The organism is Streptomyces sp. NPDC057287, assembly GCF_042667905.1.
In the GTDB taxonomy this organism is placed as follows: domain Bacteria; phylum Actinomycetota; class Actinomycetes; order Streptomycetales; family Streptomycetaceae; genus Streptomyces.
Genome location: NZ_JBHUYV010000021.1, coordinates 1 through 112,156, shown reverse-complemented (window position 1 = coordinate 112,156; position 112,156 = coordinate 1). Strand labels below are relative to the sequence as shown.

103 protein-coding genes and 8 pseudogenes (1 of these 111 cut by a window edge) are annotated in these 112,156 nt (G+C 68.5%); 57 read left to right on the top strand and 54 right to left on the bottom strand.

The features are described 5' to 3' along the window. Nucleotides 1-365: the 5' portion of an anthrone oxygenase family protein gene (locus tag ACFUNE_RS31850; RefSeq protein WP_383575187.1), read on the bottom strand. It extends 82 nt beyond the left edge of the window; only the first 365 of its 447 coding nucleotides appear in the window; the start codon lies at nt 363-365; its stop codon lies off the left edge, out of view. 88 nt (nt 366-453) lie between these two features. Here ACFUNE_RS31850 and ACFUNE_RS31845 point away from each other — a divergent pair, with 88 nt between their 5' ends. After that, nucleotides 454-1,044, top strand: coding sequence for a TetR/AcrR family transcriptional regulator (locus tag ACFUNE_RS31845; protein WP_383575185.1), 591 nt, complete (start codon nt 454-456; stop codon nt 1,042-1,044). A 439-nt stretch (nt 1,045-1,483) separates the two neighbouring features. Here the strand turns inward: ACFUNE_RS31845 and ACFUNE_RS31840 are convergent, their stop codons facing one another. After that, a complete protein-coding gene (locus ACFUNE_RS31840; protein ID WP_383575183.1) occupies nt 1,484-2,470 on the bottom strand; it encodes a GNAT family N-acetyltransferase in 987 nt (328 codons plus the stop codon). 273 nt (nt 2,471-2,743) lie between these two features. Beyond that, the gene (locus ACFUNE_RS31835) at nt 2,744-3,724 is read right to left on the bottom strand and encodes a helix-turn-helix domain-containing protein (RefSeq protein ID WP_383575181.1); all 981 of its coding nucleotides are present in this window, start codon (nt 3,722-3,724) and stop codon (nt 2,744-2,746) included. A 124-nt stretch (nt 3,725-3,848) separates the two neighbouring features. Between ACFUNE_RS31835 and ACFUNE_RS31830 the strand changes: the two genes are divergently transcribed. The 3 genes from ACFUNE_RS31830 (at nt 3,849) to ACFUNE_RS31820 (ending at nt 8,607) form a co-directional block, all read left to right on the top strand. Next, nucleotides 3,849-4,865 (top strand): saccharopine dehydrogenase family protein, encoded by a 1,017-nt coding sequence (locus ACFUNE_RS31830; protein WP_383575258.1) that lies wholly within the window; start codon nt 3,849-3,851, stop codon nt 4,863-4,865. 311 nt (nt 4,866-5,176) lie between these two features. After that, on the top strand, nt 5,177-7,402 hold the full coding sequence (locus tag ACFUNE_RS31825) for an AAA family ATPase (protein ID WP_383575179.1): 2,226 nt from the start codon (nt 5,177-5,179) through the stop codon (nt 7,400-7,402). After that, nucleotides 7,399-8,607 (top strand): McrC family protein, encoded by a 1,209-nt coding sequence (locus ACFUNE_RS31820; protein WP_383575178.1) that lies wholly within the window; start codon nt 7,399-7,401, stop codon nt 8,605-8,607. Before ACFUNE_RS31825 ends, ACFUNE_RS31820 begins: the two co-directional genes overlap by 4 nt. Before the next feature lie 76 nt (nt 8,608-8,683). Here the strand turns inward: ACFUNE_RS31820 and ACFUNE_RS31815 are convergent, their stop codons facing one another. The 3 genes from ACFUNE_RS31815 to ACFUNE_RS31805 form a co-directional block, all read right to left on the bottom strand. Next, entirely contained in the window at nt 8,684-9,253 is a 570-nt protein-coding gene (locus ACFUNE_RS31815) for a hypothetical protein (RefSeq protein ID WP_383575176.1), read from the bottom strand. A 183-nt stretch (nt 9,254-9,436) separates the two neighbouring features. Further along, complete coding sequence (locus ACFUNE_RS31810; RefSeq protein WP_383575174.1) at nt 9,437-10,141, bottom strand: GPR1/FUN34/YaaH family transporter; 705 nt, start codon at nt 10,139-10,141, stop codon at nt 9,437-9,439. An 841-nt stretch (nt 10,142-10,982) separates the two neighbouring features. Then, nucleotides 10,983-11,624, bottom strand: a complete 642-nt coding sequence (locus ACFUNE_RS31805; protein WP_383575172.1) for a TetR/AcrR family transcriptional regulator — start codon at nt 11,622-11,624, stop codon at nt 10,983-10,985. A gap of 84 nt (nt 11,625-11,708) precedes the next feature. Between ACFUNE_RS31805 and ACFUNE_RS31800 the strand changes: the two genes are divergently transcribed. Further along, the gene (locus tag ACFUNE_RS31800) at nt 11,709-12,446 is read left to right on the top strand and encodes an SDR family NAD(P)-dependent oxidoreductase (protein WP_383575170.1); all 738 of its coding nucleotides are present in this window, start codon (nt 11,709-11,711) and stop codon (nt 12,444-12,446) included. A 539-nt stretch (nt 12,447-12,985) separates the two neighbouring features. Here the strand turns inward: ACFUNE_RS31800 and ACFUNE_RS31795 are convergent. Then, nucleotides 12,986-13,453 (bottom strand): SRPBCC family protein, encoded by a 468-nt coding sequence (locus ACFUNE_RS31795; RefSeq protein WP_383575169.1) that lies wholly within the window; start codon nt 13,451-13,453, stop codon nt 12,986-12,988. Nucleotides 13,454-13,671: 218 nt separating this feature from the next. Here ACFUNE_RS31795 and ACFUNE_RS31790 point away from each other — a divergent pair, with 218 nt between their 5' ends. The 5 genes from ACFUNE_RS31790 (at nt 13,672) to ACFUNE_RS31770 (ending at nt 16,321) form a co-directional block, all read left to right on the top strand. Further along, nucleotides 13,672-14,550: an oxygenase MpaB family protein gene (locus ACFUNE_RS31790; RefSeq protein WP_383575167.1), complete on the top strand. Its 879-nt coding sequence runs from the start codon at nt 13,672-13,674 to the stop codon at nt 14,548-14,550. Nucleotides 14,551-14,650: 100 nt separating this feature from the next. Then, the gene (locus tag ACFUNE_RS31785) at nt 14,651-15,115 is read left to right on the top strand and encodes a hypothetical protein (protein ID WP_383575165.1); all 465 of its coding nucleotides are present in this window, start codon (nt 14,651-14,653) and stop codon (nt 15,113-15,115) included. A 41-nt stretch (nt 15,116-15,156) separates the two neighbouring features. Then, complete coding sequence (locus tag ACFUNE_RS31780) at nt 15,157-15,429, top strand: hypothetical protein (protein ID WP_383575163.1); 273 nt, start codon at nt 15,157-15,159, stop codon at nt 15,427-15,429. Nucleotides 15,430-15,533: 104 nt separating this feature from the next. Next, nucleotides 15,534-15,785 (top strand): hypothetical protein, encoded by a 252-nt coding sequence (locus ACFUNE_RS31775; protein ID WP_383575161.1) that lies wholly within the window; start codon nt 15,534-15,536, stop codon nt 15,783-15,785. 86 nt (nt 15,786-15,871) lie between these two features. Continuing rightward, a complete protein-coding gene (locus tag ACFUNE_RS31770; protein WP_383575159.1) occupies nt 15,872-16,321 on the top strand; it encodes a hypothetical protein in 450 nt (149 codons plus the stop codon). Nucleotides 16,322-16,440: 119 nt separating this feature from the next. On the opposite strand, the gene ACFUNE_RS31765 is transcribed toward ACFUNE_RS31770, so the two are convergent. The 3 genes from ACFUNE_RS31765 to ACFUNE_RS31755 form a co-directional block, all read right to left on the bottom strand. After that, entirely contained in the window at nt 16,441-16,626 is a 186-nt protein-coding gene (locus tag ACFUNE_RS31765) for a hypothetical protein (RefSeq protein WP_383575157.1), read from the bottom strand. Between the two features lie 483 nt (nt 16,627-17,109). Beyond that, on the bottom strand, nt 17,110-17,370 hold the full coding sequence (locus ACFUNE_RS31760) for a transposase family protein (protein WP_383575155.1): 261 nt from the start codon (nt 17,368-17,370) through the stop codon (nt 17,110-17,112). Between the two features lie 5 nt (nt 17,371-17,375). Then, nucleotides 17,376-17,540 (bottom strand): hypothetical protein, encoded by a 165-nt coding sequence (locus tag ACFUNE_RS31755; protein ID WP_383575153.1) that lies wholly within the window; start codon nt 17,538-17,540, stop codon nt 17,376-17,378. Nucleotides 17,541-17,782: 242 nt separating this feature from the next. Between ACFUNE_RS31755 and ACFUNE_RS31750 the strand changes: the two genes are divergently transcribed. The 3 genes from ACFUNE_RS31750 to ACFUNE_RS31740 all read left to right on the top strand — a co-directional run bounded on the left by ACFUNE_RS31750 (nt 17,783) and on the right by ACFUNE_RS31740 (nt 21,282). After that, on the top strand, nt 17,783-18,334 hold the full coding sequence (locus tag ACFUNE_RS31750; RefSeq protein ID WP_383575151.1) for an AAA family ATPase: 552 nt from the start codon (nt 17,783-17,785) through the stop codon (nt 18,332-18,334). A 577-nt stretch (nt 18,335-18,911) separates the two neighbouring features. Continuing rightward, nucleotides 18,912-19,712 (top strand): maleylpyruvate isomerase family mycothiol-dependent enzyme, encoded by an 801-nt coding sequence (locus ACFUNE_RS31745; protein ID WP_383575149.1) that lies wholly within the window; start codon nt 18,912-18,914, stop codon nt 19,710-19,712. Between the two features lie 631 nt (nt 19,713-20,343). Beyond that, on the top strand, nt 20,344-21,282 hold the full coding sequence (locus ACFUNE_RS31740) for a MerR family transcriptional regulator (RefSeq protein WP_383575147.1): 939 nt from the start codon (nt 20,344-20,346) through the stop codon (nt 21,280-21,282). Between the two features lie 247 nt (nt 21,283-21,529). Here ACFUNE_RS31740 and ACFUNE_RS31735 read toward each other — a convergent pair whose 3' ends face one another. The 3 genes from ACFUNE_RS31735 to ACFUNE_RS31725 are packed head-to-tail and all read right to left on the bottom strand — an operon-like array spanning nt 21,530 to nt 22,517. Beyond that, nucleotides 21,530-21,787 carry a Tn3 family transposase gene (locus ACFUNE_RS31735; protein WP_383575145.1) on the bottom strand — a complete coding sequence of 86 codons (258 nt, stop codon included), beginning with the start codon at nt 21,785-21,787 and terminating at the stop codon, nt 21,530-21,532. A 58-nt stretch (nt 21,788-21,845) separates the two neighbouring features. Continuing rightward, the gene (locus tag ACFUNE_RS31730) at nt 21,846-22,241 is read right to left on the bottom strand and encodes a hypothetical protein (RefSeq protein ID WP_383575143.1); all 396 of its coding nucleotides are present in this window, start codon (nt 22,239-22,241) and stop codon (nt 21,846-21,848) included. Nucleotides 22,242-22,301: 60 nt separating this feature from the next. Beyond that, complete coding sequence (locus tag ACFUNE_RS31725; protein ID WP_383575141.1) at nt 22,302-22,517, bottom strand: hypothetical protein; 216 nt, start codon at nt 22,515-22,517, stop codon at nt 22,302-22,304. A gap of 737 nt (nt 22,518-23,254) precedes the next feature. On the opposite strand from ACFUNE_RS31725, the gene ACFUNE_RS31720 reads away from it, so the two are divergent. After that, nucleotides 23,255-24,730, top strand: coding sequence for a cytochrome P450 (locus ACFUNE_RS31720; RefSeq protein ID WP_383575256.1), 1,476 nt, complete (start codon nt 23,255-23,257; stop codon nt 24,728-24,730). A gap of 189 nt (nt 24,731-24,919) precedes the next feature. On the opposite strand, the gene ACFUNE_RS31715 is transcribed toward ACFUNE_RS31720, so the two are convergent. The 17 genes from ACFUNE_RS31715 to ACFUNE_RS31635 form a co-directional block, all read right to left on the bottom strand. After that, a complete protein-coding gene (locus ACFUNE_RS31715; RefSeq protein ID WP_383575139.1) occupies nt 24,920-25,279 on the bottom strand; it encodes a gas vesicle protein K in 360 nt (119 codons plus the stop codon). Nucleotides 25,280-25,688: 409 nt separating this feature from the next. Next, nucleotides 25,689-25,976, bottom strand: a complete 288-nt coding sequence (locus ACFUNE_RS31710) for a gas vesicle protein (RefSeq protein ID WP_383575137.1) — start codon at nt 25,974-25,976, stop codon at nt 25,689-25,691. Beyond that, a complete protein-coding gene (locus ACFUNE_RS31705; protein ID WP_383575135.1) occupies nt 25,895-26,860 on the bottom strand; it encodes a GvpL/GvpF family gas vesicle protein in 966 nt (321 codons plus the stop codon). Before ACFUNE_RS31705 ends, ACFUNE_RS31710 begins: the two co-directional genes overlap by 82 nt. Beyond that, nucleotides 26,857-27,681, bottom strand: a complete 825-nt coding sequence (gene gvpJ, locus ACFUNE_RS31700; protein WP_383575134.1) for a gas vesicle protein GvpJ — start codon at nt 27,679-27,681, stop codon at nt 26,857-26,859. The genes ACFUNE_RS31705 and gvpJ overlap by 4 nt, the downstream gene beginning before the upstream one ends. 24 nt (nt 27,682-27,705) lie before the next feature. Further along, entirely contained in the window at nt 27,706-28,869 is a 1,164-nt protein-coding gene (locus ACFUNE_RS31695) for an SRPBCC family protein (protein WP_383575132.1), read from the bottom strand. Then, entirely contained in the window at nt 28,862-29,698 is an 837-nt protein-coding gene (locus tag ACFUNE_RS31690) for a hypothetical protein (protein WP_383575130.1), read from the bottom strand. The genes ACFUNE_RS31695 and ACFUNE_RS31690 overlap by 8 nt, the downstream gene beginning before the upstream one ends. 166 nt (nt 29,699-29,864) lie before the next feature. Beyond that, entirely contained in the window at nt 29,865-30,134 is a 270-nt protein-coding gene (locus ACFUNE_RS31685) for a gas vesicle protein GvpG (protein WP_383575128.1), read from the bottom strand. Nucleotides 30,135-30,154: 20 nt separating this feature from the next. Then, nucleotides 30,155-30,868: a GvpL/GvpF family gas vesicle protein gene (locus ACFUNE_RS31680; protein ID WP_383575126.1), complete on the bottom strand. Its 714-nt coding sequence runs from the start codon at nt 30,866-30,868 to the stop codon at nt 30,155-30,157. 5 nt (nt 30,869-30,873) lie between these two features. Further along, nucleotides 30,874-31,323 carry a gas vesicle structural protein GvpA gene (locus tag ACFUNE_RS31675; RefSeq protein WP_383575124.1) on the bottom strand — a complete coding sequence of 150 codons (450 nt, stop codon included), beginning with the start codon at nt 31,321-31,323 and terminating at the stop codon, nt 30,874-30,876. Nucleotides 31,324-31,497: 174 nt separating this feature from the next. Next, nucleotides 31,498-31,806, bottom strand: coding sequence for a gas vesicle protein (locus ACFUNE_RS31670; protein ID WP_383575122.1), 309 nt, complete (start codon nt 31,804-31,806; stop codon nt 31,498-31,500). A 1,262-nt stretch (nt 31,807-33,068) separates the two neighbouring features. Next, entirely contained in the window at nt 33,069-33,824 is a 756-nt protein-coding gene (locus ACFUNE_RS31665) for an SDR family NAD(P)-dependent oxidoreductase (protein ID WP_383575120.1), read from the bottom strand. Continuing rightward, nucleotides 33,821-34,792, bottom strand: coding sequence for a fumarylacetoacetate hydrolase family protein (locus ACFUNE_RS31660; protein WP_383575118.1), 972 nt, complete (start codon nt 34,790-34,792; stop codon nt 33,821-33,823). Before ACFUNE_RS31660 ends, ACFUNE_RS31665 begins: the two co-directional genes overlap by 4 nt. Before the next feature lie 343 nt (nt 34,793-35,135). Further along, a complete protein-coding gene (locus tag ACFUNE_RS31655; RefSeq protein WP_383575116.1) occupies nt 35,136-36,074 on the bottom strand; it encodes a VOC family protein in 939 nt (312 codons plus the stop codon). 21 nt (nt 36,075-36,095) lie between these two features. Further along, entirely contained in the window at nt 36,096-37,094 is a 999-nt protein-coding gene (locus ACFUNE_RS31650; RefSeq protein ID WP_383575114.1) for an amidohydrolase family protein, read from the bottom strand. Then, the gene (locus ACFUNE_RS31645) at nt 37,091-38,221 is read right to left on the bottom strand and encodes an FAD-dependent oxidoreductase (protein WP_383575112.1); all 1,131 of its coding nucleotides are present in this window, start codon (nt 38,219-38,221) and stop codon (nt 37,091-37,093) included. Before ACFUNE_RS31645 ends, ACFUNE_RS31650 begins: the two co-directional genes overlap by 4 nt. A gap of 22 nt (nt 38,222-38,243) precedes the next feature. Beyond that, nucleotides 38,244-39,206 carry a cyclase family protein gene (locus tag ACFUNE_RS31640; RefSeq protein WP_383575110.1) on the bottom strand — a complete coding sequence of 321 codons (963 nt, stop codon included), beginning with the start codon at nt 39,204-39,206 and terminating at the stop codon, nt 38,244-38,246. Then, complete coding sequence (locus ACFUNE_RS31635) at nt 39,203-40,201, bottom strand: fumarylacetoacetate hydrolase family protein (protein WP_383575108.1); 999 nt, start codon at nt 40,199-40,201, stop codon at nt 39,203-39,205. Before ACFUNE_RS31635 ends, ACFUNE_RS31640 begins: the two co-directional genes overlap by 4 nt. Nucleotides 40,202-40,327: 126 nt before the next feature. Between ACFUNE_RS31635 and ACFUNE_RS31630 the strand changes: the two genes are divergently transcribed. Further along, entirely contained in the window at nt 40,328-41,257 is a 930-nt protein-coding gene (locus ACFUNE_RS31630; protein ID WP_383575106.1) for a LysR family transcriptional regulator, read from the top strand. 339 nt (nt 41,258-41,596) lie between these two features. On the opposite strand, the pseudogene ACFUNE_RS31625 reads toward ACFUNE_RS31630, so the two are convergent. Both ACFUNE_RS31625 and ACFUNE_RS31620 read right to left on the bottom strand, forming a co-directional pair. Beyond that, nucleotides 41,597-41,788, bottom strand: a pseudogene (locus ACFUNE_RS31625) (substrate-binding domain-containing protein); the annotation flags it as partial. A 120-nt stretch (nt 41,789-41,908) separates the two neighbouring features. Further along, the gene (locus ACFUNE_RS31620) at nt 41,909-42,922 is read right to left on the bottom strand and encodes a LacI family DNA-binding transcriptional regulator (RefSeq protein WP_383575104.1); all 1,014 of its coding nucleotides are present in this window, start codon (nt 42,920-42,922) and stop codon (nt 41,909-41,911) included. A gap of 286 nt (nt 42,923-43,208) precedes the next feature. Between ACFUNE_RS31620 and ACFUNE_RS31615 the strand changes: the two genes are divergently transcribed. The 5 genes and pseudogenes from ACFUNE_RS31615 to ACFUNE_RS31595 all read left to right on the top strand — a co-directional run. Continuing rightward, entirely contained in the window at nt 43,209-44,525 is a 1,317-nt protein-coding gene (locus tag ACFUNE_RS31615; RefSeq protein WP_383575102.1) for an ABC transporter substrate-binding protein, read from the top strand. A 111-nt stretch (nt 44,526-44,636) separates the two neighbouring features. Then, the gene (locus ACFUNE_RS31610; protein WP_383575100.1) at nt 44,637-45,521 is read left to right on the top strand and encodes a carbohydrate ABC transporter permease; all 885 of its coding nucleotides are present in this window, start codon (nt 44,637-44,639) and stop codon (nt 45,519-45,521) included. A 5-nt stretch (nt 45,522-45,526) separates the two neighbouring features. Then, nucleotides 45,527-46,435, top strand: coding sequence for a carbohydrate ABC transporter permease (locus tag ACFUNE_RS31605; protein ID WP_383575098.1), 909 nt, complete (start codon nt 45,527-45,529; stop codon nt 46,433-46,435). A 181-nt stretch (nt 46,436-46,616) separates the two neighbouring features. Then, nucleotides 46,617-49,079 carry a family 78 glycoside hydrolase catalytic domain gene (locus ACFUNE_RS31600; RefSeq protein WP_383575096.1) on the top strand — a complete coding sequence of 821 codons (2,463 nt, stop codon included), beginning with the start codon at nt 46,617-46,619 and terminating at the stop codon, nt 49,077-49,079. Nucleotides 49,080-49,215: 136 nt separating this feature from the next. Further along, nucleotides 49,216-49,384, top strand: a pseudogene (locus tag ACFUNE_RS31595) (DAK2 domain-containing protein); the annotation flags it as partial. A gap of 44 nt (nt 49,385-49,428) precedes the next feature. Here the strand turns inward: ACFUNE_RS31595 and ACFUNE_RS31590 are convergent. Further along, nucleotides 49,429-50,109, bottom strand: a complete 681-nt coding sequence (locus ACFUNE_RS31590) for an HAD family hydrolase (RefSeq protein WP_383575094.1) — start codon at nt 50,107-50,109, stop codon at nt 49,429-49,431. A 543-nt stretch (nt 50,110-50,652) separates the two neighbouring features. Here ACFUNE_RS31590 and ACFUNE_RS31585 point away from each other — a divergent pair. After that, nucleotides 50,653-51,312: a ScbR family autoregulator-binding transcription factor gene (locus tag ACFUNE_RS31585; protein ID WP_383575092.1), complete on the top strand. Its 660-nt coding sequence runs from the start codon at nt 50,653-50,655 to the stop codon at nt 51,310-51,312. A gap of 701 nt (nt 51,313-52,013) precedes the next feature. Here the strand turns inward: ACFUNE_RS31585 and mihF are convergent. Beyond that, complete coding sequence (gene mihF, locus ACFUNE_RS31580; RefSeq protein ID WP_383575090.1) at nt 52,014-52,328, bottom strand: integration host factor, actinobacterial type; 315 nt, start codon at nt 52,326-52,328, stop codon at nt 52,014-52,016. A gap of 1,239 nt (nt 52,329-53,567) precedes the next feature. Between mihF and ACFUNE_RS31575 the strand changes: the two genes are divergently transcribed. Further along, entirely contained in the window at nt 53,568-53,960 is a 393-nt protein-coding gene (locus ACFUNE_RS31575; RefSeq protein WP_383575088.1) for a hypothetical protein, read from the top strand. A 623-nt stretch (nt 53,961-54,583) separates the two neighbouring features. Here ACFUNE_RS31575 and ACFUNE_RS31570 read toward each other — a convergent pair. Beyond that, nucleotides 54,584-54,706: pseudogene (locus ACFUNE_RS31570) on the bottom strand (IS5/IS1182 family transposase); the annotation flags it as partial. Nucleotides 54,707-54,724: 18 nt separating this feature from the next. On the opposite strand from ACFUNE_RS31570, the gene ACFUNE_RS31565 reads away from it, so the two are divergent. Further along, on the top strand, nt 54,725-54,892 hold the full coding sequence (locus ACFUNE_RS31565; protein WP_383575086.1) for a helix-turn-helix domain-containing protein: 168 nt from the start codon (nt 54,725-54,727) through the stop codon (nt 54,890-54,892). Nucleotides 54,893-55,195: 303 nt separating this feature from the next. Here the strand turns inward: ACFUNE_RS31565 and ACFUNE_RS31560 are convergent, their stop codons facing one another. Further along, nucleotides 55,196-57,604 (bottom strand): glycoside hydrolase family 9 protein, encoded by a 2,409-nt coding sequence (locus tag ACFUNE_RS31560; RefSeq protein WP_383575084.1) that lies wholly within the window; start codon nt 57,602-57,604, stop codon nt 55,196-55,198. Nucleotides 57,605-58,171: 567 nt separating this feature from the next. On the opposite strand from ACFUNE_RS31560, the gene ACFUNE_RS31555 reads away from it, so the two are divergent. Beyond that, nucleotides 58,172-59,881, top strand: a complete 1,710-nt coding sequence (locus ACFUNE_RS31555) for a RecQ family ATP-dependent DNA helicase (protein ID WP_383575082.1) — start codon at nt 58,172-58,174, stop codon at nt 59,879-59,881. Between the two features lie 197 nt (nt 59,882-60,078). Then, a complete protein-coding gene (locus ACFUNE_RS31550) occupies nt 60,079-62,238 on the top strand; it encodes a cellulose binding domain-containing protein (RefSeq protein WP_383575080.1) in 2,160 nt (719 codons plus the stop codon). 729 nt (nt 62,239-62,967) lie between these two features. Here ACFUNE_RS31550 and ACFUNE_RS31545 read toward each other — a convergent pair. After that, nucleotides 62,968-63,852 carry an NAD(P)-dependent oxidoreductase gene (locus ACFUNE_RS31545; RefSeq protein WP_383575078.1) on the bottom strand — a complete coding sequence of 295 codons (885 nt, stop codon included), beginning with the start codon at nt 63,850-63,852 and terminating at the stop codon, nt 62,968-62,970. A 49-nt stretch (nt 63,853-63,901) separates the two neighbouring features. On the opposite strand from ACFUNE_RS31545, the gene ACFUNE_RS31540 reads away from it, so the two are divergent. Beyond that, nucleotides 63,902-64,309 carry a MerR family transcriptional regulator gene (locus tag ACFUNE_RS31540; RefSeq protein WP_383575076.1) on the top strand — a complete coding sequence of 136 codons (408 nt, stop codon included), beginning with the start codon at nt 63,902-63,904 and terminating at the stop codon, nt 64,307-64,309. 213 nt (nt 64,310-64,522) lie between these two features. On the opposite strand, the pseudogene ACFUNE_RS31535 reads toward ACFUNE_RS31540, so the two are convergent. Then, nucleotides 64,523-64,696 (bottom strand): annotated as a pseudogene (locus ACFUNE_RS31535) (hypothetical protein); the annotation flags it as partial. A gap of 432 nt (nt 64,697-65,128) precedes the next feature. Between ACFUNE_RS31535 and ACFUNE_RS31530 the strand changes: the two are divergent. The 4 genes from ACFUNE_RS31530 to ACFUNE_RS31515 all read left to right on the top strand — a co-directional run bounded on the left by ACFUNE_RS31530 (nt 65,129) and on the right by ACFUNE_RS31515 (nt 72,949). Continuing rightward, nucleotides 65,129-67,099 carry a discoidin domain-containing protein gene (locus tag ACFUNE_RS31530; RefSeq protein ID WP_383575074.1) on the top strand — a complete coding sequence of 657 codons (1,971 nt, stop codon included), beginning with the start codon at nt 65,129-65,131 and terminating at the stop codon, nt 67,097-67,099. A 1,121-nt stretch (nt 67,100-68,220) separates the two neighbouring features. After that, nucleotides 68,221-68,754, top strand: coding sequence for a hypothetical protein (locus tag ACFUNE_RS31525; RefSeq protein WP_383575072.1), 534 nt, complete (start codon nt 68,221-68,223; stop codon nt 68,752-68,754). 295 nt (nt 68,755-69,049) lie between these two features. Continuing rightward, nucleotides 69,050-71,803 (top strand): P-loop NTPase fold protein, encoded by a 2,754-nt coding sequence (locus tag ACFUNE_RS31520; RefSeq protein WP_383575070.1) that lies wholly within the window; start codon nt 69,050-69,052, stop codon nt 71,801-71,803. 876 nt (nt 71,804-72,679) lie between these two features. Then, nucleotides 72,680-72,949, top strand: a complete 270-nt coding sequence (locus ACFUNE_RS31515; RefSeq protein WP_383575068.1) for a barstar family protein — start codon at nt 72,680-72,682, stop codon at nt 72,947-72,949. A gap of 106 nt (nt 72,950-73,055) precedes the next feature. Here the strand turns inward: ACFUNE_RS31515 and ACFUNE_RS31510 are convergent, their stop codons facing one another. The 3 genes from ACFUNE_RS31510 to ACFUNE_RS31500 form a co-directional block, all read right to left on the bottom strand. Then, a complete protein-coding gene (locus tag ACFUNE_RS31510) occupies nt 73,056-73,448 on the bottom strand; it encodes a transposase (protein ID WP_383575066.1) in 393 nt (130 codons plus the stop codon). Continuing rightward, nucleotides 73,445-74,242: an IS701 family transposase gene (locus ACFUNE_RS31505; RefSeq protein WP_383575064.1), complete on the bottom strand. Its 798-nt coding sequence runs from the start codon at nt 74,240-74,242 to the stop codon at nt 73,445-73,447. The genes ACFUNE_RS31510 and ACFUNE_RS31505 overlap by 4 nt, the downstream gene beginning before the upstream one ends. A gap of 635 nt (nt 74,243-74,877) precedes the next feature. After that, nucleotides 74,878-75,291: a hypothetical protein gene (locus tag ACFUNE_RS31500; protein ID WP_383575062.1), complete on the bottom strand. Its 414-nt coding sequence runs from the start codon at nt 75,289-75,291 to the stop codon at nt 74,878-74,880. A 529-nt stretch (nt 75,292-75,820) separates the two neighbouring features. Between ACFUNE_RS31500 and ACFUNE_RS31495 the strand changes: the two genes are divergently transcribed. After that, nucleotides 75,821-76,663, top strand: coding sequence for an IS5 family transposase (locus ACFUNE_RS31495; RefSeq protein WP_383575060.1), 843 nt, complete (start codon nt 75,821-75,823; stop codon nt 76,661-76,663). A 27-nt stretch (nt 76,664-76,690) separates the two neighbouring features. On the opposite strand, the gene ACFUNE_RS31490 is transcribed toward ACFUNE_RS31495, so the two are convergent. Next, nucleotides 76,691-77,071, bottom strand: coding sequence for a hypothetical protein (locus ACFUNE_RS31490; RefSeq protein ID WP_383575058.1), 381 nt, complete (start codon nt 77,069-77,071; stop codon nt 76,691-76,693). Between the two features lie 125 nt (nt 77,072-77,196). On the opposite strand from ACFUNE_RS31490, the pseudogene ACFUNE_RS31485 reads away from it, so the two are divergent. Then, nucleotides 77,197-77,709 (top strand): annotated as a pseudogene (locus ACFUNE_RS31485) (transposase family protein); the annotation flags it as partial. Nucleotides 77,710-78,103: 394 nt separating this feature from the next. Beyond that, nucleotides 78,104-78,739, top strand: coding sequence for a carbonic anhydrase (locus ACFUNE_RS31480; RefSeq protein WP_383575056.1), 636 nt, complete (start codon nt 78,104-78,106; stop codon nt 78,737-78,739). Between the two features lie 14 nt (nt 78,740-78,753). On the opposite strand, the pseudogene ACFUNE_RS31475 reads toward ACFUNE_RS31480, so the two are convergent. Next, nucleotides 78,754-78,888: pseudogene (locus ACFUNE_RS31475) on the bottom strand (Sua5 family C-terminal domain-containing protein); the annotation flags it as partial. Between the two features lie 265 nt (nt 78,889-79,153). Here ACFUNE_RS31475 and ACFUNE_RS31470 point away from each other — a divergent pair. The 3 genes from ACFUNE_RS31470 to ACFUNE_RS31460 all read left to right on the top strand — a co-directional run bounded on the left by ACFUNE_RS31470 (nt 79,154) and on the right by ACFUNE_RS31460 (nt 81,042). Next, nucleotides 79,154-79,396: a hypothetical protein gene (locus ACFUNE_RS31470; RefSeq protein ID WP_383575054.1), complete on the top strand. Its 243-nt coding sequence runs from the start codon at nt 79,154-79,156 to the stop codon at nt 79,394-79,396. Between the two features lie 534 nt (nt 79,397-79,930). Further along, the gene (locus tag ACFUNE_RS31465; RefSeq protein WP_383575052.1) at nt 79,931-80,461 is read left to right on the top strand and encodes an ATP-binding protein; all 531 of its coding nucleotides are present in this window, start codon (nt 79,931-79,933) and stop codon (nt 80,459-80,461) included. 245 nt (nt 80,462-80,706) lie between these two features. Continuing rightward, nucleotides 80,707-81,042, top strand: a complete 336-nt coding sequence (locus ACFUNE_RS31460; RefSeq protein WP_383575050.1) for an STAS domain-containing protein — start codon at nt 80,707-80,709, stop codon at nt 81,040-81,042. 152 nt (nt 81,043-81,194) lie between these two features. Here ACFUNE_RS31460 and ACFUNE_RS31455 read toward each other — a convergent pair whose 3' ends face one another. Next, entirely contained in the window at nt 81,195-82,898 is a 1,704-nt protein-coding gene (locus ACFUNE_RS31455) for a SpoIIE family protein phosphatase (RefSeq protein WP_383575048.1), read from the bottom strand. A 61-nt stretch (nt 82,899-82,959) separates the two neighbouring features. After that, entirely contained in the window at nt 82,960-83,316 is a 357-nt protein-coding gene (locus ACFUNE_RS31450; RefSeq protein WP_383575046.1) for an STAS domain-containing protein, read from the bottom strand. 525 nt (nt 83,317-83,841) lie between these two features. Here ACFUNE_RS31450 and ACFUNE_RS31445 point away from each other — a divergent pair. After that, nucleotides 83,842-84,309 (top strand): tectonin domain-containing protein, encoded by a 468-nt coding sequence (locus ACFUNE_RS31445; protein WP_383575044.1) that lies wholly within the window; start codon nt 83,842-83,844, stop codon nt 84,307-84,309. A gap of 439 nt (nt 84,310-84,748) precedes the next feature. On the opposite strand, the gene ACFUNE_RS31440 is transcribed toward ACFUNE_RS31445, so the two are convergent. Beyond that, on the bottom strand, nt 84,749-84,985 hold the full coding sequence (locus ACFUNE_RS31440) for a hypothetical protein (RefSeq protein WP_383575042.1): 237 nt from the start codon (nt 84,983-84,985) through the stop codon (nt 84,749-84,751). Between the two features lie 26 nt (nt 84,986-85,011). On the opposite strand from ACFUNE_RS31440, the gene ACFUNE_RS31435 reads away from it, so the two are divergent. The 4 genes from ACFUNE_RS31435 (at nt 85,012) to ACFUNE_RS31420 (ending at nt 87,311) form a co-directional block, all read left to right on the top strand. After that, nucleotides 85,012-85,140: a hypothetical protein gene (locus tag ACFUNE_RS31435; protein ID WP_383575040.1), complete on the top strand. Its 129-nt coding sequence runs from the start codon at nt 85,012-85,014 to the stop codon at nt 85,138-85,140. A gap of 647 nt (nt 85,141-85,787) precedes the next feature. Then, entirely contained in the window at nt 85,788-86,141 is a 354-nt protein-coding gene (locus ACFUNE_RS31430; protein WP_383575038.1) for an STAS domain-containing protein, read from the top strand. A gap of 101 nt (nt 86,142-86,242) precedes the next feature. Further along, complete coding sequence (locus ACFUNE_RS31425) at nt 86,243-86,818, top strand: transcriptional regulator (protein ID WP_383575036.1); 576 nt, start codon at nt 86,243-86,245, stop codon at nt 86,816-86,818. Between the two features lie 145 nt (nt 86,819-86,963). Next, nucleotides 86,964-87,311 (top strand): hypothetical protein, encoded by a 348-nt coding sequence (locus ACFUNE_RS31420; RefSeq protein ID WP_383575034.1) that lies wholly within the window; start codon nt 86,964-86,966, stop codon nt 87,309-87,311. Nucleotides 87,312-87,451: 140 nt separating this feature from the next. On the opposite strand, the gene ACFUNE_RS31415 is transcribed toward ACFUNE_RS31420, so the two are convergent. Beyond that, nucleotides 87,452-87,925, bottom strand: coding sequence for an ATP-binding protein (locus ACFUNE_RS31415; RefSeq protein WP_383575254.1), 474 nt, complete (start codon nt 87,923-87,925; stop codon nt 87,452-87,454). 1,271 nt (nt 87,926-89,196) lie between these two features. On the opposite strand from ACFUNE_RS31415, the gene ACFUNE_RS31410 reads away from it, so the two are divergent. The 5 genes from ACFUNE_RS31410 (at nt 89,197) to ACFUNE_RS31390 (ending at nt 93,190) form a co-directional block, all read left to right on the top strand. Beyond that, a complete protein-coding gene (locus tag ACFUNE_RS31410) occupies nt 89,197-89,535 on the top strand; it encodes a MerR family transcriptional regulator (RefSeq protein ID WP_383575032.1) in 339 nt (112 codons plus the stop codon). 785 nt (nt 89,536-90,320) lie between these two features. Continuing rightward, nucleotides 90,321-90,524, top strand: a complete 204-nt coding sequence (locus ACFUNE_RS31405) for a cold-shock protein (protein WP_383575030.1) — start codon at nt 90,321-90,323, stop codon at nt 90,522-90,524. Nucleotides 90,525-90,862: 338 nt separating this feature from the next. Then, nucleotides 90,863-92,371 carry a DEAD/DEAH box helicase gene (locus ACFUNE_RS31400; protein ID WP_383575028.1) on the top strand — a complete coding sequence of 503 codons (1,509 nt, stop codon included), beginning with the start codon at nt 90,863-90,865 and terminating at the stop codon, nt 92,369-92,371. A 47-nt stretch (nt 92,372-92,418) separates the two neighbouring features. Further along, complete coding sequence (locus ACFUNE_RS31395; RefSeq protein ID WP_383575026.1) at nt 92,419-92,823, top strand: CBS domain-containing protein; 405 nt, start codon at nt 92,419-92,421, stop codon at nt 92,821-92,823. Nucleotides 92,824-92,878: 55 nt separating this feature from the next. Next, nucleotides 92,879-93,190: an SCO5918 family protein gene (locus ACFUNE_RS31390; protein ID WP_383575024.1), complete on the top strand. Its 312-nt coding sequence runs from the start codon at nt 92,879-92,881 to the stop codon at nt 93,188-93,190. 764 nt (nt 93,191-93,954) lie between these two features. On the opposite strand, the pseudogene ACFUNE_RS31385 reads toward ACFUNE_RS31390, so the two are convergent. Continuing rightward, a pseudogene (locus tag ACFUNE_RS31385) lies at nt 93,955-94,050 on the bottom strand (DUF6510 family protein); the annotation flags it as partial. Nucleotides 94,051-94,716: 666 nt separating this feature from the next. On the opposite strand from ACFUNE_RS31385, the gene ACFUNE_RS31380 reads away from it, so the two are divergent. Then, on the top strand, nt 94,717-95,097 hold the full coding sequence (locus tag ACFUNE_RS31380; RefSeq protein ID WP_383575022.1) for a 3-oxoacyl-[acyl-carrier-protein] synthase III C-terminal domain-containing protein: 381 nt from the start codon (nt 94,717-94,719) through the stop codon (nt 95,095-95,097). A 72-nt stretch (nt 95,098-95,169) separates the two neighbouring features. Here the strand turns inward: ACFUNE_RS31380 and ACFUNE_RS31375 are convergent, their stop codons facing one another. Beyond that, the gene (locus tag ACFUNE_RS31375) at nt 95,170-95,736 is read right to left on the bottom strand and encodes a ricin-type beta-trefoil lectin domain protein (RefSeq protein ID WP_383575020.1); all 567 of its coding nucleotides are present in this window, start codon (nt 95,734-95,736) and stop codon (nt 95,170-95,172) included. 18 nt (nt 95,737-95,754) lie between these two features. On the opposite strand from ACFUNE_RS31375, the gene ACFUNE_RS31370 reads away from it, so the two are divergent. After that, nucleotides 95,755-95,994 (top strand): transposase, encoded by a 240-nt coding sequence (locus ACFUNE_RS31370; RefSeq protein WP_383575019.1) that lies wholly within the window; start codon nt 95,755-95,757, stop codon nt 95,992-95,994. A 43-nt stretch (nt 95,995-96,037) separates the two neighbouring features. Here the strand turns inward: ACFUNE_RS31370 and ACFUNE_RS31365 are convergent, their stop codons facing one another. After that, nucleotides 96,038-96,829: an inositol monophosphatase family protein gene (locus tag ACFUNE_RS31365; RefSeq protein ID WP_383575018.1), complete on the bottom strand. Its 792-nt coding sequence runs from the start codon at nt 96,827-96,829 to the stop codon at nt 96,038-96,040. Between the two features lie 568 nt (nt 96,830-97,397). Next, complete coding sequence (locus ACFUNE_RS31360; protein WP_383575016.1) at nt 97,398-98,366, bottom strand: alpha/beta hydrolase family protein; 969 nt, start codon at nt 98,364-98,366, stop codon at nt 97,398-97,400. A 232-nt stretch (nt 98,367-98,598) separates the two neighbouring features. On the opposite strand from ACFUNE_RS31360, the gene ACFUNE_RS31355 reads away from it, so the two are divergent. The 5 genes and pseudogenes from ACFUNE_RS31355 (at nt 98,599) to ACFUNE_RS31335 (ending at nt 104,361) form a co-directional block, all read left to right on the top strand. Further along, nucleotides 98,599-99,147, top strand: coding sequence for a TetR/AcrR family transcriptional regulator (locus ACFUNE_RS31355; protein ID WP_383575014.1), 549 nt, complete (start codon nt 98,599-98,601; stop codon nt 99,145-99,147). A 1,359-nt stretch (nt 99,148-100,506) separates the two neighbouring features. Further along, nucleotides 100,507-101,193, top strand: a pseudogene (locus tag ACFUNE_RS31350) (S8 family serine peptidase); the annotation flags it as partial. 80 nt (nt 101,194-101,273) lie between these two features. Next, nucleotides 101,274-102,284, top strand: coding sequence for a hypothetical protein (locus ACFUNE_RS31345; protein ID WP_383575012.1), 1,011 nt, complete (start codon nt 101,274-101,276; stop codon nt 102,282-102,284). A 303-nt stretch (nt 102,285-102,587) separates the two neighbouring features. Beyond that, entirely contained in the window at nt 102,588-104,048 is a 1,461-nt protein-coding gene (locus tag ACFUNE_RS31340) for an FG-GAP repeat domain-containing protein (protein ID WP_383575010.1), read from the top strand. Between the two features lie 166 nt (nt 104,049-104,214). Continuing rightward, nucleotides 104,215-104,361, top strand: coding sequence for a hypothetical protein (locus ACFUNE_RS31335; RefSeq protein ID WP_383575008.1), 147 nt, complete (start codon nt 104,215-104,217; stop codon nt 104,359-104,361). Nucleotides 104,362-104,592: 231 nt separating this feature from the next. On the opposite strand, the gene ACFUNE_RS31330 is transcribed toward ACFUNE_RS31335, so the two are convergent. From ACFUNE_RS31330 to ACFUNE_RS31320, 3 genes are all read right to left on the bottom strand, one after another. Continuing rightward, nucleotides 104,593-105,321, bottom strand: coding sequence for a phytanoyl-CoA dioxygenase family protein (locus ACFUNE_RS31330; protein ID WP_383575005.1), 729 nt, complete (start codon nt 105,319-105,321; stop codon nt 104,593-104,595). Nucleotides 105,322-105,440: 119 nt separating this feature from the next. Beyond that, nucleotides 105,441-106,253: an AraC family transcriptional regulator gene (locus tag ACFUNE_RS31325; RefSeq protein WP_383575003.1), complete on the bottom strand. Its 813-nt coding sequence runs from the start codon at nt 106,251-106,253 to the stop codon at nt 105,441-105,443. 224 nt (nt 106,254-106,477) lie between these two features. Next, a complete protein-coding gene (locus ACFUNE_RS31320) occupies nt 106,478-107,536 on the bottom strand; it encodes a LacI family DNA-binding transcriptional regulator (RefSeq protein WP_383575001.1) in 1,059 nt (352 codons plus the stop codon). A 153-nt stretch (nt 107,537-107,689) separates the two neighbouring features. Here ACFUNE_RS31320 and ACFUNE_RS31315 point away from each other — a divergent pair, with 153 nt between their 5' ends. The 4 genes from ACFUNE_RS31315 (at nt 107,690) to ACFUNE_RS31300 (ending at nt 111,937) form a co-directional block, all read left to right on the top strand. Then, the gene (locus ACFUNE_RS31315; RefSeq protein ID WP_383574999.1) at nt 107,690-108,715 is read left to right on the top strand and encodes a hydroxyacid dehydrogenase; all 1,026 of its coding nucleotides are present in this window, start codon (nt 107,690-107,692) and stop codon (nt 108,713-108,715) included. 81 nt (nt 108,716-108,796) lie between these two features. Next, complete coding sequence (locus tag ACFUNE_RS31310; RefSeq protein ID WP_383574997.1) at nt 108,797-110,080, top strand: extracellular solute-binding protein; 1,284 nt, start codon at nt 108,797-108,799, stop codon at nt 110,078-110,080. Continuing rightward, a complete protein-coding gene (locus ACFUNE_RS31305) occupies nt 110,080-110,997 on the top strand; it encodes a carbohydrate ABC transporter permease (protein ID WP_383574995.1) in 918 nt (305 codons plus the stop codon). The genes ACFUNE_RS31310 and ACFUNE_RS31305 overlap by 1 nt, the downstream gene beginning before the upstream one ends. Continuing rightward, nucleotides 110,987-111,937: a carbohydrate ABC transporter permease gene (locus tag ACFUNE_RS31300; RefSeq protein ID WP_383574993.1), complete on the top strand. Its 951-nt coding sequence runs from the start codon at nt 110,987-110,989 to the stop codon at nt 111,935-111,937. The genes ACFUNE_RS31305 and ACFUNE_RS31300 overlap by 11 nt, the downstream gene beginning before the upstream one ends. Nucleotides 111,938-112,156: the final 219 nt, after the last annotated feature.

The window sequence follows — 112,156 nt, the reverse complement described above, 5'->3', positions numbered from 1 at the left end:
GTCTGCTGTTTCCAGTCGGCGGGCCGGTTGTCAGGGGTCCACGTCTTGCCCCGGTTGTTGATCGGGACGAGCAGCAGGATTGACATGATCACGCTGACCATCAGAAGCGTGCCGGCGGTGACGACGAGGCCGGCACCGTGGTGGTGCCACCCGGCGGCGGCCCAGATGCCGACGAGGGCGAGCGAGCCGATGTACCAGAACGGCATCACGGCGCCGAGCATCCGGCCCCCGTGGGCGCGGCCGAGTTGGCCGCTGTCCTCCGGGAGGGCGTTGAGGATCGGGTTGATGACGAAGGCGACGGAGAACTCCACCCCCACCATCACTCCCACGACCACGGTGGTGACGATCTCAAGTGCGTCGAGCATGGTGCCCCCTGGCATCTAGTGCTGCTAGCTGACGATGCAACGCTAGTACTGTTGCCGCTCTATTGTCTAGCGGTGCTAGGATCGACTCATGTCGGTACAGGAACGCAAGGAACGCGAGCGGGCCGAGCGTGAGCGCCTCATCGTGGCGACAGCCCGCGAACTCGCCGAGCAGCAGGGCTGGGACGCGGTCACCACCCGCCGGCTCGCCGAGCGCATCGAATACAGTCAGCCCGTTCTCTACAGCCACTTCCGCGGCAAACGGGAGATCATCGGCGCCGTCGCCCTCCAGGGCGCCGCGGAGCTGGCCACGGCGGTGCGGGCCACGACTGCCACCGCGGACGGCACGCGTGCCCGGGTGTACGCCCTCGCCCGCGCCTACCTCGACTTCGCCGAACGCAACCCCGCGGTCTACGACGCCATCTTCCAGCTCGACGGGGGCCTCGCCTACGCCCAGGAGGAAACCCCGGAGCCTCTCAAGGACGCCTTCGCCGCGCTGCTGGAGTGCCTCGGCGAGGTCGCCGGAGACGGCGTCGCCCCGGAGCTGTTCACCGAGATGTTCTGGGCCTCCCTGCACGGGATGGCCACCCTGACCCGGTCGGGACGGCTGCTGCCGGAGGACACCGAGCCGCGGGTGGAGCTGCTGGTGGACCGGCTCGCTGTGCTCTCCCCACTCCGCTAGCCAACGCCCGAGATGGAGCGGCCCGACCCGCGTCCTCGCCGTTCGCCCGGTTGGTCGGCCCGAGCGGAGGGTGGGTCGTGCCGGTCGGCTCCGGCGGAGGCGATCGCGGGCGGAACACCGAGGTGCCGGAGGCGACTGTGCGTGCTTCTCACACGGGTGTTGCTCGGCTCAGCACAGTGACACTGCGGGTTCCGCCGCCCGGCCCTGCGGGCCGTTCGGCAATGCAGCCGACGTCGCAGCTGCCCCGGAGGGGCTGGTCGGATGAGGGCTGGCAGCAGTTCCAGCTCGCTACGCGTCGCGGGACATGGGCGAGCACCGGGACGTCACCGGCAGTGGCCTGCTGCCCAGGCGGGACCCCCATCTCGTGTGGGCTTCGGATCCGTTCGCGTCGCCGGCCGGCCAGGACGTCGGGGTGGCGGGCGGTCCGTGTACGACCTCGTCAGTTCACCGGAGCTGAGAAGATGAGGCGGGTGTCCGTGTTCCGGTATCCGGCGCGGGTGAATGCCGCTGCCATCGGGTGGTTGCCGAGGTCGGTCGTTGCTGTGACACGTTCCGCGCCTTCTGTGGCCTGGAAGCGGGTGATGGCGGCGAGGATCTCCGAAACGTAGCCGCGGCCGCGCAGCTCCGGGACGACGCCGAGATAGCCGACGTTGCGGTTGTACGGAGTGGCCGAGGGGATCGCGAGGCCGGCCAAGGCCCCGTCCGGGGTGTGCGCAAGGCGCCACCACTCCCGCTTGCCGGGCCGGTCGAGGTAGAACTGCAGGCTTTCGCGGGCGGCGGCCTCCCGTCCGTTGGCGGTCTCGCTCTCGAGGGTATGGGCGTCGAGAGTGCCCTCGGCGACCCGCAGCATCGCTTCGAAGAAGACCTCGTCGTCCGGTTCCGGAGAGAACACCAGGCGCCTGGGCTCCGACGGCAACGGCTCCTCAGGCGTCCACTCGAACTGCAGTCGCTCCACCTCCACGCTCAGGCCCGCGCGTCGAGCGGCCTCCTGGCGCCAGGCCACGGCCGTGACGTGCTCAGGATCGTCACGCCACGAACCGGGCAGACGCATGAGGTTGTACAACGGCGGGGTCTCGGCGCCCGTTTCGCGGAAGGCCCGGTGCCCCGCGTCGAGGAGCGCGGCGGCCAGTGTGGCGCGCTGGGCGGCAGGCACGTCGTCGGCCATCGCGAGACAGTCGAGCGCGAGCGGATGGGCGCTGTCGCTCTGTCCCCACCACAGGGCACGTGCCAGGACCTGGCCGTCCGAGCTCCAGGCGGCCCAGGTCCATTCCGGGCGGTACTGCCTTTGGGCGGCCTCCTCTTGATACGCGTCGGAAGCGAGGCGCCACACGGGCTCGGTGGAGGTGAGGGCCAGGACTCGGTCGAGTTCTGTGCCGGGGCCCGGCACGGCGGACAGGCGAGGAGCGGCATTGCTCGGGAGGGTCATGAAGGCACCTTTCAGGCGCGAAGCCCATCGGTCGGTGGCGCGTCGGCGGGGCGACCGGTGGAGTGGAGGCGGCGGGCCGGGCCGCCGCTGGCGGACGGGCGCGCGTCACGGCCGACACACGTCGTGCCGACCGTGAGTGATCATGCCGGGGGTCCGTGCGCAGGTCAACGCGATTGACTGCGCGGTCGGGCGGTCCTGCGCAGTGGAACCAACGCCTGACGGCTGCCGGTGCTCGTGGCGGTCCAGCGCGCCGGGTTCCGGACATCCTGCGGGTCACACTGCCGCGATCCGCAGGTAAGCCCCTTCGCCTTGGTGGCTCCGCGTGCGGAAGGTGCGGCGGTAGGTGTCAGGGGGGACGCCCAGGGTGCGGTTGAAGTGTCGGCGCAGAGTGGTGGCTGTGCCCATGCCGGTGGCGGTGGCAATGGCGTCGATGCTGTCGTCGGTCATTTCCAGGAGTTCCTGGGCGTGACGGATGCGTTGGGCGAGCAGCCACTGCAGAGGGGTGGTGCCGGTCGCGGCCCGGAAGTGGCGGCCCAGGTGGCGGGAGCTCATCCGGGCCTGGCGGGCCAGGTCCTCCACGGTCAAGGGCTGGTCGAGCCGTTCGATGATCCAGGGCAGCAGTCCGGTGAGGGGGTGGTCGTCCTGATCGGGCACCGGCGCGGTGACGAACTGGGCCTGGCCGCCGGAGCGGTGCGGTGGGACGACCAGGCGACGGGCAGTGGTGTTGGCGACGGAGGAGCCGTGGTCGAGGCGGACGAGGTGCAGGCACAGGTCGAGTGCTGCGGCTTTGCCGGCGGAGGTGAGTACGCGGCCGTTGTCCACGTAGAGGACGTCAGGGTCGACTTCGACCTCGGGGTAGCGGGCGGCCAGGGCGTCGGTGTGGGCCCAGTGCGTGGTGGCGCGCTTCCCGTCGAGGATGCCCGCAGCGGCCAGGACGAACGCCCCGGTGCACAGCGAGACCAGGCGGGCGCCCGCGTCGTGGGCGGCCCGAACCGCGTCGATCAGGTCTGCGGGCGGCTCCGTGTCGGTGTCGGCCCAGCCGGGGACGATCACCGTGTCGGCGTCGCGAAGATGGTCGAGGCCGACTTCGGGCTCCAGGCGGAAGGGTCCGAAGGGCACGGCCGCGGGCCCGCAGACCTTGAGGTCGTACCAGGGAACGGCCACTGCGGCGGGGGCTGAGCCGAAGACCTCGTAGGCAACGGACAGCTCGAAATGCAGCATTCCGTCGGTGACGGCCAGCGCGACAGATCTCATGTCCGAAAGTGTACGGGCCATGTCGTTTCAGACACTCGCGGTTGACCGTTCAACTAGGAAAGGATCGTTCCAGCCGGGCAGTTGCCCGGGCCGAGCACAGGAGAATGCCTTGAGAGCAAGTCAGATGGTCACGGTGTACGGCGCATACGGACACACCGGCAGATTCGTGGTGGCGCACCTCCAGGAGCGCGGATTCATCCCCGTCCTGTCCGGGCGCGACGCCCGGAAACTCGAAGTACTGGCGGGGGAGTACCCCGACCTCGAGGTCCGTCCGGCATCCGTCGCCGACGAGGCTTCACTCGATGACGCGCTGGCCGGCGCGGCAGCCGTCATCAACTGCGCGGGGCCCTTCGCCACGACAGCCGCACCGGTCATCGAGGCGGCCCTGCGGGCCGGGATCCCGTATGTGGATGTGGCAGCCGAGATCGAGGCCAACGCCGACACGTTCGCACACTTCGCGGACCGGGCCCGCGCCGCCGGCGCGGTCATCGTCCCCGCGATGGCCTTCTACGGTGGTCTCGGCGACCTGCTCGCCACTGCCGCCATGCGCGACTGGACCAGCGCCGACGAGGCGCACATCGCGTATGGGCTCGACAGCTGGGAGCCCACAGAGGGGACGCGTGCCGCGGGCAAGGTCTCCGTGGAGCGGCGCGGCGGCCGACGCGTCCGCTTCTCGAACGGGCGGCTTGAGTACCACACCGACGATCTGCCCACCGTGCAGTGGCCGTTCCCCGACCCGATGGGGTCACGACCCGTCGTCGGCGAGTTCACCATGGCCGACGTCGTCACCATCCCCAGTCATCTCTCCATCCCCGAGGTCCGCACCTACATGACGACAGAGGCGGCCGCCGGCGTCGCGGCACCGGCCCCCTCGCCCCCCACCGCCGTCGACGAGCGCGGGCGCTCCGCACAGACCTTCCTCGTCGACGTCGTCGTACGCTCCGGCGACACCGAACGCCGCGCTGTGGCCCGCGGCCAGGACATCTACGCCGTCACCGCGCCGCTCGCGGTGGAAGCCGTCCACCGCATCCTGACCGGACAGACCCGCACGAGCGGTGTCGCCAGCGCCGGCGAACTCTTCGACGCACGCGACTTCCTCAGCGCACTCTCTCCGCACATCACCCTCGAACTGCACCCATGAGCAGCGGCCACCCACCCCTCCGGTGCTGCCGCGTTGGCAGGCACTCAGTGCTGCCGAAGCCCGTGAACGTCACCCGCCCATGTACCTGAATGCCTATCAATCCCGTGAGCAGCGCCCGCGAAGCCCACATCGGGTGGCAACCGGCCGGACCTGACACCGAGGTCTCAGCGGTTCGAACGCCAGCGGCGGGAGGCGGCCGCTCCACGTCGTTACGCATGCCCGGTTCTCTCACTAGGGTGGGCACGTCGAAACACACGAGGGGTGGGGATCGAACTGTGGCGAGAAGGCCGGACGGCACTGAGGTCGCGGCGGTGGTGCAACGGATCTTCCGCGACGGGTTACTGAGCGGGAAGTCCGCGTTCCAGCCGGAACTGGCGGCGTGGACCGACGGGACCGCCTCCGATCTGCGTGCCCGCTTCGTCGACCGGCCGGACGAATCGTCGGACACCTTTCTCGTCAAGCTGCGCCGGCAACTCGCCGACGCTCCGGACGAGACGATCGTCCTCGCCGCCGAACTGCTGTTCGTGAACATGGCCCCGCTGGTCCCCGAACAGATCGGCCTTCCGAAGAAGCTCCAGATCCTCCGCGAGGTGCTGTCCTGGGCCGACCACCACCTGGACGTGGACCAGGACATGACGCCCGCCCTGAAGGGTTTCCTCCACGGTGGGCAGGGTTTCCTCAACTACCGCTGGGCGCAGTTCCAGATCCTGGTCCTCCTCGTGGAGCGGCTCGCCGGGACGGAGCGCCCGGAGCGGCAGGCCCTGCTCGAAGACCCTTGGCGGTTCCGGGCCCTCTGCTTCGAGATCCAGGACTCCGTCGGCCACAAGAAGGGCCGTGCCCAGATCCACGTACTCCTCTTCACGCTCTTCCCGGGCGACTTCCAGCCCATTGCCAGTGCCCACCACAAGCACGAGATCCTCAAGGCGTTCGCGGACGAGCTTCCCGCCCCGACCGGCAACGACGACAAGGACCTGCTGACTCTCAGCGGAGCGCTCGAGGCACAGACGGGACAGACCGTCGACTTCTACGACGAGCCCTGGGTCGGCCGCTGGCGCAAGGGCGCGGTGCAGCACGAGCAGCGCGGCTGGCTGGTGCGCGGCCACAACGTGGACGGCCACGACTTCATCCCGGCCTGGCTCGGCCAGGGCTACTGCTCGGTCTCCTGGCGGGAGGCTCCGGAGATTCCCGCCGGCGCCACCGAGGACGAGGTCCGGCAGGCGGTCGCCGAGGCCATGCCCGAAGCCACCGCCCCGATGCGTGCCGCAGCCGCCTACCAGCTCCATGTCTTCCTGACCGTCATCCAGCCGGGCGACCTGGTCGTCACCGTCACCGCGGACGAGGTGCACGTCGGCACGGTCCAGGGCCCACCGACGTACGACCCCTCCGAAAGCCTCGACAACGCCCGTCGCCGCCCCGTGCGCTGGGCGACTGCTGAACGCCCTCTTGTCCGGGCCGACCTCCCCGAGAAGGTCCAGGCGCGGCTGCCGTTGCCACCGACGGTGTACGACATCAGCAGCGTGGCCGCCGAACTGGCGGAACGCGCGGGCCTGGAAGCCGTGATCGCCGAGGTACTGGTGGACGTCGATGTCACCAGACCCCTCGAATTCCCGGCGGTCACACAGGAGCTTGCGGACGAGCTGCTCATGCCGCTGGAGTGGCTTCGGGAGACGGCCGAACAGCTCCAGGACCAGCTCCAGCTGGTGCTGCACGGCCCGCCCGGCACCGGGAAGACCCATGTCGCTCGCGCGTTGGCCAGACATCTGGCGGGCCGGGACCGGGTGGAGCTGATCCAGTTCCACCCCTCCTACACCTACGAGGACTTCTTCGAAGGCTTCCGTCCCGTGCGCGGCGACAGCGGCTCGGTCGCGTTCGACGTGCTGCCGGGACCGTTCAGACTGCTGGCCGAGCGAGCGCGGAAGGACCCGGCGAATCCGTACGTCCTGATCATCGACGAGATCAACCGGGCCAACCTGGCGAAGGTCTTCGGCGAGCTGTACTTCCTGCTGGAGTACCGCGAAGAGCCCGTCACCACTCAGTACAGCCCCCACGAGCCGTTCCACCTGCCCGCCAACCTCTTCCTCATCGGCACGATGAACACCGCCGACCGCTCGATCGCGCTCGTCGACGCCGCGATGCGCCGCCGCTTCGCCTTCCGCCGGCTCTCCCCCGAGAAGCCGCCGGTGCGGGGGCTGCTGGCCCGCTGGCTCCACGCCCGCGGCCTCCCGGACACCGCCGCCCTGCTGCTGGACGAGCTCAACTCCCGCCTCGGCGACGCCGACCGCGCCATCGGCCCGTCGTACCTGATGAAGCCCGCCGCCGTCCGCCCCGGGGGCCTGGACCTCATCTGGCGCACCCAGATCCTGCCGCTCCTGGAGGACCAGCTCCACGGCACGGGCGTCGACGTCGAGGCGGAGTACGGCCTGGACTCCCTGCGCGCGGCTGTCGCGCCGCCACACCCGCCGGCCGCCCTCCCGTCCCAGGCCGTCGCCTCGCCGGACAGGCCGCTCGACTCCCCGTCCCCGACCGGCGAATCGTGAGCCCAGACCTCACCCTCACCGTCCAGGAGACCGGTTCCGGCGGCACCCACCAACTGACGGGTGACCAGGTGGCGGCCCTGGTCGCCGTGCCGGACCTGGTACGGCTGACGCCGGCACCGGGCGGGCGCTGGACCGTGCGTGGCAATCAGAAGGTGGGCACGGTGCGCCTGCGCACGCGATCCGGCGGGTCGATCCATCTCAGCCTTCGTCCCAAACTCAGCATCAGGGACCTCCTCTTCCTGCTCTCCTACACCTCCACCGACCCCTGGCGCCCGGAGCCGGTCACCGCGGCCACGGCGGACGACCTCCTCCCCGCTCTCGCCGACCTGCTGGCCCGCGCCGCCCGCCGCACCCTCGAAGCAGGTGTCCTGCACGGCTACCGAGAGGTGGAGGAGGAGCTTCCCCTGATCAGAGGGAGCATCCGCACCACGGCCCAGTTGCGCCGCACCGGGCTGCCCCTGCCGATATCGGTCCGGTACGACGACCACACCCCGGACATCCCCGAGAACCGCATCCTGCTGGCAGGCATGCACCTGGCCGCGTACCTGCCGGGCGTCCCCCGGTCGACGCGCCTGAATCTCCGCCACCTCGCCGAGCGCCTCCACGGCGTCCGCCGTCCCCACCCCGGTGAACCCCTTCCCACCTGGACCCCGACACGCCTGAACGCCCGCTACGTTCAGGCCCTCAGGCTGGCCGAACTCCTCCTGTCCGGCCGCTCGATACGACAGGAAGGAGGCGCACCGGTCCCGGCGGACGGCTTCCTGCTGGACCTGCCGAAGGTCTTCGAACGCTTCGTGACGGTGACACTCGGCGAAGCCCTGGCCCGCCACAGCATCCGCTGCGCTCCCCAGGACGGCCACCGCCTGGACGTGGCCGGCCGGGCATCCCTACGCCCCGACCTCGTTCTCTACCGCGAGGGCCGCCCGATCTCGGTGATGGACGCGAAGTACATGTTCCTCAAGCCCACAGCGCCGCCCGTGGAGCACCTCTACCAGCTTCTCGCCTACTGCACCGCTCTGGGCGTCACTCGCGGCCACCTCGTCTATGCGGCCACGACCGCGGGCACGGCTGCCGTCGAGCACGTGATCCGCCGTTCCCCCGTCACGATCACCGCCCACGCCCTGAACCTCGACGAACCCCCCGCGGGACTCCTGGCCCAGACAGCCGCCCTGGCCGTCAGAGCAGCGTCGGCAGCCTCTGCCTGAAGCGGCCTAGGAGTTGTCCGGCCGGTCATGTGACAGAGCTGGACGGAGACGGTGGTATTTCCTGCTTGCTGAGGGGTCACAGGTATGCCGACTCCACCCAGCCTGTGAATTGGCCGCCTACTTGACCGGCGAGCCAATGGACAGGGGAGATCTGGTCACCGTCCCGGTCCCGGGCGTGCACGTGGATGGTGTGGTCCTGAGACGGATCGTTTTGGTAGAGGTCCCGGGAATTCACCGTCAGCGTGAGGTACGCGTACTTCTGCGAGATCGCCTCCAGCCCCGCCTCGGGAACCGCAGGCCACGCGTCCAGATCCCACCGAACAGCTCCGGCATCCGACCCCAGAGCGGCGATGAAGGGCTCAGCGAGGTCCAGCGGACGACCCCAGTCGAACACTCGGATCGGCAGGCAGTCTGCAGGGTTGTCGCCGGCCTCCGACGAGCCGTACTCCTTGCCGGCTGACGCCCACCATTCGAGGTCGGGCAGTACGTGACGTACTTGCGCCAGGACATCCCGCGACCTGATCACGGCTTCGAAGTCGACCTCTCCCTGACCGACGTCCGCGATGTCCAGCAGGGCGCGCACCGCACGTATCGCTTCAGCCAGCTCGGCGGTTGTGAGGACAGCAGCCGCAGCAGAGTTACTCATCCCGGAAGCTTAGGACGGCACCCACAGGCCGGCCCTCGCAGTTGTCAGGACCGGAGCCATATTGCAGGCGCCGAACGCACGTGGGCGGTAGGAGCAGATGCGGGAACTGGCGAAGAGGGTCATCCAGTGCATTCGTCTGCGCCGCTGCCAGGGCGTGCCTTACGTTCAGCGCCACGGCAGCGGTCAGAGCTGGTGGCGCACCCCGGCCTCCTGCTGGGCCTCGGTGAGCTGCTCGCGCAGGTCGCCCTCGATGGACTGGCGGGCCTTGCCTCGGCGGAAGAGCGGCAGCACAGTGCGCTGCTTGCCGTCCTCGACAAGCAGGGCGAGCCCGCCGTAGAGCGCGAAGACTCCGATGCCGAAACCGGTCCAGCCCGCCGCGACCTGGTACGCGTTCCCGAGGCCCGCCTCGTAGAGTCCCGTGAGGGCGAAGCGCACCGCGGTGAGGGTGAGCAGGACGGCGAACAAGGGCTTGGACTGCGCGGCCGCCCCGGCGAGCGCGAGGACGAACGGGACAAGCGCCAGGAGGAAGACGGCCTGTGCAACCACCGGCTTGCCGGGCGGGGAGTCCAAGGACGTCACGCTCGTTCCCGCCCAGGCGGCGCCGAGCAGGAGCAGCGCCGTGCCGGCGCCGGCGTCGCGGGCCATGAACGCGAAGAGCCCGCCGATGAGCTGGAGCGGGACGACGAAGATGAGGACGAGGAGCAGAAGGATGCTGCTCTGCGCGGCCGGCACCCAGCCGACCTGCAGGGAGGACAGGACCGTACTGCCCATGCCGAGGGCGAAGAAGCCCAGCGGCAGCGGGCTGGCAATCGGGCGCAGCACGATGCGCGTCACTGCGTCGGTCTTCAGCGGTTCTGAGGGGCCGTTCGGGCCGGAATCCTGGGGCACCGCGCAAGCGTACGAGTTCTGACCGGGTTGCGGCCACGCGCAACCGCAGGCAGCGCCGGCGTTCGCGTCTTGGTGGCCGGGGCGGGCATGCCGCCGCGGCTGGTGTGCGGCACCGCACATCGCCGAGCGCCTCGCCGGCGCGGACTCGGCCGGCTCCGGACGCGACGAGCTCCGTTCTGATGCACCGCCCGGTTCGGGCCCCGGTACTCGGCGGCCGTGGGGTCGGCCTTCGGAAGGGCCGAGGCGCCCTTGATGCTGCCGAGGACGATGAGGGGGAGGCGCTCCAGCCGGTAGCGGCGAGTCGGCGCCACCGGACGGCGGTGATGATGTGGAGGCCGAGCACAGTTGCGAGGACAGCGGCGCCAGGCCCGACAATTGGGGGCACGGCCGGTGAGCTGGTGCTGGCCCTGCACGGCCGGATTCCGGTGGACTCCCTGAAGGTCGGCGGCGACCGGCGCCTCTTCGACCAGCTTCCGGCCTGGGATCCGGATGAGCAGGACGTGACGCCACGCCACCTCGCACGCCCCGAGTACGCTGCGGTGCCGGTCACTGGCGACGCCGTTCCTGTGCCGCCCGTGGGCTTGTCAGTTCCGGGCGGCCTCCGACGCGGCTCGAACTGGGCAGCCCTTTCGAACCGGATGAGCGACAAGGGCGGCAGACCGGGCCCATGGACTCAGGACTTGCCGCGCTGCTGGGCGCCGCTGGAACGACCACCCGTGGCCCATCATCTGGACCAGGACCGCCGACGAGATCCTCGACAGGTCGCCGGCCACTGCCGGTGAACCTCTGACCCAGGTCATCAGGCACTGTCCGGCGGATCATGCGACCGGGATGGCACCGATCAGGTCTCGCGAGCCTGACTGCGTCCGGTTGCGAGGCGTTTCTGCCCCTCGGGCACGGGCAGGACCGCCAGTGCGGTATCTGCAACGTTTCGTAGCGTCTCCGGGTTCAGGCCGGCCTTGCCCACCGCTTCGATACCGCGGACCACCGTCAGCAGCAGTGCTGCCAACCGCTCCGGATCCGCAGCGCTATCGATGTCGCCGTGGCGCTGGGCGGCGCTGATCTCCGTCCGCAGCAGGGTCAGCAGAGCCGTCATGGTCTCGGCGGACCGCCCGGCGACCGTCGGATCGTGCTGGGCCAGTTCCGCCACGCCCTTGGCCAACAGGCAGCCGCGGCGCTCGGTGTCGGAGGCGGTGTTCTCCGCCATCAGGTGCACGTATCCCGACAGCCGGGCCAAGGCCTCCGCGTCCGGGGCGCCTGCCAGCCGCCCTTCGGCCACCTCGACGACCGCGGTGCACCAGTCGTCGAACACACGGTGGAACAGCTTGCCCTTGTCGCCGAACGCGCCGTACAGGCTGCCCTTGCCCAGGCCGGTCGCCCGGGCGATGTCGTCCATCCGTGTTCCGGCATAGCCGGTCACCCAGAACTGTTCCCGGGCCAGGCCCAGGACCTGGCGTTCGTCGAATGCGCGTGGTCTCGGCATGGTCTCACCCTAGCCATTCTTGACTCGATCGTCCATTACTGCCTACGTTATGGACGATCCATTCCATAACTCGAGGGGTTCGACATGCCAGGCGCACTGCAGGAGAAGGTGGCCGTGATCACCGGAGGGACCAGCGGGATCGGGCTGGCCATCGCCCACCGTTTCGTCCGGGAGGGCGCTCGGGTCTTCGTGACCGGCCGGGACATCGGCCGCCTCGAAGCGGCAGTCGACGAGATCGGCCCCGCGGCCACCGGCGTACGATCCGACGTCTCGGTCCTGGCCGACCTGGACGCGCTCTACGCGCGAGTCCGCGAGGAGGCCGGACGCATCGACGTGCTGGTGGCCAACGCCGGAGTCGTCGCCGACGCCGCGCTCGGCGCCCACACCGAGGCGAACGTCGACCTGACGCTCGCCGTCAACGTCAAAGGCCCGCTGTTCACCGTTCAGAAGGCCCTTCCGCTGCTGGCGGAGAACGCCTCCGTCCTGGTCATCGGCTCGAGCAACAGCATGCGTCCCAATGAGCAACTCGAGGTCTACAGCGCCTCGAAGGCAGCGGTGACCAACCTCGTGCACAACTGGGCCCGGCAGTCACGGGAGCGCCGATTCCGGGTCAACGTGCTCAGTCCGGGACCGACGCGGACCCCCGGCCTGCTGGGCGCCGCCGGGCCGGACGTCGACCAGTTCGCGGAGGCCGTCGTGCCACTGGGGAGACTGGCCGACGCCGAGGAAATCGCCGAGGCCGCTCTGTTCCTGGCTTCGGACGCCTCGTCATTCGTCACCGGCGCCGAACTCTTCGCGGACGGCGGCTACACCCGGGCCTGAACGACTGGTGCGCATCGCACCTTCACGCCCGACGGGCCGTTCCGGGAATTTCTGCCGTAGGAACAGGTGCGGGGGTACCTCCTGATGGCAGGAGGTACCCCCGCACCACCGCGTCGTCGGGACGCCCCTGTCCGGCTGTTCCCGCCAGGACTGCGACATCACCGGGTCCGCCTTCTTCCGCTCGTCCGGCTGGTGCTCCTCGGGCTCTGCCGCGAGGTCGTCGCCGACACCGTCGACCGGCGCAAGCTGGGGCTGGCCCAAGCCACAGGATCGTCCCTGCCTTCCGTGGTGCTTGCCCCGGTGGGCGTCGCCGGGTCGATCGCGTGGGCCGCTCCACGCGGTGGTTGCCCTCCAGGCCGTCTGCTTCGCCCTCGGCTTCCCGGCCCGCAGCTCGATGATCGCCCGCATGCTCCCTGTCGAACTGCTGTCCGCTGTTCTGGCGGCAAAAGAGGGCGACGGCGAGTCCGGGGAGGCCGGGTGCTTGCGAGGGTCGGCCTTTGCGGCGGTGCCGTTTGCAGGCCCCGCCCCGGTTTGCCGGGTCAGATCTGTTGCGGTCCGGGTGCGGACGGGCCCAGGGCCTGTCGGAGTGCGGCCGGAAGCTGTTCGGACACCTCATCTCCCAGGCGTTCGAACTCCCTCTTCAGCACGGGCGTAGCCAGCCGCGCCACTCCGTGGAACTCGACCTGCGCACGGTAGGTGATCCGGGTGCCCCCTGAATGCGGCTCAAAGTGCAGGTCGTCCGTCGATGTAGCCGTCTTGTTGCGCCCGACGAAGGTGAGCCGGTCGTTGCTCATCTGCGTCAGTTCGTAGCGAAGCTCGGTGCGGCGTCCGCGGAACGAGGAGACGTTCAGCCACTCCGCGCCCACCTCCGGCAGGGCACCGGCGCTGACCGGCCGACAGGTGATGGTGCCGGGGTCCCACTGTTCGGCGTGGGAGAAGTCGGCCATGTAGGCGACGATCTCGTCGCGCGGACGGTCCGAGTGCATGACGCGTTCGACCTTGATCACTACGACTCCTGGAGATCGCATGGTGTTTCGTGCCCGGGCTGGGCACAGCTGTCTCCTTCCCTGTGCGCGATCATCGGACGCAGGTCCTACCGTGCTGACGAGTGGCGGGCGCCTCGCGTCGTGCGGATCATGAGGTTGAGGTTTACGGGTCCGTCTCGGCGCACACGTCCGGGCCGGCCCACCGCGAGACCAGGTCGGCGGAGTGGCGAGGAGCGCTTATGCCCGTTCTCCCGAGTGCGCTCGACGCATTGCGTGAGCGCGCTGGCGAACTCTTGTTCGAGCGTGTAGCCGGTCCGGACGGTCCTCGGAACAGGGATGCGATACACAACACGCCTGGTCCCCGTTGGTTTCCGCTGGACAGCCCGGTGCGCCGCGTTCACGGGGACAGCGCGATGTTCATCGGTGGGCTGTCGGCGCTGCTCCTGCAGTCCCTCCATCCCGTAGCCATGGCTGCGGTGTCCGCTCACTCCGGGTTCAGAGGCGATCCCTGGGGGCGGCTTCAGCGCACCAGCACCTTCCTCGCCACCACGACGTACGGCACGGCTGACAGCGCGCGGTCGGCCTGTGAGCGCGTCAAGGGTGTGCATGCGCGAATCCAAGGCGTAACCGACGAGGGTGTGCCGTACCGTGCCTCCGATCCCCACCTGCTGGAGTGGGTGCATGTAGCCGAGACCGGGAGCTTCCTCTGGGCGCACCAGAGGTTCGGAGTGCGGCCTCTCACGGAGTGTGAATGTTCCCGGTACGTCGCGGAAATGGCGCGCATTGCCGAGGCGTTGGGCGTCGTCTCCCCGCCTCGGTCGGTCCAGGAGCTGGGGGCGCGCCTGGAGGAGTACCGAGCGGAGCTGCGGTGTACGCCACAGGCGCGGGAGACCACACGATATTTGCTACTGCGGCCCCCGGTACCTGTTCTCGCGTTGCCGTTCTATGCAGCCCTGGCGAGTAACGCTGTTGCCCTTCTGCCCCGCTGGGCGACTGCTGAACTGAACCTTCCGCGCTGGGGGGTGGGGGAGCGGTGGGTGTTGGTGCCGAGCGGTCGAGGGGCTACAGGCTTGATCAGATGGGCGATGCGCGGGCCCCGGGAAGGGGTACGGCCCTGAGGGTCGGGGGTGGTGGATGGTCCGGCAGGGGGGGGCTGTCATGTGGCGGTGGCGGGCTCGGTGCGGAGCAGCGCTCGCCCTGCTCGGCGAGCTCCTCGCGATGGTGATCGCGATGGTGCTGAGAGGGGCCGTCCGTGCAGCGTGGTCGCCCAGGATCAGGACACACCGGACACCGCTGTGCGACGCGTTGCCGAGCGCGTCCGGCCTGCTCTCGACGTGGGGCGGTTGTTCCTTCATCATTGCTGTCATGTCCACTACATGGCGAGCGGTCCTCGCCCTGACCACGGCCGCCGCCTCGGCTCTCGTCCCTGTGGGGGTCGCGCACGCCGATCCGACCGTTCCTGAACATGCCGTCATCGTCTGCGACAGCGCCAGCTTCTACGCGAACTATGACAGCTCATCCGGCCCGGCCGGGCTCAAACGGACCCTCTCGCGCGGTGACAAGGTCGGGCACACCAGGGGCGCTCACCCGGTCTACAACGGTTGGGCTGCCACTTTCGATTTCGGACCGAACGACTGGGGCTTCGTGAGGCAGGAATGCCTCGGCGGTTACGGATCCTGGTGAGCCCTCTGAAGCCACGACGGAACGGACGAGTCATGACCCGGATGAGTAAGCTCGCAGCCCTGACTCTGGCCACCGCTGCGGTTCTGATGACGGCAAGCCCTGCGGGCGCGGCCGACGGCACGGTGGGAAAGCGCGAGACCGTCTGCGCCCAGGACCTCTTCGTACGGGTCACCGCTCCCCACGGAGCATGGATGGGCACTCTGTCCCGCGGCCAGACCTTCCTAGTCGAGGAGGGGGGCGGGGACTGGGTCTACGGCTTCGCCTACGGAGACATCAATCGCAGGGGGTGGGTGCAGAACGGCTGGTTCTGCTGAAGCCGCCGTCGCGTCCGTGCGGACGTCGCTGCCGGGCTGTGCAGGGCCGCGACGCACTCGTGTCGCGTGATCCTGTCGAATGCGCCCCTGCTGGACCGCTGCCGGTGCAGCAGGCGCCGCCGCCCAGGTCAGGGAGAACGGCGGCCGGTCCCACCTGCCCGGCGCGCAGGCGTTCCCCGCTGCACGACACCTACGGCTTCCCCATCGACCTCACCCTGGAGATGGCCGCCGAGCCGGGGGGCGACGTCGACGTCGACGTCGAAGGCTTCACCGCGCTCCTGAACGCTGCCCCAGGTGGTGAAGCAGCTCCCAGGGCGGCCGCGGGGGGTGGCTCTGCCCAGGTCGCGGACCCGTAGGAACAGGGAACGGCTGTTGCAGCCGACAGTAGGTGGTCATCGTCTCCGGCTTGTGGCGCACTGTCATTCATTGGGACCATCTCCGCATGTTCGAGTTGCTTCCCGAGAGCGGTCTCCGACTTCCTGGCCGTGCCGGCACCCTGCGCTTGGGCATGGACGAGCGCGCCGCCCAGTGGGCTGTCGCCACCGTCGCGGATGTTCGCGTCGGTTGGGTCTGCGGTGCCCGCTGGGCCTTCACCGCGCAGTACCGGGGTCTGAGGCTCGACGCGTACGGAGACATCACGGACCGCCGGGGCCGGCAGCAGCACACCTCCGGCCTGACCGGCATCGGCCTCACCCGCGATCCCTTCACGGCTACCGGGCCGTCTGCCTGTCCAGTTGTCCTGTGCGGCATCGACCTATTCGGCTACCCGACCGCCGAGGTTTCGGATGCCCTCGGTGACAGCCTGCCCTCGACGCTCCGGCTCAGCGGCGACGGACTGTACTTCACCGCCGTGTCGGTCCACGCGGAAGCCGTACCGGCCGCGATCAGTTAGCAGGAGGTTGCAGACCGGCTGCTCGATGGCACCCGGATGAGCCAGGCGAACGGGCCTGCCGTCGCCCCGCGGGCAGGACGCCGAAGCAGAAGCTGTGTGCCCTGTGACCGGCCGGGCAGTCACCTGACTTTTTTGTTGAACCATCCGAGCGACTGGACGACGGACGCGCCGATGACGAGGATGCCGAGAGGAACGATCGTGAACCAGGTGGCATCGGCTTTCATGGCCGCGAGCAGGGCGATGGCGCCGAGGGCCAGTGCCAGCAGCACAAGCATGCCCAGAAGGACACGAATCTTGGAAACCAACGGAGGACTCTCCAATGTTATGGCGGGCTTTATTGACCGGACAGTGTTCGCTACCCGTTGGACAGCTGGAGACCGTTGCCCAGCAGGGGAGTGAGCAAGCTTCCCGGCGTGACACCACGGCTCCTTCAGGAAGCTCATGGGATGAGTCTCCCGACGCTGCCCTCCCGAGGCGTCAGTAGAACTACGTAATCGAATACGTAGGTGCACCCGTTGGCTGCCCGGGGCGGGGCAGACCGACGGAATGCCCGACACTCGATGGAAGCCGGCTTCTGTCAACGCGGGCTATTTCGCCGATACGGCTGGGCTCAGGGTGATGCGCTTGAGGGCGCGCGAGCGTTCCTTGAGCTCGGCGGCGGTGCGCTCGCCGAGGGCTCGGAGGCCTCTGATCAGGGAGTTCGTGGTGCGGGTGTCGGCATCAAGAGCGCGTTCCGATTTCCCTTTCGGGCGGCGAACCGGAACGTGGATGCCGATGCCAGCATCGAATCAGCCCCTGTCGGCCAGGGTCGGCAGGCCGTCGGCGGCTGCCTTGTACAGCGCGGGCAGGACGTGCTCCCGGGCGGCAGTGATGTCCGGGATGGAGCCCGGCACGACGTCGGAGACCCACAGCGGGGTGGAGTCGGGGGCCGCGAGGAACTGGACGGTGCCGGCGAAGCTCTTGTGATTCTGGCTGCACCACAGATCGTTGCCGTTCTCCCGGGTTCCGGCGAGACGGTCGCTCTCGACGAGCGTGCCGTCCAGGATCACGTGACTCAGTACCGGTTCGCGCAGCTGTCCAACACCTGGTGTAGGTAGGGGGCTTGAGCAGCGAGGACGTCGATGCCCTCGTGGAGGTAGCGGTAACCGGTGGCCTGCGCGACGCCGGCGTCCCTGGCCAGGCAGTGCACGCAGCCATGCTCGCGGAACCAGCGCAGCACCAGGACCGCCTGACGGAATGCGCTCGGCGCCCGTGACCCGCGCGGTGTGCGCAGACGACGCCGGTTTGAGACGAGCAGCCGGGAGAGGTAAACCACTATGCGGCGTGGGACATCAAGCGTGGCAGCATAGGTGACCGACGTGAGCCTCTGGTTGAGCGGACGATCTCGTGGTGAAACTGTCCTACCAGGGACTTCGCGCCCTCTCCTGAAGAGGGATCGCCGTATGTACACGAAGGGTTTCCGTGGGCAGCGAACTGGGTTCCGCAGTAGTCCTGATCACCGGCGTCATGGCGGCAGGGAAGTCCACCGTGGCGGAGTTGCTGGCCGGGCGGCTGCCTCGTGCCGCCCACGTGCGCGGCGACGTCTTCCGGCGGATGGTGGTGTCCGGCCGGGAGGAACTGCTGCCAGAAGAGACCGCCGAGGCCAGAGCCCAACTGGAGCTACGCTACCGGCTGTCCGCGCTGGTGGCTGACGAGTACGCGGACCACGGTTGGACCGCGGTCGTGCAGGACATCGTCCTGGGGGAAGACCTGGACGGGTATGTCGCCAGGGTGCGTACACGACCCCTGTACGTTGTCGTGCTGACACCGTCCACGGCAACCGTGCGGAGTAGAGAAGCCCAGCGGCCGAAGACCGGATACGGCGCCGCTTGGACAGTCGACGCCCTCGACCGGACTCTACGCGAGGAGACGCCGCGTATCGGGCTTTGGCTGGACACGTCGGAGCAAACCCCGGTCCAGACAGTCTCATCTATTCTCGACAACCTCTCCGCCGCCCGAGTACAGGCCGACTGACCGAGGCTGACTGGGTGCTACTTCACCTGAGCGATACGGCTGTTCGGGCTGCCTCGTCATTCTCATAGCTGCGTCTCTGATCGGTGCCGCTGTCACGATCTCGCTCATGGAGAGTTCGTAGAAGGAACCGCTTTGCGCGTGCCCAGATAATCCGTATGCCGGGACTGGGCGCTGCGGCGGAGACGAGATCGAGTGACTTCCCAGGCGTCCGGTTGTCCGTCTCTCTCAGTGGCTGTTGTTGATCTGAACTTGAGGAGTGCTGGTCGGGGCGGGAGTCACCTGAACTCCCGACCCGACCAGCACTCCTCCGCCGTCGTGACCTCCGCGTCCATCACATCGAGCGACAGCATGACCGCGCGCACCGGGTGGACGTCACGTCGCCGAGGTGCCCGGCCGCACGGCGGGGCCAGAGCACCCACAGGCGCGACGCCTGGCATGCCGCCACCACCAGGCGTCCTGGCAGTAGTGCGCAGCTTGTCACCCGAGCGGTGGGAGGCGAGGACGTCCGCAGCGGCCAACCGGCGGCGACTGAAAAAACCGCTGTCCGATCACCGGAGCACGGTGATAGACATCCAGCGTGGAAAAGACTCTTGAGTTCCCTGACCTGTTGCGACTGATCGATGAACGGTCGACCGCTTTCCGCGCCGTGGTCGCGGCCGCGCCCGGTCTCGACGCACAGGTGCCGACCTGCCCCGGGTGGACGCTGTTCGATCTGGTGAAGCACCTGGGTGGGGGAGACCGTTTCTGGGCCGCCATCGTGGGCGCGGGGTCTGCCGACGCTCCCCCGGCCGAGGCCGTCGCTGCGCGCGCCACGCTGGAAGTGCCGCAGGAGCGTGAGGCCCTGCTGGCCTGGCTGGACGCGTCGACGCAACTCTTGCTGGGCGCCCTGCGGGAGGCAGGCCCGGAGAGCGGTTGCTGGACGTGGTGGCCCGCGTCGCAGTCACCGCAGACCGCCGGCGGCACCGCCCGGCACCGGGTCCAGGAGACGGCAGTGCACACCTACGACGCCCAACTCGCCGGGGGCGCCCCGCAGCCGCTGCCGGTCGAGCCGGCACTCGACGGTGTGGAGGAGTTCCTGTTCACCGTCTGCGCAACGCCGAGCGCTTGGCCGCACAAGCCCACGGCCTTCGACTTCCACGCCGCCGAGGGCCGCTCCTGGCGCCTCACCGTCGACGGTGACGGCGCACGTACCACCCGCATCCCCGCGCCCACCGCCGCGACCGGCGAAGACGGGGACGCAGCCGGCGCCTCCGTCCACGGCACAGCCAGCGAGCTGGTCCTCTACCTGTACGACCGGATCCAGGCCGACTCCTTGCACGTTGACGGAGACGCAGGGCTGCTCGACCTGCTCCGCGCCTGGGAGCCGGAGGAGAAGTAGGACGTAGCGGGGGCTGTCGGCCGCGCCTCATGCCGAGGAGACACGACTCCCACCGACAGGTCGGACGCCGAGTGCGGCCCGGGCGGGACTCGGAGCCGGGCGCGGGCGTGATCGACTCGCAGTCGGTCAAAGCGGACGCGGTCGTCGGCCCTGACAGCTGCGGCTTCGATGGGGTGTCGGGGATGACGGGCGTGAGCCCCAGGGTGCCTGGCCGCTTCGGCTGGTAGGGCCGCCGTCGGCGGAGGGCGGGCACGCGCAGGAGTTTCGCGAGCCGGGGCACCTTGGTGAAGCGGCCGGTGTGGTTAGGCGCCGGCGACCGCGCCGGAGCGCGAGTGGCAGGGTGAGCCTGGTGCTGCGTGACAGCGTGAGCAGAGGTTGCGCTCGGCGTCGTCCGTTTCGGACATGCGTTCGGTTTGGGCGCCCGTCAGACCTGCATGCTGTCACGCAAATTTCTCAGAACATGCCTGGTTCCACTGCGAGTGAGAACGAGTTGTGACAGTGAATCCGCGATCCCGACTGCCCCCGCCGATCATTTTCGATCTTGATCCGGGAAAGGATCGTTTGTGAGAATCCGACCGTCGCGAGTTCACGGGCTTGAGTCTCCAGCAGGGGGAGACCGGAGGGTGGGGACGTGAACGGCCACACGCTCTACTCGATCGGCGAACTGGCCCGACGGTCTGGAACCTCGGTCAAGACCATCCGGTTCTACTCCGACTGCGGACTCGTACCGCCCGCTGACCGCAGCCCGGCCGGCTACCGCCTCTACGACGACGACGCCGTCGCACGCCTCGATCTTGTGCGAACCCTGCGCGACCTGGGAGTGGACCTATCGGCCATCCGCAAGGTCATGGACCGGGAACTCACGCTGTCGGAGGTTGCCGCAGCACACGCCGACGCGTTGGACGTGCAGATCCGAATCCTGCGGCTGCGGCGTGCAGTGCTGACCGCCGTGGCGAAGCGCAGGGCTACCCCTGAGGAGACACATCTGATGCACAAACTGGCCAAGCTCTCCGAAGTCGAACGCCGACAGCTGGTCGGCGATTTCCTCGACGCCGTGTTCGGCGGTGCGGGTACCGGCTCCACGTTTACGGGAATCATGCGCTCGATGACTCCGGAACTGCCGGACAACCCCGATACGGAGCAGGTCCAGGCGTGGGTGGAACTGGCCGAGCTGTCCCAGGACCCAGACTTTCGCGCCCTCGTGCGGCAGATGGTCCAGGAGCAGACGGCCGGGTACATCCAGGGCAGTCCACCCACGCTGAACAGCGACTTGGCTGCGATTGTCCGTGATCAGATCTCGCCGGTGGTGGCAGCGGGTGTCGAACCAGCGGCGCTCCGGGCCGATCCGATTGTCGCGGTCCTCATGACCCGCTGCGCACATCTTCTCGACTGCTGTGACGACGCCGAGTCGCGGCGGCAGTTCCTGGCCCGGCTGGAGCGCATGAACGACCCTCGCAGAGAGCGGTACTTCTCGCTGCTTGCGGTGATCAATGGCTGGCCGGCCCCGGAGAGCCTGCGGCCGGTGCTCGACTGGGCCGTCCGTGCTCTGCAGGCTCGGACTCAGGGATGACGGGTCGGCTGCGGAGCGGGATGGACCGGCTGTCGCCGAGGTGAGATCCAGGCCCTGCTGCACATCATCCGGCAGGGCGTGAACCCCTGGGTAGGAGCGGACGCATGGAACCGCGCCTACGCGTCGTCGGTGTCCTCGCGGATGCCCGGGTCCCGGAGGGGTGCCGCCCCCTCCGTGCCCCAAGGGCCGCGAAGTTGCACCGGTAGCGGCACATGGAGTTGATGTGTCAGCGAGGAGAGCCCGGCTGTCACGCCGGGGCTGCGGCAACCCCTCCCTGCTGGGTGCGTGGGCCGGGCACCGTCGCCCGGATGGGCAAGTCCAGGTCGAGGCGGCTGTTCACGTCCAGCTCGAACCGGCCGTACGGGTTCACGTGGGTCCAGAACAGCGGTGACGGCGCCCGGTGGTCCGCGTCGGTGAGCCTGTCCGTCCACTTCGGATCGGCCAGGACTTCCTGCATCAGCAGCGTGGTGACATGAAGGCTGAGGATGCGGAGTTCTTCGCGCATGCTGCGAGTCGCATCCCGAGCTGGTCGTGCTACTCGACGATGAGTCTCGGCTTGGTCATCAGACCACGTGCTCCTCGTCGTCTTCGAGCTCGGGCAGGCCTGTGGTGTCGTACCCCATGGGGGACACGGCGTTGTGCATGCGCTGCACAGCAGCGGTCAGTGCGGCCGCGGCTGCGATGCCTTCCTCGCGGGCGGCCAGCAGCTCGCCGAACTTCGCTTCCGTGTTCCCGTTCCCGTCGATCCGGATCCGGCCCTGCTCGTACGCGTGCCGTACAGGGGCGGTGGACTGCTCGACTGCCTGTCCGAGGATCCCGACCAGGTAGGACAGGGTTCCGAGCGCGGTGTACGAGTCGGTGGGGGCCTCCCAGCCGGGTCCGGTGCTCTGGGAGGCGTGGTTGAAGGCGCGGATGCCGTCAGCAGCGTCGGTCAGGTGCTGGGGAGGGGTGTCGTTCATCGTCTCTCCTTGGGAAGGGGCCGCCAGTGCGGCAGCGGGCACTGACAGGAGCCGGGCGGATCAGGCCGGGGCGGGCTCGGGCGAGCCGAAGCAGGCCCTGACGAGGGCGGCGATCTCCGCCCTGATGGCCTTCGCGTGTTCCCAGGCCACGTTGCCGTCCCGGATCGCCTCCTCCGCCGAAGCTGCCGTCGCTGACGCCTTGCTGAGGAACAGGCGGGAGCGGTACAGCAAGTCGGCACACATCGACCACAGTGAGGGGCGGGGGCCTTGGTCCACAGGCGTCTCCTTGGCGGGTGAAGGGGCAATCCGACAGTCTGGCAGCGCGCACCGGCAGGGTGGGGCGGAACGCGAAGGTGCCCCGGACCGGGAGTCCAGGGGCGCCGACCGTGGGCAGTGCCAGGCCGGCTCGACCACGCTGATCAGAACCACGCTGATCAGATCGGTTCGCCACAGGATGATCTGCTTCGTGCTGTGCCCGTGCCGGCCGGTCTCGCCGTGGGCCGGCGAGCCGCGTGTCCTCCTCCAGCCACCGGGCCGGCTGTTCCCGGTCGCCCGGACCGGTCAAGTACGGGGCGCTGGTGATAGCGGCCGGTCGGCCGCCACACGTCCACATGGTCACATGGCCGAACCAGCCGCAGTCTTGAGGTTCGGCACCGTAGCGGGCGCACGTCGCGCGGCCGCCGCGCCGGGAGTTCCGGTCCTGCTGCAGCCGTACGGGGCAGCACCCGCTGTCGGTCCTCCTCAGCCCGTACATCTGTGCTGAGAAGGAGCCTCAGGATCCCCCTCCTCGCCCGGCCGGCATGACGGCCTGAGACCTGCCGGTCCCGGCCCCGGCCGTGCTGACACCGTGCAGGCCGGCGACGCCGGTGTGGGTGCGGGCGTCGTCGCCGGCGCGAACTCCGCGACGGACGGAGCCGGCCCACCCGTGACCGACCCCCGCAGTTGATCGTTGCCACCCGTACTGGCGGCCGGAGCCGCGGAGGCCGACGAACGTGGACAGGACAGCGAAGCTGATGAGTGTGGACAGGACAGCCTGCCCCGGACAACCGCCCGTGCCGCCCGGCCCGAGAGTGCTCGCCCACTCCCACGCCCTGCGGTTCTGGCTGGACCCGGCCAACCTCGCGGCCCGACTCGACCAGGCGGGCCCGGTCGTCCGAACCAGGACCGGCCCGGCGACCGCCTTCCAGGTCAACGACCCGGCATTGCTGCGCAAGGTCGGCACTGATGAAGACACCTTCGGGTTCTGGGGCCCGGACCCGAGCCTGCGCGACTTCACCGGGAACGGGGTGGTCGGCCTCGAGGGCGCCGCCCACCGGGAGCGGCGCGCCGTGATGAGGCCCGCGTTCACCGCGTCCCGGCTCACCGGTCTCGGGCCCAGCGTCCAGGCCCGTACCCGGCGTCTTCTCGCCGACCTGCCCGCGGACCGGCCGCTCGACATGCGGGTGGAGATGAGCCGACTCGCCTGCGGCCTCCTCGTCAGCTGTGTCCTCAACAGCGAGCTCACTCCCGACACCCTGTCCAAGATCGCGGCCGCCCGCTCCACACTGTCCGGCGGCATCTTCTGGCGCTACGCCCTCGCACCCTGGCCCTGGGTGCCCGTGCCCCGGCGCCGCGCCTGCCGCCGCGCGCTCACCGAACTGGACGAGGCCGTCTGCCAGGTGCGAGCCCGCCACCGGCCCGACCCGGACGGCCAGGACCTGGTGTCCCTGCTCGAATCCGCCGCTCCCGAGAACCCCCACGTGGTGCAGCGCGACATTCGCGCTCTGCTGATCGCCGGCATGGAGACCAGCGCCTCCACTCTCGCCTGGGCCTGCTACGAACTGGGCCGCCACCCGCACTACCAGCAAGCGCTCCGGGACGAAGCCGACGCCGCGCCCGACACGAGCCGCCTCCAAGCACACCAGCTCCCGCTCGCGACCGCCTTCGTTCAAGAAGTCACCCGCCTTCACGGCATCCCGTTCCTGGTCCGCCGCACCCGCCACCAGACCTGCCAGGGCGGTGTACAGATCCCGGCCGGAGCCGTGGTCACCCTGCCCCTGGGGGCCCTCCGCCGCGACAGGGACCGCTACCCCGACCCGGACGTGTTCGACCCGCAGCGCTGGCTCCCTCACAGCGAGCCGTCGCCGGCCCCCGCCGCGCTGCTCGCCTACGGCCTGGGCCCCCGATACTGCCCCGGCGCTGCCGCGGCCGATGCCATGCTGCCCGTCGCTCTGGCGACCCTGGCCGGCTCGCGTACGCTGCGCCCGGCGCGGCCGGGCCGCAAGATCGGCGTGAGCCTGGAACTCACACCGACACCGAAGGGCCTGACCATGTACGCCACACCATGCGAACCCCGACTCGCCGACACCACGCCGGCGCCGCCCAGCACGAACGTCGATTCCCGTTCCGGGGCGGCTTCCACCGAAAGTGGTCACGTGAAGAAGCCCGGGGTGCCAGGACCGTCGGGCTCCGGCACCCCGAACGGGGACAGCTGTGGGACGGGGGTGTAGGAGACGATGCTGTCCTCGCAGGGACCCTCGGCGAACACCCTGAAGCATCGTGGAGGGGCACGAGGAGAAGGCCCATCCGCGGCAATGAGGTGCCTGACTGCGGGGAGGCTGACCCAGCTGCAGGGCCATGAGGTCCGGCCTCCCGTCCGAAGGCCGCCGAGTAGTGAGGGACGTCGGCCTGACGCTGCGTCAGGCCGGGCCGGGCGGCAGCAGCGACCCCAGAGGGCCGAGATCGAGGTTGAGATCGCGCATCGTCAGCCCGTAGCGGTCGCAGAGCTCTGACATCCGGTCTTCGAGGATCATGAGGGTCATGCCGACGCGCTCTTCCTGCGCCTCGGTCAGGTCGCCCTGGTCCACGCGGTGGACCGCAGTGCGTTCCATGAGTTGACGCAGGAGCTCAACGATCGTGAGCACCAGCTTGATCAGGTCTCGTTCCACCGTGTCCGGGTCGGTCTCCAGCCGCCGGGCCGGGGAGGAGGTGGACGCCGACCCGGCGTCGTCCGCGGCGGCGGGCAGCAGACCGAAGGCGTTCGCGGCCGCCTGCGCCACCTCCTCCAATCTCCCTTCCGCCGGGGCCGGTGGGGCACCGGCTCGGCTCTCGGACACGACCTCGGCCCGGGTCTCGACTCCGGCTTCTGCTCGGGTCTCAGCCGAGTCTCCGGCACCGGCTTCAGCTAGGGCCTCCGCCCCAACTCGGCCACCGGCCAGGGCGTGGGGTGCCGATTCGGACTGCATGTACTCGCCTCCTGCGCGGGCCGTAGTGGTCCGTGGTCTTCCGTGGTCTCCGTAGTGCTCTGTGCTCCTTCGCTCTCCCCGCGCACCCTGGCGATCTCGTACGCGCCCGGGAGCTTGCTCCGTGCCTGCCGGGGCACCGGTCGCGAGGACAGTCGCATGCGCGCCCATCCTGTCGGGCCTTCCCCACCGACTGGTCCAGGTGCCGCCTGCCGTCCGGAGTCCATCACCAGGGTGCTGGGCTGTCCGGCGTGATGGAGTGGATGACCGCGCGCAGGTTCACCCTCACCAGATCGACGTCCGCGACGGAGAGGACGAGATCACCGGTGAGGACCGCACCGCCGGTCAGTAGGCGGTCGAGCAGGTCGATGAGGGCTACCTGCCGGCCGGACGGCAACTCGTCGTCGAACCCGGCGGTGTTCAGGCTCTCCGTCACGCGGAGTCCCCCGGCCGCAGCCGCCCGGAGCCTGCCGTCGCCTGGGTCGGCACCGGCTGGGCCTGGGCCTGGGCCCATTCGGTGAAGGAATAGGGCACCCACGGCCCGGTCACCTCGATGGCGACGCCGGGCGTCCCATCGACCAACTCCGTCAGCGCGGCGGCAAATTCATCGACGAACTGCGCCGGTACCAGGTATGCGTCGTTGACCAGGTTCTCGCCGCGGGCTGCGCCCAGCGCGCCCTGTTGGAGGCGGTGCGGGATGTGAGCGGTCGCGTAGCCGGCGGCGGTGTCTACGGCCCGCTGGGCCACGGCGCCGGCCACTCGGTAGGTGTCCGCCTGGCGGGTGCGCTGGGCGCGACGGCGCTTGAGGTAGTCGCGGCCCGGGCTGTTCCCGATCCGGCCGTCGGCCGCCCCGCCGGACGGCGCGTCGGTGCGCTCCCCGCCGGTGGCCGGGGCGGAGGACGCCAGGACGGCCTCCGGGTCGGCGAAGATCTTGACGCCGAGCTCCACCTGGCCTGTCAGCAACTCCAACGCCTGCCGGAAGGCCGGGGCGTTCTCGGACAGCATCGCGGCCACCCGCGCGTCGTCGACGTAGACGGTGGTCAGGCGGAGCGGGAGCAGTGTGGTCAGGGCGGCCGCCGCCTGGATGCACCCGTGGTGGGCGCGAGCCAGAGCCTCGAGGCGCCCGAGATCTTCCAGCTGCTCCTTGAGCGCATCGCTGCTGAAGGTGTCCTGCGGGACGTCCGCAACGATCGCGGCCAAGCCCTCGTGCCGGATCAGACGCGGCGGGTCGCCGAGACCACCCAGGGTGTGGACGTACTGCGACAGGCCGTCACCGTCACCGTCACCGTCGACGGCTACGGCGTAGACGTAGACGAGAGGGGCGGGTGGGGCGGGGGCATCACCACGGGCAGTCGGTGAGAGTTCGTCGGTCGGGACGATCTGGTCGGGGGTGTTCACTGCTCCGGGTCTCCTTCCCGTCGGGGCTGTTTGCGCCGGGCGCCCCCGGCGGGCTCCTCGGCCGACTGGGTGGTGCGCTTCCGCGCAGGCCTACGGTCGGACTCCCGCCGAGTCCTACGGGCGGGCTCGCCCGGCACGTCGTCGCCGGGCTCCTGTGCCTCCGTACCGCCCGATGCCCGCGCCACCGGCTCGCGTGCCGGCCGGCGAGGGGCCGCCGACCGGGCGGCCCGCTCCTCCGGTGCGGCCCGTACCGGCTTGCGCCGCGCGGGCCGTGCCGCCGCCCCCGTCGCACGCACTTCCTCTCCGTGTGCGGCGGCCGGCTCGGGGGGCTCCAGGACCGGCTCGTTCGCGCGGTCCGCGGGCTCGGCATCCGGCAGGGTCTCATGACGAGCCCACCGGTCCACGCGCTCGCGCGCATCCTCGGGCCCGTGCTCCCCGAGGGCCGGCGACTGAGTCTGCGCCGCACGCAACTGCGCTACCTCGGCACGCAGTTGCTCGATCTCCAGGGCCTGCTGACTCTGGTCAGGCACGACCTCCCGCCCCGCGGGCCTGGGCGCGCGGGACGAGAGCGACGGGTCGTTCTCCCACCAGTCGATGCCCATCTCCTTGGCCTTGTCGACCGAGGCGACCAGCAGGCGCAGTTTGATGGTGAGCAGTTCGATGTCGAGCAGGTTGATCTGGATGTCGCCGGCAATGACGATGCCCTTGTCCAGAACGCGTTCGAGGATGTCGGCGAGGTTGGCCGACGATCCCTGCTGCTGGCCGGTCAACGATGCTGCGGCGGGGCCGCCCATGCGAGCGGCGGCGAATGGTTCGGACAAGGGTCACGCCTCCTGCGGTGGGGTTCAGCGACGCGCCGGAGCGGCGCGCCTGCGCGGTGCCGGGGCTACCGCTTCTTCCTGGTCCCCCTCGTGTGCTTCCTGCTCGTCGAACGCGCCGTCCTGCTCGTAGCCGTCGTCGGCGTAGCCGTGCGCCTCGTCCGTGTCCTCGGAGCCGTCGGTGTCCTCGGCGTAGGCCTCGAAGCCGTCGTCCTCCTCCGCGTCCTCGTAGTCGGCGTCATCACCGTCCTCGTACGCGTAGTCGCTGTCGTCGTATCCCTCTTCGGAGTCGCTGTCGGCGTACTCGGCGTCTTCGGACTCGGTGTCGTCGGACTGGTCGGCGTTCTCCTCGTCCTCCATGGCCTGGTCGTGGTCGACCACGACCTCGCCGTCACGGATCTCTCCGCGCCAGCCGTCGGTGGCCTCGCCGCGCATCATGATGAACTTGCGGTAGAGCTTCAGGTCGAGCCGGGCCCGGCGGCCCTGGGCGCGCCAGATGTTGCCGGTCTTCTCGAAGAGTCCCTTCGGGAAGTACTCCAGCACCAGCAGGACGCGGGTCAGGTTGTCGGTCACGCGGTGGAAGGTGACGACACCCTTCACCGTGCCCTTGGCGCCCTCGGTCGTCCAGGAGATCCGCTCGTCGGGGATCTGCTCGGTGACGCTGGACTTCCAGCTCCGGGTGGACTTGGCGACCTTCACCTTCCAGTTGCTGGAGGTGTCGTCGGACTTCTCGACACTGACGACGCCCTTGGCGAAGGTGCTGAACTCCTGGAACTGGGTCCACTGGTCGTACGCCTCGCGCACCGGCACGCCGACGTCGATGTCCTCGCTGATGAGTACCGACTTGGACTTGCCGCCACCGGACTTGCTCCCCTTGCCGAACAGGCCCTTGACCTTGTCCGCGACGACGTCCTTGGCGTGCGAGGCCCCGGCGGAGAGAGCGGCCTTGGCCGGTGACTTGCCCTCGGCCAGCGCCTGCCCGCCCTTGCTGAGGGCCTTCCAGGTGTTCGACCCACCACCCTGGCCGGGCTCGCCGAGCCGGGAGGCCGTCTCGCCGAGCTTGTGGCCCAGCGAGCTGACGGCGTGCTGGGCGCGCGCCTCCAGGTAGCCGGTGAGCTCTTCCTTCAGGCGGCCGGCGGCGGGGTTGTCGGCCACGGACTTCTTGATCTGGGTGAACGGTGATTCAGCCACGGTCGCCCCCATTCTTACGACGGCCGGCGCTTCGCTGGGATCCGGCGGAGGACGAGGCCGCCGTGGAGCCCTTGGCGGTCGTCTTCTTGCGCGCACCCGACGTGGACGCGCCGGCGGAACCGGAGGCCGAGGCCGGCCTGCGGGATGTGGGAGACGCCGAGGCGGACGAGGAGCCGGACGACGGACGGCGGGCCGCCGAGGTCTTCTTGGCGGCGGTCTTCGTCGCCTGCGCGGAGCGCGAGGCGTTACGCGACCTGGCCGCCGGCTCCTCCTGGCCGTCGTCCTCCTCGTACTCCTCCGTACCCTCGTCGTCCAGGTATTCGTCCTCGCCCTCTTCGCTATCCGGGTCCTCGTCGAACTCGAGTTCCGGGTCGTCGTAGCGGTCGCCGTCCGAGTCGCCCGTTGACTCCTCGGCGTCGTCTCCGCCCTTGCGCTTGGCGCCCGTGACGCTCTTTAGGGTCTTCGTGCCCTTCGCCTTCGACGCGCTTGCCGCGCGCTTCCCGGTCTCCGCGACCTCGTCGGCCGTGGCCTCCGGGTCGGTGAGCCCCTGGGCACGCTCGTGGAGTGAGTCGGAGAGGTGGTTGACGCGCTTGGTCAGCGCCGAGTTGGCGGCGGTCTTCGTCGCGCCGACCAGTTCGGTCCGCACCTGGTCGCTGAGCCCGGCCAGCAGCGGGCTGGAGGAGGCCATCTTGAGCAGCTGCTGCGGGTCCAGGCTCAGTTTCTTGCCGGCCAGGAACATTCCGAGCCCGATCGCGACTTTGGCCTTCTTCGTACGGCCCAGGAGATAGCCCCCGACCAGGGCTGTGCCGATTTTTGTGTTGGTCATCATGCGGTGTGCACCTCGTTGATGGAAGTAGGTGGACAGATGGGATGAACGGAAGGGAAGAACAGGGGGGAGGGAAACAGTGCGGAAGCGTGGACGGCGGGTGGAACGACGTGGGGAGGTCGTCAGGGAGCAGCAGCTCGTGCCGCCGGGCCGGACGGAGCGGATCTCCTCAGCCGGGCGGCTGCCCGTTCGCAGCTATACGCTGCTGCTGGGCCTCCAACACCTCTAGTCGGTCGAGGAGTTCGTCCTCCCGTCGGTCGAACTCCTGCTCGTTGATGCGGCCCTCGACCAGCTCCTGTTCGAGAGCGATCAACTCCCTTCGCACCGGTGCCGGATCGTAGAACTGGCGCTCCGCGGTCTCGGTGAGCTGCTGGGTCACCCACAGCGCACCGCGCACCGGTGCCAGCGGCAGCGTGACCAATTGCGAGAACAGACCCATGGCGACGGGGGTGACCTTCCTCAGACGAAGCTGTAGGCGGGCAGCGGGCCGTGCAGGTGGTAGGCGTAGGCGTCGCCGCGGCGCTCGGCGTCCTCGTGGACGGCCTGCGAGAAGTCCGCCGCCTTGTCCCGCTCGACCAGGAACGACACGTTCAGGAAATGGGGTTCTGCCGCCTGGGCCGGTGCGCTGTTCACGGCGGCGGGGCTGAGAGCGCCCACGATCTCCTCGCCGGTACGGCGCTGCCGCTCCTGGACCTCCTGCGAGATGATCTCGCCGAGCCGGACCTTGGTGTCCCGGGCGTCGGGGTTCCGGCGGGTGTCCTCGTTGAGACGCCGGGCCTCGTCGCTTCCGGTCAGGATCTCCCGGAGCAGGTCCGCCTCGTCGCGGGAGACCTTGAGGTTGTATTCCAGGCGACCGTCCAGGTCCTCCAGTCGGCCTCTGTAGACGTCCTGCTGCTCGTCGAGGGCGGTGGCGACAGCCGCGTCGTCGGGCCCCAACAGACCGAACTGCATGGGCAGTACGGCACCGTCGGCCATGAGCTGCTGCAGGACGGCGTCGTGTGCGGCGAGGTCGCGGCGCTTGGCCCGCAGCCCTTCGGGCGCGGTGCTGACCACGGCTGCCAGGCCGGCGCCGTGGACCACGCGCAGCTCGCTGCCGTCGGGGCCGACTCCTTGGAGCCCGTCGAGGGCGAGCGGGTGGTCGCCCGGGGTGATGGCGTAGACGTACGTCGGCATGATGGTCAGTCCTCTCGACGGCGCGGTGCTGAACGGCGGTTGGCGGGGGCCTTGCGGGGGCGCTGCTCGGGCTCTTCGTCGCCGTCACCGTCGTTTCCTTGCGTGAACGAATCGGTGAACGCCTCAACAGCGCCCGTCAGTGCTCCTTTTGACTTGCCCTTCGCCCCTTTCTCCGTCATATCACCGACAAGATCGGTCAGTTGGCTCGGCGCCTTTCGGCCGGATTCCAGGTCGAGCCGATTACAGGCCTCGGCGAAGCGCAAATAGGTGTCGACACTCGCCACGACGATGCGGACATCGATCTTGAGTATCTCGATTCCCACCAGGGACACCCGGACGAAGGCATCGATGACGAGCCCCTTGTCCAGGATGAGTTCGAGAACGTCGTAGAGCGTTCCACCTCCGCCTCCACCACCGGACGCGGCGGGGGCACTGCTCTGCTGCACAACACTCATGGGTGGAGAACTCCTTGGTCGCAGGGGGTCACGGAGCCGCGCCGGACTCGTGGGTACGCGAGGGCCGACGGCGCGGATACCCGTGGGTGCGGGCAGGTCGGCCCCGTGGACGCACGCGGGACAGCTCGGTGAAAGGGCTGGTGAACACGTGTTTCCAGGGGTGCTGCCCAGGTGTCAACGACGGTCGATCTGCCCCTTGGAATAGCGGTGGGTCTGCTCGTAACCCAGCAGTTCGCCCGCCTTGTCGAGGTCGACGCGATAGGTCGCCATGACGCTGGCCGTGTCGGGGATGCGTTCGATCTCCGTGACCTCCACATGGGCCGTCCAGCCGCTGCCCGAGGGTTGGAGGGAGGAGACGGAGTGGGGTTCGCGACCGGTCAGCTCGGTCAGCTGGGTTGCCGCCGCACGCAATGCGGAACGGGCAGTGATCTTCGTGGAGTGCGGACTTCGTTCATCGGAGTCCTCAGCACGTGGTGGTGTCATGATCCAGATCCGTAATTCGTCGTCTTTCGGTCGGCGCATCTCGATGGAAAATGATGCTTTCGGTTGGGTGCCCGTGCTCCGGGACCCTATGCAGACGTGTCGAAGAATTTTATCGAGCCGCCAATTATGGGGGTGAGGACGCGATAACAGACAGTTGCTCAAGCAACGATGAACCCTTGGGAGACCGGGGTCGAGGGCCCTCGACCCCGGAGACGTCGGGGCCCTCGACACGCGGGTGACCTAGGCCACAACCGCGAACAGGCAGCAGTGCGGCAGCCCCTGCTGCCTCCTGGATCGCCGTCGGCGGTGTATCGGAGCAGAGCCGGGTGCTGGGTGAGCATCTGAGCCAGTTCGTGCAGTCGGCCGAAGACCAGGCGTAGCTGCCGGCCGAGCTGGTCCATTGCACGCGTGAGCAGGCGGTTGCCGGCGAGGGTGACGGACTGAAGGCGGTGTTGGCCGGCACCTCGGCGTCGTCGGTGCGAGCCTTCGCCTGAGGGGTTCTGTCATGACTGCTGCCAGCCCGGTTGTCCTCGAGTCTGCGGCACAGGCTGTTGCTCCAGGTCTCCGTCGCGGGCAACACGACCGCGCCCGCACCGATCGAGGGCATCGCCACGGTCCCCGCGGAGAACGGTGTCACGGTCTCCTGGAAGGCGGGCGGCGACCCGTCACTCGACCACTACCGGGTGCTGCGCGGCACGTCCGCCGACGGGAAGTGGAACTGGACCCCGGTGGGCGAGATTCAACATCCGCCGCTGGAACCCGGCGACGCGAACGTTCGACCTCCTCGGCACGGGCGAGATCTCCGATCTCATGTCGTGGCACGACGCCGACCGGCCGAGGGCGACCACGCTCTTCTACCGCCTCACCGTCCCGTACGCGGACGGCACGGAGTCGGGCGCGACCGAGATGGCCGGCGCGATCGCCTGAGCCCGGGAGCCGTACCCGGGCCGGCGGTCAACGCTCCGGGTACGGCTCCCCGCAGGCACGGCAGTACCTGGCGTTCTGGTCTGCCGAGTGCCGCCCGCACGCCAGGCAGACCAGGCCCAGCCACCGGGCCTCGCCGCCCTCGTCCGCCGTCGCTGCCGGGGCCCGGACATCGGGCTTGATCGTCAGCCCCGGACGGCGGCGTGGCCCGGATTCCGTGCGCGGTGCCTGCCGCGGCCGGCCGGCGAGTCAAGGCGATCACCCCACCCTTGGACTCGGCGACCAGGCCTCGTCCCAGGCGCAGCCGGAGATCAGGGATACCTTTCCTGCGAGTCGCTTCACGAGCTGCCGGCCTGCCGAAGTGCGTCGGAGACGGACTTGACGCCGCCGTGCGCCGTCATGCCTCCGTCCACCGGGATTTCGGCGCCGCTGATGAACGACGACTCGTCCGACAGCAGGAAGACGACCAGCGGGGCGACGTCGCCGACGCTGCCGGTGCGGCCGAGCGGAGTCTCGCGGATGTTGGCCTCCCGGAAGGCGGGAGCGGCCGATGCTGTCATCTCGGTCTCGATATAGCCCGGGTGGATGGTGTTGACGCGGATGCCACGTGGGCCGAGCTCCAGAGCCGCCGTCTTCGACAGGCCTCGCAGCGCCCATTTGCTGGTCGTGTAGGCGACCGGGTAGTGGGCGGTCAGAGCAGCCGAGGAGCCGACGTTCACGACGGAGGAGCCGGCAGGCATGAGCGGCGCGAGGTGCTGAATTCCGAGCAGCGGACCGGTGACGTTGACCGCGTGGACGCGCGCCATGTCCTCGGGCCGTACCTCCCCGATCCTGGCGCGCCAGGTGATGCCCGCGTTGTTCACCAGGCCGTGCACCTCGCCGTACGCCTCGCGCAGCTCGGCGGCCAGATCGGCCCAGTCCTTCTCGCTGATGACGTCGAGACGGCGGCAGCCGTCAGTGGATTCGACGTCGGTGGCGATGACGCGGGCGCCCTCGCGGGTGAGGGCCGCGGCCTCGGCGGCGCCCTGGCCGCGTGCTGCGCCCGTGACGACGACGACCTTGCCCAGGAGCTTCCTGCCGTACCCCTCGTTCACGGCCGTTCCCGGTCGCGACGGCGGCCGGCGGGCAGAGGCAGAGGCACCACGCCGGAGACAACCGTGCTGTTCAGGGTGCCCACGCCCTCGACGGTGAGGCTCACCGTGTCACCCGGCTTCAGCGGGGGCGGGGTCTGTTCGCCGCGCAGGCCCCAGAGTTCGGCGAGGCAGCCGCCGTTGCCGCACGTGCCGGAACCCAGGACGTCACCCGGCACGACCCGGGTGCCGCGCGAGGCATAGGCGGCCATCTCCTCGAAGGTCCAACTCATGTTGGAGAGCAGATCCTTGCCGATCACCTCACCGTTCACCTCGGCGGTGAGCGCGAGGCGCAGCAGTCCCTCGGCGTCCCGGTACGGCTCCAGTTCGTCTGCGGTGACGAGGTAGGGGCCGAGGGTGGTGGCGGTGTCCTTGCCCTTGCAGGGGCCGAGGCCGACCTTCATCTCCGCGGACTGGAGGTCGCGGGCGGACCAGTCGTTGAAGACGGTGTAGCCGACGATGTGGTCCCGGGCCCGGTCGGGGGTGAGATCGCGTCCCTCGCGGCCGATCACCGCGCCCACTTCGAGTTCGAAGTCGAGCGCCGACGAGCCCGGGGGCATCGGCACCGTGTCGTGCGGGCCGTACACGGCGTGCGGGTTGGTGAAGTAGAAGGTCGGCGCCGCGTACCACTGCTCGGGGACGCCGGCGACGCCGTCGACGGCGCGGCGGACGCCCTCCACGTGCTCCTCGAAGGTCACGAAGTCCCGTATGGACGAGGGCTGCAGGGGAGGGAGCAGCCGAACCTGGGAGACGTGCGGGCCGGGCGGTACGTCCAAAGCGGTCGCACCGGCGGCGAGGAGGCCCTGGAGCCCGCCGACCTCCCTCAGGAGTTCGGTGAGTGAGGTGACGCCGGGGAGGCGGTACAGAGTGCCGTCCTCCTCCACGACGGCCACACGGGGGCGGTGTCGGTGCTCGAAGCTGGCGAAACGCATGTGCGGCTCCTGAAAGAGGGGGCGGTCGAGGTGGATGCGTATCAGGCTCGCCGATCTCGGTGACGTCGCTGATGTCGGTGTGCATCTGGCGCATGTGCTCGACGACCGGAGCGGGCATGCCCCCTGTCCTCGACCCACGTCGTGACGTCCTCAAGGAAGAGGAGACGGCAGTCGGCCGGACGAGGAGCGCGTGTGGTCATCGAGCCGGTGCCCTTCGGCCGTCGTTGACTCGGAGCCGTGCGGGACAGGGGGCGAGGTTCTGCGGTGGAGGGCCGGGGACGCGGCCGAGTGGGCCAGGGCGTGGACACCGGTGCCGCGTCCCCGGGGCCGAGCGCCCTTCTGGCTAGACGGGCGGGGCGATGAACACGCCGCGGTCGGGGTCGTTGAAGGACTCCCTGGCGACGATCTCGCTCATGGGGTTGGCGGTGCCCCACTGGTCGGTGACCTCGGGCTCGGAGAAGTCGTAGACGTGCGGGTGCCAGGTGTCCTCGTCGAGGTTCTCCAGCTCCGTCGTGTACTCGACGGTGTTGCCGTGAGGGTCGAGGAAGTAGGTGAAGGTGTTGTCGCCCGCCATGTGCCGTCCGGGACCCCAGACCTTGCGGAAGCCGGCCCGCATCACACGACCGGAGCCGCGCATGTACTCGTCGATGCCGCGCATCTCGAAGGATACGTGGTGCAGGGCGGTGTGCGGACCCTGGGCGATGGCCATGGAGTGGTGCTGGTTGCTGATCCGCATGAAGTGCATCACCTCGCCCATGTGCGGGGAGCTGAGTGTGTCCGAGAGGGCGAAGCCGAGGTGGCGCTCGTACCACTCGCGAGTGCGGTTGAGGTCGGGGGAGTTGAGGACGACGTGGGAGAGCTTGACCGGGATGGCCTCCTTCTCCTCGATCTTCCGGTGCTGCCGGACCTGGACGCCGGCCGAGACCTCGATGGTGCGGCCGTCGACGTCGAAGAAGCGGAAGCCGTATCCGCCGCCGGGGGTGTCCACGGCACCGGGCTGCGAGATCAGCTGTACGCCGCCGGTCAGGAGCCGTTCGGCGAGGGTGTCGACGTCGGCCGGGTTCGCGGCGCCGTAGGAGACGAGGTCGAGGCGCTTCTCCTCGGCCTTGCGCAGCCGTACGACGTACTGCTCGGGGGAGCCCTCGGCGGCCAGGAAGGAGATCCCGGAGTCCTCGGAGACCTTGGTGAGGCCCCAGACGCCGGCGTAGAAATCGAGCTGCTTGTCGTAGTCCGGCACCGCCAGGTCGACGTGGCGCAGGTGGGTGAGCAGGCGTGCGCTCATGGTGGTTCCTCCTCGTTGAGGTCAGGCGAGTCGCAGCAGGGCGGCGGCGTTGCCACCGCGTACGGCGTCGAAGTCGGCCACGGCCAGTCGGGCTGCGCGCAGTGCGGCGACCGGGTCCTCGGCGCCCATGTCGAAGGGGAAGTCCGAACCGAGCAGTACCCGGTCCGCTCCCGCGGCCTCGATCAGTGAAGTCAGCACCCGCGTGTCGTGGACGAGGGAGTCGAAGTAGATCCTCTTGAGATAGCTGCTGGGCAGGTGGGCGCATCCGGCACCGGCGTCGGTGCGCGCCGACCAGGCGTGGTCTGCGCGGCCGACGTGGGTGGGCAGGTAGCCGCCGCCGTGCGCGGCGATCAGCTTCAGCCCGGGATGTCTGTCCAGGACCCCGGAGAAGATGAGGTGGGAGAGGGCGACGGCGTTCTCGGTGGGCTGGCCGACCGTGTTGGACAGATACCACCGGTCCAGGCGCTCGTCCAGGGTGCACCCGAAGGGGTGCAGGAAGATGAGCGCGCCTGCTTCCTCGGCCTGCGACCAGAACGGCTCGTACGCAGGGTCGGACAGTTCCCGCCCGGGGGCATGGCTGGAGATCTCCACACCGGCCAGCCCCTGGTCGAGGGCATGGCCGAGGGCGCGTACGACGAGATTCGGGTGCTGGAGGGGTACGAGTCCCAGCCCGCGCAGCCGTTCGGGCGACCGGGCGCAGTGCGCGGCCGTCGCCTCGTTGGCGAGCCGGTACACCTTCTCCGCCGTGTCCTCGTCCGCCCAGTAGTGGTAGTGCGAGGGGGAGGGACTGACCAGCTGGACATCCACGCCCTGAACATCCATCGCCGCGAGTCGTACGGTCACGTCAGTCATCTGCGGGACGCAGTCGCGAACCATGGGACCGCTGACAGCCAGGGCATCGGGGCCGTTGCGCCGGGCGTCCAGTTCCTTGGCCCCGGCCAGTCCCGGGAGGCCGGCCACGAGCGCCTCGATCTCAGGAAGCAGGACATGCGCGTGCACATCCACGGTCGGGATGGTCACGGCGTCTCCCGGAGCATGGTCATGGTGCGGCCCATCAGGCCCGGCACGTCGGCGTCGCGTGCGCCGTCGAGCTGCCACTGCCCGATCTGCACGGAGGCCTCGACGACGGGACGGACGCGAGTGATCCGGCGCTCGTAGTACGCCTGGAGCAGCGAGTCGTCCCAGTTGCCGGAGGCGGTCAGCATCTGCGCGAGAACCCAGGCGTCCTCCAGGGACAGGGCGGCACCCTGGGCGAGGGTGGGCGGACAGCAGTGGGCGGCGTCGCCGATGAGGACGACCCGGCCGCGGTGCCAGGAGCCCTCGACCAGCATGCGGTCGAACCAGGTGTAGTTGACCTGGACGGGGTCGGCGATGTGCGCGGTGATCTCCGGCCAGAAGCCGCCGTAGGCGGAGGCCAGGCCGCGCATCTCGTCGGCGTACGACTCGGGCGGGATGGAGGCGCGGTCGCGGTTGGCCTCGACGACATACGCGTAGAGCGTCGTCTCGCTGGTGGGGCAGTACCCGGCGATGTGGGCCGGGCCGCCGTAGGCGAGGTCGGTGCGGGTGAGGCCGGCCGGACGCGGGGCGGCGATGCGCCAGATGGCCATGCCGGTCGGCTCGGGCTTCGCGGTGATGCCGATGGCGGCGCGGGTGGTGGAGCCGAGGCCGTCGGCGGCGATCACCAGGTCGTAGCGGCCTTCGGTGCCGTCGGTGAAGCGGGCGGTGACGCCGTCACCGTCCTGGTCCAGAGTGGTGGCCTTGACTCCCAGGCGTACGTGGGCTCCGCTCGCACGGACCGCGTCGATGAGGATCTGCTGGAGCCGGGGGCGCTGCATGCCGACCGTGGCGGGGAGGTCGTCGCCTCCGCTGCGGATGTCGTCCTGGGCGTGCAGGACGGTGCCGTCGGGGGCCGTGATGCCGACGGATCCGAAGCCGTACCCGGATGCCTCCACTTGCTCCCACACCCCCAGTTCGCGCAGTACGCGCAGGGCGTTGCCCTGGAGGGTGATGCCGGAACCCGCGGTGGCGTTCCAGTCGTCCTTCGCCTCGATCAGGTCGACGTCGAGGCCGGCCCGGCACAGCAGGACGGTGACGGCGTTACCGGCCGCGCCGCCGCCGATCACCAGGACAGTACGGGCATGACTCATGGGAACTCCTATGCTCCGTGTGCTACTTGACGGCGATCGGGTTGACCGGGCTGCCGACCGCACCGGTGATGGGAAGGGGAGCGGCGGTGAGGGAGAACTCGTACACACCGTCCGCCACGCAGTCCTCGGCCAGTGCGTCGAGGTCCCACATCTCGCCGATCAGCAGGCCCATGCTGGGGATGGCGACCTGGTGCAGCGGCTGGAAGGCGTGATCGAACTCGTTGGGCCGAACCTCGAAGCCCCAGGTGTCGGTCGCGATCGCGGCGATCTCCGTGCCGTGCAGCCAACCCGTCGCGGTGAAAGACAGGCCGGGAGCCGGACCGCCGGCGTACTCGCCCCAGCCGTCGCGGCGCACTCGGGCGAGCTGCCCGGTACGTACGAGGACGATGTCCCCGCGTCCCACGCGCACCCCCTGGGCTTCTGCCGTCGCCGTGAGGTGCTCCCCGGTGATCGCGAACCCGTCGGGCAGCTCTCCGTCCTCGCCGATCACACGGCCGACGTCCAGAAGCACTCCGCGCCCCGCGACGTGCGGCGCCATGTGCTCGATCCCGGTGACCAGGTCACCCTCGGAGGTGACGACCTTCTCCGCCGGACGCCCGTTCCACGCCTTGCCGTGGTCGAAGATGTGCCCGAGCCCGTCCCACTGGGTGGAGCACTGCAGCGGCATCGCGATGACGTCGTCGGCGCCGCCGAGCCCGTGCGGGAAGCCCTGCCCGGTGACGACGGCGTCGGTGCCGGTGTCGAGCATGGTGTGGACGGGGTTGGTGCGCCGGCGCCAGCCTCTCTGCGGGCCGTTCATGTCGAAGCTCTGGGAGAGGGAGAAGCTCACGCCCCGTCGGACGAGCGCGGCGGCTTCGCGGCGCTTGGCCTCGTCGAGGAAGTTGAGAGTGCCGAGAACGTCGTCCTCGCCCCAGCGGCCCCAGTTGGAGTAAGCCTTGGCGGCCTCGGCGATCGAGCCCTCGGGGTCCGTCCGGTCGAGGGTCATGACGCCTCCGCGATACAGCGGGTGCGCTGGATGCCGAGGCCGGTGACCGACCCCTCCATGACGTCCCCGTCGCGCAGCAGCCGTCCCCAGTGCATGCCGTTGCCGGCCGGGCTGCCCGTCAGCACGACGTCGCCCGGCAGCAGGTGCGCGGACTGTGACGCGTAGGAGACCATGCGTGCCACGTTGAAGATCATGTCCTTGGTGGACTCGTCCTGCATGGTGTCGCCGTTGAGTTTCAGCGTGAGCCGCAGGTCACCGGTGTCCGGGACTGATTCGGCCGGCACGATCCAGGGGCCCAGCGGGGTGAAGCCGGGGGCGTTCTTGCTGCGCAGCCAGTCGGTGCCGATCTGCGGCATGTCGCGGCGGAAGACGGTGGCGCGGTCGGTGAGGTCGTTGGCGATCGTGTACCCGGCGACGTGGTCGAGCGCCTCCTCGACCGAGACCTGGTAGGCGGGCAGGCCGATCACGGCAGCCAACTCCAGCTCCCAGTCGGGCTTCTCGGCCCACGCGGGGAGGACGACGTCGTCGTACGGGCCGGTGATCGCGCTCGGCAGGCCGATGAACACGTAGGGCAGGTCTTCCGTGGCCCGCCGATCCATGATCTCCGCGGCCTCCGCGCGCCGCTCCTCCTCGGGACGTTCGTCGCCCGGGGCGCGGTGCGCGACGTGCAGGTCGATGACGTGCTGCCGGTAGTTCGCGCCGGACTGGAACACCTGCCGAGGCTCGACGGGCGCGTGGACCCGGAAGCCGGCCAGGGGCTTCGTCGGGCCTGTGTCCGCTGCGAGTGCCCGCAGCCGGGGGAGGGACTCCTCCCAGACTTCCAGGAGAGCCCGGATGGTCAGCTGGTCGTCGCCGAAAGCGGCTCGCAGGTCGGTCACCTGGGCGTCGGGGGTGACGAGAGCGGGGAACGCTGGCCCGTCCGGGGCCGAGAGCGTGGTGAGGGCGAAGGGGCCCACGAAGAGTGCGGACGCGACGGATGCAGGTTTCACGAACATGTCCTCCTGATTGCGATGTGACTAATCTGGACCTGCCACCGCGATCATGGAAATCGATTGTGTGGATGCGTGTCATCCATGCTGTTTATTCGGCCAGGTCGGCGTCGTATCGCAAGAGGAAAGCCCATGAATCTGTCCCGCTTGGACCTCAATCTCGTCGTTGCGCTGCGTGCTCTCCTGGAGGAGCGCAACGTCACGCGCGCCGGGCAGCGCGTCGGGCTCAGTCAGCCCGCCATGAGCGCCGCGCTGGCTCGGCTGCGCCGCCATTTCGACGACGACCTCCTCGCCCGGGTGGGCGGCCACTACGAACTCACCGCCCTCGGGCAGGTCCTCCTCGATCGCACGTCCACCGCCTACGACGTGCTGGAGCGCCTGTTCGCCAGCCAGGCCGACTTCGACCCGATGGGAGAGAGCCGCGAGTTCAAGCTGATCGCCTCCGACTATGCAGTTGCCGTGTTCGGCAGCAAGCTCGCCCGGGTCGTGCACGAGGAGGCTCCGGGCATCCGCCTGCGCTTCACCCAGCCACCGACCACGGTCGTCGACGACACGGCCACGCTGCTCAGCACCACCGACGGCCTGCTCATGCCGCACGGAGTGGTCAGCGACTTCCCGGCCACCGACCTCTACCAGGACAGCTGGGTCTTCCTCGTCGCGGACGACCACCCCAGTGTGGAGGACCGGCTCACCCGGCAGGACCTGGCCCGGCTGCCGTGGGTCACCTACCAGCGCACCTACGACGCCCCAGCAGTACGCCAACTCGGCATGCTCGGGATCGAACCACGGGTGGAGGTCTCCGTCGACAGCTTCCAGGTGCTGCCGTTGCTGGTAGCAGGGACCCGGCGCATCGCCCTGATCCAGGCCCGCCTCGCCCGCCTGCTGACGCCGCTCGCCGCCGTGCGGGTACTGGAGCCTCCCTACGAGGCGGTGCCGTTGCAGGAGGCGATGTGGTGGCACCCGGTGCACACGCACGATGCCGCTCACATCTGGTTGCGAGAGACGGCTGCCCGGGTCGGCAGGCGCCTGGCCGACGCCGATCAGAAGCCGATGGCCTCCTGAGGGGCCGCGGGGCGCTCGAGCACAATCCACGGGATGGATCCGAGGCATCCGAAAATCGGATCGCAGCGGGACTGGGCAGGTGCTCAAGGGGACCGCATAGTCGTGTCACGTCACTGTCCCCGCGCGCCGAGGTCCTGGCCAACGGACCGGGCGCCCCCGCATCCCCCTCCCGCCTCGCGTTCCGGAGTGCCGCCGTGCCTGCTTCCCGTTGCCCCGCTTTCCCGTGACTGTGGTCTGTCGGGCATTCAGGGCAGGCTTCCTGTCGCTCTGTTCACGGTTGGCAGTGGGGCTGCCCCGCCGCATCATGTTTCCGAGCAGTCCTGATCCCCGCCCGCGAGTTCACAGCGCCGGTGAGGGCAGGGTGGACCGCCGTACGACCAGTTCCGGCTGCAGTACGACGCGCGTGTGCTCGTGACCGGCGTCCTGTGCCGTGTCCTCGACGAGGAGGCGGCCGGCCTGTCGTCCCGTGGCGACAGCCGGCCGCCGCACCGTGGTCAGCGGCACGACGGCGAGCGCGGCGAACTCGAGGTCGACGTTCTTGATGCCTGTCCTGCGGCGCGCGACGCCGTCCCGGACCGTAGCCGAATCCAGTCCGCCTTCCGGTGCCCGGATCACCTTGGGAGCGGCTGCGGGCGCCTGCCGGGCCATGGTTCAACGGCTCCCTGGGGCTGCGGTACTGCCGCGTTGCACGAGTCGAGGGGTCATCGTCGTCTGCATGGCCCTGTCCCGTCTGCCTTCCACCCGCTCGATGAGCATGCGGGCGGCGGTGGAGCCCATGGTGTGTCCGGCCTGGTCGACGCTGGTGAGCTGCACGGGTGCCAGGGCGGCGAGGGCGGTGTTGTTGTAGCCCACGAGCGAGAGGTCCTCGGGGATGCGCAGGCCGAGTTCGTGGGCCGCGCGGTAGATGCCCAGAGCCGCGACGTCGGCGCCGGTCATGACGGCGGAAGGCCGGTGTTCCCCCGTCAGCAGGGTCATTCCCGCCTTGAAACCGCCTTCGTCGGAGTACGCCGCGTGCAGCACCTGCGCGTGCTCGGCGAGGCCGTGCCGTTCCATGGCTTCGAGATAACCGGCGGTCAGGACGATCTCGGGGGTGCGCTTCCAGCGGTTGGCCTTGGTGCCGGGGGCCGAGACCAGCGCGATGTCGCGGTGGCCGAGCGAGACCAGACGGTCGACGACCAGGCCCGCCCCGATGTCGTCGGCGTCGACCACCGAGTCGTGGGTGTCGGAGCCGTCGTGATGGCCGAGCACCACGGTCGGCGTCACCGCGGCCGTGGCGAGGACCTCGTCGCGGGAGGTCCCGGGGGCGATGAGGATCAGTCCGTCCATCTGGCGGTCGACCATGGAGCGGATGGTCTTGGCCTGATCCTCCGCCGAGAATCCTGCTGCGCCGATCAGCACGGTGTACTCGCTGTCGCGGAGCTCATCCTGGATGCCGTCGAGAATATCGGCGAAGAAGGCGTTGCGTACGTTGTCCAGCAGGACGCCGATCGTGTAGGTCCTGCCGCGCATGCCGCGGGCCGCCGCATGCGGCCGGTAGCCGAGCTCTGCGATCGAAGCCTTGACTTTCTCCTGCATGGCAGGGCTCACGCCGTAGGCATTGCGCATCACCTTGGAGACCGCGGCGGTGGACACGCCGGCATGCCGGGCGACGTCTGTGATGGTCACGCGTCTGTTCTGCCTGGGTGTCGCAGCCGGGTCCATCGTCAGTGCTCCGGATCTGTAGTCGTGAGTGTAACGGTCTACACCGAACACTCTATGCGTCGTCAAGTATTACGCCGTAATACGTCAGCGTTACGTCTCCGTGTCTTGACGGGGTGGTGGGGGAGGTGCAGGGTGTTGCCCAATCTTGATGGAGAACGTTTTACACGCTCTCCTCGCGGCAGGCCCGCCCGCTGTCCTTCGTGCCACTCCTTGCCCTCGCCCTCCCCTCCATACTTCCTGGGAGTCTTCCGTGTCCCCTCGTCTGTCCCGTGCCCACCGCGTACGTCTGAGCCTGTTCACCGCCGGTGCAGCCTCCCTGTCGCTCCTGGCCACTGCCTGCGGCGGCAGCGACTCCGGTTCCTCGTCCACGCCGAAGGAATTCAGCTACCTCAGCGTCACGGAGAACACCGCCGTCAGAACGGCACTGACCACCCTGTCCAAGGGCGCGTGCAAGGCGGAAAACAAGGCGCTGCCGCTGAAGACCGAGACGGTCCCTCAGGCGAGTCTCGACCAGAAGCTCCAACTCCTGGCCGGTCAGGACGCATTGCCGGTGCAGTTCGCCGCCGGCAATGCTCCGGCGCTCACGAATCAGCTCGAAGGATCCGGGAAGATCGTCGACCTGGAGAAGGAGCTGAAGGAACTCGGCGTCCTGGACCGGATCGAGCCCGCGGCCGTGTCGACGGTCAAGGCGCTGTACGACGGCAAGCTGGCGGTGCTGCCGTACGAGTACAACATCGAGGGCATCTTCTACAACAAGAAGCTGTTCAGCGAGAACGGCCTCTCCGAGCCTGCCACCTGGGATGCGCTGGTCGACGCCTCCGCGAAGCTCGAGAGCAAGGGCGTGCAGCCGTTCTCCGCTTCCGGACAGCAGGGCTGGCCCCTCACTCGTCTCATCAGCGGGTACCTCTACCGCAGCCTCGGCCCCGACGCGCTCGAGAAGGTCGCCGAGGGCAAGGCCGCGCTGACCGAACCCGAGTACGTCAAGGCCGCCGAGGAAGTCGCCGAGCTCGGCAAGAAGGGCTACTTCGGCAAGGGCCTCGGCTCCATCGACTACGACACGGCGATGAACCAGTTCCTCAGCGGCAAGGCCGCCATGTTCTACATGGGCAGCTGGGCGCTGAGCAACATCTCCGACGCCGAGCAGAACAAGATCGGCGCCGAGAACGTCGGGTTCATGCCCTTCCCCGCAGTGGCCGGAGGGAAGGGTGGGATCGGCCAGTACCCCTCCAACGTGGGTCTGGGCATCACCCTTGCGAGGAAGTCCTTCGACGGCAGGACGGGTGACTGGACCGCCTGCATCGCCAGGAACTACGGCGCGACCGTGCTCGAGGGGCAGGGTGCGATCTCCGGCTTCAAGGTCAACGACGACGTCAGGGACGCCAACGAGGTCACCACGCAGGTCAGGGAGACCATCGGCGCGTCCAAGCAGAACGTGTTGTGGTTCGAGGCCCTCTTCAGCACGAAGGCCACCACGATCAGCCAGACCAACGCCGCATCCCTGGTCAGCGGCAGCATGACCCCGCAGGAGTACATGCAGACCGTGCAGGACGCCCTGACCGCCCATTGACCGACCGGGGGCGGCCCACCTGGCCTCCTCCTCGCACACCCCGCACCCCTGGTGTGCCGCCCCGGTCCCGTACGGCAGGTCTCTTCAACGGAAACGAAGTGGACACCACTCATGCACCGCGTCCTCGGTGACCGCAGGGCCATCCTGATCCTGCTCGGTCCCGCTCTCCTCGTGTATTCCCTGATCATGCTCGTCCCGATGGTGTGGTCGCTCGGCTACTCCTTCACCAAGGGCAACACCATCGACGGCTTCACCGGTAACGGGCTGGACAACTTCCAGCGCCTGTTCTCCGACGATGCCGCACGGGACGCTCTCTGGTTCACTCTCAAGTACGGCGCTGTCGTGACGGTGGGACAGGTCGTCGCCGGCTATCTGCTGGCCCTGCTGTACGTCTTCTTCCTGAAGAAGTCCTCGCCGCTCATCCGCACCCTGGCCTTCTTCCCCGTCGTGCTGCCCACGGTCGCCGTGGGCCTGCTGTTCCAGAAGTTCTTCCAGGTCGCCCCGCAGACCGGCCCGGTCAACTCACTGCTCAACGCGGCCGGCATCGACTCCATCGACTTCTTCGGAAGCGCGGGAAGCGCCTTCTGGGTCCTGATCGTCATGGACATCTGGCGCTCCATGGGCTTCTACGCCGTCCTGCTCTTCGCCGGCCTGGTCGACATCCCCGACGAGGTCCTCGAATCGGCCCGCCTGGACGGAGCCTCGGGGCTCCGGCTGATACGGCACATCGTGCTGCCGCTCTCCCTGCCGGTGCTGATGTCGTCCCTCATCTTCAGCATCAACGGCACCCTGAAGGTCTTCGACTCCGTCGTCGCCCTCACCAACGGCGGCCCCGGCAGTGGCACCACACCTCTGACCCTGTACATGTTCCAGACCTCGTTCACCTACAGCGACTACGGCTACGGCAGCACCATCGCTCTGCTGCTGACCGCGGTCTGCCTGCTGGTGAGCCTGGTCGTCCACCGCGTCTCGCAGCGCGACCTCACGGAGGGCTGAGCGCCATGGCCATCGACACACCTGTGAAGACCTCCGCGGGTCGCCGGCGACGAGGACCCTCCGCAGCTGCCGGGCCGGTCCGTCGGGCCCGAGCACCGCGCCGGCTGTGGGTGAAGATCGTCGTCGCCCTGCTGCTGGTCGTCGAGATCTACCCGCTGCTCTGGATGTTCCTGACGTCCCTGAAATCCAACGACGACTACCTCAACAACTCCACCTGGAGCCTGCCGACGACGTGGCAGTGGGGCAACTACTCCGAGGCCTGGACCACCGGCCACCTGGGACTCTACGTCCAGAACAGCCTGCTGGCCGTCCTGCCGGCCCTGGCGCTCATGCTGCTCCTGGGAACGGCCGCAGGATTCGCCCTGCAGATCATGGTGTGGAAGGGCCGCAGCCTCACCCTGCTGGTCTTCCTCGCCGGCATGATGGTGCCCCCGCAGATGATCCTCCTGCCACTGTTCACCGTGTACTTCCAGACCGGCCTGTCCGGCACCCTGTGGCCGCTGATCCTCACCTACACCGGCACCGGCCTCCCGCTGACCGTCTTCATGATGGCCACGTACTACCGCACCGTGCCCCGCGAACTCTTCGAGGCCGCCACCATCGACGGCGCCGGCATCCTGCGCGCCTTCTGGACCATCAGCGTGCCCCTGGTCCGCAACGCCCTGCTCACGGTCGGTCTGGTCCAGTTCCTCTTCATCTGGAACGACCTGCTCATCGCGTTGACCTTCACCAACGACCAGGACCTGCGCACCATTCAGGTCGGCCTGCTCAACTTCACCGGTGACTTCGGCGCGACCCAGTACGGTCCCCTGTTCGCAGCCATCTGCATCAACGTGTTCGGCACCCTCCTGATCTACCTCTTCCTCAACCAGAAGGTCATGAAGGGCCTCACCTCGGGAGCGGTCAAGGGCTGACCCCCACCCCTTACCGAGCTCACTCCCGCACGTGCGAGAAAGGCCCCCTGTGCTCCCCCCTCAGCCCTCCCCGGTATCCGTCGAGCACCTTCCGGACGGTCTCGGCGTCGGAGTCGCCACACCCCGCCTCACCTGGACACTTCCACCGGATGCCGGCCGGCAATGGGCTTATGAACTGGAAGTGGACCGCTCAGGTACGGTCCGCCGAACAGGACGCGTCGACGACGAAGGCCAGGTGCTGGTTCCCTGGCCCGGTCAGCCCCTCGCCTCCCGGGAAAGCGCGACAGTCCGAGTCCGCATCTGGACCACGAACGCCGACGGCCCGTCGGCGTGGAGCGAACCCCGAGCCATCGAAGCCGGCCTCTTGGACCCCGCCGACTGGCTGGCGGTCCCCGTGGGCGCCGGATGGGACGAGGACCCGGAGGCGGAGCGCCGTCCGGCGCGGGTCATCAAGGATTTCGAGCTCGACCGCCCCCTCGCCCACGCCCGTCTGTACGTCTCGGCGCACGGCCTGTACGAGGCGGAGATCAACGGCCGCCGTGTCGGCGACGAGACCCTGGCCCCTGGCTGGACGGTCTACCCGCACCGGCTGCGCTACCGCACCCACGACGTCACCGGCCACCTCACTGAGGGCGCCAACACCATCGGCGCCTGGCTCGGTGACGGCTGGTACCGCGGCAAGTACGGCTTCGACGGTGGCACCCGCAACATCTACGGCACCGATCAGGCACTCATCGCCCAACTGGAAGTGAGGTACCGCGACGGCACCACACTCGTCGTCGCCACGGACGGCACCTGGAGCGCCGCCCCAGGCCCGATCCTGACCAGTGGTCTCTACGAAGGTGAGACGTTCGACGCACGGCTGCACGACCCGGCCTGGTGCACACCGTCCCGCGCCGCATCCGAAGAGTGGACATCCGCACGAACCGGCCGTCGCGACCCCGCAACCCTCGTCGCACCGACGGGGCCACCGGTGCGCTGCACCGAGGAGATCACTCCGGTTTCCGTCACCCGCACCGAGGACGGCCGGCACCTCCTCGACTTCGGGCAGAACCTCGTCGGACGCCTCCGCGTCACGGCCGAGGGCCCGGCCGGCACCACCATCACTCTCCGCCACGCCGAAGTGCTTCAGGAGGGCGAACTCGCCACCCGCCCCCTGCGCGAGGCGTACGCCACCGACACCCTGGTCCTCTCCGGGAGTGGACCGCTCACCTGGGAACCCCGCTTCACGCTGCACGGTTTCCGCTACGCGGAAGTCACGGGCTGGCACGGCGAACTGACGCCGGACAAGGTGACCGCCCGCGTACACCACACGGACATGCGCCGCACCGGCTGGTTCGAGTGCAGCGACGCACTCGTCAACCGTCTGCACGAGAACGTCGTCTGGAGCATGCGCGGCAACTTCGTGGACATCCCCACCGACTGCCCGCAGCGCGACGAACGCCTCGGCTGGACCGGAGACATCCAGGTCTTCGCCCCGACCGCCGGCTACCTCTACGACTGCTCCGGCATGCTCGACTCCTGGCTCACCGACGTCGCTCTCGAACAACTCCCCGACGGCACCGTCCCCTGGTACGTACCCGTCATCCCGGGCAAGCCGATGTGGACGCCTGTCCAGCCCGGTGCGGCCTGGGGAGACGTCGCCACACTCACGCCCTGGACCCTTTACCAGCGCTTCGGCGACAGCGACCTCCTCCTCCGCCATTACCCCATGGCCAAGAGGTGGGTCGACCTCGTGGAACGCCTTGCGGGACCGAGCCGCGTGTGGGACACCGGCTTCCAGCTGGGTGACTGGCTCGACCCCGCCGCTCCACCCGAGGACCCCGCGGCCGGCCGCACCGACCGATACCTCGTCGCCACCGCGTACTTCGCCCACTCCGCTCGCCACCTCGCGCTCTCCGCAGCCGAGTTGGGAGACGACGCCGAGGCCGCACGGTACTTTGCCCTGGCCGATGAAGTGAGCGACGCCTTCCGCCGTCAGTACGTCATGCCGTCCGGCCGCATGACCAGCGACAGCCCCACCGCCTACGCCCTGGGAATCACCTTCGGCCTGCTCACCCCTCAACAGAAGCACAGCGCGGGGGACAGGCTCGCCGAGCTCGTCCTCGCGGACGAGGCCCGGATCGCCACCGGCTTCGTCGGGACTCCACTCATCTGCGACGCACTTACCGACACCGGCCACCTGGACGTGGCCTACCGACTACTCCTGCAGACTGACAGTCCCTCATGGCTCTACACCGTGACCCAGGGCGCCACCACCATCTGGGAACGCTGGGACAGTCTGCGCCCCGACGGCAGCCTCAACCCCGGCGGGATGACCTCCTTCAACCACTACGCCCTGGGGGCCGTCGCCGACTGGCTGCACCGCGTCGTCGGCGGCATCACTGCCACAGCCCCCGGCTACCGCGAAATCACCTTCCGTCCACGGCCCGGCGGCGGCATCAACTGGGCCCGCACGCACCACGAAACGCCCTACGGGAACGCATCCCTGTCCTGGGAACTGACTGCCACCGGTATGACGGCCCGCTGCACAGTCCCCGAAGGCTGCCGTGCCATTGTCGAGCTGCCTGGGTGCGAGCCGGTCACCCTGCAACCGGGTGAACACGTCATCGACACTGCGAAGATTATCGGCGCTGCTGCCTGAAAAATCACCTCGCTCACCCCGGATGGCCGGGTGCAGATATTCCCTGCGCCCGGTCATCCCGGTTTGAGAAGTCGCTTTGTGGGCATTTTGTATCCCCGTCATTGATGGCTGCTATCCAGCGGAGAGGGCCGCCTGACAGGGGGTGCGGGACACGGCGTCCTTGACGGCACGCAGAGGCCCGGGAGAGCTATCTGGGTCAAAGGGTGACGGGTGTCCCGGACCCCGGGGCAGTCGGCGTCGCCCCGCTCTTCGTATCAGCCCGCGGAACCGTGGACACGCTGGCGCACCACGTGACCATCGGCTGACCGCCCTAACAAGGCCAGGGCCCGGCGTTGTTGGCAGAGCCGCTCTACGCGCGGATCCGGTGCTTGGCCCATGACAACAGCTCGTCCTCGGCGAGACTCCTGACCCACAGATCGGCCTGCTCCGCCTCCATGCCCTGCGGGCACGCTCCGATCCCGATGACGCGGAGACCTGCCCGCCGTGCGGACTGCATGCCGGTGAGCGAATCCTCCACGGCCAGGGTCTGCTCGGGCGGTACGCCGCAGAGACGTGCGGCTTCCCTGTAGAGATCGGGCTCCGGCTTTGGCCGTAGCACCTCGTCGGCGACCACGACGTGGTCGAAGAAACGGAGGAGCCCAGCTCGCCCGAGGCATGACTCCACCATCGTCCTGGGGCAGTTGCTCGCCACGGCGAGAGGGATGCGGCCGACAGCTAGCCGGACCAGTGTGGCGGCTCCGGGCATGGTGACGGGATCCTGGTCGACCAGCGCGGTGAAGGTGCTGAGGAGCGTGTCCGTGAAGTCGTCCACGAGGTCCGGCTTTCCGGCTTCCTCGGCCATGAGCGCCCCGCACTCGGTGAAGTGCACGCCCTTGGCTCGGTCGGCGAAGCCGGTCGGCGGTTTGACCCCAAACGCGCGGAACGTGACATTCCGGGCCTCCTGCCAGTGCCGCTCTGTGTCCATCAGGGTCCCGTCGCAGTCGAAGACGATGGCGGACGGGGACCAGGAAAGTACGGGGTGAACTGTCATGTGACTGCCGTTCTCAGAGGCTGCGCCGACCGGCGGCACGGGCGCAGACGGGTGCCTGGATGGGTCATCCATTCGGAGAAATGAGGCGGAAGTGTGCGTGGTCGCCGAACCACTCATGTGCCACGTGACGTTTCCGGCCTGTCAGGAGGCGCGATCCTCCCGCCTGGCTGAATCTGAAACATCGTAGGTGTTACGTTAATTTGGCCCTTCCGGGCTCCGCAATCACCATTTCGAGTGACGTGAATATCCTCGAGGGAGATGGTGGCCTCCTCCTCCCGCGGCGCGGACTGCTCTTTGGGGAGCAGGCAACTTGCCTGGTGGGGAAGGGTCTCCAGGGTGTCGACGCCGTACCGGCGGGGCGAAGTTCGGGCTTTCCGTGAAACGTTTCTGCATAGCAGCCGGTGAGTTTGCGGAAGTCAATGCAAAGTGTGCGCGGTCGAAGAATAATAGGATCTTCCGTGCGCTGTGGTCGGGCCTTAAGTGCAGAGGTGTCAGCTCTCCCCATCGCGACCGTTGGAACATCTGAACGAAAGTGGAACTGAAGTGCAAGACAGGGCCCGCGCCACCCGCAAGGAGCTGCTCGAATCGGCAGCGCATCTATTTATCGAACGAGGATATGCGGGAACAAGTGTCAATGACATAAGTGATCACTCCGGAAAAACGAGCGGAGCGATCTATTTCCATTACTCCAGCAAGGAGAAGCTGGCACTCGCGGTGATCCATGAGCAGTTCGCCACCTGGCCACAACTCGGGGCCCCCTACTCCGCGCCCGGCATCCCCCCGCTGGAGAAGCTGGTCGTACTCAGCTTCGGTGTCGCACGGTCTCTCAGCGAGGACGTCGTGGCGCGCGCGGGCGCGCGTCTCTGGGCGGAACGCCGCACCATGAAGTCCCCCGTACCCACACCGTTCGACGGCTGGGTCCTGGCCGTCACCCGCCTTCTTGCCCAGGCCCGCACACGAGGTGAGCTGGCGGACGGGATCGCGCCATCGACCGCGGCCGTGACGCTCGTTCACTCCTTCTTCGGCCTCTGCATGCTGAGCGAGGAGGCGCCGAGCAGCCGGAACTGGGCGGAGCGGCTGGACCAATGGTGGCTGATCATGCTCAAAGCTCTACAGGTGGAGCCGGAGCCGGCCGTTCTGCTCGCGCGTGCCCGGGGGCGGATTCCTGCCGCGCCGGAGGACCTGGTTCCGCGCCATGGCTGACCAGGCCCCGCGCTCCTCGGCCGCGACGTCGACGCTCCCCGACACAGGCGCAGAGTGGATGACATCGACGAGGGCACGGAAGCAGCGCCAGCAAGCTCCCAGAGGCGGAGCTCCTCGTCTCGACGCTGCCATCCATGTCATCCTGTTTCAGGGGTAGGGCGCAGTCGTGTGGCTAGTACGGGCGCTGGCGGGGCGCTCAGTCAGGTCAGACGAAGGATGCTTCCACCGTCGAGCTCAGTGTCGCTCCCCGCCCGGATGGATGGTTGCTTGCGTGCGAGCAGTTGCGGACACCGGGTCAGTGTGTCATCCGCCGCTTCGCCGTCGTGAGCGGCAGCGCCGGACCGCGTCGCCTACTGCGGATCTGAGGACGACGGGCCGCAGAACGCTGCAGATGCTCCGGCTCACAGGCGGTCCCGCCGCCGCCCTGGCCTGGGCGCCGGACGGGGAGCTCATCGAGGTTCTTGGCCGCGAGGGAGCTGTGCACGTCTGGAACTGCTGCGGGGCACCCCGACGCATCGGTTTGGGAGACACGAGCGTGTCACGGGATGGTCCCCGGTAGTCGGCGCCCACCGCTGTGGCGTACATCCGGACGAGGTCGGTGCGGGAGCGGGCGGTGTGGAAGGCGCCGTACCGGCGGAACTCGGCAGCGCGGACACGAGGGCGTGCGCGGCAAGTAGCCGGGCCAGGCTTTGACGGAACAATCAGGCGTCAGCCGGGAAGAGAGCGAGCAGACGCTCCCGCTGGCGGGTTCCGAGACCCTGAATACGGCGGGTCTCTGAGATGCCGAATTCGTTGAGGATTTGGCCAGCACGGATCTTCCCGATGCCAGGCAACGCCTCCAGGAGGCGGCGGACGGGCGTCCTGGCAACGACGGGATCGTCCCGTCTCAGGACGTCATGCAGCGTCACCTTGCGGTTTTTGACGTCGACGAGTAGCGCGGCGCGCTCTTGTCTCATAGCGACAGCCTTCTTCAACGCGCTGTTTCGGGCCTCGGCTGTCAACTTGGGCAGGGTCATGAGCATTGCTCCTGTGCATCTCGTATCCGGACGCGGAATCACCGTCGACACGCGGTTGGTCTGGTGCCTTGTCTAGTGCCCCCACGAGGCGGGCGTATGACCGACTGGCCGTCCTCTTCAGCCAGTACTGGGTCTCCGGCCGGCGTGGGCGGTCTCTGGTGAGGTGAGGCGATGTCGAACAACTGCGTTGCCCCACGTGGTCTCGGGTGTGGTGGCGACCCGCTGGTCGCGGGAACCGAGAGTAGTCATCCGGGGTCGGTCCGTGGACGCGGTGATGAGGTCGGAGATCAGATGCACCGCAGTGTCGTGCGGTTGCTCAGCGGTGGGCGCCCCCCGTGGAGCTTGCGTACTACGTGGGGGCGCACGACTCGCTCTCGGCTGGCGTTGGGGGCCTTCACCGCATGCAGCGCAACGTCGAAGAGGACTTTTACGCAGGGGCGCTGCCGGCGGCGTGCGCGGGCGAGCAGATCCGTCCGGACCCGCGTCTCGAGGTTGGTGGAGTCGACGATCGTTGTCCGTGGCCGGGGGGTCTGGTCTTCAGATGCAGGTTTTGGATGTCGATGGCGACTGGTGTTGCGGATCGGTCTATCCTGGAGTCCGTTGCGAGCTCGCGGAGGTGGTGAGTTGCACGTGCTAGCTGTCGGGCGAGCGGGCGGCGAGAGTGGGCCGGCCGTAGTCAGGCGGCCGGACCAGGATGCACAGGGGGCCGGCCGGGAGGTGCGGGGAGTTCATCGGGTGGTCTTTTCGTCGGGAGCGGGCAGCCCCAGCCGGGTCGGCTGGAGCTGCCCTCGATCACGGCGTCCGAGGCACGTTGCGGGGGGCGTCGTCGGTGGTTTCGAGGGTCCGGCGGGCGTGGCCGATGGCACTGGCGACGTAGCTGTTGCTCATCGGGCTGTCGCCGTCATCGATCCGATCCTTGAGTTTCTCCAGCCGGGGCCCGGGCGGTCGCGGGCTGCTCGGTCAGCCACCTGGTGTCGTCGTCCACGGCGCAGTTCTCGATCGCAGCCAGGCGGTCGGGGTCCGGGAGACTTGCGGCCGGGTAGGCCTCACCTTCTCAGACCCGGGTCGCCATATCTGAGCGCTACCCCGTCCAGGAGCAGCTCACAGCCCCACCGTCCGGTGTGCCAGCACCTCCGTCTGGACAGTGGTCGTGGTCGGCCCGGCTCCCGCCTCGGATACCGTGTCCCTCTACGGGGTGCCATAACGGATGTGACGCCCCCCACCGGAGGTAGTCAGCGTATGAGTTCGAAGCGCAGCAAGAATCCAGCCCTGCCCGTGCTTGACGACGCGTTCCGACTGGCGTCGGTCAAGGACGCCGAAGAGTCCACCCGTGACCTGGCCGCGCGGCTGGCCACCACTGAGCTGCGCCGCGTTTCCCACCCGGGCCGGATCACCTGGGAGCCCACCGATGAGGCCGAGCCCGTACCGGTCCCGCCGACTGTGGTCGACGGTGACGGGGACCTGTGGCTGCGGGACCGGGGCACTGGCACCTGGACGATGCCCGAGTTCAACGCGAAGGAGTTCCCGGCCCGCTGTGGCGAGGTTTTGACCTGGAACGAGCTTGCCCGCGAGTTCGGCCCGCTTACCGCACTGGCCGACGACCGCCGCATAGGCGGCGGCCGGCGTCGCTGACCGCGCAGCTTCTGGGATGACCGCCCCCTGAAGCGTCCGTTAGGGGTAGGTGGGAGCTCCAGCTCACCGCCGAGCTCGACGATGGCGGCGACGTCGCTGTCCGAAGAGCGGCACGGCGCGGCGGCAAGTCGCGCAGGTGCCGGTGTGGTGGCCGGGGTTGCGTGGGGAGGCGCGGGCCGCGCGGCGGCCGTGGCGGCGCCAGATGTCCCGGGCATTGGGCGTGGGTCAGGCCGAGCAGCGCGGCGAGGGCACCGGGACGGCGCATGTTGGTCTCTCTTCTGATTTTGAAACGAGTGACGGGGAAAGCAGGGCGGCCACGTGCCGGTGCTGTGGCCGTCGGTGCACCGCTCGGGTCAGGCGGCGAGAAGATGCTCGGCCGGGGGAGTGGTGTAGGTGGCTGGGTCGGCGGGCCTGCCGTCGTAGCACTCCAAACAGGGCCCCAGGGTTTTGAGCGGTATTGGCGGAGTGCACTTGTTCCGCAGGTGCCGTATTCCGACGCGGAGGTGCCGCAGATGCCGGGACAGCAGCGCCCACAACGGCATGCCATGATCCGGTCTCATGAGTGACCGTTCGCTTTCACCCCCTGGCTGGCTTCGTGGGCAGACAGAGAGCCTCTTCCAACCTCAGGTTGAGGCGTGGTGAAGGGCGAGAACGGTCTTCAGGATGTCGGTGATCCGGTTGGTGCTGCAGCGGAGCCTCCGCAGAAGGCGGCAGCTTTTGAAGGTGGCCATGGCCTGCTCGCCCCTCTCGGCCACTTGCGGCACGTGCGTCTCACAGGCGCGCACGCCGACCTCAAAGCCGCCGACCCCCACAGTTCGAGCGTGACCGCCATCGCCGCCCGTTGGGGCTTCGCGCACGCAGGCCGCTTCGCCGCGGCCTACCGCCAGCTGTATGCCACGCCCCCGGCCGACACACTCCACACTCGAAGCTGAGAACGCGGAGCGGGCTGATCATCCCAAGCCTGATCGCGGTCTATAACGAACTCGTGCACGGCTAGGAGCTGTCCGGGCGATAGACACCACCACCCACGCCGTGCTGTCAGGCCTCGGCCGGCGCCGGCCGGGGACGAACGTGTCGACCTCGCCGCCCGGCTGCCCGCCGAGGCTGCCCTCATCCTCACAGCCCAGATCCTGACCCTCGGGACTACGCGGGCTCGGTGCACCGCATGCCCTGAGACCGCGGTCGCGCGGGGCGGAGGCCGACGGAACGGCCTCCGCCGCGCGTGGTTCAGATCGTCAGGAGCAGCTGACGCCGTTCAGGGTGAACCCGGTGGGCGCGGAACCGGGTGCCCCCGATCCCTGGAAGCCGAACGAGGCCGAACCGCCGGGCGGGACCTTCCCGTTGTGACCGGCGTCGGTGGCGGTCACGACAGCTCCGGACTGGCTGGCGGTGGCGTTCCAGGCGCCGGTCACCTTCTCGGAACCGCTGAAGGTCCAGTTGAGGCGCCATCCGTCCACAGCTGTGCTGCCGGTGTTCTTGACGGTCACGTCGGCGGTGAACCCGCTGCCCCATGACGAGCCGACCTTGTAGGTCACCGAGCAGCCGGCTCCGGCGGACGGAGTCGACGTAGGCGTCGGAGTGGGGGGCGGGGTCGGCGTGGGAGTGGGCGTGGGAGTCGGGGTCGGGGAGGGGGACTCACCGGGATCGCCGTCAGGCAGCTCACCCCACTGCTGTGACGTTCCGTCCAGCAGCACCAGCCTCGGCGCGTCCACCGGGGTGGAGCCCGGTGTCGTCGGCAGGCCCGCGTACGACCAGTCGTTCGACGGGTCCCAGGTGCCCGAGGAGGTGACCCGGAACTGCACCTCCTTGCGGTAGGCCGACTGCCCGGCCGGGGCGATCACGGTGTTCGAGCAGTCCACACTGATGTAGTGGACGTCCCCTTCGTACTGCCTGGCGCCGGAGGCCGCGCCGCACTGGTTGTAGTTGGTGGTCACCGTGATGTCCGCCGGCGAGACCCCAGGCTCCAAGGTGAAGTAGTAGCGCAGCGAGGCCTTGGCCAGCGACCTGGCCGGCCAGGCCGACTTGTTGACCAGGTACGCCTTGATCTCCGTGAAGTTCGCCCCGGACGCGTTCACCGACGCCTGGGCCAGCACCTCGGGCCCGTCCGGTGTCTCGGCCCGGGGGAACGAGGCGAGCGGGGCACCGCCGTATTCGGCGTACAGCCGGGCGAGGGCACCGGTGAAAGCGGCGTTGTAGTCGGTGGCGACCTCGTTGTTGACGTAGTTCTGCCGGTCGTCGGTGTAGGAGTCGTCCGCCGCGCCCGGCCCGCCGACGAGCGCGCCGTACAGGACGTGGCGAGTCTCGACGGGGTTGGTCATCTGGTCGGTCCACGACCCGTGCGCGGTCCGGTGGTGCGGCTTGGTGGGCGGGGTGGCGCCGAAGCCGACGACATAGCTGGCCTTGCGCGGGTTGTCCCCGAGGGCGTAGTTGATCTGGCGTACCGCGAAGTCGTGGTAGCGGGCCTTGCGGGTCGCGTCACCGGAGAGCCAGTCGCTGTAGGAGAGCGCGGCGAAGGCCGTGTTCGCCGCGTAACGCAGCGATCCCCAGGAGTCCAGCACGGCCTGGCCGCCGGGGGAGTACGCCACCTTGGCGCCGTTCACCCCGGTCGTCCACCAGTCGAGCCAGCGGTTGGAGTCGTCGATGTACCTCTGCTTCCCGGTGAGCTTGGCGAGCATCACGTACGAGCCGTACGAGGTGTCGTCCCAGGAGAGCGTCCACCGGTATGAGCGGGTGGAGGTCTGCGGCTCCGTCGACAGGCCGTCGTAGTACGTCTCGGCCTTGGCCAGGTAGGTGGCGTCACCGGTGGCCTTGTGGAGCCAGATCGCGCCCCACACCAACTCGTCCTGGTAGCCGCTCCAGGAGTTGTAGTACGACTTCGCGTCTGTGATGCAGTCGCTGTACTTGCCGCGGTAGGTGTCGGCGAACGAGTAGAGCTGCTTCGCGTGGGTGAGGAGCTTCGCCGCGTACGCCGGGTCGTCGTCGACGAAGAGCATCGAAGAGGACGCCATCGCGGCAGCCGTCTGCCCGGCGAGGTCGGTGCCGGGGCAGGATGCGTCGATCTTGTACGCGGGCCGGGCCATGGACATCACTTCGGCGGGGCCCCACCACTTGTGGTCGTCGCCGCCGTTGCCGACCTGCCCGTAGAGCACGTTGGCGGAGGGGTGGGCCCTGACGAAGTAGTCGTTGGCGAAGCGCAGGCTGTCCTTCAGGCGAGCCAACTGCCCGGACGCGGCGTAGGCGTCCCTCTGCTCGATACCGCCCCAGGCCAGCACCGTGGCGCTGTAGGCCATCGGCAGGCCGAACTTCACGTGGTCGCCGGCGTCGTACCAGCCGCCGGTCAGATCGAGCCCGACGTCCTTGCCGTCGTCCATGCCGGAGTCGCCGCGCCAGGAGACACGGTTGTCCTCGGGAAGTTTGCCCGAGCGCTGGGCCTCGTAGAAGAAGAGTGACTTCTGCAGGGCCTCGCCGTAGGCGAACGTCGGTGCTGCCTGCGCCGGGGTGGCTGCCAGGGGCATGAGTCCGCCGGCGAGCAGCGCGGCCACGCCGGCGAGGGTGACCCCCAGACGGGAGCGGCCGGTGGTGCGCGGCGGAGAGTGGCGGGATATCGATCTGTGGAACGCGAGGGAAAGGGAGGGCAGTCGCAACGGATCGTCCTTCGGTGCGGCGGGCGGCGTGTGGTGCCCGTGGTCGTACCGGACCGGCGGATGACATGCCGGACCGGGCCGACGGGGCGGTGGTGCGGCTCGTGCGGAAGTGCGGCGTGCGGGTGCTGAACGGTGCAGATGCGCGGCTCGTGCGACGGGGCCGGTGCGGGGTGATACCGGCCCACGCGGAAGCGTCGGCAGCCCGGAGCGGCGTCCGGCGCGACGGGCGTGGGAGCGCTTCCACGGACGTGCTCATGAAGCCAGTACGGGCCCGCGCTGTCAACGGGGCACGTAGAAAAAGAGGGGAATCCCCGGGGCGCGGCGCCCTTGACCGGAGCTCCGCGGGCGTGGTTCGAGGCTCCGATCCGCTTCTGCTTCGCCATCGCCGCCCGACCCCGCGCGCGATCCCGGTCCGCGACGGCGATGCGACATCCGCTGAGCAACGTGTGCACCCCGCCGAGGATCGACCGCATTCGGTGCCGTGAGGTGGCGGACGCGGGGTAGTCGGAGGTCACCCGGACAGCGCTTTTGCCGCCCGGCCTGATCCCACAGCCCCCGAGGAGCACCATGTTCACCTTCAGCGCGTTGTCCCGGCGACTGCAGCGCAGTGCGCGCAAGGTGTTCGGATGGGAGCAGCTGCGCCCGGAGCAGTTGCGGGCGATGAAGTCGGTCATGGAACAGCGCGACACTCTCGTGGTGATGCCGACCGGCGCTGGGAAGTCCGCCGTCTACCAGGTGCCCGGGGTACTTCTGTCCGGCCCCACCGTCGTCGTCTCCCCTCTGATCGCCCTGCAACGGGACCAGGTGAGCGGTCTGTTGAGACGGGCCGGTGCGGACGCCGCGGCCGTGAACTCCACCCAGAGCCGCGGCGAGAACGACGCGGTGTGGGACCGGATCAGCGAAGGAGACGTCGACTTCGTCTTCCTCGCCCCGGAGCAACTGGCCAAGGACGAGGTGGTCGAGCAGCTCGCGGCGGCACGGCCCGCGCTGTTCGTCGTGGACGAGGCACAGTGCGTGTCGACCTGGGGGCACGATTTCCGGCCCGAGTACCTGCGGCTGGGCCAGGTGATCGACCGGATCGGCCGCCCGCCGGTGCTCGCCCTCACGGCGAGCGCCGCCGCCCCGGTGCGGGCGGACATCGTCCAGCGGCTCGGCATGCGCGACGTGCGGGAGGTGGTCACCGGCTTCGACCGGCCCAACATCCACCTGGAGGTCATCCCTTTCCGGAGCGCCGCCGACAAGCGCCGGGCGGTGGTCGAACGCGCCGCCGCCGAACCCAAGCCCGGGCTTGTCTACGCGGCGACCCGCAAGGAGTCCGAGGAGTACGCCCGCGAGCTGGGCGACCTGGGGCTGGGCGTGGCGGCGTACCACGCCGGCCTGCCCGCCAAGGAACGCGGCGCGGTGCACGACCGTTTTCTCGCGGGGGAGCTGGACGTGGTGGTGGCCACCTCCGCCTTCGGGATGGGCATCGACAAGCCGGACGTCCGGTTCGTGCTGCACGCCTCGGTGCCCGGCTCCCTGGACGCCTACTACCAGGAGATAGGTCGCGCCGGACGGGACGGGAAGCCGGCCCGGGCGATCCTCGCCTACCGGTCGCAGGACCTCGGCATGCAGCGGTTCTTCGCCGCCGGACGCCCTGACCCGGACACCGTCTCCCAGGTAGCCGGCACACTGGAGGAACACGCCGGCCCGGTCCGGCCGAGCGACCTGCGCAGCGAGACGGGCCTGACGGCCAGTCGGCTGACGGCCGTCGTCAATCTACTGGAACAGGTCGAAGCGGTACGCACCACCGAATCGGGAGACCTGGAGACCACCGGCGCCGCCGATCCTGCGGAGGCCGCCCGCAGGGCCGTCGAACTCGGTGACGCACACCAGCAGCTGGAGCGATCGCGGGTCGACATGATGCGGGGCTACGCGGAGAACACGGGCTGCTTGCGGCGATTCCTGCTCGGCTACTTCGGGCAGGAATCGGAAGCCGGGGGGTCCTGCGGCTCCTGCGACCGCTGCGAGGCCGCCGCACTCTCCCTGGACGGCCCGAAGGCGGCCGCGGGGGTGCTGGCCGGCACCGGCGGACCGGTGGGCCCGCAGGAGGTGGGCCGCGCCGACGACGCCCCGCACCCCTTCCGGCTCGGTGCCCGGGTCCGGCACGGTCAGTGGGGGGACGGCTCGGTGATGAGCCAGGACGGCCGTCGGCTGACCGTGCTGTTCGAGACGGCGGGCTACCGCACGCTCTCCCTGGACGTGGTCGAACAGAACGGCTTGCTGACGTTGCGCTGAAGACCGCGGCCGGCGCGGACCACGGGCCGGGCCGCAGGCACTTGAGCAGATCGCCCCGGTCCGGCCCATTGACGCAGTCATGCCTCCCCCACATCATCTTGGGAGCGCTCCCACGAGCGTCGCACCGAAGGCACCCCACCGACCACATACCGGGCGTCTTGCCGGCGCACGCGGCGCTCGCCCCAGGAGGACACGTCATGCCGCTCGCACACCTCCCTCGCAACCGCCGGTTAGGCCGGCCGCCCCGCAGAGCCGGAAGAACAGCGGGCAGACGCCCCGCAGCCGCGCTCGTCTGCGCCCTGGCCACGGTCGCCGCGCTCGCGGCCGCTCCCCCGGCGCCCGCCGCGACCGGCCGGACCGTCGCGGCCCCGGGCACCACGACGACGGCCGTCGAGGAGGCGTCGGCCGTCGAGGTCTCCGTCAACGCGGGGGTGGGGCTCGGCACCATCGACAAGGCGGCGTTCGGCGTCAACCACGCGCTCTGGGACTCGCACATGAACGACTCCGAGGTGACCGGCCTGCTGGGCGAGGCGGGCGTCGGCGTGATGCGCTACCCAGGCGGCTCCTACGGCGACATCTACCACTGGAAGGACCACACCGCGCCCGGCGGTTACGTGGCGCCCCACACCACTTTCGACGAGTTCATGAGCAGCGTCCGCGCCTCCGGCTCCCAGTCGATGATCATCGCCAACTACGGCACCGGCACACCGCAGGAGGCCGCCGACTGGGTCCGGTACGCCAACGTCACCCGCGGCTACGGGGCGAAGTACTGGGAGATCGGCAACGAGATCTACGGCAACGGCCACTACGGCAGCGGCTGGGAGGCCGACGATCACCCGGACAAGAGCCCGCGTGAGTACGCCCGCAACGTCCTCTCGTACGCGGAGGCGATGAAGGCGGTCGATCCGACGATCAAGATCGGCGCCGTGCTGACCACGCCGGGCGACTGGCCGGACGGCATCGTCGGTGCGGGGGACTCGGCCGACTGGAACCACACAGTGCTGTCCGCAGTCGCCGGGACGATCGACTTCGCCATCGTGCACTCCTACCCGGGCGGCGCCACCGCCGACGAGGCCCTGGACCGGACCGCCCGGCTGCCCGGACAGCTCCGCGAGGTCCGCCGACAGATCGACCGGTACGCCGGGGAACGCTCGTCGAAGATCGGCATCGCGCTCACCGAGGTCAACTCCAACGTCCAGATGAACAGCCGGCCCAACGGCCTGTTCGCTGCGGACACCTACATGACGGCGCTGGAGAACGGCGTCTTCAACGTCGACTGGTGGAACGTCCACAACGGGCCCACCAAGGTGGAGACGGTGGATGGCGATACCGACTTCAACGACTTCGGCCTGCTGTCCAGCGGCGGCTGCGTCGGCGACGTCTGCCAGCCGGGCGTGAACACGCCGTTCCACCCGTACTTCGGCATCAAGTCGTTGACCAAACTGGGTCGTCCCGGTGACACGATGGTCGCCGCCTCCACCGGCAGCGACCAGGTCTCGGCGCACGCCGTGCACCGGGCCGACGGCACGTTGAGCGTGATGCTGATCAACAAGGACCCGCTGAACTCCCACACCGCGGACATCAGCTATGCCGGATACACGCCCACTGCCCAGGCGCCGGTCGTGCACCGCTACGGCCGCGGCGACACCGATGTCACCCGGGTGGCCGCCACCGCCGGGGGCGATCAGGTGCTGCCGCCGTACTCGATCACCACGATCACCGTCGCCCCGCACTCCGCAGCGGCCTCGGTCGGCGCGCCCAGCGCACCGAAGACAACCGGCGTGGGCAGCTCGACCGCCACGGTGAGCTGGGCAGCCCCCGCGAACGGCAAGGCGGTGCGCTACGAGGTGTACGAACGCTTGGGCGCCAATGCCCAGTTGCTCGCCACCTCGACCTCCACCTCGGCGACGCTGCACAATCTGCCGCCTGGCTCCGAGCACACGGTCAACGTCCTCGCCCGGGACGCCGACGGCCGCCTCTCGCGCCCCTCCGAGCCGCTGACCTTCGCCACCACGGCTCCGCGCGACAGCAGCTGCCTGGTCAACTACCGAGTGGACAGCGGATGGGGCAACGGATTCGTCGCCACCGTCACGGTCGCCAACGTAGGTGACACCCCGATCAACGGCTGGACCCTGGACTTCACCTGGCCGTCCACCGGCCAGACCGTGCAGAGCTCCTGGAACGCGAACGTCACCAGCTCGGGCGCGCGCGTACATGTGACCGACAACGGCGCCAACGCCGAGCTGGCCCCGCACAGCGGCTCAACCGCCACTTTCGGCTTCGTCGGAGCCAACGACGACGCCAACCCCACCCCGACGACGTTCACCCTCAACGGCACGGTCTGCCGAACCTCCTGATCCAGTGCCTGCGGCCCGGCCTTCCGGTCGGCTGGGCTGCGGGTGCGCGGGTGCGCGGGGGCGGGCGGGCCGGGTCAGGTCGCCGTCGCACACTCCAGCCCGAGCGCGGCGAGCTGCTGGCAGTCACTGCCGTGGGGCGAGCCCGCCTGCGTGCAGGTCATGCTGCACGACGCGGACGACGACCTGTTCGGTCTGTGGATGTTTCGCGGCGGGGCCCTCGTGGAGGCGGGTATCCCCGGCACCCAGCGAGTGCTCGCTGTTGCCTCGCCGTGGGGCGGACCCCGGCTTGCTGGTCCGCACCGGCCTGGGCAGAGGCGAGGGCTGTCGCCGGCCAAAGCACGTACAGGACGCGCCGCGTGCTGGTGACCCGGCCCCGACTGCGGCCGGAGACACGCTGAAGCCGCCGTTGCCGCCCCTACTGTGCTCCCCGCGCCCGCGGGGATGGGTCCCCGTGGGCTGTTCACGTCGCAGCGACGTGAACAGAGCCACCGGCAGTGTCCGCGACATCCCTGCGCCACGAGAAGCGCGCGGGTGAACGCGGCGCAGAGTGAGCGAGGTGCGGACGCGGGGGAAGGACCCGAGACGCTGAAAATTGCCTCTGAACCAGGCGCGGACAACGATCTCGACTCTCCTCATTCTCTCTGTTCAGAGGCACTTTCCGTGTTCGTGATCAGATCTGGACAGCCCGTTGTGCGAAAGGCCGAAGCGGGATCCCGGTGTCGGCATCGGTCAGTGGTTGCGGGGCTTGCCGAACTCTTCTATCAGCACGGGATACTGCTCCCCACCGTGGCCGGCGGCGATCGCGCGGTCGGCCATCGTTTTGATCAATTTCGGCAGTTCGGCGTTGACGCCTACCGCTTCGCTCTCTTCGATCAGGTGAGCCATCGCGCGCGCGTCGGTCTCCAGGGCCGACACCTCGGCCGGGAAGGAGCCGCTGTCGATCTGCTCGGCATACCCAGGCAGCCATTCGGCCACAACGGTAGCGATCTGCTGGGCAAACGGTGCATACGTCGCGGCGTCAACACCGGCCGTCCTGAGCAGGGCAGTGCCCTGCAGCCAGGCGTTGAGGACGCTCCACATCATGGCCAGGCCGGCCACGTCGTACAGGGATGCCAGCCCATGGTCCGCGCCGAGGTAGGTGACGGTGCCGAGCGCGTCGAGTGTTGACTTGTGTGTTTCGAAGTCCGACTGCGGCCCGCTGTGCAGGATCACTGCCTCGGCGCTGCCGATTGTCGGCGGGATGGCCATGATGGCGCCTTCCAGGTAGTGGGCGCCGCGCTGCTCGGCCCATTGGGCGGCTTCCCGAGCCTGGGTCGAGTCGCCCGAGGTCAGGTTGATCAACATCGTGCTGTGCAGCTCGATGTCGTTCGCGCCAAGCAGTTCGTGCATGGCCAGGTAGTCGGTGAGGCAGATGATCGTCAGGGAGCTTGCCTTGAGCGCGTCGCCAATTGTTGGCGCCAGCCGTGCACCCTGGGCCACCAATGGGTCTGCCTTGGAGGCCGTGCGGTTCCACACGGTTGTGGGATGCCCGGCTCTCAGGAACGCGCTGGCGAGTGCCTGGCCCATCAGCCCAAGTCCGATGACCGTCACAGCTGTTTCGGGGTTGCTGTTCATGGCAGCATCGTCAACGTTAATACCGGTGTGAAGGTCAAGTGAGGTATCCATGCGGATCGGGGAACTGAGTCGTCGGACGGGTGTCAATGCCCATCAGTTGCGCTACTACGAGGCCCAGGGCCTGCTGGAGGCAGACCGCGGTGCGAACGGTTACCGCGATTATGGCGAGAGCGCCGTGCTGCGGGTGAAGCAGATCCGGCACCTACTTGGTGCTGGTTTATCCTCCGAGGACATCGCGTACTTGCTGCCCTGTGCGGTCGGGGAGGCCCCGGAGCTGCTTGGGTGTCCCGAGCTGCTGGACGCGATGCGGTCACGGCTGCGGCGACTGGACGATCAGATGGACAGGCTCGCTCAATCCCGCGACGCTCTTGCCGACTACATCGATGCGGCCGAGCGAGTGGGCTACGAGACCTGTCCGCCATTGGACGATACCGACCTGGAGCCCGTCCCCGCCTGAGCGGCCAGGGTGCCCCGTATTGCGAGCCAGACGGCGGGCAAGCCCTCGCGGGCTGCTGCTCTTCCACTCTCTCCGTGCTGTCTGTGTGGGCACGGGGAAGCGGCCGCTTCCCCGTCCGCCCGCGTATACGGCGGACCCACGCACGTGCCCCGGATGGGCACCCGCGGCAGTCAGGGTCATGGCCAGCTCACCCCACGTCTCACCGGTACGGAATCAGTCCTCAGCCGTGGCCGTCATCGCGACAGCCTGCTGGCCGGCTGCCACAGCGTCCTCGAAACGGCTCAGCCCTCGACACGCGGTGCCGGGGTTGTTCCAGGCGTTGGCTCGGCCTTGGGCGGCTTCGGTCTGCCGGAAGAGGGCGCGGGCGGTTTCGTGGGCGTCCAGGGCTTCGTCGAAGCGCCGCTAGGACGAGGCCACACGCCCACCAGAATGCGTTCGAGCCAATATCACTCAGGTGGCTTGGAAGGGTGGTTGCGTGCGGGCGAGGGCGGAGCCTGTGGTCGCCGTCTCACGCATGCTGAGGCCGACGATGAACGCGTCGCCGGTACAAGGGCGTTCTCCACGATGGTGGCGTGGTGAGGGTTCCCGCTGTCGGCCACTGCGGACTCCCGTCCGGCAGCAGGCCGACTCCTCTGTCCCCGGCCTGGTGGTCAGCAGGTCAGAGCCGCCCATTTCGCGATTCCCGCGTCTTCTTGCAAGTTCTCCGCGCTCTATTGCGTCTTTGTGTCCATGACAATACGCTCCGTGTCACCGCCTTGCTGCATAGGTATGGATGATCCAGTCGACCGGCAGTGAGTTCGTCCTAGTCGGAGGAAACAGATGGGTGTTACACGTCGTGCGATCCTGCAAGCGGCCACCGCGGCAGGGGCCGTCGCTGCCGTAGGGCTGGGGCAGACCACGCTGGCCGACCCCGCTGCCGCGGCGAGCCCGCCCGGCGACGTGGTCGGCAAGGTGACCGTGGGGTACCAGGGATGGTTCGCCTGTGCCGGGGACAGCGCTCCGATCGACGGCTGGTGGCACTGGTCCCAGAACTGGGGCCAGTTACCGTCCACGAGCAACAAGGCGATCGTCGCCTGGCCCGATGTACGTGACTATCCGACCACCTACCGCACCGCCTTCAGTAATCTCGGCAACGGGCAGCCGGCCTCCCTGTTCTCCTCCTACGACCGGTCGACGGTCGACCTGCACTTCCGCTGGATGAAGGAGTACGGCATCGACACCGCCGCCCTCCAGCGCTTCAACCCCACCGGAGGGGAGGGCCCGACTCGCGACGCCATGGCCGGCAAAGTGCGCAGCGCAGCCGAGTCCCAGGGCGTGAAGTTCTACATCATGTATGACGTCTCGGACTGGATGACCATGCAGAGCGACATCAAGGCCGACTGGACCGCCAAGATGCGCTCTCACACGGACTCGCCCGCCTACGCGAAGCAGAGCGGCAAGCCGGTGGTCTGTATCTGGGGCTTTGGCTTCAACGACGCCCAGCGCCCCTTCACTCCGGATCAATGCCTGGACGTCGTCAACTGGTTCAAAGCGCAGGGATGCTACGTGATCGGCGGTGTCCCTACCTGGTGGCGGACGGGGGACCGGGACTCCCGGCCGGGGTTCTCCGGCGTCTACCACGCCTTCGACATGCTCTCGCCCTGGCTGGTCGGCCGTATCGGCAACGCGTCGGAAGCCGACCACTTCTACAGTGTTGCGACCGTGCCCGACGTTGCCGAGTGCGCGGCACATGGCCTCGACTACCAGCCGTGCGTGCTGCCCGGAGGGGTCACCGAACGCCAGCGCGCTCATGGTGACTTCATGTGGCGGCAGTTCTACAACATGGGACGGGCCGGGGTGCCGAGCGCCTACATCTCCATGTTCGACGAGTACAACGAGGGCAACCAGATCGCCAAGACCGCCGAGTCCCAGGCCTGGGTACCGGCCGGTTCAGGCTTCCTCGCTCTCGACGAGGACGGGACCGCCTGCTCCTCCGACTACTACCTGCGCCTGACGGGCGACGGCGGCCGGATGCTGAAGGGCCAGACCCCCCTCACCCCACTCCGGCCCACCCTGCCGGTTCTCGGTGGCGACGCCGTACCGCCGACCGCTCCGGGGAACTTCCGGGTGACCGCAGCAACCGACACCACCGTGGCGCTCGCCTGGACCGCCTCCACCGACAACGTGGGGGTGACGGGCTACCGCATCCGCCGGATCACTGACGGCACTGCCACCCCGATCGGCGCCGCCCCCGCGAACGTCACCGTGTTCACGGTCTCCGGGCTCACCGCTTCGACCTCGTACACCTTCGACATCCAGGCCCTCGACGCGGCCGGCACCGTCTCTCAGCCGTCAGCCCGGGTCATCGTGACCACCAACGGCTCCGCCCGTATCAACCTGGCGCTGTACCGGCCGACGAAGGCAAGCAGTTCCACCCAGCTCTACGGCCCGGGTAACGCGGTCGACGGCAGCCCGCACACATACTGGGAGAGTGCCAACAACGCATTCCCCCAGTGGCTCGAGGTCGACCTGGGCGCCGCCACCGGCGCCCGTGACATCGTTCTGACCCTCCCCCCGGCCACCGCCTGGGCCACCCGCAGCCAGACCATCACCGTCCAGGGCAGCACCAACGGCACGTCCTATACCTCCCTGCTCGGCGCCTCCCCGTACATCTTCGATCCCTCCAGCGGGAACACCGCCACCCTGACCCTGCCCACCGGCACGACCACCCGCTACCTGCGCCTGATCTTCACCGTCAACACCGGCTGGCCGGCCGGCCAGCTCTCGGAGCTGCGGGTGTACGGCGTGTGATCGAACCTTGAGCAGAGGCCTGATCGGTAACGGCTGCTTCGCCCCCAGCGGCAGATGGACCACCGCCCTGGCTGGTGCCGAGCAGGTACACGCGAGGAGTGATCGCCGGTCCAACGCCTTGCATCATCATGCCGGGGCAACGGGTGGGTCCGTGGCGCTACTCTGGCTGTCCGGGCACGACCGCAGGAGGGGCACATGGCGCACGAGGACTGGACCGTGGACCGGCTGCATGTCGCGTTGCCGCATTCGGCGTCCCGACAGCAGCTGCTGCTGACTCTCACTTCCCTGCCGTAGGTGATTCTCATTTCAATGTCATTCGAGATGGTGCACGTGAGCTACTAGGCAGGGACGATGCGAGGTTGCTTCAGACATGCCATGAGAACTACTGATGCAGGTGTATGACAATCGCCTGCTCGTTCCGCTGAGAGTTGCAATACGAGGACACCTTTGACCTGCTGCTTTGTGCTGAGGTGGCCTCTCCACGGCTCGGTATCGCGTGCGCCGGGCAACTCGTCGATCGGCGCACGAGTTGCCCCCTCGCACGGGACCCGCTCGGTGAGCGACGGGTCAAGGCCGTCGAGACCCGGCTCGGTCCCGCTCGAGCCGGGTCTCTGGGGATGTCAGCGGCCGCGCCGAACACGACAGCGGATCAGCCCGCTTGCGAGGGCTCCGCAGCGGCTGTTGCCAATCGTGGACAGGTAGTTCGGGTAACCCCCGCTCGCGCGGGCCTGCGCTGAGGCAACGGCCGGGGCCGGGTCACTCCCGCCGCGCGGGCTCTACAGGAAGGGGCGGGGGCGTTCGGCCAGAGCCGTCGGGTCACTCCCGCTCGCGCGGGACGCGGTGTGCACGGCATCGTTGGGGCTCTCGTGCGGGTCACTCCCGCTCGCGCGGGCTCTACCCTTTCCGGCTTGGGCTTTCTGGATGGCTTTGCCCGCTCTTTGCTTGCTGCTGGCTAGAGAGAATGATGCCACGGCGGAGGTGTGGTTGGGGGGCTTTCACGGGGCAGGGCTGAACCTGGCGCTCAAAAGGATGAGCGACAGCACCCCCGCAGACCCGGCAGACTCATGGCAGTTGGAGGAACTCGCGCTCGAGAAACCGGCCGGTCCGGGAAGATTGGCCACGTGGAAACCGACATGCTGGTTGGCCTGATCGGCCTTGGGGGCGCTCTCATGGGGGCCAGCGCGACATTCGTCGGGGTTGTGTATCAGCAACGTCGGCAGGACCTGAGCGCCCGGACGCTGCATCGCCGAACACAGGCAGCCAGTGCGGCGGACATGATCCTGTCTGACCTGTACGAACTTCAGCGCGTGGCCCGGCAGGGGAACGGCGGCCTTACCGAGTCCGAGCGTGCGGAGCGGTATCGGAGTCAGCATGACGCAGTGGCGCGGATCGTACTGAGTGTGCAGCGCATCCCTGACGCTGAACTGCGGTCACGCCTGCAACAGAACGCGTTCTTCGTGCTCCTGAACCCTCCGGAAGACGCGAGGCCCGAGATGGAGCGTCGCGAGGCCACGCTGTGGTTGTGCATGGATTCGATCGAGTCGCTCGGCGCTTACCTCCGAAACGAACCGGCTCCCAAGCGCAGCTCCTCCGTGAACAACCTGCGGATCCGATTCTCAGCGTTCCTCGACAGCACCTTCTTCCTGCAAAGCTGAACGAAATGACGGTTCACCCTCCATGCAGGTTCGTCCCGCCTGCATGATGACCGGCAGGAATGAGTTCTGCACTGCGCTCCTGGGTGCACTCGTAGGCGGTGGGTTTGCCCCGGGCACCTGGCGGCAGTAGAAGAGCGGTGACAAGAGGCTGGCGAGACCGCTGCGGCCCCATTGACCCTCGAACCACGCGCCCGTAGGCGGCCGGGCATCGGGCGCCGGGCACTGTAACAACCCGGCGGCTGTCACTGGCAGCAGCTAGCCTGCTTCGGCATGTCACTGCCGGGGGAGGAGCTTGATGCTGCCGTTACCGTCATCCGCGGAACGATGGGCCGCGTGGGCCGAGGACTTCGTCGATGCCGATTCCGAGCTGATCTACCACCGCTGCGTTCGCAGCTGTCTGGAAGTGCCGAGGGTCGCACAGCTGCTCGGACACAGGCCAAGGGCGACGCGAGCCGCTGTCATCGATCAGATGCGTCACCCAGAAGTGATGCGCTGGGCACTGTCATCAGTGCCCCCGCGCCCTGTTGCATCGGCGGCCCGCTACCGCGACGAGCACCGTGACCGGTACCACCGCTCCCGGTCCCAGCTCTTCCCTGAGCAATGGGGTGTCGCATGGCTGGCACTCTCCGTTCTTCTCTCCACGGCTGCGGTGCTCTTCGGAGCCCGAGGGCTCGGGGCGGCCCTTCTCCTCGTCGTAGCGTTCATCGGAGTGTCCCGCGCTCGCCGCTGGAAGGGCGGCCGATACCTGCTCGCGTGCCTGCGGACGGGAGGGCTGTATTTCAGATGGGGCCTCGCCCGGTTCCGGCTCGGGGTCGAATCGGCGAAATGGGGGGCTAAAGCCGAGAAGGCCATCGAGCCGGCCGTCTGGCGCACCACCCGCGAGCTGCTCGGAGACGATCCGGACTCCTTGTTGGTGGCGGACCGCTCCGAGGGTCTGCGCTCACCCCGAGGCCACGCGTACAGGGTCGACAACGCGGCCATGCAGACCCTGAACCGCAAGCTCAGCCAGCTCGAGTCCGGTACTATCGCCGTGTGCGGGCCCCGCGGAGCGGGAAAGTCCACACTTCTCGAAGCAAGCGTCGCAAAGGCCGACTTCGGCCTTCTGGCACAAGCCCCGGCCAGCTACACACCCCATGACTTCCTGCTGTCGCTGTCGGTTGACCTCTGCGAGGCGTACATCCGGCATCACGGTCATGACATCCCCCCGCTCGTGCAGGTGTCCCCGGTCAAGCGCCTGCTGCGTAAAGGCCGCACCTACATCGTCCGCCTAATGAAGTGGGCTGCCTTCGCCCTCCCCGCGGCCCTGGCCGTCATTCTCGGAGTGGGAGCGGCCATCCGCGCAACCGCGGCCGAGCACCTGCCGCCGCTCCTCGATGTCAGCCAGCGCTACATCGAGGAGCGGCGGGCCGACATCGTCGAAATCTGGCAAGGACAGGCCGCGGCCGGCACCAGCCTCACCCTCGCAGTGCTGGGCGTCGCGTGGTGGCGAGCCCGGCACTCCGAGTGGATCCGCGACACAGCACGCGGCGCCTGGCAGACCGTAACCTCCATCGCGGGCCTCGCCCTGATCGCGACCGCCGCACTGGGCGCAGCCAAGAACACCTCGATCAAGTCCCACCTTCCGGACGCCGCTCCCAGCGTCTTCGTAGCGGTTCTGGGGTCCGGTGCGCTGTGGCTGCTGCTATCGGCCGCCTCCGCTGCCGTACCCGTGTTCTGGATCCGCGGCGTGCTGGTTCGTCCACGGATCTGGCTGGGCGTACTCGCCGGTCTGACCGGCTGGGCAGGACTCTGGTATGCACTGCGGAGCACAGAAGTCCAAGCAGTCCTGGCGGCACCCGGAAACGCACTGCACCTGGCCGAGCTGATCGCCGGCATCGGTCTGCTCAGCGTCCGACACTGGGCGCCGCGTCCAGCCGAACCAGACCTGGTCGCAAGGTGCCGTACGCAGCTGCTGCGCCTCCAAGCCCAACTGTCGTCCTCCGCCACCTTCACGAGCGGCACGCCACAGATCCTCACCCTCGGCACTTCCCACACCACCTCCGTGACCGTCATCCCCCCGAACTACCCCGAAGTCGTACAGGACTTCAAGGAGCTACTGGCCAAGATCGCGGCCGACTTCGCGAACCGCGACGAAACGGTCGTCGTCGCAATCGACGAACTGGACCGACTGGGCACAGACAGCCAAGCCCTCGCCTTCCTCGCCGAGATCAAGGCGATCTTCGGCGTCGATCACGTCCACTACGTACTCGCCGTCGCCGAAGACGTCGGAGCCGCGTTCATCCGCCGAGGCCTACCCCACCGCGATGTCACCGACAGCTCACTCGACGACGTCGTCTACGTCCAGCCCGCCACACTCACGGAATCACGCGCCATGCTCGACAAACGAGCAGAACTCACCGGACCCTACGCAGTGCTGACACACTCCATGGCAGGAGGCATCCCACGTGACCTCGTCCGCTACGGGCGCCGCATCATGGACATGAAAGACAGAACCGGGTCGGGCGAGATGGTGCGCATCGCTCGCCACCTCATCCTCGACGAACTATCCGAAACCCTCGCCGGTTTCCGTACCCTCCTCGCCAAACAGCAATGGACGCAGGGAACGGGCAGCGTGCTCAGCTCCTTCCGTACCCTGGCCGCCCTGCTCCGTGAGCCCTGCCCCTGCACCGAAGACGAACTCCGCCGATCACTGCAGGAATTCGCGTTCTATGCGCCTGACGAGATCAACGCCGTTCCGAACGGGAGGGAACTTGCAGACGAGGCCCGCCAGCTCGTCGACGAAGCATCCGCCTACACCTACTTCTCCCTCACCCTCCTCGACATCTTCGCCAGCGACGCCTTCGAGCGCCGAACCCGGCAAGCAGCGACAAACGGGGCGGACGGCCACCTGGAGCGCCTCGCACAAGCACGCCAGGAGCTGGCCATTTCGCCCTACAGCACCCGGCCGCTGATCGACATGATCCGCAAAGCATGGTCCCTGCCGACCAGCCCGACCGCCAACGTCCTCCAGTGGCCATGGGAAAGGGACTGCCCTGTCCATACGCCATAGGACACCTGCGAGCACCACGCCACTCCGCTCAACGCGGCGAATGCTTTCTTCTAGGCAGCGGCCAAGCAGGCGCAGAAGCCACTCCCGCTCGCGCGGGCTCGACGGCATCGCAGCCATGGCAAACGAGCAGGCCGTCGAATCACTCCCGCTGACGCGGGCTCTACGGGTCAAGCACCCGGTGCCGGCCAAGGGCCGGCGTGTCACTCCCGCTCGCGCGGGCTCTACGCCGGATACCAGGCCGACGCTGCGCCCCTGCGCGGATCACTCCCGCTCGCGCGGGACCTACCACCGCGTACGCAGAGGTGTCTGCCGCAACCCGGGTCACTCCCGCTCGCGCGGGCTCCACCGCGGCACCTTTACCGAGAGAGAGCACGAGGCCGTGTCACTCCCGCTCGCGCGGGCTCTACGTGCCAGGTTCGCAACCCCGACACCGGCGATGTCGGGTCACTCCCGCTCGCGCGGGCTCTACACTGGCTATCTCCTACTCGATTGCAGCGACGCCGCGTCACTCCCAGCCGCGCGGGCTCCACCGAAACTCACGGCCGGTCAGGGCACATCTGGACTCCCGCTTGCGCGAGCCTCATCGGAGGTGGATGAAGCGGCCGGTCATGCGGTCAGAGTCACTCCCGCTAGCGCGGGCTACGCGTTGATCGTGATGACCGCGCCGGGCAAGTGCGTGTCACTCCCGCTCACGCGGGCTCTCTCATGGGGCGTCGCGTGAAATCCGTGACGCCACGGTTCACTCCCGCTCGTGCGGGCTTAGGCGTCTCAATCTTCGAGTTCTGAGGCGCTTGTTTGCCGTTCGTGTGCGGCCAGCTAGTAGTACTTCGTTAGGTCTGCGTCTTTGAAGTCGCGGCTGGTGCCTACGATGAGGTCATGTTGACCATCGACGTAGCTTCGGTCGCAAACGAGGACGAACTGCATCGACTGCTTCAGCGGGAGTTCGACTTTCCGGACTTCTACGGTCGGAACTGGAGTGCCTTCTGGGACGCCGTCAGCGGCCTCGCTTTAATCCCTGAACATGTGCGTTTCACGGGTTGGGAGCTGTTGGCCGAGCGGGTGCCAGACGGCGCGACGATGCTGACCGACTGCCTTGATCGTTACCGCCACCTTTATCGGCCGGGTCTTCGGGTGGAGTACCTGTAGCCGTGACGATTGCCCGTCTGTATTGGCAGATCTCGGCCGCAGGTGGTGCAGGTGCCAGTCCAGCACCTCAGCAGGTCCCGGAGAACGTTCAGGACCTGGTAGAGGGTCAGGCCGGCGTGGGGACTTTTGGGTCGAGCGGCCTGAGGGTGAGGAATGCCTGAGCGGCGGTGACGAGGGTGACGTGGTGGTGCCAGCCGCGCCAGGTGCGTCCCTCGAAGTGGTCCAGGCCCAGGCCGTGCTTGAGTTCGCGGTAGTAGTGCTCGATGCGCCAGCGCATCTTCGCCCACCGCACCAACTCGGCAATCGGCGTTTCGGGCGGCAGGTTCGATATCCAGAAACGCGTCGGGGTCTCCTGGTCGGCAGGCCACTCGACCAGGACCGTGGACGGTGGCAGGACTCCGTCCCACTGGTTGCGTCCGCCGCCTGCCGCTTGGGCGGCGGCCAGGGACTGCTTGCCCGCCGTCCGAACCGTCAGGACCGCGAACCGTGCGGTCATCATGCCTTTACTGCCCTGCCGCCAGACCACCTCAGCGAAGTGGTCGGCGGCAGCGGCCTCGGCCGCGTGGACGGCAAGTGCTCGCGGCGCCGTCCGGTAGCGGGCAAGCGTCGGTGGCCCGAGTCCTGCGTAATCCGGCTGGTGGGGCTCGATGTCCAGTGGGCGACTTCATTCCCGGTCAGCGCCAGCACGTAGGACAAGCCCCGTTCCTGAAGGCCATGGCGGAAGGGGGTGCTGACGCCATAACCCGCATCCGCGACCACGACCGAGGCTTTCAGCCCCCACTCGCTCACGTTGTCCAGCAGTCCGAGCGCGAGGCGCCATTTCTCCTGGTGGACGACGCCATCGGGGACGCCGGCCCGACGGCAGCGGCCCGGCTCGTCCGTCCACTCCCGGGGCAGATACAGCTGCCAGTCCAACGGACACGAGGCGGTGTCGGTGGCGGCATGGACACTGACCGCGACCTGGCAGTTCGCCCGCTTCCCGAGTGCTCCGCAGTACTGACGGGCCACCCCGGCAGAGGCGCGGCCACACTTGGGAAACGACACGTCGTCGATCACCCACACCTGCGGCCTGATCACCTCCGAGAGCCGGCGGGCGATCCGCCGCCGAACCGGCAACGGATCCCACGGCGACTGGCTCACGAACTGCTGCAAAGCCTGCATGTTCCCGTCCGGCAACCGCTCGGCCATCGGCTGGATCGACTTACGCCGACCATCCAGCATCAGGCCGCGCAGATAACACGCACCCCACCGGCGCTGATCCTGCCGCGGCAACGACCCGAACACATCACCCACGAACTATGCCAACTCGCCCCGGAGCCGCTCGACATCCCCCAGTTTCGCAACCCCAAAGATGCCCACCACCAGGCAAGATCACTCAAGGTAACGAAGCACTACTAGAAGGCTGGGCAAATGTCGCGGCCACCGTGGGTCCGGTGCCACTAGCTTGTCATTTATCCAGTCGGCGGGGCTTGGTGCCCGTCTTGTGATGGGCGGGTCTGGTGTACGCCTCGCTGGTTTCGAGGACCCGTCCCACGTCGTGACGGGTTGCCGAACGGCTGTTTCTCTAACCGAGGGGGCGGCCGGGGCCAGGTCGGGAGGGTTTGAGCGCACGCGCTGGCGTCGGGGTCTGAGGCCGGATACGTCGTTGCTGTCCGTGGGGCCGGTGCGGAACCCCATCACCGTCGACCACAGTCGGCCGTGGAGGATTTTGGACCCGGTGCAGGCGGGGGCCGTGGTCACCCGCGCGGTGTGCCAAGTACCCCGGGGCGCGGGGCGGCCCGGGGTACTCCGCTATTTGGGGCCAGCTGCATCGCACTGGTGTGTGTAGGCCCTGGGCATCTTGGGTCCAGTCCCTCGGCGAACTACACGGTTCTCAGGTTCGGGATGCGGACCTGGCGTCGCTTGTCGTGAACGCGGGCCAGGTGACCTCAGGCGTCCCAGCACACCTCGTAGGCAGTGATCTGGTTGTCCGGTCCCCCGATCAGACCGCCGTAGTCCGCACAGCCTTGATACGTGGAGGTGTAGACCGGTCCGGCGAACTGGTTGAAGTCTCCGGGATCGGCTACCCAGCCTTCGTCGTAAGAGCTTTTCACCCACACGCTCATCCGCGTCGCGGGGGGACCGAAGCTGTTACGAATCGTGACGGCGCACGCGACACCCCCCTTGCGGGCCAGATAGACCGACCCGCCAGCGATATGCCTGACCGACCCCGCGTTGTATCCCGCGCCGCACTGGCCGCCGTAGGAGGCCGCTGCGGCGGTCCCCGGCATCATCGTGACGGTACAAAGGGTGGCGGCGGCCGCGATAATCGCGGCCTTCGAGGTTCTGCTGATCTTCGACAAGCGGCACTCCCCTTGCTCGCTGTACCGAAACGGTACAGAAGGTTGCTGACTCAGCTTCACGGCACGGCCTACCCCGAACCACGCAACCGTCTCCCGGAGTTAGCACTCATTGTCTTAAAGTGACCCCCTTAACGTCGACACGAATTGGGCGACATCTCGCCGAGCGGCTCCGGATTGCAGTGGTGCCATGCCGCGATGGACAACACCGGTGAGAAGGCGTTATGACCCACCGCCTCTCCCGCAAATCCACACCAACCTGGCGAGGAGAATGGACCTCATTAAGCACGCGGATCGGGACGAAACACCCTCTAAAAAAGCGTTTTATCCCGTCCGGGGTGCTTCATTGCAGTTCGGGCGGCGGACCGCTTCAGCCCAGCTGAGCCAGTAGACGTCTCTTGTGGCAGGTGAGGCGGATAACGGCTTTCGTGGGTCCGTTTCGATCCCTTCGCTCCCGTCTGATCCCAGCACGCCCCCGGTCACGCCGGTTTGCGCCCTGTGGCGGGACGGCGGCTATCGGTACTACAGAAACATGCCTCGCAGACAGCGGCCGTATCCGAGTGACCTGTCCGATGCCCGTTGGGAACTGCTGGAAGCAACTCTGACAGCCTGGCGGGCCGAAAGAAGAGGGAAGGGCCTGGCCATCGGGCGGCGGCCCGAGCACGATCTGCGCCGGATCATGGACGCCATCCTCTACGTCGACCGGACCGGTATCCCCTGGCGATACCTCCCACACGACTTCGCCCCGTGGGAAACCGTCTACGGATATTTCGCCGCCTGGCAGAAGGACGGCGTCTTCGACCAGCTCAACGGACTCCTGCGACACCTGGTCCGGAAGGCCGAAGGCCGCGACGCCGAGCCCAGTGCCTGCATCCTCGACGCCCAGAGCATCAAGACCTCTGCCAACGTGCCCGCGATCGGCCAGGGCATCGACGCTGGCAAGGAAATCGCAGGCCGCAAACGCCACATCGGCGTCGACACCCTCGGCCTTCTCCTGGCCGTCTGGGTTACTGCCGCCAGCGTCTCCGACAATGCCGGCGGAATCCGCCTGCTCTCGAACATTGCCGAAGGCCACCCCCGCGTCGCGAAGGCGTGGGTCGACAGCGGCTACCGCACCAAGGTCATCGACCACGGCGCCCGCCTCGGCATCGATGTCGAAGTCACCCGCCGCGACCCTGCCCAGAAGGGCTTCAAGGTGATTCCGCGACGTTGGGTCGTCGAGCGGACGTTCGGCTGGCTCATGCACCACCGTCGCCTCGCCCGCGACTACGAAACCCACCCACATCGTTCCGAAGCCATGATCAACATAACGATGATCGACCTCATGAGCCGCAGACTCACCCGCGAATCGACCCACAACTGGCGCGACAGCTGAACGGCGGCAGCGTCGGGCTCCTGTGAATCACAGCAGGTAGGGCCACAGGCTGACGCTGTTCCGCTCCACACTGATCTCGACCCACGTTCCATCCACAGCAGTCGACGGCGGCGGGTCGGCGAGGTCGAACAGGATATGGGTTCCAGCTACTTCCAGCATGGCTCCGCCATCGCCCGTCAGGCCCAGCCGCCCCCGAAAGACGATCCGACCGCCTTCCTCCTCATCCACCCCGGGTGAAAATGAAGTGGCCGGTCGAGTGTTGCCGCCCCAGGCCGCGTCCTCTTCAACGGTCCACTCCACATGATGTTCGCGGCCCACTCCCGTCGGATCGCCATACCAGAACGCCGCAACGGCACCCACCTCCGAGCGCACCCGAACCATCGCGCGCCCGTCGGCGACCTGCCCCACCGCTTCTACTCGGACCAACACCCCGCAATCATCCACGGCAGCACTGCGTTGCCAAACACTCTTGCCAGGACAAAACGCTCTTTAAAGGTTGTTGCAGAATGCCTGGGATAGGGCATTCCTCTTGTATGGGCGGGGTGTTGCGGGCTGAGTCGTTGTGGGTGGAGACGTTCACCGGCTTGCGGATGGGCCGGTTCGAGAAGTTGGTGAAGGTGGTACGGGAGCGGGGCGGAAACGGTCCCGGTGGAGGGCGCCCGTGGTGCCTGCCACTGGCGGGCCGGGTGCTCCTGGTGGCCGTCTACTACCGGACCAACCTCACGATGCGCCAGCTCGCCCCGCTGTTCGGCTGCTCACCGGCCACCGTCTGCCGGGTCATCCATCGCCTGCGGCCGCTTCTCGCGCTGGAGCCGGCGCCGCGGCCTGTCGCGGATGTCGAACGGTTGTGGATCGTGGACGGAACCTTGGTCCCGGTCCGCGACCGCAGGGTCGCCGCGTCCTCCCGTAACTATCGGTTCTCGGCGAACGTGCAGGTCATCATCGATGCGGACAGCCGCTTGGTGATCGCCTCGGCCCGCCCCGTCCCCGGGAACAAGGCCGATGCCCACGCCTGGCGAGAGTCCGACCTGCCCGCCATCGCGGCCGGACAACGTCGCCGAGAGGTCAGCCGCGCTCCGGCGCGGTCGGCCGCTCCCAGGGCCAGTAGGTCACCGAACAGTGCGAGCGCAGTCACACAAGCTTCGTCAACAGCGTCACAGAGCAATAGGCAGACCATCTCTTCCCAGCCCTCCTTACCCGTGCTTTGTCGAAACCGACTCACCCCATCCGCCGCCAGGTGCCGATCAGGGAGTGGAGCCAGGATGCTGCGTGCTGCGGTTGGTGCCGGTCAGTTGGCCGCGCGCTGAGGTCCTGCGTCGAGGACGCTCTGGCCCGGCGCCTGGGGGTGACGGACGCCGGGGCCGGCGGCGTCGCGCGACCCGGCGCCTTTCGGTGGGACCTGTCGCAGCTGCAGCGGGTGCTGGCTCGTAGGCTGCGGCCATGACTGAGATCCAGACGCCCCGTGGCGCGTTCGAGCTGCTCATGGCCGGCAACCAGCGCTTCGTCTCCGGCGTGCTCGAGCACCCGAATCAGGACGCCACCCGCCGCACCGAGACCGCACCGTCCCAGCAGCCGTTCGCTGTGCTGTTCGGGTGTTCCGACTCCCGGCTGGCCGCTGAGATCATCTTCGACCGCGGTCTGGGTGATCTGTTCGTGGTTCGCACGGCCGGGCACGTGGCCGGTACGGAAGTGCTCGGCAGTATCGAATTCGGTGTGAGCGTCCTCAACGCGCCGCTGGTCGTCGTTCTCGGCCACGACTCGTGCGGTGCCGTCGCTGCGGCCTGCTCCGTCCTGGAAGACGGGCGGACGCCAGGCGGCTTCGTGCGCGATGTCGTCGAACGGGTGACCCCGAGTGTGCTGGCAGCTCGTGCGGCCGGTCGCGAGACGGCTCAGGAGATCCTTGCCGAGCACATCGAGCAGACGGTGGATCTGCTGCTTGAACGCTCCCGTGTCCTGGCCGAACGGGTCGCCGAGAGCCGTCTCGCAGTGGTGGGGCTGTCCTACCGGCTGGCCGACGGCAGTGCACAGCTCGTCGCCGCCCGCGGCATCGATGCGGCGGTCCCCGCCGCGTTCTGACCGTCCCGTCCCGGTCACGGCCGCTCACCGGGAGGGGCGGGCCCCGCAGCCCTGCGAAGAGGGTTGGCGATCGCCAGCCCCGTCCCTTCCTCCAGCGGCAGGGACGCGATGACGAGGTCGCACCCTTGCTGGTCGAGCGCGCGCAAGAACCTGCTGGTGCTGCGGGGTCCGGGAGCTGGATGGGGTATCCCCGGAAGCCGCAGCGGGTCAGCGCTCGGCGAGCTGACGGCAGGATTGAGCGCGTCCCTGCTGCCACTCTGCCGCCTGTGGGGCCGCGCCCTGTGCGGCGACACGCAAGCGCAGGCGCACCTGGACGCATGGTTTCAAGGGCCTGTCCACGAAGGCGTGCGTCTCGCTGAGGTAGCGGGGGTGTCCGACTGGCACCAAAATTCGAACATGCGATCTAATTAATAGATGGAGTGCTTCCCCTTCCCCGACGACCTCGTACGAGCCCAGCAGGAGTGGCACGACACCTACCGTGCACTCGCCGCGCCGCGCCCACGCCGCGCCAGTGAGCTCCGCCGCCGCCTGCTGGCCCTGTCCGTCCGGATCCACTGGCACCCGTTCTGGTCCACTTCGCCCGGCCGGACGCCCGCGGCCCGGGTTGAGCTCCGGCGGCGGACCGGCCGTGACCTGGGTGCGCGTGGTGCCGCGTAAGCCGTGAGCGGACCGTTCTGGCGGTCGGCGCCGCGACGGTGACTGGGCGACGCAGTCGGCACCAATCGCCACGCATGATGCGCAGTCGGCTGCCGCCGCCCCTTCTCAGACCGGGGGCCGGTCGCCGTTGCTTTAGACACTGCTTCCTACGCTTCAGTTTCCACCCATGCGGAAACTCGGCGCCGAGGCTATTCCGAGACCCTCCAGGACCTGGCCGCTTGGGTGCGGGAGGGGGAGGCGGGCCGGTGCAGGGGGTGGGGCCAGAACTCGCTGGACTTGAGGCACAGCTCGACGCTGCCCACGGCGAGGAACATCACAGATCCGGAAGTCACTCCGCGGCGTGAGTAGCATGCGGACGTTGCTGACTGTGCGGTGTCCGATCGGCATGGTGCCCGGCCGGCGTGCTCGCCTGCCAGCCGTTGCTTCCTCGCCCGCAGTTGCGCTGGCGCCCAGGTCAGGGCGTTAGGCAAGAGGGTGCTCCGCCACTGGGATCAGACGCATATCGATGCTTCACCGGCCACACCTCTTGCTGACATGGACAATGTCGTTGCGGGTAGCCGCACGGATGTACGGGGGAGTGAGGTGAAGTCAGTGAGGTCTGATAGCAGAGACGGGAGTTGTGGCAGGCCGTCTGAGTACCTGATGCGCGCCGGCTATCCGCTGGAGGATGTGGACGGTTCCATCGCAACGGCCCGCCACCACGCCCTCGACTTCCTCGACGGAGCCCGGGCCGACCACGGCGTCCTCATCGCGGCGAGGGCGAGGGATCTCACGCCGTTGGTTGTGAGCGAGCTGGTCACCAATGTCCGCAAGTACGCCCCGGGCCCGGCTTCGCTGGAGCTGTTCATCACCGTGGAGTGGATCGATGTCGTGGTGCGGGACAGCGAGGCCGCCTTTCCCCTCGCACGGACCGCGGATCCATGTCGGATCGGCCAGCACGGTCTGGAAATCGTCAAGGCCGTGACCACTCACCTATTCATCGATCAGGACCAGGCGGGCAAACGCGTCACAGCTCGGATCACCTTGACCGACACCCCAGCGGCGACAACACCACCCACAGTCTGATCTGCCCCGCCGGCCTTGGCACGGAACGTCGAACCGGTAGGCCCGACCGGGCGCTGCCTGGCCAGATTAGTTGTCGTCGTGCAAGCATGGGCGGACACGAGATCGGCCGGCACCCTGGGTGCCGGCCTTTTGGGTTCTGGGCGTTGCCCCCTTCACGGGCTTCCAGCTCCCGCCATCGTCGGCCCGCCCCCCAGCGAGGGGTGTTTCGTCTTTGGGCTCCCCACCCCCGGAAGGGGGCAGCCCACATGCACATCACCACCGCGCTCGACGGCAGCACCGCACGCATCACTCCGCACGGAGCTATCGATCACGACACCGCACCCGCACTGCGCACGGCCCTCGCCGCACTCCCGGTGAGCGTGACCCGGGTCGTCTGGGACCTGCACGACGTCCCGTTCATGGACTCCGCCGCCCTGCACCTGCTCACCGACCCGCATCCCGCGAACGCCCCCTCTCGTCAGATGACAGTGACAGGCCTTGAGCCTCAGGCCGCGGAGCTCCTGCGCACGGCTGCCGAGCTCTTCCCCACCCTCGAGATCGCAGGCCTGCTCCCCGACGAGCCCGCGCGGCGGGCGGCCTGATACCAGTCGGCAGGCCGGGCTGTTCGGCCGACGCCTTCACCGCCCTGCAACGCCGGCACTTGGGAGGCCGGGTGGCTGGAGGCGGGCGGCCATTAGGTGTGCCTCGGCCCGGAGGTCCTGTGGGCACGCAGGCGTGCTCCCCGGCCAGGTTGTTAGTTCGGCGGCGGGGTGCGGGCGGCGATGAGCGTGATGTCGTCGCGGGTGTCGCCGAGTTCACGTGCCAGCTGGGCGCACAGCTGGGGCAGTGGCAGGTGCTGGTGGGTGGTGATGTGCTGGCGCAGGCGGGTCATCCCGGTGTCGAGGTTCTGGGTCCGTGATTCGATGAGCCAGTCGGTGTAGAGCAGCAGGGTCGCGCCGGCGGGGAGCGGGGTTTCGGCGGTCGGGCGCTCGGTGGTGGGTCGGACGCCGAGCAGGAGCGATTTCCCGCCGGTGAGGTAGCTGGTGCTGCCGTCCGCGGTGATCAACAGAGGTGGCGGGTGTCCGGCAGTCGACCAGGCCAGATCCCAGGATCCTGTGCCGTCCGGTCTGAGTCGGGCGAGAACGGTGGTGGCGGAGTCGGCGAGGGCCAGCCGGGCCTGGGCGGTGTCCAGACGTCGCAGGATCTGGCCTGGGCTCTCCTCCGGGCGGTCGACGGCCAGGGCGCGGAGCATGTTGCGCAGCTCGCTCATCCGTGAGGCCGCCTTGATGTCGTGTCCGGTGACATCTCCGATGACCAGGGCGGTGTCGCCGCCTTCCAGGGGGAAGGCGTCGTACCAGTCGCCGCCGACTTCCGCGGCGTGCTGAGCGGGCTGGTAGTGCGCTGCCAGCTCCAGTCCGGGGACATCCGGCAGGTCGGTGAGCAGGGCTCGCTGGAGGGTGGCGGCGATGTCGGCCTGGGCGGCGTGCAGGCGCGTGTTGTCCAGGCCCAGCGCGGTACGCCGGGCCACTTCTTCGGCCACGGCCTGGTCCGCTTCGTTGTACGGCGGGCTGGCCGCGGAGCGGATCAGTGTCAGGGCTCCAAATGTGGTGGCGCGCAGTCGCAGCGGTAGCACGATGATCTCGGTCGCTTCGACCACACCGAGCAGATCCGGCCCGAAGCTGCCGGGCGGGGTCACGTATTGGACTCCGGCGCCCCGCATCACCCGCTGCAGCGCCTCGGTGTGGGCGGGCGCGTCGGGAAGGGCCAGGCTTTCGTCAGGGTTTGCCGGGAGAACTTCAGGTGTGTGGTGAGCCCAGGCGGTGCGGTCAAGGGCGCGGCTCTCAGCGGCGAGATGGATGACGGCGGTGTCGGCAAGGTGCGGCACCAGAAGCCGTACCAGGCGGCGCAGTGCCTCGTCCGCGTTCAGGGTGCTGACCATGGCCAGTGTCAGCTCGGCGAGCCAGGCGATTTCGGCGAGGTCGTACTCGGCCTGCTCGCGCATCGTCTCGCTGTGGGCGTAGCGGTATGCCCGCTGTCCGTCTCGCTCGCGCTGTGCGGAGGCGTCGTGGAAGACGACCACCGCACCGTTGCCGTGTCCGGCGTCGGGGGGAAGCGGGGCCGCCCTCCACCAGACCTGGAGTGCGCTGCCGTCCGCCCGGAGCAGGACGGCCCGGTCGCCGCTGGAGCGTTTGCCCAGGGCTATGTCCTCCAGGACGGACCGTTGGGTGGGCAGGTTGAGTCCGTCGCCCACGTGGGGGTGCAGAGCCTGGTGGGCGTTGACACCGATCAGGGTGTCCGGCGCGTAGCCGAGCAGGTGCTCGGCCCACGGGTTGCAGGCGATCACTACGCCTTGGGCATTCACAGCGTAGATGCCGGCGCCTGCGGCGGCGAACAGCTCGGACATCAGCGCGTCGCCCACCAGGGAGACGGCGGGCGCACCCGCATCAGAGCTTTCCATCCGGCTCTTTTTTCCCGGCGCCCGCGTGCTAAACAGCAGGCCGGGGACTTGCGAGAGGTCATCAGGGGGCCCAGGTGGCGAGGGCGGCATCGACGTCGGGGAACACACTGACCACCTCATCCAGGCCGCTCATGTCCAGCAGCCGGCGTACCTGGATACCGGCCCCGGCCAGGCTCAGACCCCCGTCCGCGGCCTCCGTGCCGCGCATCCCGTAGGTCAGTACTCCCAGACCGGCGGAGTCCATGAACGTGACGCTCTGGACATCCAGCACGATCTGCACCCGGCCCTCGGCGATCAGCTCATCGAGGGCAGCCTGGATCGCGGGGACCAGATCGCGATCGACGTCGCCTGAAATGATCAGCACCGCGCATCGGCCAGAGCCCTCGGACAGTCGCACGTCGGACGTCGGAACCAACACGGTGGCTCCTCCTCACGCTGGAATAAACCGATCATCGCATCTACCGATCGAGGTCCAGGTCGTCAACTGACCGGCAGGCCGCTGACCTGCCGTGGTGAGTTTTCGGCGGTGAGTCCGCGCGGCGTGGTGGGTTTTCGCGGTGAGTTAACCCCGCCATGGTGAGTAGGCAGGGCGGCGTCGTGAGTTTTCCGGCCGGCCATTCATCACCGCAAGTCAGACGCGGGTGCGGGCACTCATCACGGCGAATTGCGGCGCCTCGGGCTGCTGGAAACTCTCGTCCTCGACCATCACCGTGACCTGGAGATGTCAACGGCAGGCCGTGTGCCTTGCCCGAAGGGGGAAGGGCTTTTGGCCATCACGCTCCTGGCCGTCGGGATCGCTGGCCGTGCCGGGCGCAGAGGTAGTGAAGCCAAACGTGGATTTTCAGATGATCTAGCTCTTTGGTCAGGATTTCCATCTGTTTTGTCCTGCTGTCACTCGCCAAGGAGTCCCTGTGCAACATCCAGCACGAGCAAGGGGTACGACATGTCTGAGTGGAAGCAGATCTCCGGGTCGCTGAAGGCGATCGACGCCGGGTCCCGCACGAACGTGTGGGGTGTCAATTCCAACGACGGGATCTACACCTTCAGCAACAACGACACCAGTCCGTGGGTGAGCATCCCCGGCTCCCTCAGCGACATCGGCGCCGGGATCGACGGCACGGTGTGGGGTGTCAACAGCAACGGTGACATCTTCCGCTACACCGGGGACCAGGGCTCCACGAACTGGACCAAGATCAACGGCAACCTGTCCCGGATCGCTGTCGGTTCCCGCACCAACGTGTGGGGCGTCAACTCGAACGGGGCGATCTACCACTACACCAACAACGACACCAGCCCTTGGGAAAGCGTCGCTGGCTCCCTCAGCGACATCGGCGCCGCGGCCGACGGCACGGTGTGGGGCGTCAACTCCAACGGCAACATCTACCGCTACACCGGAGACCAGCCCAGCTGAGCCGGAGGCCCTCGGAGCGACGGCTCAGTGCACAGCACCAGTGCACAGCACCAGTGCACAGCACCAGTGCCGGGCACTGGCCGTCGAACCCTCATGTCGAAGAACTGCGCGCCGGAGCTGGCGGGCGGAGCTGACTCCGGCCGCGCACGCGAGCGGACCGGGCGGCGGCGTCTGCGGAACCGGCGACGTCCTCGTCACCATCTGCGCCGTGGACGGCGGCGGCTCCCCCGGCTCGTCGGGTTCCTCGGGAGGGAAGCCGGCCGCGGCTGCCCCGGCCGCGTCCGGTGGCGACAGCAAGCCGACGGACAAGTGCTCCTATGGTCGACCCGCCTCCCCCGGCCGGACACCTGTCATGGAAAGGGCACGATCCGAAGGATGGCGGGGTCTACAAGGTGCAGTGCGACAGCGGACGGGGCGGCGTCGTCTTCGTCTCGAAGGGTCAGGACGGCCCGGCCGTGCCGACCATCGACCCGGAGCTGGTTGCGCGGCGGGCGGCGGCCTCGATGCGCCTGGAGGGCCCGACGGTCGCCAGCCCCCGCGCGGCTGGGACGTATGTGGTCGGGATGCCGATGTGGATGTGGGCCACGCCGTCGACGGCGACGTTCGGTCCGGCGACCGCTACGGCGACGGCCGGCGGTGTCACCGTCACCGCCGTGACCGTGGTGCCGTCACCCATCGCCCGAGCAGCCGGGCGGCCGGTTCATGGGGACCGCGACCGCGGCCTGGATCGTCACCTGGACCGCGCCCGCCCTGAACGACGGCGGCCGGTTCACCGAGTCCCGCGCGACGGGGTTCACCGCCGACGTCCACGAGGTCCAGGTCGTCAACTGACCATCCGGCAGGCCGCTGACCTGCCGTGGTGAGTTCTTGTGGTGAGTCCGCGCCGCCGTGGTGAGTTTTCAGTGGCGAGTGGACCCCGCCATGGTGAGTTTTCCGGCCGGTCAGTCACCACGGCAGGTCAGAAGCGGGTGCGGCCACTCAGCACGGCATTGCTTCCCGTGCACGGGGGGATGGTCTGGCGGTTGCCCAATTGGGCAAGAATGATCTTGACTTGCTCTCCGCGCATGCGGGGACGGTGCCAGGTCGCGTACGTCGCGGGGCTTGATGGTGCGGCGTCCGGTCTCCAGGTGGCTGATCTTGGGCTGGAGACCATGAGCACCTCGGCCACTTCGGCGCTCTTGAGACCACTGGCCAGGCGCAGCCGGCGGAATTCTGTGCCGAGACGTGCTGGGGGTGGGGTTGCTCTCCGCCGCCACGCGTGGGCTACCTCCGGCTGCCGAGCTGTGGTGCTGGCCCGCGGATTGCTATGGATCAACCGTTGGTGATCAGGTGCCGTGCCGTCGGGGGAAGGCTTCGCTCTCATCGGATGACATACTTTTCGGGTTGTTCTGACAGGTGAGAGTCGCGGGAGGGACACGGACATGTCGGCGAGCGAGGCTGTCGCATCGGGAGGCGCAGGCGACGCTGAGGAGAACAGCGTGGGCCTGCGTGACCATGCTCTCGTGCCGGAACCGGCGCAAGGCGTGGTGGGTCAGTATCAGTGCCATGACGCCTGGGTCGTCGTCGCGCACGGTGAGTGCGACATGGTCACGATCGCCCCTCTGGCCGAGGCGCTGAAGGCCGCCACCGGTAAGCATACGAAGGTGGTGCTGGACGCCTCCGGCGTCAGCTTCGCAGATTCGTCTTTTCTGAACGTGCTCATCCTCGCCCATCAGTCAGCCACCCTGTACGTGGCAGGGGCGCAGCCTCAACTGCAGCGCCTCTTCAAGATCAGTGGAGTCGATGCTCTCCTGCACGTTCGGGCAACGGTTGAGGAAGCTGTCGCTCCTTAGCCGCCGGAGCTCGACGAGGGATGGGGCGTGGCCCAGATGAAAATCGAGTACGGCGAGGGCAAGGCCACGGGTGAGTACACCGTGGGCGCGGTGGGCCGCTGATGGCCGGCCGCTGGATGGACCTGGGTGCGTTCAACACCCGGGGCCTGCCCGGTGCGGACGCCCTCGGTGTCGCGATCGAACGCATGGTCACCGGCATCGCCTCATCCGTCGAGAGTGAGCGCGGCCTTGCCGCACGCCTGAACTACCTCACCAAGACGGATGCCGGATACGAGGCCATGGACCGTGCCGGGATCCACGTCTCCCCGCGCACGCTGATGGCCTGGCTTGCCGAGGAGCGGATCCCGAACAAGGCGAACCGGTCGCGGCTGGATGCCGCGTACTGGGATCTGCGGCGCCGCAACGTGGCCGCCCACCTGAAGAAGCGGCTGAACAACCAGGGCCGTGGAACCCGTGTCGAGATCAACCCTGTCGACCAGTCCCGCGTGGAGGGCCGGCATCAGCGGGATCTGTCCAGCCGCAGCATCAGCGTGCGCGGTGTCTGGGACCGCGCCGTCGACGCCTGGATGAACGACGACGCCGACGAACTCGACGCGATCTGGGACGACATCACTCAGGACCTCGGATCCGAGTACGACGCCTACAGCAACGTCTCCTCGATCGGCTGGGCCACGTAAGATCGGCCAGCGACGACGCCGCCCCGGCATTGCAGCTGGCGGGGCGGTGCCTCGCTTGGTAGCCGTAGCCGGGCCCTTGGTGCTTTCGGGGGGTGGCCCGGTGCGCCGCCCGCATCCGGAATTCGAACAAACGTAGCATTAAGTTGTGTCTGTCTTCGACTTCCCTCAGGACCTCCTCGACGCCCAGGCCGCCCTCGACGCGGCGCAGGCCGAGCATGACCAGTTCGCGCAGCTCCTGGCGTGGTCGGCGGAGCCGATGCCCGGGTGGAAGTCGGACAAGCAGCTGCACAGCGACTACCTGTCCGAGAAGCAGGACAGCCCCGGCTGCAAGACCGAGGAGGCCGAGCGTCTCGCCGGGTACCGTGCGCGGATCCTGGAGCTCACTACCCTCGTGATCACCCACCCGTACTGGACGACGCTGTCCGGCCCGGACCGGGTGGCGGCCCGTACCGCCCTCAAGCATGCCCACGACACTGCCGGCCCCGCGGCCTAGCCATGCCCGACGCCACCCCGCACCCGGGCGCCATCAGCGACCTGGAAAGGAACAGAGCCCTGCGCGACTGGCTGTGATGGCAGCTGGGGCAGACCGAGCGCCGCGTCCGGGAGCTGGAGATCGGGGAAGCGCGCTTGCGGTCACATCAGGCGGCCTGCTGGGTGTCCGTCGGGGTCGTCGGCCAGCGCGATGGTGGCTTTGATGTATTTTCCGACGGGCTCGCGGCGCATTTCGAAGGTGTGGCTGACGCCGATCACGATTTCGAGGCCGTGCTGGCCGACCCGGCCTGGGTCGGCGGCGCGGGCTATCGGCAGTGTCGGTTCGGTGTCCCACACGCTGATCTCCACGGCGCCCTTGTTGAGCTCCATGTTCAGCAGCCAGGGGCCGGGGGCGTATTTGTGCGCGTTGGTGACCAGTTCACTGACGACCAGCTGCACCATGCCCATCGCCCGGCCGGACACCGGGATCCCGTGCACGGCCTGCAGAGCGGTCAGGAACTCACGGGCGGCATGCCGGGCTGCGGCCACCGGCTGATCATCGGCGGAGGCGAGGACCGACAGCGCCGGGCTGCTCGTCAGTGGCTGATCATCGGTTCCGCGTGCCACTGGAAGCACTTTGCCACCCTCGTCCCCATCGCAACGGTTGAGACCACTCATATTCCCCTCGAACCGTTTTGCACACCCCCCGCCTGGCCGGGCGGGTGCGGCCCTTGGGCCGGCTGTTGTGACGGTGGCGCGAACGAAGGGGAAGACGGGCGTTGTCAACCCCGGCCCCTGGCCCGGTGCGCAACGGTGACCGGACGAGGGAGGTGAGTGACCTGTGGCGTCTTGCGCCGGGCACGGTGCGAGCTCTGGTCCTTGCTGGCGAGGAGGGCGACTACCTCTCTGACAGGAGAGCGAAAATCTGTCCTGGGTGGAGTAGACATTGGGTGGTGGTGTGGTTATGGTTTCTCTCGTAGCCAGAAGGACAGCAGGGCCGGGCAGAGACGAACTGCCTGGCAGAAGTACATGCAGTACCGGTAGTTGCAGTTCGCAAGACGGTGCGGTGGTGGAGTTTCGGAGCCAGGGTTTGTGCAGGACGGCGACGGGACTGGCGACCGGACCGGGCGGCCCGCAGTGATTAGGGGCCGCCACGAGCAGGACCGCAGTCACGAAGTACCTCGGTGAAGGCGCCAGGCTGCGGGCGCGCGCACCGGGAGGTTCGGCAGTGGGGTTCTAAGCCAGAGTGGATCGCTGGACGGGCGACGGGGCTGGCTGCCGGAGAGCGTGGCGCTGTCACAGGCCACCGAGCAGTTCGCAGGACGGTGCGGTGGTGGAGTTTCGAAGCCAGGTTTGTTGGGGCGACGGGACTGGCGACCGGGCCGGGCGGCCCGTAGTGATCAAGGGCTGCCGTGAGCGGGACCGCAGTTAACGCAGTGGCAGTGGGTGAGTGGTACCTCGGTGAAGGCGTCGGCTGCGGGCGCGCGCATCGGGAGGTTCGGCAGTGGGGTTCTGAGCCAGAGCAGATGCGGGACGGGCGACGGGGCTGGCTGCCGGAGAGTGTGGCGCTGTCACAGGTCACCGAGCAGTACGCATCGCAGTTCGCAGTACCAGCAGTAGCAGTAGCAGTAGCAGTAGTGATCCCAGAGGGATGAACGGAGGAACCAGGCGCCATCAGGATCGCCCGGACGCCACGCGAGTCCGGGTACCGCAGGACATCGATAGTGAGGTGGTCTCCGGTCAAGCAACCGCGATCCCCGCACCCCCGACCACAGCATTCAGGTCGGGTTCGCGGAAACAGAAGGCCGGCGCAGGACCAGGGCCGGCAGATGGTGTAGCAGTTCCTTCGGGGCCCCGGTGCCATTGGCGCCGGGGCCCCTCCAGCGTGTTCCACAAGAGAGGTGCAAGTGACAGCAGACGACTCGTTCAACCGTCTCGACGACGACGACTACCCCGCCTACACCATGGGCCGAGCCGCCGACATGCTCGGCACCACACAAGGGTTCCTCCGCGCCATCGGCGAAGCCCGCCTCATCACCCCCCTACGCTCCCCGGGCGGCCACCGCCGCTACTCCCGCTACCAGCTGCGTATCGCCGCCCGCGCCCGCGAACTCGTCGACGGCGGTACCCCGATCGAGGCCGCCTGCCGCATCGTCATCCTCGAAGACCAGCTCGAGGAAGCCCAGCGCATCAACGCCGAACACCACCGAGACACGAAGCCGCCCAGCACGCCGACCTCGGCCTGAAGCCCTGCGCGTCCGCTGGGAAACCGGCAGGTGCCGAGCCCGCCTGCCGGAAGTGCACTCAAGGGCCGTTCCCCTGAGGTTGTCGTGCCGGAAGGGTGCTCTCGTCTTCGGCGTGAGTGCTCTGCCGTGCCGCTGCCTCTTCGCGTAAGATGTCCATCAGCTGGCCGGGGCGGCGTCCGCGGGGAGGCTTCAACACAGTGAGGACTTCGCCTGCAGAGCCAGGGGCAGTATCCCGGACGCGTACCGCCCAGCTCGTGATGTGCCCTTCGGGCCACCGTGAGCTCCAGGCTGGTCAGGCCGTGATGTGTGGTGACATCCTGGGTCACACACCCTCAGCCCGCGAATATCGGCCGCGCCTCTGGGCTGTTGGACAACAGGTGCGCCTTCCGCGACCCTTCGTTCTGACAGGCGACGCGCTGGTGGGCCGACCTGCATCCGAGCGGTCGGTTTCCCCGCCGCTGTGAAGGTGCGCGTCCTTCCTGAACGCTGTGCTCGGGGCGGGTCGATATCTATGGCCACGGCGTGAGGGTTCAATGCGTCGCGCCGGGAGTGTTCTTACCCCGGCGAAGAGAGTGGAATTATTCAGCGTACGCGGACCATTACGGCATGCTACTGTCCATCTCGGTTGCAGTTGTGGTTCCCAAAACTTCAAGCTTCTGCGTGGGTGTTTTCGACCAGTGGCAGCTTCATTGTATTTCCGGTTCTCTCCGGGCGGGGCATCATCGCGGCGACGCGGCATCCGTGCATCACGGATTCCGACGTACCTGCCCCGAAGGAGATATGACATGGCGTCAGGCACTGTGAAGTGGTTCAACGCGGCCAAGGGTTTCGGATTCATCGAGCAGGACGGTGGCGGCGCTGACGTGTTCGCCCACTTCTCGAACATCGCCGCCCTGGGTTTCCGCGATCTGCTCGAAGGCCAGAAGGTCACCTTCGACATCGCACCGGGCCAGAAGGGCCCGACGGCCGAGAACATCGTTCCCGCCTGACGCTGACGCGCACGTCGTAGCTGGGACCCGCATCCTCCGGGGTGCGGGCCCCAGCTCCGGGCATTTCCCGGGAGTGGTGCCACCTGCGGTGAAACCCTCCGCCCGCAGAGCCTTCCCCAGAGCCTTCTCGCTGCCCAATCCTTCCGAGTCCCACCTGTCGGTGGAAATGGATGCCTCGCCGATATGGCGTCACTCATTCCATGGTCTGCGTCCCGCTCCAGGGGAAAATGTAGGTCTCAATTGATTTCTCATTCCGCTCGGCCCGTTCTTGTGATTCCCCGCGCTGTTCTTCCGCTGCGAGAATTCCTTGATACGTGCCGTATCAAGGAAGGTTCTGAATGAACCCCACACGTACGAACAACCGCTCTTCCCGCAGCCGTGCCGCCGACTCCGGCCGGGGCGGTAGTCGCTTCAACTCGACCGCCTCGACCCGTTCCGCTGCCCCGGCCCGTTCCGGCGGTTCGGGCCGCTCGGTCGGCCATGGGCGGCGGCCCGCCGCGGTTCAGGGCGAGTTCGCTCTGCCGGTCTCGGTCACTCCCGCGCTGCCTGCCGTCGAGACGTTCGCCGACCTCGACATGCCGGGGCAGTTGCTGGCGGCGCTGACCGCCCAGGGGGTGAGCGTTCCGTTCCCGATCCAGGGGGCGACCCTGCCCAACACCCTCGCGGGCCGCGACGCCCTGGGACGTGGGCGTACCGGCTCCGGCAAGACCCTCGCCTTCGGCCTGGCTCTGCTGTCCCGCACCGCCGGTCAGCGTGCCGAGCCCCGGCAGCCGCTGGCCCTGGTCCTGGTGCCGACGCGTGAGCTGGCCCAGCAGGTGACCGACGCCCTGGCCCCCTACGCCCGCTCGGTGAGGCTGCGCATGGCCACCGTCGTCGGCGGCATGTCGATCGGCCGCCAGGCCAACGCGCTGCGCGGTGGTGCCGAGGTCGTCGTGGCGACGCCGGGCCGGCTCAAGGACCTCATCGACCGGGGTGACTGCCGACTCGACCAGGTCGCGATCACCGTGCTGGACGAGGCCGACCAGATGGCTGACATGGGCTTCATGCCCCAGGTCACCGCGCTGCTGGACCAGGTCCGCCCCGAGGGCCAGCGGATGCTGTTCTCCGCCACCCTGGACCGTAACGTCGACCGCTTGGTCCGCCGCTACCTCACCGACCCGGTCGTCCACTCCGTCGACCCCTCCGCCGGTGCGGTCACCACGATGGAGCACGTGCTCCACGTCCACGGCGCGGACAAGAACCGTACGACCACCGAGATCGCAGCCCGCGACGGCCGGGTGATCATGTTCCTGGACACCAAGCGGGCCGTGGACAAGCTCACCGACCACCTGCTGGCCAGCGGTGTGAGGGCCGCCGCTCTGCACGGCGGGAAGGCGCAGTCGCAGCGCACCCGGACCCTGACCCAGTTCAAGACCGGGCACGTCACCGTGCTCGTGGCCACGAACGTCGCCGCCCGCGGCATCCATGTCGACAACCTCGACCTTGTCGTCAACGTGGACCCGCCGACCGACCACAAGGATTACCTCCACCGCGGCGGCCGAACCGCGCGGGCCGGGGAGTCCGGCAGCGTCGTCACCCTCGTCACGCCCAGCCAGCGGCGGGACATGACCCGCCTCATGACCGCCGCCGGCATCGTGCCCCAGACCACCCAGGTCCACTCCGGTGAAGAGGCACTCGGCCGCATCACCGGTGCCCAAGCCCCCTCAGGGATTCCCGTGACGATCACCGCGCCGGTGGCAGCGCGGCGTGAGCGCAGCCGCGGCGTATCCTCTCGTGGCCGGCGCAGCCCCGCCTCCGCGGCCCGGCGCGTGAGCGCGCACCAGTCCTCCTTCGACGCCGCTGCCTGAGAACTTCGTGATCCGCAAGCTGACCCACTCTGTGCCGGAGGAACCTTTTGACGCTGGTCCAGACGCAGCCGGGCTCGACGGATGCCACGCCCGCAGGCAGGACGGTGGGCGACGTGATGGAGACCGCCGGGCCGCAGGTCTGTGACGACATGACCGTCGAGGTGGCCCTGTCCGTGATGACCAGTGCCCTTACCGGGCATCTGCTCGTCTGTGACGACAGCGGCCTGTGTATCGGCCTGGTCACCCGGTCCCGGCTCACAGCAGTTCGTGACGGTTCCGCGTACTCGGACAGGCTCCGGCTGCGGGACATCCTCAGCGACCGGGGGCCGTTCACCTCACCGGTGATCACCATGGCCGAAGCCGGGCACATGATGCGCCACAGCGACGTCGATGCCCTGCCTGTGGTCGACGAACACGGCAGTGCCCTGGGCGTCTTCGCCCTCGCCCGCTGAGTCGCCCGTCCGCGGCAGAACCACTCCCTCTTCGTTCCTCTCCCTGTGAGGCATCATGCGCTGTGTCATCGCCCGCTTCCCGTTCGACCTGACCAGGAGCGGCGTCCTGGAAGCGATGAAAGGCATCAAGCCCGAGCACGCTTCCGGCGAGTCCGTGATCATCGGCCGACGCACCTACCCCGTCAAACAGGTCGGCCAGGTCATCACACGCCAGGACCGCCGCGACTTCAGCGCAGGAGAAGTCGTGCGGGCCATGACCCAGCTCGGCTTCACCTGCCGCGGTCCGGTCCCGGCCCCCGCCCCCGCTCGGGTTCTCAGTCCGTTGCAGCAGGCTTCTGCGATGCTCGGCGCCCCTATGGCCGCTTGAGCAACCGGCCGACGCGAGCCGCCGGTACGCAGTGGTGAGGGTCCGGCCGACGCACTCCGGCCGGACCCCCACCGCGTATCGAAGTGTCCGGGCGCGGGCAGTGGGCCAGTGGTCGGAGTAGCTGAAGTCGCCCATCGTCCAGGCGCTGACGTCCTCGATCGCGACCCGGTACATCCCGCCCGTCCGCAGCACGAAGAGCGCGCCGTGGGCGAGCTGCGCGACATCCTGGGCCCCTGAGCCGCTCGACAACAGCAGTGACCATCCCGTGCCGGCGGTCGCGGCGGCGCCCATGGTGACGACACCGAAGGTGGCGCCGATCTGGCGGACGGCGTTGAGCAGGCCACCGACCGAGCCTGACGTGCCGGGCGGGGCGGCGCCGATGATGGCCGCGACGAGGGCGGGCAGGATGAACGAGATGCCGAGACCGGTGAGGAGCAGGCCTGCGGCGAGCCACGCGTAGGCGCCTTGGGCACAGACCGTTCCGGCCAGGACCGTGCCTCCGGCGGCCAGGAGTGCCAGGCTGCCGAGAATCGGGGGGGGGGGGCTTCTCGCGTGGTAGCCGGTGCCGGGCTCCTGGTGCAGGCTGGGCGGCAGGGTGAAGCGGAGCGCCCCGCCCCTTGTGCCGAGTTGGAGCCAGAGGTGGCCGGGCTGGGAGACGGCGCGCAGGGCGATGTCCGCGCAGCCGCTACAGCGGCCGGTGAGACCGGGCCGGGACCGTAGACGTGGAGTTGGCCCATGCGCGAGGGGAGGCGGCAGGACGGGCAGCGGCGCCATGCGGTGGTGGGGTCGACGGAGAACACGTCGGCGAGGGGACGGGCCAGGGCGTTGCCGTCCAGGTGCGTGGTGAAGGGCTCGTTCATTTTTGTCTCCTGGGATGTCACCGTAGGTCAGCCGAAGCGTTCTGTGCGGATGTGGTCGGCAGGGTGGCCGGCGGCGCGCAGCAGGTCGGTGGTGCGCTCGACGCAGCCGGTCGGTCCGCAGACGTAGCAGGCGGCTGTCCGCAGGGATGGGCAGGTCCTGGAGGTCGGCGGCTGTGATGCGTCCGGCGGGGCGGGCCGCGCCGGCGGGTGTGCAGGACGCGCACTGTCAGGAACGCCTCCGCAGGGGGTCCCGCGCCGAGCCGGTCTGCGCAAGGGCCCTACGACACCACCGGCCAACTACGACTGGTCGGCAAGACCACCCCGCTGAAACCCGGCCCGCGAGCTTGCCGAACACCTCACCGCGGCCGGCCCCGACCACCCATGGATCGGCGTCCGCCTTACCGCGTCCTGGAACAGCCGCACCCCCCTGGAACCGGTCCTCGTCGACCCGGCCCTCGTCGCGGAGTTCAGCGCCGACATGTCACAGGACCACGGAGTGTGGCGCCACCCGCTGCGCTACGAACGGCTCCGCCTCGACGCCGCCGAGGCTGATGTTCCGCCGTTCGGCGAGGTGCGGTAGCCGTACAGGGCGCAGCGCGCCGCTCGGCTACACGCGTTCAGTCGAAGCAGCGAGCGCCGCTCGCTGCTTGTGGCGCTTGCAGCCGTGTGGTGAGGACAGCCGAACAGGGGGCGGCCGAGGCTGTCCGTACCCGCACACAGCCGGCGGACCGCCCCAGCCCCGCCGCCCTGGGCCGGGGCACCACCTTCGCCGACCTGCACCGGCTGTGCCTGCACGAGTCCAACCCGCGCATGCTCGCCGAGGTCGCCACCGGCCTCGGCGCACCCGACGAAACGGTGCACACCATCAGCGCCACCGTCGGCACCCTGGCCTGCGTCTCCGCCTTCACCCTCCTCGAAGAGGCCTTCCACTCCCACCGCAACACCCCCGACGCCGCCGCCACCGTGGTCTGCGCACTGATCGGCGACGTCGCCGGATCCGTCGCCGCCGGCCACATCACCCTGCGCCACCGGAAAGCCACATCCTGAAGGCCTCGGTATCAGGGGCCGTATCGCGTGTCAGGTCGCTGCCCACGCGATGCCGGGCTCGGCCCTGTGGTCTCAGACCTTGAGGAAGCTGATCGCCTGGTGGCGGCCGATGTCGGTGATGGAGACGCCCCAGTATTCGCCCGGGGAGACGGTTTGCCCGCCGTCGTAGGCGTTGAGGGTCTGGACCGGGGTGTCGCCCTTGTCGTCGGGGCGGACCTGCTGCTGCCATTCCTGGGCGGGGTCGCCGAACAGTACTTCCTTGGAGCAGGTCTGCATGACGAGCCAGCTGCCGGAGCCGGCGGTGAGGCACTGGCCGGCGAAGGCGGGGTCCTGGTTGCGGACCTGACGGGTGGTCGGGTCGAAGGTCCAGCGCTGTCCCTTGTCCTTGCTGTCGCACCCGACGCCGGCGATGCGCTGGGTGCCGTAGTAGGGCTTCGCCTTGGCGCACGTGTTGTAGCGGTCGGACTTGATCAGGAAGACGCCCGCGGGAAGGTCTTCGCGAGGGTCGGCCGCCGAAGCGGTCGTGGGGAACAGCGGGGCGGACAGGAGGGCAGCCGAGATGGCGGCGGCGGCGAGCTTGCGCATGCCGGCCTGAAAGACGTCCTGGCCCGCTGCCCCGAACTGGACACGGCCGAACACGTCCGCGACTTCGGCGAGATGCTCACCGACCGCCTCGGCGCCCCGCTGCCCACCTGGATCGACGCCAGCCAACTGCCCGACCTTACCGGCTTCGCGCTCCACCTGCTCCGAGACCTCGATGCCGTGACAGCCGGACTCACCCTGGAATGGAGCTCCGGCAGCATCGAGGGCGCCGTGAACCGGATCAAGAAGATCAAGAGGCAACTCTACGGCCGAGCCGGATTCGAACTACTCCGCAAGATGATCCTGCTTCAGTAACACTCCGTGATCGTTCCGCAGATGCTCCATCTGTTGCGCAGCTTCAGCTACGGATCATCGACATCAGCAGATGGTGGCTCTCGCCGTCGGCAGCCACTACAAGCCCGCGGCCCGCCTGTCCGATCGGGGCGCCGTCGATCCCGGTGACTACGCAGCCAGCCGCCTCGCACAAAGCGATGCCAGCAGCGAAATGCACGCTCCCAGACAGGTCGCCGCCATCCGTTACGTATGCGGCGCGCTTGCCCGCGGCGACCCAGGCCAACGCCAGAGTCGTCGATACGACCCGGGGCCGGAACCGTTCCACGAACCGGTGCTGGGCCAGCAAGTCCACAGCCCGAAAGCCGGGCGCGCTGGGGAAAGGCGGATCCAGATTGACATCCACCAGTCGGGTGGCAGACGAGGGCACCAGCTGGGCATCGGCACCATTATGTCGCACCCAGGCGGTCACACCATCGGTGAAGAAGACCTCGCCACTGAACGGATCGGCCACTGCAGCCGCACCGCTGCGCAGCGCCACGTTGACGGCCACGAGCATGTTGCCGACGGCGTAGTTGAGCGTGCCGCACAGGGGATCCACCAACCACTGGCGCGCGACCCCTGCGGCACCCTGCTGCCCACCTTCTTCGCCAAGTACACCGTCATCGGGCCGGGCAGCTTGGATGATGCTGAGGATCATCTCCTCAGCATCGACATCGGCTGCGGTGGCGAAGTCACCGGCACCCTTCTCCGTGCGGGCGAGCCGCTGGCCGTACAGGTTGCGTACTACGTCCGCGCCGGCACGTGCCGCAACTATCGCGACCCCAACATCGTCAAGGCCCGCATACGAGTTGATCATGTCACGCAGGATATCGGCGGCCGAGGCTCAAATCTTCGTCTGCCAGACCAATCCCGTACCCTCGCAATCGAACGCGTTGCTACGCTCCGCGACCGCTCCCCAAGATCTGTGCCAGAACCTCCTTGAAATGCACGAAGCCACCTGGTTTCGTTCACGAGTGCCGGCCGCGTTTGTTCAGCTTGTCGGGAGGGGCCGGACTTGATGTGCACGAGGAATAGGCGGCACCTCGGTCCGGTCGAGGTGCCGCCCATTTATGGGTCAGCTGAGCCGGGCGGTGACGTACGCCTTGATGGCGTCTCGCCGGTACGCGGCCAGGCCGGGCACGGATGGCGCTCGACGAGACCGGCTTCGGACTCAGGTCAGACGGAAGGTTCTTGAGGGGCCGTCATGGACCCGGATTTTCGCACAATGCAATTCTCAGAACCCTCCTTCTGGCATCTTTGCATGCGAACGGGTTCTGAGGGTCGACCCGCTTCTTGATGGCCTCCGCCCGACACTTTTGGATCTTGCTCAGGCAAAGGGTCGTTTATGACAACACCTTTGCCTGTAGCGCAGAGGAGCCTCGGGGCTACTTGGACTCGACGCGTCCGATGGCGGCGGGGCCGGTGGTCAGCGAGTCCTGCGCCGTCTGCCAGGCGTTGTCGTCGAGGTGGAAGGCGGTGCGGAGGTAGGCCGCGGTGAGCTCGGCAATTGCGCCGACCCGGTCGGGGCTCTCGTCGGTGGTTTCTACACTGTCGTGGCCCTGGATGCCGCCCAGGAGGTGTTCGCCGTCGAAAACGGTGAGCAGGGTCTTGGGTCCGGGGGCGAGGTGGTAGGCGTCGGCGTGCCAATCCGGTCCCATGGTCGTCCAGTGCTGGGAGTCGTCCTTGTCGCCGGCGACGACCAGTGCGGGAGTGGTCATCGTGGTGAGGTCGGTGGTGCGGAATACCGGCACGTTGGCGGACATGAACCCGTTGAAGGCCTCACCTCCCCGGCCGATGGCGCCCAGCAGTACACCCTGGGTGATGCGGGGGTCCAGGGCGTCGACCTCTTCCCCGGTGTCGGGGTCGGTGACCTTGGCGCCGAGGAGGAGTTCGCCGGTGAAGGAGCCCAGGGAGTGTCCGGCGACGGCGATCTTGCTGCGGTCGATGCGTCCGGCGATGTGCGGTACGGCCTGTTCGATTTCGTCCAGCTGGTCGAGGATGTTGCTCATGTCCTCGGTGCGCGAGCGCCAGAAGAGGGGTGCTCCGGGCTGGTCGGCGACCTGGTGGCTGAGCCTGGGGGCGCTGAGGTGGTTGGGCTGGATGACGACGAATCCGCGGGCGGCCCAGACCTTGGCGAGGGGGAGGTAACCGTCGAGCGAGGACAGCCCGTAGGCCCCGCCGTGGCCGTGGGAGAGAAGGATGACCGGCAGAGCGGTGCCGGTCACGGGGGCGGAGACGCGCACCTGGAGGTCCAGCGGGCGGCCGGGCACGGTCAGTGTCACCGGGCTGACCGACATCACGGGCGGAGCGGAGGGGTGGAGGTGGGTGTCGGCGATGGAAGTCCACTCAGGCATGTTGCGTCTTTCTCTTCGATGGCCTCTGCCGTCGGCCTCGGGTAACGGCAGAGGCGGTGCGGACGTTCGGGTTTCGCTGAGGTAGAGCCGAAGCGGAACGTTGCTCCATTTACGATACGGAGCATAGTTCCACTTCGCAAGCGGAGAGAGTCGTCCTGGTGAACCGCCAGTCGAGGGAAAGGGGGGCGTGGTGCCCAGTGCGTAGCAGTCCGGAAAGGCGCCGGCCGCAGCCGTGCGGGCCGATGTGGTGCGCAACCAGAAGAAGCTGCTCGCCGCCGCCGCAGAGGTGTTCGTGACCTCCGGCGTCGATGCGCCGGTGCGCAAGATCGCCGCGCGGGCGGGTGTCGGGATGGGGACCCTCTACCGGCACTTCCCGACGCCGGCGGATCTCGTCGTGGCTGTCTTCCGCCACCAGGTCGAGGAATTGGCCGAAGCCGGCCCGCGCCTCCTGGCCGACACCGCCTCGCCGCTGACGGCGCTGCGTCAGTGGGTCGACCTGTTCGCCGACTTCCTCGTCACCAAGCACGGCCTCGCCGCCGTCCCCCAGCCGGACAACAGCTCCGCGACCCTCCACACGTACTTCCTGGACCGGCTGCTTCCGGTCACCGAGCAGCTCCTTGCGGCGGCAGTCGACGCGGGTGAGGTCAGGCCCGACATCCGGCCCTACGAACTCATGCGCGGCATCGGCAACCTCTGCATCGTCCCTGACCACGAGCCCCGCTACGACCCACGCCGGCTGATCGCTCTGTTGCTGGCCGGACTCGAGTCAAAGGCATGCTGACAGCGAGGGTGAGGCTCGTTGATCCCTGCACCGCCCGCCAGCTCTCCAGTTGAACCACCCAATCTCGGGCAGCAGGAGACCCGGGCCGCGGATGCCAGTGGTTCCCTAAGACTCTGCCGACGCTGCCCGACGTCGTTGGCCGGGGCAGGGGTGTTCATGCAGGCTCTCCGGCCGTCTCTCCTTGAGAGGTGCGCGGGCTGGGCAGCGTCGCGGCCGGTACCGGGGCACTGCGACCGCGACCTGGACCATCACCTGGACCGCGCCCGCCCTCAACGACGGCGGGACGTTCACCGAAACCAGGCAGACGCCGTTCACCGCTGACGTCCATGAGGTCCAGGTCGTCAACTGACCGCTGCAAGCCTCTGACCTGCCGTGGTGAGTTTCCTTGGTGAGTTCGGCCGAGCCGTGGTGAATTTTCGCGGTGAGTTGACTCCGCCGTGGTGAGTGGGCCCGGGACCGTGGGGAGTTTCCCGGTCGGAAACTCCCCACCGCAGGTCAGACGCGTGCGCGGCCACTCACCACGCGCCATGCCCACTGGAAACGATCGTTGTCGAATCTGCCGCATGACGCGCAGCTGGTCGACAGGGCGGGCGACCGTTAGATGCCCGGGGCGGGAGTTCCGTCGCCGGTGCCAGTGACCAGCCTCCCGCTCCGGGCCCCGACACCTCGGCACATGAACAATCGCGGCGTATGCCGAGCTGCGCCCCTCGCTGCTCCTCGAGGCCGCGGCATGCAGCGCGGCGCGCTCGCTGCCAGGCGCAGTGGCCGAGTGCCTGTTCCTGAGCCCCCTCCGGGGGGGCTGCTCGGCCTGCCCGGGGTGCTGGCCAGAGCCTGCGCCGAAGGGGCACCCTGGAGGTGTGGTGACCGGGAAGACGCCGCGCTGCAGTCAGTGCGCAACCCTTCTTCCCGACGGGTCCAGGAAGAGCCGCTGGTAATGCTCCGCGACGTGCCGAACGAGGGCTTGGCGGACGATGAAAGCCCGGCGTGAGGCGATCGACGCCGGCGGGGCGGCCCTCAGAGCAGTCCTCGAAGGGTCCCGCCATCCCTGGCCCCGCTTCACGTGCCCCGAGTGCGGCAGCACCTGGTACGCCGCGGACACACCGTTCGGGAAGACGAAGCGACCAGATAGCCGGTACTGCTCACCACGCTGCCGGACGCGAGCGTGGCGCCGACGGTCGCGTTCGGGAGGCGTCACCGCGTGACGCCTCCTGGTGACGCAAACAGCGACGCTCGGGACGGGCACTGAAGGTCCGTCGGCCGCAGGTGTTTGTTCACAGCGAAGCTAGTCTGGCTGAAGGTCCTGACCTGCGAGGACTAACTTCGATGTCAGCGTGGTCGCATGGCGCCGCCCACGCTCCGATGCCAGCGAACAGGAACAGGGGCCGCGGCTGCGTCGCCGGGGGGGGCGACGTCACATTCTTCGTCGTCCTCAAGGACCGGGCCGATCTGACGTCCGCGAAGAAGCAGCGCACGCACGCGAAGGCCGCCGCAGCCGCGTACAAGGCGCTGAAGACGACTGCCGAGGACAGCCAGAAGTCGCTCGCCTCCTTCCTTGACAAGAAGAAGGTCGGCCACAAGGACTACTGGATCGCCAACACGATCCAGGTCACCGGTGACAAGGCTCTCGTCGCCGAGCTCGCCAAGCGCTCAGACGTCGCGTCGATCCTCAAGCGGCAGAAATCCACGCTCAACGACATCGACAGCACCGCCGAGAAGGTGGGCACGTCGCGCGGAACGGCGGCGAAGACGACGGACGCGGCCGCCGATGGTGACACGACCCCCGGTTGGGGCGTCAAGGACATCAAGGCCGACCAGGTCTGGGACCAGTATGAGGACCGTGGCGAGGGCATCGTCGTTGCCAGTGTCGACTCCGGTGTGCAGTACGACCACCCGGACCTCGTCGACAACTACCGCGGCAGCAACGGCGACGGCACGTTCACGAACGACTACAACTTCTACGACCCGTCGGGTGTGTGCGCCACCAGCAGCACCCCGTGCGACAACGCGGGCCACGGCACCCACACCATGGGCACGATGGTCGGTAAGAAGCCGCCGACGCCTCGACCGAGGCGACAACGCTGAGCAGCGCCGAGGCCAAGACCCTCGCCGACCACATCAACGTCGACGTGTACGGGGACAACGCCCCGACCGTGGGCGACCAGGACGCCACCAGCAGCGGCTCTTCCCTGGACGGTGCCACGTCGGGCGGTGCGACCGGCAGCGGCTCCTCCACCGAGGCCGACACCGCGGTCATCACCCCGGTCACCTTCACCAGCAAGTCCACGCTGGAGGGGGCGCGCGGTATCGCAGCGACCGTTCCGGCCGGCTCCGACGGCAGCTACTTCACCGTGCACAGCCTGGGCAACGTGCAGCTGCACAAGGCCGACGGCTCCACCGCCTGGGCGCGCACCAATGCTTCGTACTTCACGGACTGGCAGGTCAAGCCTCTGCAGGTCTGGCGTGCCGAGCCGTATCCGGCGCGCATCGTGATGGGTTACAACGCGGTCGCTCCGTTCGCGCCCTATTCGGACCAGGGGTTCGACACCGCCGACCTGACCGGTGACGGCACGAAGGACATCGTGTTCTCCGCGTCCGTCGGCATCGACGATGCCCGGGCGTTCACCTCGCCCGGCTCGCCGCTGAAGGCCGGCACCTTCGTGACGGTCCTGGACGGCAGGACCGGCAAGACGGTGTGGTCGAAGCTGTACGCGTTCGCCACCAACGTCAAGGTGGTCGACGGCACGCTGCTCATCGCCAACGCGCCGGCCCTGAACTGGAGCGCGCCCGCGACGGAGACGGCCACCCTCACCGGTACCCGCTTCTCCTTCGCCGACGGGAAGCTGACCCCGTCCTCGACGTGGACGTACGACACCAAGTCGACCGACCCCGCCACCTGGGGCGGCCTGGAGTCCCTCGGCGGGGGCAAGATCGCCGCGGTCTGGGACCTGCGCAAGACCGACACGAACGCCTCGCGCGGCCGCACCCTCGTCCTGGACACGGCCGACGGCTCGGTCACGTGGGAGACCGACAGCGCACTGTACGGCCGCCAGCTCCGCCTCGACGCCTCCCGCAAGCGGATCGTCGCCCTGGAGCAGGCGGACATCTCCGACGCGGTGATGTACGAGCTCGCCGCGTAGGACCTGGCCGACGGCAAGCGCACCACCCTCGACACCCGTGTCAACGTCCTGCCCACCGCCCTGCACGTCGGTGACGCGGCCAAGGGCGGCGGCCAGGAGATCACGGTCAGCGAGTCGACATACAACTCGTCGTTCTACATCAACTCCAGCACGATCCGGGTCCTGGACGGTTCGGACGGCGCGACGGTCAAGTGGGCATACACCACCAAGCGCTCCGCCGACAACACCGCCGACGGCGCCAGCACCTGGACCCTCGCCACCGAGGGCGGTTCGCTCTACGCCTCCGCGCAGGACGACCAGGACATGAGTAACGCACTCAACGTCGGTGGTCAGCGCTACGGCTCGCTCACCGCGTTCACCAGCGGCGGCAAGGTCAAGTGGCGCCAGCACGGCCTCAACGCGTCGCCGATGTACCAGCAGCTGTACTCCGCCCGCGGCGGCGACTACGTCCGCACCGTCGACCAGCAGCAGAACATCCGCGAGTACAAGCTGGGCAACGGCACCCAGAAGAACCTGACGCCGCTGCAGGGCGACCTGTACACCGGCAAGGCCGCCGACTTCGACGGAGACGGCAAGAAGGACGTCGTCGTCGGCGGCTCCTCGCACGGCGTGTGGGCCTACTCCGGCAAGTCCCTGGTCAACGGCGAGCCGAAGAAGCTGTGGCAGGCCACCGTCCCCGGCGAGGTGCACAACATCGCGACCGGTGACGTGAACGGCGACGGCACGCCTGACGTTGCCGTGGCCGCGGACAACGCCACCGCGGTCCTCGACGGGAAGACCGGCAAGGTCCTCACGACGATCGACGGCAACGGCGCCTACGTCCGCTCGGTGACCGTCGCCGACGTGACCGGCGACGGCAAGGCCGAAATCCTCGTCCCGACCGACGCCCTGCGCGTGTACAGCGCGAGCGGCAAGAAGCTGTGGTCGTACTCCGCACCGGCGAGCGCCGACGACGTGGTCTTCTCCGACGCGGTCGTCTCCGACGGGCAGGTGTACACGCAGTACACCAGCCGGAACGCGCTCGACATCTCCGACGCCGTCGTCAATGGTGTCGCCCTCAACGGCAAGGGCACCGTGAAGTGGACCGCCGACCCGAAGGCTCCGAGCCAGGCGGCCGACGGCAAACTGCACGGCGCGATACTGGTCAACGGAGTCTTCGCCTCGCCGAAGATCCCGTACGCGGAAGGTCACGCGGTCGTCTACACCTGGCTCATCCAGGCCGACCCGACGGTGGCCGGTGACCTCTCCACCGCCTTGCCGCGGGCCGTCACCGAGATCCGGGACGGACGCACCGGCGAGCTGATCCACCAGGATCTCAGCAGCGGCCCGTGGTCGCACGGCAACTACTTCACCGACGACCAGAACAACGTGCTGTACCAGATGGGCTTCGGCGTGATGAAGGGATACCCCGGGGCCGGCAAGGAGGACACCTACGCCTCGGTGATCGCGCCGCTGCGTGCGGGCGGATTCATCAACGGCCCCGGGGGGCGGCGCCTCTTCGCCGGCGGTGTCGAGGGCGGGCTGGCCGCCTACGACCCCTCGCAGCTGACCAATGGCGGGGTCTTCCAGTCCGCCATCGGAAGCGCCTCGCTCATGGGTGGCCGCAACTACCTCGCCGCCGACCTCGACGGTGACGGCACCGACGAGATGATCTCGCTCCAGTTCGATCACTTCGGCACCAACCGGATGGCCGAACAGCTGGGCAGCGCAGTCCTCTCCCTGGACGACGCAATCCACCAGATGTCGATGTACAAACTGTCCTGACCCGACCCGTGTACATGGAACCCCCTGGGCATCGCCCAGGGGGTTCCAGCCTGCGCAGCCACGGACGCGCGGGGCTCGACTCCGGCCGTGGCCGCTGATCAGGCCGGCACGCGAACAGTTCCCTCAACGCGGGCCACGCCTGTAGCCGACGCACGGACGAGCGGTGATGCTGATCCAGAACCGAACGCCGGACATGGAGGAAATCATGCTCCCGCCGGACTGCCAGCGCATCCTCGCCACCGTGCGGCCGGCGGCCGGCGTGTCGAACATGTCGGTGAGGAGTTCGGTGCCGATCGCCGGTGCGCGCGCATGACGCGGTTGTCGGGGGAGAACGTCACCAGTCTGCCGTCGGAAAGGGTGGTGATGTCGCTGTGTGCCCAGTATGGGCCGCTCATGGTGCTCCTTGACGGGTTTGCGAGAGCAGGAGGGTGCGGGAGGCGTGGCATACCCAGCTGCCGCCCCGGCAAAGGGCGGCTGGGACCGCTGACCGGGCGATGGGTCTGTGGGGAGCCGGTGCCCCGGCTCCCCACAGACCCATCCCGTCTCAGCCGTTGACGAATGGGTTGCCGCCGTCCTTGTCCGTTCCTCGCACCAGCCAGACGGGGAATTCCTGCCGCAGGACGCGGGCCGAGGTGTTGAAGTACCGCATCGTGTACCCGGCCCGTCGGCGGGGGCTGGTGTTGGCCTTCGCCCCGTGAATGATGCGGCTGTCGTGCAAAGAGGCCTGTCCGCGTCGCAGTTCGAGGTATACGGCGCTGTTCTCGTCCACCCCCTCGATCTCCTTCTCGAAGGTGTAGGAGTCTCCGTCCGCGAGCGTCCGGTAGGCGGAGAAGCCGTTGTCGTGCGTACCGGGAATCACCGCCATGCAGCCGTTCTCCCGGTCGACGTCGTCGAGGGCGAGCCACACGGTCACGATGCGCGAGAAGTCGCTGAACCGTGACTGCCAGAAGGCGGAGTCCTCGTGCCACGGCGTCGGCCGGCCGGTCCGGGGCTCCTTGGCGATGAAGTGGCTGGAGAACAGGCCGATGTCCGGTCCGATCAAGGGCTCGACGAGGTCGGCCACTTCCTCGGCGAGGAGGAACTCCAGCAGCCTGTGGTCCTCGATGTGCGGGGTGTCCAGCTCGTCGGTGCGCCTGGCGCCGGCAGCGGACACATGCTCCTCGAAGATCTCGCCGAGGCGGTCCATGCGGTCCTTGGCGAAGACCTGCTCGGTGAAGCGGTGGTATCCGTCGCGGCGGTATCCCTCGACCTCGATACCGGTGAGGCGGCTCATGTCGCGTTCCCTTCGTCGGTGAGGGCATCAGCATGTAACCCCGGCGAACCAGCCGGTGTGCGCGAACGCCGGTCCGGGTGTGCGCCGATGAGGCTCTCCGGGCCACCTCTGACGGTCCCTCAGGAGGACGCCGCACGGTACTCGGTCGGGGAACAGCCGACAGCAGCGCGGAAGGCTCGCGCGAAGTGGGACGCGTCACCGAAGCCGCTGGCCCGGCGGACCTGGCCGATGCCCAGCTCGGTCGTCGCCAGCAGGACGCGCGCGGTGCGCAGACGCACGTGCTGGATGTGCCCGGTGAGGGTGCGACCCGTCTCCGCCCTGAACCGCTCCCGCAGATAGGCGGGCGAGAGGTGCGCGACGGCAGCCAGCTCGTCGGCGGACAGAGGCTGTGCGTGGCGGCGCTCGATGTGATCGAGCACCTCCGCGAGCCAGGGCGGAGCCGGTTGACCGCCGTCGCGCGTACCGCGGTCGCGAGCCAGCGAGACGACGGCCTGCGCAACCAGGGCACGGGCCATGAGCTGACGGTGCGGCCGGCTTCCGGCGGTCTCGTCCGCGAGGGCCTCGAAGAGCGCGGGGTCGGGAACGTGCCCGACCGCGGGATCTCCCGAGGTAAGAACGGAAAGGATCTTCTCGATGTCCTGCGGCATCGTCCGTGCGTCGAAAGTGACATCGATCAGTCTGAGTCGATCGCCCGGCGCGGGGGCCACCGCATGGAGGGAGCTGGGAGAAACCACCAGGACGTCACCGCGGGCCAGAGGAAGGGTGCGGCCGTCGACGTGATGGATACCGCTGCCCGCCGTGACGACGGCCATCTCGTGGAAGTCGTGCCAGTGGGGCCGGTAGGCCCGGACGAGTTCCTGGCGGAGGGCGACGACTTCTCCGGGCTTGCGGAAACCGTGTCCCGACAGCCGTGCGGGGAACGTGGAGGTCATGGGCCGGCTCCTGACGGGCGTACGAGGCGGTTCCAGTCGAAGCCCCCAGCGGCCGGGGCAGCCGGCCCCGGGCCGGCAGTCCGCGGTCTTCCGCCCGACGGCGGCCCCGCGGAACTGCGCACTGCGGAGGAGGAATCACGCGACTGAGGATCGGCCGTCGCGTCGTGTGGCCCTGAACCGAGGCCGTCGTGCCCTGAAGTGAACGTCCTCATTCGGATCGCCGTTCACCAGAGGCTGCGTACCGATTCCCGGATGACCAGGTGCGTGCCGAACACGGGGCTGTTGCGACCGGACCCCGGCGCCGGTGGAGACAGAACGAGGCGGGCGGCGGCACGGCCCAGTTCGCTGAAGGGCAGGTGGACCGTGGTGAGTGGGGGCCAGGTCTCCTGGGCCAGCGACAGGTCGTCGAAACCGATGACGGAGATGTCGCCGGGAACCGACAGTCCGGCATCGCGGATGGCAGCAAGGGCACCGGTGGCGATGTGGTCGGACTCCGCGAAGATGGCCGTGATGTCCGCCCTCTCGTCCAGGAGCTCCCTCGTCGCCTGGTAGCCGGTGGCGCGGACGCGCTCCCCGGACTTGATGATCCGCTCGTCGATGGGGATGTCGAAGGACGCCAGGGCGGAGTAGTACCCCGCCGTCCGGCCCTCGCTGGTGCTGAACCCCTCGGGGCCGCGGATGTAGGCGATGCGGCGGTGTCCCTGTGAGAGCAGGTGGCTCACCGCGGACGCGGCGCCGCCGGCCTGGTCGTAGTTGACGGTCCGCACCGGGGCGCCGTCCACGCCGGGGCGGCCGCAGAAGACGAGCGGCACCTGCTGTTCGGCGTAGCGCTGTGCCTGTTTCCTGACCCCGTCGCGGTACACCTCCGAGTCGTACACGCCCCCCGCCACGATGACCCCCTCGATGGCGGGATCGTCGACGAGGGCGTCCAGCATGGCGAACTCGGTGGCGGTGTCGTATCCGGTCGAGCCGACGAGGCAGAAGTGGCCGGCGCCCGTGACGATGTGCTCCACGCCGGAGACGATCTCGACCAGAAAATCCTGGCGGATGTCGTGGGCGATGACCGCCACCGTAGGGAAGCGGTGATCACTGTCCGTGACGCGCTTCCCTCGCACGTAGCCCAGTTCGGCCGCCGCCTCGGTCACGCGGGCCTTCGTGGCGGGGGCCACGGGATACGTACCGGTCAGGGCGCGTGACGCGGTGGCCAGGGACACCCCTGCTCGCTCGGCGACAGCGTGGAGGGTCGCTTTACGACCCGGACCGGATTTCCGTGAATCAGTCATGAAAACTTTTCTATCAGATCGGGCTGACGGATATCAAGGCGAGCAGTGCTTGAACCCCTGATTGAGGCCTTCAGAACGCTTGACACGGTCAAGCGGGCGCTCGTACCTTCCTTTCAGAAAGTTTGCGTTACTCAACAGAAAGATTTTCTTAACATGGTCTTCGACGCACGTTCCGTGCCCCCCGGTCCGGCAGCAGGCGAGAAGCTGCGGGCCGTCCTGTGCATGGACGCCCGACTGCGGGACGCGGTCTTTCCGGCCGAGGTACGCCGCCAGATAGCCGAGTCGGCGGAACTCACGGTGGTCGACGACTTCCGCGAGTCCGCCGCGCTGGCCGAGGCCCAGGTGCTGATGACCAGCTGGGGCGCGCCGATGATCGACGACCGTGTCCTGGACCGGGCGCCCGGTGTCCGGGCCGTCGTGCACGCGGCCGGCTCGGTCAAGGATGTCGTGGGGCCGGCCGTCTTCCGGCGGGAGCTTCCCGTCTCCTCGGCCGCGGACGAGATGGCCGAACCGGTAGCGGCCGTCGCCTACGCCTTCATCACCCTGGCCGCGAAGAGGGCCCTGCGGCTGCAGGACCTCTACCGGCAGGGCATCGTCGCCGGCCGCCACGAACGCCCCGACATCGGCTTCGGCCACAAGGTCATCGGCATCGTCGGCGCGTCCCGTATCGGACGGGCGGTCATCAGGCGCCTTGTCGCCGACGGTCGGAAGGTCGTCCTGTACGACCCCCACTGCACCGCGGAGACGGCGGCGATGCTGGAGGTCGAGCGCGTCGAGCTGGACGAGCTGTGCAGCCGCAGCCACATCCTCTCCCTGCACGCCCCGATCCTGCCGTCCACCGTCCACATGATCGACGCCGCGCGGCTCCGCCGGCTCCCCGACGGTGCGGCCGTGATCAACACCGCGCGGGGGCGTCTGCTGGACACCGGTGCGCTGCTCGCCGAGTGTGCCTCCGGACGGCTGGAGGCCTATCTGGACGTCACCGACCCCGAACCGCTGCCGGTCGACCATCCGCTGCTCCACCTGCCGAACGTCCTCCTCACCCCGCACCTGGCCGGCACCGAAGGGGCCGACCTCCACTCCATGGGCCGCTTCGCCGCCGCCGAGCTGCACCGGCTGGCGGCAGGACTCCCCTTCCGCGGTCTGGTCTCCGCCCACCAACTGGCCCAGCTGGCCTGACCATCCTCGTCATCGCTTGATCAGCAGGACGGCGCCCCAGGCGCCGGTCGTACCGGCTGGTTCCACCCAAAGGACATGATCATGACGAATATCGACCGACGGACGCTCCTCAAGGCAGCGGCGTTCGCATCCGCCGGCGCCGCAACGGCCGGTCTCACCGGCTGCGGCACCGGCTCGTCAGGCGGCGCATCCAAGGGTTCCGTCTCCGTGCTGACCCCCGTCTTCGCGACCGCCGAGGGCAAGAAGGTGCTGGAAGGGCGCGTCACCAAGACCTTCCGCGGCGATCACCCCGATGCCGGGGTGCGCGTCGACTACAGCACCTGGGACGTGCTGCCGGAGAAGATCTCCACGAGCCTGGCGGGCGGCACGCTGGCCGACGTCGTCATGGTCGGATTCGGCTGGGTCCCGCCGTTCGCCGCCAAGAACACCTTCGCCGAACTCCCCGCCTCCCTGCGCTCCAGCTCCGGATACCTGGACCAGGTCGTCGCGCCCGGGCGCTACCTCGACAAGACCTACGCCCTGCCGCTGGGCGTGGACGCGATGGTCGTGGCCTACCGCAAGGACCACTTCGAGAAGGCGGGTATCACGCAGACCCCGCGGAACTTCGAGGAGTTCCGCGCAGCCGCGAAGGAGTTGACTCGCCGCAAGTCCGGTGGCGGGTTCGAGCGTGTGGGCATCGACCTCACCGCGGCCAACCTGCGCCAGCAGTGGGTCGCCGCGCTCGACGCCTGCGGCGGACGCATGTTCGACGCCGAGGGCACCAAGGTCCTCTTCGACAGCGACCAGGGGGCGCTGGCACTGGACTTCCTTGCCGGGTTCGTGCAGGACGGGTCCTCCTCGCTGGCCTTCCGCGCATCCCAGGGCCTCCCGCTGGAGACCCTGCGCAAGGGCACCAGCTCGATGTCCATGACGGCCGCATCGGCGATCGGGCAGAACGCCGTACTGCCCGAGGGCCGTAAGGAACTGGAGAACATCGGCTACTTCCTCCTCCAGGAGAGGAAGCCCTCCATGTTCGTCGGCGGAACCCTGGTCACCGTGAACAAGCGATCACGCAACCAGGAGGCCGCCTTCGACTTCCTGCGCGCCGTTACGGCCAAGAAGGCGTCGCTCGCCGTCGCCGACCCCAACGGCTACCTGCCCCCCTTCACGGACACCGCTGCGGACAAAACGATACGCAACCCCGCCGCCACGCTGATCCGGGACAACTTCCGCTACTCCGTCAGCGAGGGCGGCAGCCCGGCCTGGATGGAGATCCGCGAGACGATCAACCCGGCGATCGAAGGCGTCCTCACGGGCAAGCAGTCGACGGGCAAGGCCCTCACCTCGCTGCGCGCGCAGGCCGAGGACGCCATCGGGCGGATCTGATGAGCCAACACGAACTGACCCGTCCTCCCCGCGTACGAGCCCCGCGCAGCCTGCAACGCGGACAGCGCCGGGCCGGCATGCTGTTCGCCCTCCCCGCCACGCTCCACGTCGGCCTGTGGATCGGCCTTCCGGTCCTGGCGGCCTTCGCCCTGAGCTTCACCGACTACGACGTCTTCAAGTCACCCGCGTTCGTCGGGATCGAGAACTACCAGCAGATCTTCTCCGACGGTGAGTTCCTGCGCAGCCTGTGGACCACGCTCCTCTACGCCGTGGGCACGGTCCCCGTATCCATGGCCCTCTCACTCGGCCTGGCCGTCCTCCTCAACCAGGGCATCCGAGGCCAGGGCTTCTTCCGGACCGCGATCTACCTGCCGCAGATCACCGCGACCGTCGCCGTGGCCCTCGTCTGGAGCTACATGCTGCAGGGCGACGGCCTGGTCAACCACGCCCTGGAGGCGATCGGTGTCGGGCCCGTCGACTGGCTCACCGACCCGTCCGTCGCGCTCTTCTCCGTCATCCTGATCAGCATCTGGCAGGGCATGGGCTTCAACACCCTGATCTACCTCGCAGCCCTGCAGGGCCTGCCCGGCGATCTGTACGAGGCGGCCTCCATCGACGGCGCCGGCGCGTGGAGGCGCTTCATCAGCATCACCGTCCCCATGCTCAAGCCCGCCACGTTCTTCGTCCTGATCACCTCGACCGTCGGCGCCTTCCAGGCCTTCGACCAGGTGTACATCCTCACCAGGGGCGGCCCCGCCTACGCCACCACCCTCACGACGTACGAGATCTACAAGACGGGCTTCTCCGACTTCCGCCTGGGCGTGGCCTGTGCGCAGTCGGTGGTCCTGCTGATCGCGCTGATCGTACTGACAGCGGTCAACACCCGCACGATGGGAGAAGCCCGCGATGGCCACTGACGCCCCGCCTCGCCGCGCCGTGAAGCCCACCCGCCACCCGCACCCGCACCGACCGCGGAAGCGACCGCACCGGCCGGCGCCGGCCGGGGGCGCCGGCTCCTCCGGGACACGCATCGCGAGCTTCTGGCTGATGGCCATGGTCTCCGTCCTCATGATCACCCCCTTCGTCTGGATGGTGCTGTCGTCGCTGCGCGACCCCGCCCAGTCGGCGGGGCTGCTGCCCGAGTCACTGCGCTGGCAGAACTACGCCGACGCACTGAAGTCGGCGCCCTTCCTCACCTATGCCCGCAACAGCTTCTTCATCGCCGCCGGGCACACGGTCATCAACGTCGTGTTCGCCTCGATGGCCGGCTACGCGCTCGCCAAGCTGCCCTTCCGCGGCTCCAAGGTCCTTCTTTTCTGCTTCATCGGCGCCATCATGATCCCGATGTACACGATCATCGTGCCGCAGTTCATCCTCGTCCGGTCGATGCCCTTCTTCGGCGGCAACGACATCCTCGGCCAAGGCGGCACGGGCTGGCTCGACTCCTGGTGGGCCCTGATCATCCCGGGAGCCATGAGCCCGCTCTCGGTGTTCCTCTTCCGCCAGTTCTACCTGGGCATCCCCAAGGAGCTCGCGGAGGCGGCCCGACTCGACGGGGCCAACGAATTCGTCATCTGGGCGAAGATCGTCACGCCTCAGGTCAAGCCGGCCATCGTCACCGTCGCGCTGCTCACCTTCCAGACCGGCTGGACCAACTTCCTGTGGCCGTTGCTGGTCACCGGCCGTGAAGACCTCCGGGTGCTCCAAGTAGGCCTGGCCTCCTTCCAGCAGGAGAACACCACCCAGTGGGCCCTGCTCATGGCCGGCACCGCCATGGCCACCATTCCCATGATCGTCCTGTTCGTCTTCGCCCAGCGCTACTTCGTCAACAGCCTGACCCACGTCGGCCTGAAGTAGCAGACCCGAGCACGCCTGTGGACGCGTAAGCCGTCCGTCACCCCCTCACGCCTCGGAGTTCCCCATGAGCACCCATCGCAGGACAAAGCTGTCCCGGCGCACCCTGCTGGCCCTGAGCGCTGCCTGATGGTCTGCATGAGGGTGCCAGTGGAGATTCGTCATCTGGATGTCAGAGAGATGGGCCTAGTGACCTGCTATTTGTCACTGTCAGGGTGTGAC

Excerpts from the sequence above, each read along its gene's own strand:
- ACFUNE_RS31845 (WP_383575185.1), top strand. The coding sequence starts at position 454 with ATGTCGGTACAGGAACGCAAGGAACGCGAGCGGGCCGAGCGTGAGCGC.
- ACFUNE_RS31840 (WP_383575183.1), bottom strand. The coding sequence starts at position 2,470 with ATGACCCTCCCGAGCAATGCCGCTCCTCGCCTGTCCGCCGTGCCGGGC.
- ACFUNE_RS31835 (WP_383575181.1), bottom strand. The coding sequence starts at position 3,724 with ATGAGATCTGTCGCGCTGGCCGTCACCGACGGAATGCTGCATTTCGAG.
- ACFUNE_RS31830 (WP_383575258.1), top strand. The coding sequence starts at position 3,849 with ATGGTCACGGTGTACGGCGCATACGGACACACCGGCAGATTCGTGGTG.
- ACFUNE_RS31815 (WP_383575176.1), bottom strand. The coding sequence starts at position 9,253 with ATGAGTAACTCTGCTGCGGCTGCTGTCCTCACAACCGCCGAGCTGGCT.
- ACFUNE_RS31805 (WP_383575172.1), bottom strand. The coding sequence starts at position 11,624 with ATGCCGAGACCACGCGCATTCGACGAACGCCAGGTCCTGGGCCTGGCC.
- ACFUNE_RS31800 (WP_383575170.1), top strand. The coding sequence starts at position 11,709 with ATGCCAGGCGCACTGCAGGAGAAGGTGGCCGTGATCACCGGAGGGACC.
- ACFUNE_RS31790 (WP_383575167.1), top strand. The coding sequence starts at position 13,672 with ATGCCCGTTCTCCCGAGTGCGCTCGACGCATTGCGTGAGCGCGCTGGC.
- ACFUNE_RS31785 (WP_383575165.1), top strand. The coding sequence starts at position 14,651 with ATGGTGATCGCGATGGTGCTGAGAGGGGCCGTCCGTGCAGCGTGGTCG.
- ACFUNE_RS31780 (WP_383575163.1), top strand. The coding sequence starts at position 15,157 with ATGAGTAAGCTCGCAGCCCTGACTCTGGCCACCGCTGCGGTTCTGATG.
- ACFUNE_RS31770 (WP_383575159.1), top strand. The coding sequence starts at position 15,872 with ATGTTCGAGTTGCTTCCCGAGAGCGGTCTCCGACTTCCTGGCCGTGCC.
- ACFUNE_RS31735 (WP_383575145.1), bottom strand. The coding sequence starts at position 21,787 with ATGCGCGAAGAACTCCGCATCCTCAGCCTTCATGTCACCACGCTGCTG.
- ACFUNE_RS31730 (WP_383575143.1), bottom strand. The coding sequence starts at position 22,241 with ATGAACGACACCCCTCCCCAGCACCTGACCGACGCTGCTGACGGCATC.
- ACFUNE_RS31720 (WP_383575256.1), top strand. The coding sequence starts at position 23,255 with ATGAGTGTGGACAGGACAGCCTGCCCCGGACAACCGCCCGTGCCGCCC.
- ACFUNE_RS31710 (WP_383575137.1), bottom strand. The coding sequence starts at position 25,976 with ATGGGCCCAGGCCCAGGCCCAGCCGGTGCCGACCCAGGCGACGGCAGG.
- ACFUNE_RS31690 (WP_383575130.1), bottom strand. The coding sequence starts at position 29,698 with ATGATGACCAACACAAAAATCGGCACAGCCCTGGTCGGGGGCTATCTC.
- ACFUNE_RS31685 (WP_383575128.1), bottom strand. The coding sequence starts at position 30,134 with ATGGGTCTGTTCTCGCAATTGGTCACGCTGCCGCTGGCACCGGTGCGC.
- ACFUNE_RS31680 (WP_383575126.1), bottom strand. The coding sequence starts at position 30,868 with ATGCCGACGTACGTCTACGCCATCACCCCGGGCGACCACCCGCTCGCC.
- ACFUNE_RS31675 (WP_383575124.1), bottom strand. The coding sequence starts at position 31,323 with ATGAGTGTTGTGCAGCAGAGCAGTGCCCCCGCCGCGTCCGGTGGTGGA.
- ACFUNE_RS31670 (WP_383575122.1), bottom strand. The coding sequence starts at position 31,806 with ATGACACCACCACGTGCTGAGGACTCCGATGAACGAAGTCCGCACTCC.
- ACFUNE_RS31660 (WP_383575118.1), bottom strand. The coding sequence starts at position 34,792 with ATGCGTTTCGCCAGCTTCGAGCACCGACACCGCCCCCGTGTGGCCGTC.
- ACFUNE_RS31655 (WP_383575116.1), bottom strand. The coding sequence starts at position 36,074 with ATGAGCGCACGCCTGCTCACCCACCTGCGCCACGTCGACCTGGCGGTG.
- ACFUNE_RS31645 (WP_383575112.1), bottom strand. The coding sequence starts at position 38,221 with ATGAGTCATGCCCGTACTGTCCTGGTGATCGGCGGCGGCGCGGCCGGT.
- ACFUNE_RS31640 (WP_383575110.1), bottom strand. The coding sequence starts at position 39,206 with ATGACCCTCGACCGGACGGACCCCGAGGGCTCGATCGCCGAGGCCGCC.
- ACFUNE_RS31635 (WP_383575108.1), bottom strand. The coding sequence starts at position 40,201 with ATGTTCGTGAAACCTGCATCCGTCGCGTCCGCACTCTTCGTGGGCCCC.
- ACFUNE_RS31630 (WP_383575106.1), top strand. The coding sequence starts at position 40,328 with ATGAATCTGTCCCGCTTGGACCTCAATCTCGTCGTTGCGCTGCGTGCT.
- ACFUNE_RS31610 (WP_383575100.1), top strand. The coding sequence starts at position 44,637 with ATGCACCGCGTCCTCGGTGACCGCAGGGCCATCCTGATCCTGCTCGGT.
- ACFUNE_RS31605 (WP_383575098.1), top strand. The coding sequence starts at position 45,527 with ATGGCCATCGACACACCTGTGAAGACCTCCGCGGGTCGCCGGCGACGA.
- ACFUNE_RS31590 (WP_383575094.1), bottom strand. The coding sequence starts at position 50,109 with ATGACAGTTCACCCCGTACTTTCCTGGTCCCCGTCCGCCATCGTCTTC.
- mihF (WP_383575090.1), bottom strand. The coding sequence starts at position 52,328 with ATGACCCTGCCCAAGTTGACAGCCGAGGCCCGAAACAGCGCGTTGAAG.
- ACFUNE_RS31575 (WP_383575088.1), top strand. The coding sequence starts at position 53,568 with ATGAGTTCGAAGCGCAGCAAGAATCCAGCCCTGCCCGTGCTTGACGAC.
- ACFUNE_RS31555 (WP_383575082.1), top strand. The coding sequence starts at position 58,172 with ATGTTCACCTTCAGCGCGTTGTCCCGGCGACTGCAGCGCAGTGCGCGC.
- ACFUNE_RS31550 (WP_383575080.1), top strand. The coding sequence starts at position 60,079 with ATGCCGCTCGCACACCTCCCTCGCAACCGCCGGTTAGGCCGGCCGCCC.
- ACFUNE_RS31545 (WP_383575078.1), bottom strand. The coding sequence starts at position 63,852 with ATGAACAGCAACCCCGAAACAGCTGTGACGGTCATCGGACTTGGGCTG.
- ACFUNE_RS31540 (WP_383575076.1), top strand. The coding sequence starts at position 63,902 with ATGCGGATCGGGGAACTGAGTCGTCGGACGGGTGTCAATGCCCATCAG.
- ACFUNE_RS31530 (WP_383575074.1), top strand. The coding sequence starts at position 65,129 with ATGGGTGTTACACGTCGTGCGATCCTGCAAGCGGCCACCGCGGCAGGG.
- ACFUNE_RS31520 (WP_383575070.1), top strand. The coding sequence starts at position 69,050 with ATGCTGCCGTTACCGTCATCCGCGGAACGATGGGCCGCGTGGGCCGAG.
- ACFUNE_RS31515 (WP_383575068.1), top strand. The coding sequence starts at position 72,680 with ATGTTGACCATCGACGTAGCTTCGGTCGCAAACGAGGACGAACTGCAT.
- ACFUNE_RS31510 (WP_383575066.1), bottom strand. The coding sequence starts at position 73,448 with ATGATGACCGCACGGTTCGCGGTCCTGACGGTTCGGACGGCGGGCAAG.
- ACFUNE_RS31495 (WP_383575060.1), top strand. The coding sequence starts at position 75,821 with ATGCCTCGCAGACAGCGGCCGTATCCGAGTGACCTGTCCGATGCCCGT.
- ACFUNE_RS31480 (WP_383575056.1), top strand. The coding sequence starts at position 78,104 with ATGACTGAGATCCAGACGCCCCGTGGCGCGTTCGAGCTGCTCATGGCC.
- ACFUNE_RS31470 (WP_383575054.1), top strand. The coding sequence starts at position 79,154 with ATGGAGTGCTTCCCCTTCCCCGACGACCTCGTACGAGCCCAGCAGGAG.
- ACFUNE_RS31465 (WP_383575052.1), top strand. The coding sequence starts at position 79,931 with ATGGACAATGTCGTTGCGGGTAGCCGCACGGATGTACGGGGGAGTGAG.
- ACFUNE_RS31460 (WP_383575050.1), top strand. The coding sequence starts at position 80,707 with ATGCACATCACCACCGCGCTCGACGGCAGCACCGCACGCATCACTCCG.
- ACFUNE_RS31455 (WP_383575048.1), bottom strand. The coding sequence starts at position 82,898 with ATGGAAAGCTCTGATGCGGGTGCGCCCGCCGTCTCCCTGGTGGGCGAC.
- ACFUNE_RS31445 (WP_383575044.1), top strand. The coding sequence starts at position 83,842 with ATGTCTGAGTGGAAGCAGATCTCCGGGTCGCTGAAGGCGATCGACGCC.
- ACFUNE_RS31440 (WP_383575042.1), bottom strand. The coding sequence starts at position 84,985 with ATGGGTGACGGCACCACGGTCACGGCGGTGACGGTGACACCGCCGGCC.
- ACFUNE_RS31435 (WP_383575040.1), top strand. The coding sequence starts at position 85,012 with ATGGGGACCGCGACCGCGGCCTGGATCGTCACCTGGACCGCGCCCGCC.
- ACFUNE_RS31425 (WP_383575036.1), top strand. The coding sequence starts at position 86,243 with ATGGCCGGCCGCTGGATGGACCTGGGTGCGTTCAACACCCGGGGCCTG.
- ACFUNE_RS31405 (WP_383575030.1), top strand. The coding sequence starts at position 90,321 with ATGGCGTCAGGCACTGTGAAGTGGTTCAACGCGGCCAAGGGTTTCGGA.
- ACFUNE_RS31400 (WP_383575028.1), top strand. The coding sequence starts at position 90,863 with ATGAACCCCACACGTACGAACAACCGCTCTTCCCGCAGCCGTGCCGCC.
- ACFUNE_RS31390 (WP_383575024.1), top strand. The coding sequence starts at position 92,879 with ATGCGCTGTGTCATCGCCCGCTTCCCGTTCGACCTGACCAGGAGCGGC.
- ACFUNE_RS31370 (WP_383575019.1), top strand. The coding sequence starts at position 95,755 with ATGCTCACCGACCGCCTCGGCGCCCCGCTGCCCACCTGGATCGACGCC.
- ACFUNE_RS31365 (WP_383575018.1), bottom strand. The coding sequence starts at position 96,829 with ATGATCAACTCGTATGCGGGCCTTGACGATGTTGGGGTCGCGATAGTT.
- ACFUNE_RS31360 (WP_383575016.1), bottom strand. The coding sequence starts at position 98,366 with ATGCCTGAGTGGACTTCCATCGCCGACACCCACCTCCACCCCTCCGCT.
- ACFUNE_RS31340 (WP_383575010.1), top strand. The coding sequence starts at position 102,588 with ATGAGTAACGCACTCAACGTCGGTGGTCAGCGCTACGGCTCGCTCACC.
- ACFUNE_RS31335 (WP_383575008.1), top strand. The coding sequence starts at position 104,215 with ATGCTGATCCAGAACCGAACGCCGGACATGGAGGAAATCATGCTCCCG.
- ACFUNE_RS31330 (WP_383575005.1), bottom strand. The coding sequence starts at position 105,321 with ATGAGCCGCCTCACCGGTATCGAGGTCGAGGGATACCGCCGCGACGGA.
- ACFUNE_RS31325 (WP_383575003.1), bottom strand. The coding sequence starts at position 106,253 with ATGACCTCCACGTTCCCCGCACGGCTGTCGGGACACGGTTTCCGCAAG.
- ACFUNE_RS31320 (WP_383575001.1), bottom strand. The coding sequence starts at position 107,536 with ATGACTGATTCACGGAAATCCGGTCCGGGTCGTAAAGCGACCCTCCAC.
- ACFUNE_RS31315 (WP_383574999.1), top strand. The coding sequence starts at position 107,690 with ATGGTCTTCGACGCACGTTCCGTGCCCCCCGGTCCGGCAGCAGGCGAG.
- ACFUNE_RS31310 (WP_383574997.1), top strand. The coding sequence starts at position 108,797 with ATGACGAATATCGACCGACGGACGCTCCTCAAGGCAGCGGCGTTCGCA.
- ACFUNE_RS31305 (WP_383574995.1), top strand. The coding sequence starts at position 110,080 with ATGAGCCAACACGAACTGACCCGTCCTCCCCGCGTACGAGCCCCGCGC.
- ACFUNE_RS31300 (WP_383574993.1), top strand. The coding sequence starts at position 110,987 with ATGGCCACTGACGCCCCGCCTCGCCGCGCCGTGAAGCCCACCCGCCAC.